The following is a 115,343-nucleotide window of genomic DNA, read 5'->3' as shown; positions in this document are numbered from 1 at the left end:
CGATTTTTACTCTAATCCTGTTTCCACAGAAACTGAGGTTAAATAAAAGCGACTAAAACTGTATTCCAGTCAAAGTAATGTAATTTTCATTATTAAAAGTAATTTAAGAGCGCTAATGATATTTGATAGGTAAATCAAAACAAGATGTAAAAATAAGAAAAGATTAATTATTTGCACTGTGTATATATTGGGTGGTGTACGTCACAAGAAACTAACACCCACAGATAAAAATGTTGAATACCATACAGATAGAGGCGGGAGTTGTTATTACCTATGGACTTGCTTGGCCTAGTGAGCGCTATTTGGATTCAGTACGGCATGAAATACTTGATTAAGTAGGTTGGCGAGCGAGTTTGATGATCACCTCGGTGTGGCTTTATGAGATCATTTTCTGGCGAGTTTGTACAAATGTATCAGCAGTACAGCCAATTCATGATGGGGGATTGAAGTTCAGTGATGTAGTAGACCTAGTGACTTTAAGTCTATCCATTTCTGGTATGTGTTCACAATTAATGCTTATTACTGCTAAGAATTGAGATTTGGCCATATTGCTAGCCCTGTTAGCTATAATCGGTCTTCCAATTTAATGGGGTTTAATAATTCCTAGCTCAGCTGCTATCAAACCAACGACTTTATCTATTCGTGGGGGTAAATTATCGAGACTGCAGTGCCATTCGTTAACTCATCTCTTTGAGCAGTAGGTTTTCACCTTTACGTTTGGGCTTTCTTCGAATCACAATCGCTAGTAGCAACCCTGCAATAAAGCTCATCCCAACCATGGTGTACATATAACGATCACTTTTACGGTAGTAGTGATCAGAAAAGGCAGTTACTTTACCGGTTTCAAAAGTGATACGCACAAAACCAATCACAGCGCTATCATGCATGATTGGCTCAACAAGCTGCTGTTTGCCAATTCGAGCGGTTTCGAGCGGTGTATCTAAACCCAGAATTTCACGCACACTTTTCCCTTTGTCACTTGAGGCCAAGCGAATGCCTTCAGCGTCATAAATAGTGGCATCAAATACGAGATTGTCTTTAGCCAGTTGGTTAGTTAACTTCAGTAGGCGCTCCTGATCTTGATTAACGATCATCTCACCTGCTGATAAAGAAGCTTGAGACACCAACACCTTTGTGAGTGTTTCCAATTGGTTCTTTTGGATTTGCTCGTTGCCTTTGGTAATTTTTACGCTGTTAACACCAATCACACCGACCATCGCAATCAAGGAGAGGATAGCGAGCGCTCTTAAAGCCATGCGAAATGAGAACAGAGAGGATTCCATACTCACCTAATCTGAGGTTAATTTTGCTATAGAGCATATTGATACTTGCGCAGCTAAATTGCAATAGGTTAACGTGTGAGGAGGTTTTTTAGGAATGATTTACATGGAAACGTTTAAGACCCTTTCTATTCAAAAACATACTTCACTGTTTAACCGAATTCCAGAGGTGCGTTTATCCAGCCAATTTGATAAAGCGAAAGCCAATTGGATTGTTTTTGCGGAGTATTTGTCTCCTCAACACTTCGAAGATATCGATTTTTTTACCGGTAAATATAATGCTGTCGTGGATGTGTGGAAAGTTGGCCGCTATGAAGTCGCTTTAATGCAAGGTGAGTTGACCCCAGAACATGAAAAGATTTTGCAAGGGATTGAGCTCGATTATGCACCGCTGAATGAATTGCCTGATTTGTCAAAACCGGGCCTTATCGTAATGGATATGGACTCCACGGCTATTCAAATTGAGTGCATTGATGAGATAGCTAAACTGGCTGGAGTAGGTGAGGAAGTGGCGGAGGTCACTGAACGAGCCATGCAGGGTGAGCTGGATTTTGAACAGAGCTTACGTCAGCGTGTCGGAGCACTCACTGGGGCTGATGAGAGTATTTTGTCTAGCGTCAGAAGCGAACTCCCTTTGATGCCAGACCTTCCTGAATTGGTACATACCTTACGTCGATTTGGCTGGAAAACAGCGATTGCTTCTGGCGGCTTTACCTATTTTTCAGATTTTCTGAAAGACACGTTGAAATTAGATCATGCTCAGTCTAACCAGCTGGAAATTATTGATGGAAAGCTGACTGGTAAGGTGCTGGGTGATGTGGTTTCAGCCCAAACCAAAGCGGATATTCTCGAAGAGTTAGCGGAACAATATGACATAGAGCTGCACAATACGATTGCTGTTGGTGATGGGGCGAATGATCTGGTGATGATGGCCGCTGCCGGTTTAGGTATCGCATTTCATGCTAAGCCAAAAGTGGAACAGCAAGCACAAACTGCAGTGCGTTATGTCGGGCTTGGAGGCGTGCTGTGTATTTTATCGGCGGCGTTGGCTAAGCAGAAAAAGATCAGTTTTAAGCCTGCTCCGTAATGCAAGTTGCGAGGGGGAGCCCTCGCTTCTGTCTGCTCAGTGTTTATTGGCTCAATTCAAGGCGAATAAGCACTTCTTCTGTAATATCCGTTATTTCACTATAGCCGACGATACCATTAATCTCTTTTTCTAAGCTTCTAGCTTGATGCATACTGATCGGCGCAAGTTCTTTGATATCTTCTTGAAGAAGGGCACTCATGGGATCAAACACCGGCGCACTACAAACTCGAAGGGCGTAGAATTCACCGATTGCTTGAGCGTTTTTAATAAAAGAAATACGCTCTTTAACTGCGCTGAATTCGCTCACCAGTTTGGATTCATACGACTGAATTCGTGTACCAAACTGTGTGATAGACAAGTATATTTCTTGGAATTGTGGCTGCGCCCCATCAATATGTCGCATCGGTTGGGCAAGCAGAGTATTAGTATGACCTTTGTAGATAGGTTCGACGGAAAAGTTTTCTTCCTGCCCTAATTTTGCCAATACCACTAACGGCGGTGAAAGTGGGTAGTTAACACCAATGACACGAGGTTTAAGATTTCTCCCTCGTTTTTCTACGAAGATAGGCGTACTCACAACTTTGTCGAGTAAGATATCATGCAATCCTTCAAGTAGCTGGTTACTTGGCAAAAGCTCTTTTTTGGCGACGAGCTTATCTTGGTTATGCTCAATCAGCCGGCCAAAAAAAGCAATGGTGCGCATTGTGTTACTGTCTTCAAGCATGACGAGCTGGAGACGTTTTCCACCCGGCGAAATACGAATAACTTTGTAAGGAACGCTGTCGAGAGGCAGCTTCTTGTCATAAAGGCTGAGTTCTTTAAAGTTAACAGAACATGTGTCCCCAGCTTTAAGTTTACTTGGAGTGGTCAAAGCCACACTGATACCGCGCTTCGAAATATCCAATGTTACGCCTGCATGCACCACATTTGTATCGCAAGTCATTTCTATTGGTGAGCGAAACTGAAAGCGAGGTTCCTTACGACGAGATTTTGCATCAAAATAAAGGCAAACCGGATTATTTTCTGGGTTACGCGCGTGGCAGAAGCGATTGAGGCTACTACTAGGGATTCTGGGTTTAGAAGTCAGTAAGTAATCCTGATGGGTGGACTGAGTGGAAAGCTCCTGAAGAATACCGCAATGAGTGAGCAAGTGAGTTTGGAAGTCCAGCTCAGTAGAATGTTTAGAAAGTTCGGTACGCTCTTCATCAGACAGTTCGAAGACATGCAAGCGAAATGCTCTCCAGCTCTCTTTTTTTGCACCGACATGCCAGAATAACTGACGCACTTCTCGTGTCGCTTCAGGCATCATCATTGAGAAGAACAAAGTCTTACCTTGATGCTCATGAGTGAAGGAGTAAAACACATTGTTACTGCCACGCATACCGGGCTTGGTTAACTGTTCAATGCGCTCTTTATTAAACAAGCTGGTTAATGTTTGTTGATTGCGCTCGTCTTGCCAGTATTGCCAAATAGGTTGATTGTTCTCTGTCATCAATGCCAGTTTGAGTTCGCTGCCACTAAAGAACACGGGTAAATTACAGGTATGCTTGAGAAACGTATGCTCATAGCCTCGAGAACGAGCACGAATGACTTTGTCTTGATTGTCATGCCGGCTGCGTTGGTTATCATTTTTTAGCTTATCTTCTATGACTTGCTCAACAACATTTGACTCATCAAGCTTCAATAATCGTAGGTACTTGACCGCATCATTTTCATATGAGTCATCAATACCGACAATCCGATAACTAATGGGGGTATCTAGCCCTTCTACTTCGCTGTCTTTTATCAATTCAACGAACCGAACAGCTATGACTTCGCCAAGTTTATAATTGAATGCAGAGGGAGCTTTAAACTTGGCTCCGGATGGAGAAATATCGACGGTTGTCGCGTGAACCAGTTGATCTCTGTTGATTTGAAACTCTATCTGTGTGGAAAGCTTGAGGCGATTTTCACGGCGTTTGAGATCATAGCCCAAGTTGATGGCTTCCACATCGTATGCCGTGCTCTTTTCAGAAAACTCGATACCTTGTGGTTTGCCTCGCTTTTGCATCACCCTAAAGTTGTTGTGAGTGTTGCATAATGCTTCCCAAACACCTTCGGTATAGCCACCAAACTTACGGGTATTTTTGTGGTAGGCATTGAAAGCGACATCATCGAGCCAATGCTTCACGCCGTCGAGCTCATATTCTCGACATTCCCCTTTTACCCGACCACGAAGGTCTACCGGTTTAGTGCAAGGGGCCATGACTCGATTAAGTTCCATCTTGACCAGAATTTTAACCGATGGGGGCTCTCCTTCAGTCATTTGCTCGAGAAGGTATTCAAAATCATCGGAATTGTAAGCAGGAATCAATCGTTCTGCTAAAGATAAAATCTCTGGCTGCTGCATATATTTTTGTTAGCTTGTCCCTTACGCTAAATATCGGCCTTGATATAAAGATCTTTAATGATATGTTACACCGAATCAAGGTTAATAGGTGACGAATGATAACGGCATTGTCACAAATACAGGTCAGAGGTGATATGGCGAAGGCAAAAAGAGCATACGTGTGTAATGACTGCGGTGCGGATTTCCCGCGTTGGCAGGGGCAGTGTAATGCTTGTGGTTCGTGGAATACGATTAGTGAAGTCCGATTGGCAGCATCGCCAGCCGCAGCACGAAATGAGCGTTTAGCAGGCTATGCTGGAAACACTGGGGAAACGCAAGTTCAAACCTTATCTGACATTGATTTGCAAGAAGTACCACGCTTTACCAGTGGCTTTAAAGAGTTTGACCGAGTGCTTGGTGGTGGCGTAGTTCCGGGGGCTGCGATTCTGATTGGTGGTAACCCTGGAGCGGGTAAATCTACGTTGCTTCTGCAGACGATGTGCTATCTCGCTTCGCAGATGCCTACATTATACGTGACGGGGGAAGAGTCGTTGCAGCAGGTTGCGATGCGAGCGTCACGATTGGGTTTACCTAAAGATAACCTCAAGATGCTTTCTGAGACTAATGTTGACCGGATCTGCCAGATTGCAGAAAAAGAGCAGCCAAAAATCATGGTTATCGACTCAATTCAGGTGATGCATGTGGCGGATGTGCAATCATCACCCGGTAGCGTGGCGCAAGTACGTGAGTCTGCAACGGCATTAACACGATATGCAAAACAGAACAATGTCTCGGTATTTATTGTTGGTCACGTAACGAAAGATGGCACCTTGGCTGGGCCGAAAGTCCTTGAGCATATTATTGACTGCTCAGTGTTACTGGACGGCGGTACCGATAACCGTTTCAGAACGATGCGCAGTCACAAAAACCGTTTTGGCGCTGTCAACGAGTTGGGGGTGTTTGCGATGACAGGGCAGGGGTTAAAAGAAGTCAGTAACCCGTCAGCGATTTTTCTCTCTCGTGGTGAGGAAGAAACGTCTGGTAGCTCAGTGATGGTGGTATGGGAAGGCACACGCCCTCTATTAGTCGAAATTCAGGCCTTGGTTGATTATTCTCAGTTGGCAAACCCAAGACGTGTTGCTGTCGGGTTGGAGCAGAACCGATTGTCGCTTTTACTGGCCGTTTTACACAAGCATGGTGGACTACAGATGGCGGATCAAGACGTCTTCGTTAATGTGGTCGGTGGCGTTAAGGTCACTGAAACCAGCGCGGATTTAGCTTTAGTGATGGCATTACTATCAAGCTTTCGTGATCGTGTTATGCCAAAAGATGTGGTTATTTTTGGTGAAGTTGGCCTAGCGGGAGAGATTCGCCCGGTACCGAGTGGACAGGAAAGACTCAATGAGGCTTTCAAGCATGGCTTTAAGAAGGCCATTGTACCTGCGGCTAATATGCCAAAAGGCGGCATTGCAGGTATGCAGATCCATGGTGTGAAGAAGTTGTCAGAGGCAATTGAGGCATTTGATGAGCTATAGATCTTAGGCTTGAGCTGTTACCGACGAAATTGAAAGCGAAGGGTTGGCATGTTATGTCAACCCTTCATCCTTTGTATCTAAAGCATGTCCAGTGCTTTCTCGACGGCGCAGATCAATTGATCTACGTCTTGTTGGGTGTTGTAAATGGCAAAAGATACTCGAACTGTGCCTTTTACGTTAAGAGCATCCATTAATGGGTGAGCACAATGGTGGCCAGCGCGAACAGCGATCCCTTGTTGGTCAAGTAATGTTGCAATATCTTGATGGTGGACACCCTCAATCACAAAAGACACTACAGATGCATTTGGTTGGTAACCAAGGACTCTGACATCTTCAAGAGCAGAAAGCCTTCGGTATGTATCTTTTACTAAATGATGAATGTGTTGCTCGACCACACTATGTGTGAAGCTTTGGTACCAGTGGATCGCGGTAGCTAATGCAAGAGCTCCGGCTACGTTAGGGGTACCCGCTTCAAATTTACCGGGTAACTGGCTGAATGTGGTGCCAGAAAACGAGACTTTCTCGACCATTTTCCCGCCACCATGCCATGGAGGCATGGCCTCCAGTAGTGGCAGTTTGCCGTACAGAGCGCCTATTCCTGCGGGTGCATAAAGCTTGTGCCCAGAAAAAACGTAAAAATCGGCGTTTAAACGTTTTACATCGACTTTTTCGTGGACGATCCCCTGAGCTCCGTCAATGACCACTTTAGCGCCAACTTTATGCGCGTGAGCAATCACATCTTCAATTGGCAGGCGGCTACCTGTTACGTTAGTCATATGAGCGAGAGCGACGAGTCTGGTTTTATTGGATAACAAGTCGAGAAAGGCGTTCATATCCCATTGGCAACCTTCAGTCATTGGAACTTTCACAACTTTTGCCCCTGTTTGCTCAGCGACAATTTGCCACGGAACAATGTTCGCGTGGTGTTCCATTTCACCAACCAGAATTTCGTCATTCGGTTTAAGTGTACTTCTTGCGTAGGTTTGAGCAATGAGGTTCAATGCTTCGGTCGCGCCACGTGTCCAGATAATTTCCTTACTAGTCGCTGCGCCGATAAAATCTGCCACGGTCTGACGAGCTGATTCAAATTGGCTGGTGGCTTGTGCTGTGAGGCTGTGACTACCACGATGGACATTGGCGTTTTGCGAACGGTAGTAGTCAGTAATAGTGCTGATAACACATTCGGGTTTCTGAGTGGTCGCGGCACTATCAAGGTAGACCAGATCTTCACCGTTAATGCTCTGTTGAAGGGCAGGGAATTGTGACCTGATAGATTGGACATCTAGCATGATTCAAGACCACCTAGTTTGTGATATTGCAATGTGGGAATGGTTACCATCGGCTCTGCAACTGTCCATGCGTGCTCTTTCCCCGATAAGTTAATGATGATTTCCATGGCAAACTCAAGGGCAGTCCCTGGGCCTTGGCTGGTCAATAAGTTGTGATTGATGTCGTAAGTGACTCGTTTAACACGCCAGTTCTTTTCATTGATATAAGATTCAAAATGAGGGTGGCAAGTCATGAGAGCATCTGAATACAGCTTGTGATGAGCGAGCACTAAAGCTGGGGCTGCACATATCGCTGCGACTAACTTGCCTTCATACATTTGCTGTCGAACAATCTCAACCAGTACGGTGCTATCACGGAAGTTTTCAGCGCCCTCGACACCGCCCGGTAAGATAACAGCATCAAACTCATCATCAGCGATATCGACAAGTTTACAATCAGCAGTGAGTGTCACCCCTCTAGAGGCTTTCATTGTGAGCTGACCTTCGAAATCTGCGCTAGCGACAGTCACGTCATACCCTGCGCGAACCATCATGTCGATAATCGTGACGGCTTCCATTTCTTCTGTGCCCGGTGCAATCGGGATCAGTACATTTTTGCTCATTAAGATTCCCAGCTTTGTTCAATATGTTTGATTTGCGTGTAGAGCGCTTGATTTTCAGGGGTTTGAATATTGTGAATTTTAGCCTGTTTCAGCAAGTAACCAGTAATAAAATCAATTTCACTTTTACGTTTATAGTAAATGTCTTGTTGCATGGAAGAAAAGTTTTCTGCTGTGGTATTGATGACTTGGTAAACCGTCGATTCTAGTATGGGTAGCTCGATGGGAATCGAGCTCGCAGACATGACTTGAAAGACTTCTTGGATGATAGCAGTGAGTTGGTTTTTATACTGCATAGCTGCCAAATCACCATTTCTGATATGTAAGGTGGCTGTTAGGGGGTTAATCGCACAGTTAATAGCCAGCTTGAGCCACAAAGCGTGTTCTATATTGTCACACCACGTGACTTCGGGAAGTGCATGCTGCATTACTTCTTGGAGAAAGTGACATTGTTTCCCTAAATGATTAATGCCGCCTATCTGAGTTATTCCTACGCCTGTGTGTATGACGCGGTGTCGGGCTGGCTTATAAGCACCGTGTGTGGTGGTAGCAAGGAGTAAAGGATTGTCAGGCAAAGTGCTGTGAAGCCATTCATCGGTCCCCATGCCATTGTGCATGAGAGCGATCATGGCTTCAGGAGCAATATGCTTTTTTAATGGCGTCAGTGCTTGTTCAACCTGCCACGCCTTTACCGTGACTAATAGTAAATCTGCCAGTTTGAGAGAATCAATATTTTGATTATCAAATCGAATTGCCGATTGTTCACCAAGTTGTAGATTCAGGTGAGATTTATTTGAAGTCGACCAAACAGCAACATGATGGCCTGAAATGGAAAGTTTAGTCGCCCACAGCGTACCAATAGCACCGGGACCAATAATAACGATATTCACACTGATTTGCCGAACCGATAATTTCCCACAAGGATAATCACCGTTTAAGCGAAAGCCAATAAAAAATGGTACCCGAAGGTACCATTTTTAAGGCAGTGAACTTCAATTAGTGGCTTAGAACTTGTAAGTCACGGCTACGTAGTGCCCAACACCTGATGATTCTGGTTTGTGACCCCAAGGTAGTGCTTCACCATCTTTAAAGCCATAAACATCTTTATATAGTTTTAGACCGTAACCTACTGCAAATCGATCTGAGTGCCAGTAGATACCATTAAACATAGCACCACCGTTAGATGCTGTAGTGTTGAATTTGTTGCCTTCGGAATCGTCCATACCAAATTGGTAATCAATGTAACCTTGGTAAGAGATAAATGAGCCATTTTCGAAGAAGTAGAAAGGCTTAAACCAGTTTGTTGATAGCTGGAAGCCGTTCCAGTCTTTATTATTGCCATCGTAAGTTCCATATAGATTTAGACCAATTTTGCCTAACCACGGAACATTTACATCAGAACCTACACCTATCTTTTGAGAGTTAACATCAGATTTTCCTCCCCACTCCATAAGAGTGGCAACGTATAGTTCTTGAACGGGACCAAAAGATAAGTCTTTACCCGTTAGTGCGTCTAAAGACATACGTGGTGCGAATTTCATGAAAATTTTCTCGCCGCCAGCTTTGTCACTACCTGGATCTGAAGCTAGGTTAAATACATCAACGTATCCGTATAGGTCGAATAGACCTGAGCGACCACCAAATTCCATTTCTAGGTAATCGTGAGAAGACTCAGCATAGCCTTTCTCATCGAACGCACCCATTAGGTTGAACTGCATCCATTTGTAGTCGTTCTTGTGGATATCGCCGTCAGAATAATCGGCAGCCATTGCCGGTGCAGACATTGCAGCTACGACACCAAGAGCTAAAAGTGATTTACGCATAGTGGGACTCTCTATGTTTATTCAATATCAAAATCTATTCATATAGCCATCGTTGCACAATCTTTGTTGTGCTTTTACTGGAGCGCATATTAACGATAAAAATCTCAATTAATAGTGATACGGAGTGTAAAAATACATAAAACTAGTGATTGAGATCTCATTAATGATTATTTTTTTAGGATGTAACGGGTGTGTAATTGTTTTGCACAAAAAGTGATATGGGTATCGTTTACGCAAGCGCTTGCGCTAATTTTAATGCCTGTCAAACAATCAACATATTTAGTGATTGATCCCTGTCTCATCTTTTTCGTAAGTACTGATAAAGTGATTAAGGATGATTAATGTTGTCAGAAATTATGCTGTTCCCTCTAGGCTCAATGCTTCTTCCTGAAGGAAAAATGAAGCTTCGTATTTTCGAACCTAGATACAAAAGATTAATCAAAGAGGCGAGTCAATCTGATGGTACCTTTGGCATTTGCTTAGTTGAACAAGATGAACTCTCGGCATCATCCCGACTCTCATCGTTTGGGTCGTTGGCGAAAATTGTTGACTTTGAACTGCTCGAAGATGGGTTATTGGGGGTAACAGTGGTTGGCCTCAGATGCTTCGAAATCAAAAGGATCAGAACCGAGTTTGATGGCTTGCGTAAAGCACGCATCGAGTGGCGTACAAGCTGGGAGTTTTCTCAACTTTCTCAACAGCACGAATATCTGAGTGAACAACTTCGTAATGTGTATGAGCAATTCCCTCAGCTCGGTGATTTGTATGACCAATGTTTCTTTGACGATGCAAGCTGGGTCAGCCAGCGCTGGCTCGAGCTCCTTCCTGTACCTCAGAAGCAATTTGACTTTCTATTACGCCAAAAAGATTGCACCAAAGCGTTAGAGTTTCTCTCCCGCTCTATTGAAAGCTAAACTTATTGAGTGATCCACCCACTTCTTTCTGACGTAAAACAGTTAAAGTGCAGATAAGGACCTGAACATGGCAGTTAAGGACACTGAATCTTTCGTTAAAAAAGACTGGCTCCTCTGTATGGAGAGAGTGAAAGAAAAAGACAAAGCCTCATATGCGTTGGTCTTCAAGCACTTTGCGCCTAGGTTAAAACAATTTACTTACAAGCACATGGGCAATGAACAAGTGGCTGTCGAACTGGTTCAGGAGACGATGACAACCGTGTGGCAGAAAAGTCATCTGTTTGATGGCTCCAAAAGCTCGTTATCAACGTGGATTTATACGATAGCGAGGAACCTTTGTTTCGATACACTGAGGAAACAACGAGGAAGAGATCTTCATATTCATTCAGAAGATATTTGGCCCAACGATTATTGCCCGCCAGACATGGTGGAACATTACACCCCAGAGCACGAGATGCTGAAAGAGCAAGTTGTGAAGTTCTTAGATATTCTTCCAGAAGCACAAAAAAAAGTCGTGCAAGCTGTGTATCTTGAAGAACTACCCCATCAGCAAGTTGCTGATATGTACAACATACCTGTCGGTACCGTCAAGTCTCGGTTAAGGCTCGCTGTAGAGAAATTACGTTATTCAATAGAGGTAGAAAGATTATGAGCTATCATCCGAATCAGCCTATGTTACAAGCTTATGTTGAAGGCAGTCTGGATGCAGTCGACGGGTTTACTGTCGCTACTCATTTGGAAAGCTGCCCCATTTGTCAGAAACAAGTCCAACAGCTAGAGAATCAACTTGGTGAAGCTTTAATGGATCTTAGCGGTTTTGACGATAACGGCTTTGATACTATGCTAAACGACATCCTAGAAAGTGACCCTGACTCAAACCTATCGAGGCCGATCAGGAAACCTTCTAGCATCGAAGTGAATGGCAAAACGTTCCAGCTACCTCTTTCTCTATCACGCTTCCGAGATAGGGTCGGGGAGTGGAAAAGCTATGGTGGCAAGGTTTTTAGTGCACCGATTGATATCGGTGACAGCGTGCGGGTCAATTTGATGTATATTGCGGAAGGCGTGAAGATACCTCAGCATACACATAAAGGTATTGAGTCTACCTTGGTTCTGCACGGCGGGTTTAGTGATGAAGATGGTCATTACGAAGCTGGAGATTATTTAGTCAAAGATGCTTCTATCAAGCACAGTCCATGTACAAAACAAGGCGAAGACTGTCTTTGTCTAACGGTGCTCACTGAGCCGATGATATTTACTCAAGGGGTCGCGCGGATATTTAATAGGTTTGGAAAGGGCTTGTATCCATAAAGGGAAGTGAAATCGTAATCAAGGCAGGCTTGGGAGCATCCAAGCCTGCTTTTTTATCTTCACTCAACACTTGGTGATTTCGACGGCTGAATATCTCTTTTTTGTGCCTTATTTAACATATCTGTGAAATAGTGGCGCAATGAATAAAGCATGATCAAGCTCGGAATTACCATCAACGCGGTCAGGATAAAGAACATCGACCAATCGTTGAGATAATCAACCAACTCTCCAGAAAATGAGGCTAATGTTGTGCGGCCGAAGTTGCCCAATGAAGCCAGTAAGGCATACTGGGTTGCCGAAAATGCCTGACCAGTTACTACGGTCAAGAATGAGACAAAAGCAACGGTGGAAAAGGCAGAAGTAAAGTTATCGACAACTAACGTTGCGAGGAATAACTGTTCACTCGGACCTACTTTGGCAATCCAAGCAAACATTAAGTTACTTGAAGCCATTGCGATTCCCCCAATCATCAGGCCACGCACAATGCCGAACTTTACGTTAACCATACTGCCAATTAAGGTGAAAAGAATGGTTAAGCCCCAACCGACAAGTTTCGAATAATGGCCAATTTGCTCATTACTGAAGCCGACCTCCTTATAAAAGGTAATTGACATGCGACCTAAGAAGGCTTCACCGATTTTAAAGAGAAAAACAAACAGCAGTAGTGTTAGCGCAACTCTAAAGCCATTGCTTCTGAAAAAGTCGAGAAATGGCTCTGCCACGGTCACGGTAAACCATGCAACGATACGATTCTTGACGACCTTGCTATGCCGTTGCTCAGCTTGAGCTTGCAGCTCATCTCGCTGGGTTTTCGGTTCACCAACGAGTAAGGTGAAAATCATGAGTAGACCGACTACGGCAGCCATTCCGTAATAGACACCATTCCAACCTATTGAATCGGCGTTGATAAACGCTAAATAACCTGGCACTGAGTAGCCAGTCCACCAACCAATAACCGACATCGCCGAGGCTTGGGGGAGTTTAGAAGATTCAGACTTAGGAAAGGTATCGATACGAAAAGCATCGATGGCAATATCCTGAGTGGCCGATGCTATAGCGATGCCTAACGCAAGCATAGAGGTCAACATCAAGTTCTGAGATGGGTCAACACCTGCGATAAATAGCGTACAGATTAGGACAAGCGACTGGCATAAGAAAATCCAACTGCGGCGCTGGCCTAGGATAGCATGCAAAATAGGCAGCTTGACTCGGTCAACAAGCGGTGCCCATAAGAAGTTAATCGCGTAGACAACAAAGACACTACCGAAATAGCCAATAGCAGCGCGAGTTAAGCCTGCGTCTTTAAGCCATCCGGACATGTTAGAGCCGATCAAAACCCATGGAAAGCCGCTAGAGCAGCCTAACATAAACACCCAGAGTAGGCGTTTGTCAAAATAACTGCGAATGGTTGCTAGCCAAGACATAGAAGAGGAACTGGCAGACATAAACCTTTCCTTGTTTGTTTTATAGTGATTGCTAAGTTATGGAAAATGAGCGGAATTGAAAAGGCTCCAACCGGATATGTTGGAGCCTTTATAGATTATGGAAGCAAGGTTACCTTGGTGACAATAATCGGCGTCGCGGGCACGTCACGGTAACGACCGACCGTTTTAGTCCGTTTTTTGGACATTTGCTTTACAACATCAAATCCTTGCGTGACTTTACCAAAAACTGCATAGCCCGGTGGGCGTTGGTCGTAATCAAGAAAGCTGTTGTCGGCATAGTTAATGAAAAACTGACGTGTGGCGGAGTTCGGGTTATTTGTCCTTGCCATAGCAACAGTCGCGGTTTCATTCTTCAAACCGTTAGAGGCTTCATTTTTTATTGGAGCGTAAGTTGATAGCTGCTTCATGTCTTTATCAAAACCGCCACCTTGCGCCATGAAACCTGGGATCACGCGGTGAAACTGAGTGCCGACATAGCTGCCATCTTTAACATATTTGAGAAAGTTCTCTACAGTGAGTGGTGCTTTCTCTTGATTCAGTTCAATGGTGAACGCGCCAAGTGTGGTTTCGAATTCAACTTTAGGGCCTGCAAAAACCAGATTACTGACTAGAGCCAGAGAGGCTATCGCAACTTTCCACATTAGAAGCGCTCCTGCATGTAGTTTTTCAGTTCTTGGTCGCTTGCGATTTCTTTGAATACTAGGTTGATGACGTCGTTAAGTACAACTTCGATTTCTTCATTAGAAGCACTCAGCGCACCAGTGCGTTTAGCTGTACCTGTGTAGGTTTTCACTAATTTGCCTTGAGGGGTTTCGGCGGTGATCTCGAGTACGACTTTACCGTCCATCTCATTTTCCATCACAGAATGTTTGACAGAAACGAGAGCTTCTTGGACTTCTACTTTTATTGAGTTTTCGCTGTTAACCGTGCTACGAAAACCTTGAGATTGGAACTGCTCCAGCAGAGCATTCTCGATCGCAATACGTACATTTTGCTTAGAGTGAATTGGTTCAATGTTTGAACGACCACTGTCAATCAGTGCCACATATTGTGCTGAACGTACGTCTTTACTTGTCAGGGTGAAACTTGCGTCTTTTACGATGTCGCTATTGCTCAAAACTGGTTGAGGCATGAAGTTAAGCTGATCTTGTTGCGGGGCGGCACACGCAGTAAGTAAGGCCATTGACGCGGCTAGAACCAATTTTCTCATTGTAATTTCCTTTAATCGTAACTCTAAACGTATTAGAGACATGATAGTGAACTATTTAGTCGCTTGTAAAATAACAAATTTCTTATTTGAAGCGACGAGTTTTACGTTCTGTTTTCCAAATAGCTTAGATAACTTCACATCGTAGCTGAGGTGGCGGTTGCCGATAACTAATAATTGCCCACCGTTGCTGAGAACATGCTTTGTGTCACAGAACATCTGCCATGCAATATGATCGGTAATCGCTTGTTGCTGATGGAAAGGAGGGTTACACACCACCAAATCTGCGCTTGCAAACGTGAAACCGTCCAGACAGTTGTTTGTTAAGCATTGAAAATTGCGCTCTTTTCCTAGGGTATTGGATAAGTTTCTTCTCGCTGATTCTGTCGCCATAAAACTCTCATCAATACAGGTTATCTGGATCTGTGGATTCAATAATCCCATTTTTAAGGACAACACACCGTTGCCACAACCGAGGTCGATGACCCTCTTATCGGATAAGTTTGTTGGGAGATGCTCAAGCATAAAGCGCGCTCCCTGATCGAGTTTTTCACCTGAGTACACATTCGGTAAGTTTTCTAACTCAAATCCATGCTGTTCGACACTCCAACAGGTTGATGGTTCGATAGGAACTGGGTGAAGGCTATTGGCTTGGGAGAAGACCAAGCGATGCTTTTTCCATGCTAACGAGGTGGTCGTGGTGCCGAGATATTTCTCAAATAACTTCAGTGTGGAAGTATGAATTTCTTTCGCTTTATTGACCGCAATGACAGGTACAGAGTTAGGGATGTATTGTCTTAATTGACTGAGTAACCAGACTAGATGGCGATTGTTTCTCGGAATTTGCATCAAAACATAGTCAACCTCCGATGGGATTAACCCCATGGTGTTTTCTAACACAATATTCGGACAATGATTGTATTGAAGGTTTTGCTGTGTTGCTTGATGCGCAATATAGGAATCGCTCATCATAGTTACTTGGTGTTGTTCGGAAAACCAGCAGCTTAGCACGCCAAAATTATCATTGATAATGAGAATGTTCTTGCCAGTACCAATGTTTAATTCTTCCATATAATTAATGAGATACTCATCGCCTGCGTCCCACGCTTGGAGGGTTTCATTGTGTCGTTTTGGGAATCGATGAAGGGTTAAAGTACGCCCATGAAGCGCAAGTTCAGTTTTCATAGTTGAAACGCATGGTCAAATTCATAGTTTAAATTGTCGCAGAAGGTGAAGGTTGTGAAAACTAAAACCTTTAGCTTTGCTATTAAGAAGACTATTATCTTTCTTTTAATACTGTTCATATTTCAATGGTGATGCGCAATGCTGCAAGAAGTGATAGAAACCAAGCTCCAAGACTACTTTGCACCCGTTCATCTTAATGTGCTGAATGAAAGCTATATGCACAACGTTCCTACGGGTTCGGAAAGCCATTTTAAAGTGGTGATTGTCAGTGATAAATTTGACGGTCAGCGTTTGATTGGCCGTCATCGCCAAGTGAATCAGGTGCTTGCTGATGAGCTGGCGAACCATATTCATGCGTTATCTATTCATACTTACACGCAAGATGAATGGAAAGAGCAAAACGAATTAGCGCCGGATAGCCCGATGTGCTTGGGGGGCTCCAAGTAATTGAAAAGAAAAGAGGTAGCATAGGCTGCCTTTTTTTATCGCCTGCAATTTAGGTGAACGTTAACAATGTAGAAACAAATACACAGCTTAATTAGTTTTAATTAGAAATGATTTGTAATGTGAATATAGAAAGGCGTTGTTGATAATGTGGTTATTGATGTTTGTGCGATGGTTCAAACTTATGACCAATACTTAGCCTTTTAAACTTAAATCCTTCGAAATATCTATCTGATTCCCTTCATTGGTCATGGCATAGACTTCTAAAAAGATGATAGACTACCGCACCTGATAAATCTCGACTAAATTTGTAGCGAGGTTTTTAATAGGATGTTGCGATTTTGGTGTTTTAAACTGCGCCAAAACCGGACACTAGTGTCGTGTCTAAAAGTTACGCAATCAAAGAATCTTTTTCCCGATAAAAGTAGTGCAAGTGCGTATGATTACAATAAAGAAGGGTTTGGACCTTCCTATCGCAGGAACTCCTACCCAGGTGATTAATGATGGTAAGACCATCAAGAAAGTCGCCTTGCTTGGCGAAGAGTACGTCGGCATGCGTCCTACTATGCATGTTCGCGTAGGCGATGAAGTAAAGAAAGCCCAAGTTCTTTTTGAAGATAAAAAGAACCCTGGTGTCAAATTTACTTCACCAGCAAGCGGTAAAGTGATCGAGGTTAACCGTGGTGCCAAACGTGTCCTTCAATCTGTTGTGATTGAAGTGTCAGGTGAGGAACAGGTAACGTTCGATAAGTTTGAAGCCAGCCAACTAGCAAGTCTTGACCGTAATGCGGTTAAAACTCAACTGGTTGACTCTGGTCTTTGGACAGCTTTACGTACTCGTCCGTTTAGCAAGGTTCCAGCAATCGAGTCTTCTACACAGGCTATTTTTGTGACTGCAATGGATACGAATCCGTTGGCAGCCCAGCCTGAGCTGATCATCAATGAGCAGCAAGACGCTTTCGTTGCCGGTTTGGATGTGCTTTCAACTCTGACTGACGGTAAAGTTTTCGTTTGTAAAGCTGGTACCAGTCTTCCTCGTTCTTCTCAGTCAAATGTTGAAGAGCATGTTTTTGATGGCCCTCACCCAGCAGGTCTTGCTGGCACCCACATGCATTTCCTATACCCAGTAAATGCAGAAAACGTGGCGTGGAGCATCAACTATCAAGACGTTATTGCGTTTGGTAAGTTGTTCCTTACAGGTGAACTTTATACTGATCGTGTTGTTTCTCTGGCGGGTCCAGTGGTGAATAACCCTCGTTTGGTTCGTACAACTCAAGGTGCAAGTCTTGATGATTTAACTGACAGCGAGCTAATGCCAGGTGAAGTTCGTGTGATTTCTGGTTCTGTCCTTACTGGGACACATGCAACTGGACCTCATGCTTACCTAGGTCGTTACCACGTACAGGTTTCTGTATTACGTGAAGGCCGTGATAAAGAGCTGTTTGGCTGGGCGATGCCTGGTAAAAACAAGTTCTCTGTTACTCGCTCATTCCTTGGTCATATCTTTAAAGGTCAGTTGTTCAACATGACAACCACCACTAACGGTAGTGATCGTTCAATGGTTCCAATCGGCAACTACGAACGTGTAATGCCTCTAGATATGGAACCTACTCTGCTACTTCGTGACCTATGTGCTGGTGATACTGATAGTGCTCAAGCTCTTGGTGCTCTAGAACTAGACGAAGAAGACGTAGCATTGTGTACCTTTGTTTGTCCTGGTAAATACGAGTACGGTGAACTACTTCGTGAGTGCCTAGATAAGATCGAGAAGGAAGGGTAATTTTCATGGCTCTTAAAAAGTTTCTTGAAGACATCGAGCATCACTTTGAGCCTGGTGGCAAACATGAGAAATGGTTTGCTTTGTATGAAGCTGTAGCAACAGTTTTCTACACTCCAGGTCTTATTACAAAGAAAAGCTCACACGTTCGTGATAGCGTTGATTTAAAACGTATCATGATCATGGTTTGGTTCGCGGTATTCCCAGCAATGTTCTGGGGTATGTACAACGCGGGTGGCCAAGCGATTGCAGCACTTAACCATATGTATGCTGGTGATCAGCTAGCAGCAATAGTGGCAGGTAACTGGCATTATTGGCTGACAGAAATGTTAGGCGGCACTATTGCCCCTGATGCAGGTGTCGGCAGCAAAATGATCTTAGGTGCGACTTACTTCCTACCTATCTACGCAACAGTGTTCATTGTTGGTGGTTTCTGGGAAGTACTGTTCTGTATGGTGCGTAAACACGAAGTTAATGAAGGTTTCTTTGTTACTTCTATCCTATTTGCACTGATTGTTCCACCAACCCTTCCTCTATGGCAAGCCGCACTAGGTATTACCTTTGGTGTTGTGGTTGCAAAAGAGATCTTCGGTGGTACAGGTCGTAACTTCCTTAACCCTGCACTGGCTGGCCGTGCTTTCCTATTCTTCGCTTACCCAGCTCAAATCTCGGGTGACGTGGTTTGGACAGCAGCTGACGGTTTCTCTGGTGCAACGGCGCTTAGCCAATGGGCACAAGGTGGTAACGGTGCACTAGTCAATACAGTGACAGGCGCTCCTATCACTTGGATGGATGCATTCATCGGTAACATCCCAGGATCAATTGGTGAAGTATCGACACTGGCTCTAATGATCGGTGCAGCGATGATCGTATATATGCGAATTGCATCGTGGCGCATCATTGCTGGTGTGATGATCGGTATGATTGCAACAGCAACGCTGTTCAACGTTATCGGTTCTGATACCAATCCAATGTTCAACATGCCATGGCATTGGCACCTAGTGTTAGGTGGTTTTGCATTCGGTATGTTCTTTATGGCGACAGACCCAGTATCTGCTTCATTTACTAATAAGGGTAAATGGTGGTACGGCGCGTTAATCGGCGTAATGTGTGTACTTATTCGTGTAGTGAACCCAGCGTACCCAGAAGGTATGATGCTGGCGATTCTATTCGCGAACCTGTTTGCACCTCTGTTCGACCACTTAGTTATCGAGAAGAACATCAAGCGGAGACAAGCACGCTATGGCAAGTAATAACGACAGCATTAAAAAGACGCTGGGTGTTGTTATCGGGTTGAGCCTTGTTTGTTCAATCATCGTATCAACAGCAGCTGTAGGTCTACGTGACAAACAAAAAGCGAACGCTGTACTAGATAAGCAAACCAAGATCGTTGAAGTTGCAGGTGTTGATGCTGCAGGTAAGAAAGTACCTGAGCTCTTTGCAGAGTACATTGAACCTCGCTTAGTCGACTTCAGCACTGGTGACTTTGTTGAAGGTGATGCAGCAACTTACGATCAGCGTAAAGCTGCGAAAGATCCAGCTGAGTCAATCAAGCTAACGGCTGAAGAAGACAAAGCAAAGATCATTCGTCGAGCTAACACAGGTGTTGTTTACCTAGTGAAAGAAGGCGATGCCGTTTCTAAGATCATCCTTCCAGTACACGGTACAGGTCTATGGTCTATGATGTACGCATTCGTTGCGGTTGAAACTGACGGCAACACAGTATCAGGTATCACTTACTACGAGCAAGGTGAAACACCTGGACTGGGTGGTGAAGTTGAGAACCCATCATGGCGTGCTCAGTGGGTCGGCAAGAAACTGTTTGACGACAACCACAAGCCAGCAATTAAGATTGTTAAAGGTGGCGCTCCAGAAGGTTCAGAGCATGGTATCGATGGCCTTTCAGGTGCAACACTAACTGGTAACGGTGTTCAAGGTACATTCGACTTCTGGTTAGGCGATATGGGCTTTGGTCCGTTCCTAGCAAAAGTTCGTGACGGAGGTCTGAACTAATGTCTAGCGCACAAAACATTAAAAAGAGCATTTTAGCGCCGGTGTTGGATAACAACCCGATTGCGCTTCAGGTTCTTGGTGTCTGTTCTGCATTGGCAGTAACAACTAAACTAGAGACAGCATTTGTTATGACGCTGGCAGTAACATTCGTTACGGCCTTGTCTAACTTCTCTGTTTCTCTAATCCGTAACCACATTCCTAACAGTGTGCGTATCATCGTTCAGATGGCGATCATCGCATCTCTAGTAATTGTGGTAGACCAAGTGCTAAAAGCATACCTATACGATATCTCTAAGCAGTTATCGGTATTCGTAGGTCTGATCATTACGAACTGTATCGTAATGGGTCGTGCTGAAGCATTCGCTATGAAATCAGCGCCTATGCCGTCTCTTATTGATGGTATTGGTAACGGTCTTGGTTACGGTTTCGTTCTTATCACTGTGGGTTTCTTCCGCGAACTGTTTGGCTCCGGCAAACTGTTTGGCCTAGAAGTTCTACCTCTAGTGAGCAATGGTGGTTGGTATCAGCCTAACGGTTTGATGCTGCTTGCCCCATCTGCATTCTTCCTAATCGGCTTCCTAATCTGGGCAATCCGTATTCTGAAACCAGAGCAAGTAGAAGCGAAGGAGTAAGGACGTCATGGAACATTACATTAGTCTATTAGTTAAATCGATTTTCATCGAAAACATGGCTCTGTCTTTCTTCTTAGGTATGTGTACATTCCTTGCGGTATCTAAGAAAGTTAAGACGTCTTTCGGCCTTGGTGTTGCTGTTGTTGTGGTACTGACTATCGCAGTACCTGTGAACAACTTGGTATACAACCTGGTTCTGAGAGAAAACGCTTTGCTTGAAGGTGTTGATCTTAGCTTCCTAAACTTCATCACCTTTATCGGTGTCATTGCGGCACTTGTACAGATCCTAGAAATGGTCCTTGACCGCTTCTTCCCTCCTCTGTACAACGCGTTAGGCATCTTCCTACCGCTGATCACAGTAAACTGTGCGATCTTCGGTGGTGTATCTTTCATGGTGCAACGTGACTACAGCTTTGCTGAATCAGTCGTTTACGGCTTTGGCTCTGGCGTGGGCTGGATGCTGGCTATCGTTGCTCTTGCAGGTATCCGTGAGAAGATGAAGTACTCAGACGTGCCTCCGGGTCTACGTGGTCTTGGTATCACGTTCATCACTGTAGGTCTTATGGCGTTGGGCTTTATGTCTTTCTCTGGTGTTCAACTGTAAGTCGGGTAAACCGCAACAATTAAGGAATAGTCAATGGACATTATTCTTGGTGTAGTGATGTTTACTCTGATCGTACTTGCGCTAGTACTAGTGATTCTTTTCGCTAAGTCTAAGCTTGTACCAACAGGTGACATTACAATTTCTGTGAACGACGACCCTAATCTGGCGATCGTTACACAACCGGGCGGTAAGCTGCTGAGTGCTCTAGCTGGTGCTGGCGTATTCGTATCTTCTGCTTGTGGTGGCGGTGGCTCATGTGGCCAGTGTCGCGTAAAAGTTAAATCAGGTGGTGGTGACATTCTACCTACCGAGCTTGACCATATTACTAAAGGTGAAGCGCGTGAAGGTGAGCGTCTAGCGTGTCAGGTTGCGATGAAAACTGACATGGACATCGAGCTTCCTGAAGAAATCTTCGGCGTTAAAAAGTGGGAATGTACGGTTATCTCTAATGATAACAAGGCAACATTCATCAAAGAACTTAAGCTGCAAATCCCAGATGGCGAATCAGTACCTTTCCGTGCTGGTGGCTACATCCAGATTGAAGCGCCAGTTCACCACGTGAAATACGCAGACTACGATATCCCTGAGGAATACCGTGAAGACTGGGACAAGTTCAACCTGTTCCGTTATGAGTCTAAGGTCAATGAAGAGACGATCCGTGCGTACTCAATGGCGAACTACCCGGAAGAAGAAGGTATTATCATGCTGAACGTCCGTATCGCTACGCCGCCGCCAAATAACCCAGACGTACCACCTGGTATTATGTCTTCGTACATTTGGTCTTTGAAAGAAGGTGATAAGTGTACGATTTCTGGTCCATTCGGTGAGTTCTTCGCGAAAGACACTGACAACGAAATGGTTTTCGTTGGTGGTGGTGCAGGTATGGCGCCGATGCGTTCTCATATCTTCGATCAGCTTAAGCGTCTGAAGTCTTCTCGTAAGATGTCTTTCTGGTACGGTGCCCGTTCTAAGCGTGAAATGTTCTATGTAGAAGATTTCGATATGCTTCAAGAAGAGAACGATAACTTCGTATGGCATTGTGCTCTATCGGATCCTATGCCAGAAGATAACTGGGATGGCTACACCGGTTTCATCCACAACGTATTGTATGAAAACTACCTGAAGGATCACGAAGCGCCTGAAGATTGTGAGTACTACATGTGTGGTCCACCGATGATGAACGCTGCTGTTATCGGCATGCTAAAAGATCTTGGTGTTGAGGATGAAAACATCCTACTCGATGACTTTGGTGGTTAACCCCCTAAGTGATTGAAATATATGGCTGGCTCGCAAGAGTCAGCCATTGTTTTTTCCTGCTAATAGTTTTTTAAATGGCCATAGTCGATGCGCTCTTAAACAGAGTCATGCGCTATTTCCGTTTCTCTTATAAGGAGTCAAACAAGTGAAAAAGTGGCTTGTTGTATTTGCTTCTCTTTTAGTGCTTGCTGGCTGTGAAAAGCCCGTTGAGCAAGTTCATCTCAGTGGTCCTACAATGGGCACGACTTACAATATTAAGTACATTTCAGAGGAAGGCGTGCCTTCACCGCAAGCACTGCAGACTGAGGTCGACCGTTTACTTGAGGAAGTGAACGAGCAAATGTCGACCTACCGGCCTGATTCTGAGTTGAGTCGTTTTAATCAAGATCGTACTTCAGAGCCATTTACAGTATCGCCTCAAACAGCCACGGTGGTGAAAGAAGCGATCCGTTTAAACGGTCTTACTTTAGGTGCGCTTGACGTCACTGTTGGTCCATTAGTCAACTTATGGGGGTTTGGCCCCGAAGCTCGTCCTGAAGTGGTACCTACTGATGAAGAGTTGGCTGCGCGTAAAGCTAATACAGGGATTCAACATTTAACGGTTGAAGGGAATACTCTCACTAAAGATATTCCTGACTTGTACGTTGACTTATCAACCATTGCTAAAGGTTGGGGGGTTGATGTCGTTGCTGACTATATTCAATCACAGGGTATTCAAAATTATATGGTTGAAGTCGGTGGTGAAATGCGACTTAAAGGGTTAAATCGAGAAGGGGTGAAATGGCGCATTGCGATAGAAAAACCTTCTGCTGATGAGCGAGCGGTGCAAGAGATTATTGAACCAGGCGATATGGCGATTGCCACGTCAGGTGATTACCGTATCTATTTTGAGCGTGATGGTGTACGTTATTCGCATATCATCAACCCTAAAACGGGCAAACCTATCCGTCATAAAGTCGTCTCTGTGACTGTACTGGACGAATCTTCGATGACTGCTGATGGTTTGGCTACAGGCTTGATGGTTCTTGGTGAAGAGCAGGGAATGAAGATAGCCAACGAGAATAATATCCCTGTATTTATGATCGTGAAAACCAAAGATGGATTTAAAGAAATGGCATCGGAAGCGTATAAGCCATTTATGAACAAATAATACCGAGTGAGCATGTCATTATGAGTACATTTCTGATTACTTTCGGCATTTTCGTTGCCGTGATCGCAGCCATGTCTGTTGGCTATATTTTCCAGAAAAAAGTGGTGAAAGGCAGTTGTGGCGGTTTAGGTGCGGTTGGAGTCGATAAGGTGTGTAACTGTCCTGAACCCTGTGATGCGCGTAAAAAACGCGAAGCTCGTGAAGCCGTGAGAGCAGAAAAGCTCGCTGCTCGTGAGGAAAAGCTGGCAGCATGGGAAAAAGACCGTATTGCCTAGAGACGCGAAGCCCGGAGTGCGCTCCGGGCTTGATCATTCTGTGGCTATGATCTGATTTCGCCCTTGTCTTTTGGCGACATACAGACAGTCATCAGCGATCTTTATTTGCTGTTCTAACGTTCCTTCTACACTGCATAGCCCGATACTGATAGTCAACGTAATGTCCTGTCCATTATGCTGAATAATGGACTGTTCAATGCTTTGGCGCATTTTTTCCAGCCGAGTTATAAACTCATCCAAAGTGGAATACGACTGAACGCAGAACTCTTCCCCACCAAATCGAACTACGACATCTTGTGGAAAATAAGCCTTTAGGGTGTGTGCAATGCTTTTCAAGGCGGCATCACCACCATCGTGACCATAGGTATCATTAACCGCTTTGAAATGGTCAATGTCAATCATGGCTATATATCTAGCACTCCCTTCAGTACAGGATTGACTAAACAAAAAGCGTCTATTCCATAGACCCGTTAAAGTATCTTGATTCGCAAGCTTATACAGCTCATCAGTCGCTTCCTTCATATCCAGCAACTGGTTTACTCGGCAGAAGAATTCTTCCTGATTAAATGGCTTATGCAAAAAATCATTAGCTCCAGCTTTAAGAAACCTTGCGGTTAAGGTTCTATCTTCACTCCCAGATAAACCGAGAATCGCCAAGCTGTTTTTGTCGTACATTTGCCTGATCTCTCGCGTCATTATGATGCCGTCTTTACTGGGCATATCATGGTCAGTAATGATGAAAGTGATATCGGGTGTTTCTGCGAGCTTATGTAGCGCTTCTGATCCATTTTGTGCTTGAGTTGTGCGTATGTATTGATGCTCAAGTAGCTGTGTTACATGTCTTCGCACGGTGAGGGAGTCGTCCACGACTAACGCATGATGATGAATGTTATTCATTAGACGATTAGCAAGTGGGAGAAGATAGGAAACCGACGCCATGCTGTCCTTTAGCAGGTAATCCATCACGCCTTTAGCGATAAAACGCTCACGAACACTCTCGTTAAAGGTGGCGGTTAATACGATAACCTTTTGCTGATTGTCTAGGACAAGATCGATTACTTCGCCATCTTGTGCGTCTGGTAAGCAGTAATCGAGTACGGCAAAATGAAAACTGCGATGTTCATCTAGTGCTTGCTGAGTCTCTGCGTAGGATTTACATCCGATGACATCACAACCTATGGCGCTCAACTGCTGGGTTAAATAGTTGCGATAAGCACGACTGTCTTCGACAACTAACACTTTATGACTCACCTGTTTCCCTTTTTATCGCAGTGTATGAATTAAGCATAACGGTATATATTGATACTTCTATTATAGAAAAGGAAAAGTGCTTCTTTCATTTTAGAGGTTGGTGATTGATCTAATAATTGTTTATACTGTTTTTATGTACAGTATTGGCATTTTTCTATGGTCGCTGAAAAAGTAAGAAAGATCATCCATGTTGATATGGACTGCTTCTATGCCGCAGTGGAAATGCGTGATAACCCTAGCTATCAAGGGCATCCTTTAGCCGTGGGGGGGCATGAGAAACAACGTGGTGTTCTGAGTACTTGCAACTATGAAGCGAGAAAGTTTGGTGTACGCAGTGCTATGCCGACAGGGCAAGCATTAAAGCTGTGCCCGCATTTATTAGTTGTTCCGGGAAGGATGCAGGTATATAAACAGGCTTCTCAGCATATCCGAGAGATTTTCTCTCGCTATACCGAGATCATTGAGCCTTTGTCTTTGGATGAGGCGTTCTTGGATGTGACGGATTCAATGCAATGCCACGGGTCGGCGACTTTGATTGCAGAAGCCATTCGCCGCGATATCTTTAATGAGCTTCAGTTGACTGCGTCAGCAGGAGTGGCTCCGGTAAAATTTCTGGCCAAGGTGGCATCGGATATGAATAAACCTAATGGTCAGTATGTCATTCCACCGGATAAAGTTCAGCAGGAAGTTGACAAACTGCCGTTGGAAAAAATTCCCGGAGTAGGGAAGGTAAGTGTCGAGAAACTCCATCAAGCGGGTTTTTATACTTGTAAAGACATTAAAAACGGTGATTATCGAGAGCTTTTATTACGTTTTGGTCGCTTAGGGGCGTCTTTGTGGAAAAAGAGCCATGGTATTGATCAACGTGAGGTGGTGGTCGAGCGAGAGCGTAAATCCGTTGGTGTCGAGCGGACTTTTAGCGAGAATATCATTACTTACGACGAGTGTTGGCAAGTGATTGAAAATAAACTGTTTCCAGAGCTGGAAACACGATTGACCAAAGCCTCACCCGAAAAGGCGATTATTAAGCAAGGGATTAAACTCAAATTTGCTGACTTTCAGCTGACCACGATTGAACATATTCATCCCGAGTTAGAGTTGAACTATTTCAAAGAGTTATTACGTGACATTCTTAAGCGCCAAAACGGTCGCGAGATTCGCTTACTGGGCTTAAACGTGATGCTTAAGCCCGAGGAACAGAGCAAACAGTTGAGTTTCTTCTGATGGTTATTTGTTATAGCTAGAGATTGCGTCCATGACCTGTTGATAAGGGTGAGAGGAAAGTTGGCCGAACCCTTCCATACTGCGAGCTTTGATTTTTGTAAACCAAGGTGTGGCGATACCACATAGAAATTTCGCTTTGAGGTTATCAGATAATGTGGACGATGATTTTTGTTGTAAAGGATTTAACCAGTTGGTGATGTCCTGACTTTTGATCTTAGGTCTAATACTGGCTGGCCATTCTTGGTGCTCTTTTCTGCATACGCTGCAATGCCCACACTTATGTGGAGCTTGATTATCAGAGAAATAACTGGCTAAAGCGTGACTTAAACAGGATTCAGATTTAAATAAACTTAACAGGTTATGGATACGCTCAACGTCACTGGTTTCTTTTGCTTTAAACAAATTGAAAAGCTGTTCACTTATTTGTTCTAACGACTGTTCGAGCGAGTTGACACGATAAACTTCCGTCATCAATTTACTTTCAAGCTCAATCCATCCGTTTTGGTGGAAATAATCCAATGCGGCGACTGCACGAGCGCGTTCTCCATTGTAGCTTTGCCATAATGCTTCAAAGTCGACTTGGCACCAAGTTCTCGCTTGAATTGAGCAGTTGAACAAAGCCTCGGTAAACTGGCGTCTCTCTCCCTCAAAACGAGCAATGATGTCTTGCTTGGCTATAAGGAATTTAAAGCGATAGTCGGCAAAATAACTGTATTGTGCAGTGATGATTTTTGCCATGTCCATATACACCAGCAAGGTTTTTAGTGGTAGTTGGCGAATGTTGCTCTCTGAAGATAAGCGAGATATCACCACTTCCCAGTTCGGTGCAGACGAAATAGCTTGTTGGATGACGTTGTGTATCTCAGTGTGTTCTGGCGTGTCACCATAGACAAAGTTTTCCAGAGTCGACACGCCATCTTCATTGGCGAGGAGAATGCACTGTGAGGATTTCCCGTCTCGTCCTGCTCGCCCGATTTCTTGTGCATAGTTCTCTATTGATTTGGGTAGATCAAAGTGAATAACGCGGCGGATATCAGATTTATCTACCCCCATTCCAAATGCAATTGTGGCGGCAATACACTCTGTGTGGCCGGACATAAAGTCTTGCTGGATACGCTCTCTGCTATTACTGTCTAGCCCTGCATGGTACGCCATAGCCTTAATACCTTTCTCAGCGAGTAGGTTAGCAATACGCTCAGCACTGTTTTGTTGAGTCACGTAGACGATGGTGGGTAAAGATTGTGCTTCGCAGAAAATGGATAGTAATGTTTGGTCTTTTTCTTCTTCACTACATGGGATAACAGAAATATCTAAGTTGGGGCGATAAAACCCTGTTACCGTAATATCCTCAGGTGCGATGTTGAATTTTTTACCCATGTCATCGAGTACAGCCTGCGTGGCTGTAGCGGTCAAAAGGAGAACTTGAGGAATAGAAAGTTCTTGTTGAAATTGAGGAAGCTTTAGGTAGTCAGGGCGAAAGTTGTGGCCCCATTCTGAGATACAGTGAGCCTCATCGACCACCATTTGTGAAATGCTTAGCTGAGACAAAAAGTGACGAAATCGTTCGTTTTTTAGTCGCTCGACTGACACCATAAGGATCTTAATCTCCCCATTTCGCACTTTTGTCATGATACTCTGCGTTTCTTCTCGGCTTTGGTTTGAGTTAAGAGACGCCGCCGAGATCCCCTTGTTATGCAAAAATTCGAGTTGATCTTTCATTAGCGCTAACAGTGGAGAAATGACCAAAGTCAGGTGAGGTAAGCACAAGGCAGACAGCTGATAGCATAATGACTTTCCTGAACCTGTTGGGAAAATAGCCGCGCAGGATCGACCACTAAGGACTTTGTCTATCACGGTATATTGCCCATCTCTGAGCTGTTCAAAACCAAATGTGGAACGTAGAGTCGAATCGATGATTTCTTGGTTGCCTGATGTCTGCATTTGCCTGTTACCAGTATGACGAGAATGTCTGACGTAGTATTCTAGAGGCATTAGACTGGAAGGAACATGATTTTAGTATGAATAAATCGGAGCTACTGCAAACCATACAGCTTGCCATGCAACAATCCCTTGAAGTTGCTCTGAGCTCAACCCAGCGAGCGATAGAGTCAGCGACCGATGAAGAAACTGTGCCCGAACATAAATACGATACGCTGGCATTGGAAGCGTCTTACCTCGCTCATGGACAGGCAATGCGTGTTCAGGAGTGTGAGCGAGAGTTGAGTGTGATGTCAGGTCTAAAGCTACCAGTACAGCCAGAACATGTCGGATTGGGGACGTTAGTTTGCCTTGTTGATCTAGATGATAACGGTCGTTGGTTCTTTGTTGTTCCATGCGCTGGGGGCTTGAAGGTAGAGCATCAACATCAGGAAGTCATGTTAGTGACTTTTGACTCTCCCCTCGGTCGAGCTCTAAAAGGAAAGTCGTTGGGCGATGATGTCGAGTATCAAGTGGGAAATACCACTTTTTGCTATGAGATAGAAACAATAATTTGACGCAACTAGGGTGAGTTTTTGTTAGGGTAACCCAGAGTCAATACGGTGAGATTAAAATGAAATACGGACTATTTACTATCTCGTTATTGGTGGCGAGTCAGGCGTATGCTGCTCAATGTAATGTCGATTTGAAGAATGATATTCGTCTTAATGACAAAACATTGGAAATCCACCAGAAAGGCGGTGATACGGCGATTGTCGATGCCGAAAACACCCTAACCATTCATGGTGAAGAGATCCCTCTTGATGCTTCTCAGCAGCAAGCTATTGCCGACTATCGCAGTAATTTGAACGATTATCTACCACGAGCAAAACAAATAGCTCAAGATGGTTTAGCGCTGGCTAATGATATTATTGATGATGTTGGTCAAAGCTTCGACGCCCCCGAGGCGTTTGATAGCGTCAAAGCTTCTATGCAGCAGTTTTACGCTGATATTGAAGCTCGTTATTACCAGAATGGTGATTTAATTTTGCCAGCAGACAGTTTTGCTTCACTGCGCGAAACTTGGACGGAAGACTTTGAAAGTGCGAAGAAGCTCTTTAATGAAGAGTTTATCACCAGTGCATTTAATGCGATGTCTGAAAAGATGCAGGTGGAAGGTGGTCTGAATCTGACAGAGATGGCAGATACTATGAGCGAGCTGAAAGAGCGCATTGCTAAGAGACTGGAGGCGCACTCAGTGGATGTAGAGAAACAGAGCCAAGAGTTTTGTGATTCGCTTGACAGCATGGCTGAGCAAGAGAAGGAATTGCATAAGAAAATTCCACAGCTAAAAGATTATCAAGTCTTTACCATCTAACCCTCAGATAAGAGAAGAGCGCCAAATGGCGCTCTTGTCGTTACTGGCTATTATTCATCTGAGTGAGCTTATCTCCAACTGGGCCTGAGAAGATGTAACCATCGTGCTCATCCCAGTTGATAGACCAAGTCATCACGCCCGCATAATTAGGATAGTTAAAGGCAGGAGTAACTGAGCCACAGCTGGTGCCTTTAGTCAGACAATCTAATGCATCAAGAATGTTTTGAGTCGGTGCTTGCCCTGAGTTCGCTGAGCTAGGACCTGATGGCAAGCCGATAGCGACTTGATCATCTCGAAGCGGCGCAAACTGAGAGCCATCGGCCAGCTCAAAGCCTTCAATCAGCATCTTAGATTGGGCAACCATCATATCGACTGAACCTTCAGCAGCACTACCTTGCGTGTAAGGGTTCGGCAGGCCACCATTGTTGTATAGCTGTACGTGGAGAAGATCTAGTGTACTGCGTGTGTCATTAATGACCGGAATGTACGCCCCCCAAATGCCACTGTAAGCCACGAATCCGCCTTGAACATAAGGGTGTTCTGGCGCCATAGTCAGGTACATATCCCCACCCATGTTTTGCTCGATTTGCAGTAGTGCTCGGCCTAAGCGTGCCTGAATTTGCGAGCCATGTACCAGATTAGATCCACTCTCTAAGTCGACATCAAGACCATCGAAACCCCATTCCTTGATGATGTCAGTCAAGCTAGAGACAAAGTTGGCTTCATCCTGATCAGTATTTAGAGTAATCGTGCCCTCAGCTCCCCCAAGAGAGAGAACGAACTTTTTACCTTTGGCTTGCAGTGCTGCCATATCTTGCTTGAATTGAGTTGGATTAAGAGCGGCACAACTGCTGTGGATATCGCCTGAATATAGGTTAAAGTGCACAGTACCATCGCTGTTACGATCATTGTCAGCGAAGGCGATATCGATCACGTCCCAAGCATCTGACATATCTGCCAAACGCATAGGGCAACCTGCACCGTTGACGAAATTATGCCAGTAACCTATCAGTTTATGTGTTTTCTCTGTTTGCTCTACGACAGTAATCGTTGCTGCGTCAGATGTGACCTCGCTATTGGCTGAGTCTGTGGCTTTGGCAGCAACGGTATAGCTACCTACCGCACCTGCGGTCCAGTTATAGCTGTATGGTGCAGTGATATCTGTACCGACAATCGATCCGTTCACTAAAAAATCGACCTGCGTCACGTTGGCAGACAGCGATGTTGCATCGGCGGCAAACTGGACCGATTTACCTAGCCCGACGGTTTGGCCCGCTGCTGGCGATGTCAATGCAACCACTAAATCTTGGTCACTGACTGTTACCGAAACCGTCGCTTCGCCCGTGTTGTTTTCATTGTCTGTCGCGACGGCTTTGAGGCTATTTAGGCCAACTTGAGTCGCTGTCCAACTCACCGTGTAAGGCGGCTGTGTCACTACACCGAGGCTGTTACTGCCTGCGAAGAATTCGACTTGGCTTACTGTCCCATCAGAATCCGAAGCGTCAGCAGTGAAACTGACGGTACTACCCGCAAGCAATATCTGATTGTCACTAGGGCTAGTGATGGTTACCGCTGGTGGTGTGGCACAAGCGCCTAAACCTGACCAAGCCTCCTCCCAATACTCACCTTGTCCAGGTTCGTAGGCCCAGGCGGAGCTTGAAGAGCACCAACCTGCAATGTCACAACGGTATTTTTGATTGTGGTTCTGTACCAACTGTCCCGCACTGTAGCTGGTGCCTGCGGTATAGGTTGGTAGCCCAGCACAGCCACCTGCTGCGCTGCTGTCGACAACCAGTGATACCTCTTGGGTTGAAGTCGTCTGGTTGTCGTTGTCTGTCGCTTTGGCCTTGAAGTTATGAGTGCCACTGACTGAGGTCCACGTGGTTTCATAAGGTGCGGAGGTGTCGCTGGCAATCAATTGTCCATCGACAAAAAACTCGACTTTATCAACACTGCCATCTGTGTCGGAGGCATTAGCACTTAATGTAAGAAGATCGCCTTCCGTCAATTGCTCGCTGCCTGAAGGGCTGGTTAAAGTGACAGAAGGAGGAATCGGTTCGCCAGCTAAGGTGACTCTGATTGAAACCTGCGTTTCTGAGCTTGCGTTTTCATTGTCGGTTGCAATGACAGAAATGGTGGTCGTTCCTACAACCGCTGTCCAATCTGTTTGATAGGGCGCTTGTGTGACCGTCGCGATGTTCTGGCCATCAACCAAGAAGGCCACTTGAGCGATGTTGCCATCGCTATCACTTGCGGAAGCCTGTATCGTGGTGACTGTGCCTTCGGGGATCTCGGCATTATTAACAGGAGAAGATATGGATACCTCTGGATCTGCGTTACCACCGCCAGTGTCACATTGCCCAAGATCTTTCCATGCTTGCCAATCACCGGAGTTGCTGACGGGGTCATTGCCCTGTGTCCAATGACTGGCTTGATAAGCATGGTTGGATGTCTGAACTAGATCTCCGGATGTGTAGACCGCAGTGCTATCCCAAACCGCCAAGCCAGCACAATCATAGGCGTGCGCTTGGTAGCTTAGCCCTAGCGCCGCGATGATGGCGCCTCTGAGCAGATTTGAACCCATTTTTCTCTCCCTCATGGATTTAGTAAACCAACTCATAACCAATAGCGAAAATGCTGAGCTTTGCTCGCTAACTTAATGATTATTTGGATTTTATTCGTCGGATATCACGGTGAAAATTGGTTGGATTCTTTCATTACATTGGTTGTTCGGCGCACTTCACGCTTCAATCTTTGCCTACTAATTGGTTAAAAATTCTTTGTATGAATTAATGTACAGCTTAATTTTCTATTTATTTGTCTTAATCTGGTTACTTAGTAACCTCATAGCTGGAGTGAATGAGAACTTTGTAATATTGTACTAGTCAACTAGTTTACAGGTGCAAGTTAAGCGGTATGGCACAAGCAGACAATTTTCAAACTCGTGAGCACTTTGGCTCTCGTTTAGGCTTTATTCTGGCGGCAGCTGGCGCTGCGGTTGGTTTAGGTAATATTTGGGGTTTCCCTACTCAAGCCGCCAGTAATGGTGGCGGGGCATTTTTGCTGGTTTATCTGGTGATGATTTTGGTGGTGGCGTTTCCAATGCTGGTGGTCGAAATGGCGATAGGTCGTCATGGTCAGGCTAACCCAGTGGATAGCATGCGCTCTCTCACCGTTAATCCTCTGGCGAAAAAGGTCGGTGGGCTTGTTGGATGGATAGGTTTAAGTGTGCCCAGCGCTGTGCTGGCGTTTTACAGTATTGTAGGTGGTTGGCTGATCTGCTTTTTGCTTGGTGCTGTGACTGATGTGATGGGCATGCAAGCTGCAAGTGCTTGGTTTAAGGGATTCAGTGTTGAGCGTAACCTGTTTGGTACAGTTGTTTTCTACGTGCTGACGATTCTCATCGTGCAGGGCGGGGTGAAACAAGGCATCGAGAAGTGGTCAACGCGCCTAATGCCTGCTTTGTTCGTTCTATTTGGCTTGTTGTTCGTCTATATCATGACTCAATCCGGTGCGATGGAAGGGCTTAAGCATTATCTTGTTCCAGATTTTGACAAGGTAATGGACCGAAAATTAATTCTTGCTGCAATGGGGCAAGGTTTCTTTTCTCTGACCATAGGTGGCTGCTCAATGCTGATCTATGGCTCATACCTCAGTAAGAAAGAGAACCTGCCTAAAATGGCAATGAATGTGACTCTGGTTGATACCGCGGTTGCTTTTATTGCTGGTTTAGTGGTTATGCCTGCGATGTTTGTGGCTATGCAAAAAGGCGTGCAGATCTACGCTGAGGATGGCTCTCTGCTCAGCTCAGATACCTTGGTTTTCACCGTATTGCCTTTGATGTTTGATAGCCTTGGTTTATTAGGCCAGCTATTTGCGATTGTGTTCTTCCTACTGCTGACGATTGCGGCACTGACTTCTTCCATCTCTATGCTGGAGTGTCCGGTCGCGCTAGTTGGTGAACGATTTAACACTAAGCGCAGTACCACAAGCTGGGCTCTAGGCGGTTTGATCGCACTGTTTAGTGTTGTGATTGTGTTTAATTTTGGTGCTTTATTTGGCTTGGTCGCGACAGTCGCGACTCAGTATTTACAACCTGCAGCAGCGTTGCTCTTCTGCTTGTTTGGTGGTTGGGTGTGGAGCCGTTACTCGAAAATCAAAGAACTCGAGCAAGGTTACCCGGAGTTTACTCAAGGATGGTTTGGAAAGCTTTGGCCTGTATACATAAAGTTTGTCTGTCCGGTATTGGTTGCCACAGTGATTTGGGCTTCATTCGGGTAACAGCCTGAACACGACACTATTTGATGTAAAAACCGCTGACCTTTTAAATGGGCAAGCGGTTTTTTGATTTATGCAGGAGAGTGGATTTGGCCTGTTGTGAGTGGCTCTAAATCCGAGTCGCTGATCTCTTCGATGAACTCTTCTACGACCTGTTCCACTTGCTGATCATCTTCGGCAAAATAAGCCAAATGAAACACGGCATCGCCTTCATTGACCAAGGGAAGTGTTTGCTGACCAATCACGATTCCCCCTTTATGGGCCTTGATTTCAATCTCACTGTGCCCTAGTGGTGCACTAATGAAGGCGAGAATTTGGCCCCTCACTACTTTTTCACCTAATGTCACAACGGTACGTAAAATGCCATCGCTTTCCGCTCTAATCCAACTGGTGGACTTGGCAATCACGGGCTCTGGCCGCTTTTTACGACTGGGCCTTAACATGCCAATGGCTTGCATCACACGTTTAACGCCAATGAATCCAGCATTAATACAAATGGGTTCAAATCGTAATGCCTCACCAGCCTCGTATGTCAACACTGGGATCCCGAGACGTTCGGCTTCACTGCGTAACGAACCATCCCGCAAAGGAGCGTCAACAATGACTGGCGTCGCAAAGGCTTGTGCAATACGCAACGTTTCTGGATTACTTAGGTCTGCCCGAATCTGAGGTAAGTTAGTACGATGAATCGCCCCCGTATGTAAATCAAGAATGTAGTCACAGCGTTTCGCGATCTGATTGAAGAAAGCGCTTGCCATTCGCGAAGCGAGTGAGCCTTTTTCACTGCCCGGAAAACAGCGGTTTAGGTCGCGTCTATCGGGTAAATAGCGTGATTTATGAATAAATCCGAACACGTTGACGATAGGTACAGCGATGACTGTACCTTTCAGTTTTTGTGCGTCAATGGTGTTGATGAGTTGCCGAACAATTTCTACGCCATTGAGCTCGTCGCCATGAATAGCCGCATTAACCATAAGAGTCGGCCCTGCGTACTTCCCGTTGATCACTTCAATTGGGATCGATAAGCGAGAATGGGTGTAGAGTTTGGCTGACTTGAGATCGAGCACTTTTCGTTGTCCCGGCAAGACTTGCTCGCCGAGAATCTCAAACACGCGGTTGTTTTTAGCCTTTGCCACGAGTTCTGGTCCTTTTAGTCGGGGCATTCTTTTCGATAAACTCGACGATCATGCCTGCAATGTCTTTACCTGTCGCAGATTCAATGCCTTCTAGCCCTGGTGACGAGTTAACCTCCATCACTAAAGGCCCGCGTTCGGATCTTAGTAGATCGACACCCGCGACATTGAGCCCCATAATTTTGGCTGCGGCAATGGCGGTACGACGCTCTTCTGGCGTAATTTTTATCAGTGATGCACTGCCACCACGGTGCAGGTTAGAACGAAACTCACCTTCTGCACCTTGACGTTTCATTGCTGCGATCACCTTGTCGCCAATGACAAAGCAGCGAATGTCTGCCCCACCAGCTTCTTTGATGTATTCCTGAACCATGATGTTGGCTTTCAAGCCCATGAAAGCTTCGACAACACTTTCAGCGGCTTTACGTGTTTCAGCCAGTACCACCCCAATGCCTTGAGTACCTTCCAGCAGTTTAATGACCACAGGAGCACCACCGACCATCTCGAGCAAGTCTTTAACATCATCGGGTTTGCTGGCAAAGCCCGTGATTGGCATACCTATCCCTTTACGTGACAACAACTGCATAGAGCGTAACTTGTCTCGTGAGCGAGTAATCGCAACAGACTCATTGACTGGATAAACACCCATCATTTCAAATTGCCGTAGTACGGCGGTGCCATAAAAGGTCACTGAAGCCCCAATACGTGGCACAATGGCATCAAATCCGGATAACTCTTCACCTTTAAAATGAATCTCAGGTTTATCGGAATTTATGTTCATATAGCAGCGTAGGGCGTCGATGACTTTGACTTGGTGCCCACGTTTCTGACACGCTTCAATCAAACGCTTAGTTGAGTACAAGTTTGCGTTGCGAGACAGAATACCGATTTTCATTGTTGGTTTTCCTCGAAAGGGACTAAAAACGATTGAACAGGGTCGACAATCAAACGATGGTGCATTGCAGTTCGACCTAACAACATGCGAAACGCCATATTTTCGCGATTGGTTAACGTCAACTCCGCTTTCCAACTTTGCTGACCGAGTCGGATTTCCGATTCAATCACATAGCGTGTTTCTTCATGACCTCCGGAATCTCGAACAGTTCGCTGGTCGATGACCTTAGCCTCGCACACTACTTCTTCAGTGGTATTACGCTGTTGTGGATGGATCCAAAACCTTACCCATAACTCTGTTCCTTTATTGAAGCTTTCAAGTTTAAAGGTATGCAGACAAGAAGTACGAGCACCGGTATCAATCTTGGCATTGATCTTCTCTATACCTAACCCAGGAAGACTTAAGGTTTCTCGCCAGCCCACTAGCTGTTTTTCGTTCATGGCATTTCATTTATATTCAGAGAGTAATTTAAGAGGCTCTGAGAACTGAGCATCTTGCGATATAACCAATAGCATGTATCGGTTACATAGGTTGAAGAGGGCAAGCTGGATTGCCTTAGGTGCTTCAACTGCGGCGACTGTATCAGCGAAGGTACGCTGGTGACTAACGAATAAAATTCACCGTAACGACAAAAATTAATTGTCGAACTAGGAAACAAAAAAGCCAGCAATGTCAGCTGGCTTTGGGGTATTTTTCGATGGGAAGAGCAGGTTAGGCTTTCTCTGGAATCGCTTCCAGTAGTGCGACCATTTGTTCCCAGAATAGTGCAACGGTATCGATTTTCACTTTCTCATCAGGCGAGTGTGGGAATTTGATCGTTGGGCCAAACGACACCATGTCCATATTCGGGTACGGCTCCTTAAACAAACCACATTCAAGGCCGGCATGGATAACCATAATGTTCGGCTTGTGGCCGTAAATGCCTTCATACATGTCACGGAAGATAGCCATGATTTCAGAGTCTGCATCTGGTTTCCAGCCTGGGTATGCGCCAGAGAAAACAATCTTAGCTCCTGCCAGCTCCGCTACGGATGTCAGCATGCTTTCAACTTGATGACGACCTGAATCAATCAGTGAACGAACTAAGCAAAGTACGTTGATCTTATCGCTCTCTGTGGTCACAACACCCACGTTCAGAGACGTTTCTACAACGCCTTCGATCTCGTCACTCATGCGGATCACGCCGTTAGGACAAGCATTCAGTGCAGCGATAAAACGTTGCTGATCAGCAATGGCCAGTACTTGCTCGCTGGTTTCGATGGCTTCGTTGAATGAAACGATGTCTGTTTCTACTTTTCCTAACTCCTGCTTCAGTAAGTCAGTGTAGAAGTTGAATAGTTCAGCAAGCTTAGCTTCATTTTCAGCAGGGATAGCGACAGTCACGAACGCTTCACGCGGAATCGCATTACGCAGGCTACCGCCACGGAATTCAATTAGGCGTAGATCCAATTCTTGTGCATGACCGGCTAGGAAGCGAGCAACGAGTTTGTTTGCGTTACCTCTGCCCGTATGGATATCACAACCTGAGTGACCACCTTTTAGGCCTTTCAAAATCAGTTGGCGAGTGACGTAACCTGCTGGGATTGCTTCACGTTTAATGTCGAACGTCATTTCTCCATCAATACCGCCCGCACAGCCCATGTAGACTTCACCTTCTTGCTCTGAGTCGGTATTGAGTAGAATTTCACCTTCAAGCCAGCCTGCTTCAAGACCAAAGGCTCCTGTCATTCCAGCTTCTTCATCAATAGTCAGAAGTACTTCAAGTGGGCCGTGTTTGATGTCTGTGGAGGCCAGTACCGCTAAGCATGATGCCATCCCCATACCGTTATCAGCGCCTAGTGTGGTGCCTTTGGCTGTAACCCATTCACCGTCTATGTATGGTTGGATAGGATCTTTAGTGAAGTCATGTTCCGTGTCTTCATTTTTTTGCGGCACCATATCAATATGAGCTTGAAGAACCACGCCTTTCTTATTTTCCATGCCAGGGGTTGCTGGCTTTTTAATGAAAACATTGCCCGTTGGGTCTCGACGCACATCGAGGCCTTGCTCCATTGCCCAATTTACAATGTACTGAGCTAATGCTTCTTCATGTTTAGAAGGGTGTGGGATAGAGCAGATCTTATCGAAAAACGGCCATAAAGGTGCAGGTGATAAGTTGCTGATTTCAGAATGGAATTCAGACACGGATGACTCCTTGATGATAATAACGCCAGATCTTATTAGGTAATGTTGCTAAATGAGTAGCACAAAAATCTGGATCTGGCCTATTGAGTAGAGGGGCACAGAATAGCACTACGTGACACAAGGTAGTAGTCAAAGCGGAAACGAAATGTTTCGTTGTCATCACATAACGTGGATTCTGTTATTTATGTTTGTGAGACTCTATTCTTATTGAGCGTAATAAAATTAAAGATATTGCTGATATTTGTGTAATTAAATTACAATATTGGCTTGATATAAGTCATTTTTTGAATTTTATGTGACTTTAATCACTTTTATTGTTGTAATTTATTTTCTTTGGGGTATATTAGTAACCAGCTTCGAAAGTGAAGAGAAAATGCTCAAAGGATGAGTCCGATTTGTCGCCTCCATGGAACCGAGAAATCAATATTTGTTATCTGTTTTAATTGATTTAGAAGGTGATAGTTATGAAAGGTTTACCAAGTGCAACATTCTGGCTAAACAGCTCTGTTTATACTGGCAATTTTGCATACCCAACAAGCTTCGGTTACTAATCGAGTTTGTGACTCTCGAACAAGTTTGTTCACCCCTATATTGGAATTTTATTACAGCGCCTAATTTGCTGAGATGATTCAACCGCCACTCAAATTGAGTGGCGTTTTTTTATCGTGAGAAAGCACATGGCCAATACTTCCATTTCCTCAACTTTTCCCGACGGGTAAAACTCATCCTTATAATTGCCTATCCAGCATCCAATTCTTAAGCCTTAGCTCTATGTAACTTTACGACATGGTAGAAAAATCACCGTTTACAATATCTGGCATTCATTCTTATTACTTATTGAACTTAAAGTATTTTTCACCGGTGTTAATAAAATTAATCCTTCTAAAGCTAAATTTTACAGATAGAAATGTTTATTAGAGCCGTAATTCTATCTGGAATTTGATATTTGGAGACTCTATAATCCCGCCAATCGATTACGCAACCGTTTACTATTACTCCTTTGGAATTCGATTATGTTCGAAAAAATATTCAAGCTCAGTGAACACGGAACGAATGTAAAAACTGAGATCATTGCAGGTATCACGACTTTTCTGACCATGGCTTACATTATTTTTGTAAACCCAGCTATCTTGGCAGATGCAGGCATGGATCGTGGTGCTGTGTTTGTTGCTACCTGTCTGGCAGCAGCTATCGGCTGTTTTATCATGGGCTTCGTGGCGAACTACCCAATTGCTCAAGCACCAGGAATGGGGCTCAACGCCTTTTTCACCTATGCTGTTGTGTTAGGTATGGGGTATACATGGCAAGTGGCTCTAGCGGCAGTATTTGTATCCGGTGTGCTATTCATTCTATTGAGTGTGTTTAAGATCCGAGAGTGGATCATAAACTCCATCCCACTTTCTTTGCGCACGGGTATTTCGGCGGGTATTGGCTTGTTCTTGGCATTTATCGCGTTAAAGAATGCAGGTATTGTGGTTGATAACCCGGCGACGCTTGTTTCTCTTGGCTCGATTACTTCATTATCTGCAGTACTAGCTTCAATTGGCTTCTTCCTGACTATTGCACTGGTTCATCGTGGCGTAAAAGGCGCGGTGATGATCGCTATTTTGGCGGTTACTGGCTTAGGTTTGGCGTTTGGTGATGTGCAATGGGGTGGCATCATGTCAACACCACCAAGCATTGCTCCGACCTTCATGCAGTTGGATTTTTCTGCAGTATTTGAGATCGGTATGATTTCAGTGGTTTTTGCTTTCCTTTTCGTCGACTTATTTGATACTGCAGGCACGCTAGTGGGTGTGTCTCAAAAAGCTGGTCTGATGGATAAAGATGGTAAAATTCCTCGTCTGAATAAAGCTCTTCTTGCTGACTCAACTGCTACTTCGGTAGGTGCTCTGTTGGGTACGTCAAACACGACTTCTTACATTGAGAGCGTATCCGGTGTTGCCGCTGGTGGTCGCACAGGTCTAACCGCTGTTGTAGTTGGTATTTTATTCCTACTTGCTCTATTCTTCTCGCCATTGGCTGGTATGATCCCTGCGTATGCGACGGCTGGTGCGCTATTTTATGTGGCTATTCTGATGTTATCTGGTTTGGTTAGCATCGATTGGCGAGACTTAACCGAAGCTGCACCAGTGGTGGTGACTTGTTTGCTGATGCCGCTGACTTTCTCTATCGCAGAAGGGATCTCGTTGGGCTTCATTGCTTACGCAGCAATTAAATTATTCAGTGGTAAAGGTCGTGATGTTTCGCTCAGCGTATGGGTTATGTCAGCAATCTTTATCTTCAAGTACATTGTTGCTTAAAAACTTCAATAAGGGCTTGTGAAATCAACCAAGCGTTGGCTCCACAGGCCCTCAACTTTTTATAATTAGGTTTATTACAATGAGTAAGAAATTCGTTATTACTTGGGATCAAATGCACGCTTATTGTCGTGAGCTAGCTGAGCAGCAAATGCCTGCTGAGCAGTGGAAAGGTATCTGGGCAGTGAGCCGTGGTGGTCTTGTTCCAGGTGCAATTCTGGCTCGTGAATTAGGTATTCGTTACGTTGATACCATTTGTATTTCTAGCTACGATCACGATCATCAGCGTGATATGAGTGTGCTAAAAGCGCCAGAAGGTGATGGTGAAGGTTACCTGATCGTAGAGGATTTAGTCGATAGTGGTGATACTGCACGCAAACTTCGTGAACTTTACCCTAAAGCAAAATTGATTGCGGTATGTGCTAAGCCATCAGGTGCTGCGCTATTGGACGATTATGTTGTGGACATTGCTCAGGAAACTTGGATTGAGCAGCCATGGGATATGTCTATTCAGTACATTGAACCTATTAACCGCAAGCAAAAGTAATCTCTGTTTGTTGAGTTTAAAAATGACCCTTATGGGTCATTTTTTGTTTATGCCTATTGATCCGCTTTACCTAGTTTACTTATGCTGGTTTTTTAATGACTTATTCGTCACTTTTTGCCAATTAATAGGTTGAACATTGATGAGTGCCTGCCTTTTGAGGCGACACGGGTATACAATATAGGAAATTATTTAAACTAGGCGTCATTATGTCTGAAGAAGTGAGCAAAAACCTGTCAGAAACACTGTTCACCAACCATAAGCAAGCGCGAGAAACGTCCTCATTAACTCAATACATGCCCAGTAGCCAAGAATTACTAGACAAGCGGCGTGAAGAAGAGGGCTTTAAGTGGTACCGAAATCTGCGTCGTATGCAGTGGGTATGGCAGGGATTAGATCCTATTGAAATCGAAGCTGTTCTGGCAAAAATCGCCTCTTCTAAACATTCAAGGACTCATGATGAGTGGCTGGATACCGTCATGGGCTATCACAGCGGTAACTGGACTTATGAGTGGACCAAGCTGGGGATGCTGCATAACAAGCGCTCTCATGAACTCAAGGGTGAAGAAGCCGCGGATGAGCTGTTCAATGCGTCCTTGTGTTTTAGTATTGCCGGTTACCCCCATTTGAAAAACGATAACTTAGCTATACAGGCTCAAGTACTGGCTAGCAATGCTTATACAGAAGCGGCAAAGAAAACAAAATATATCGTTAAGCAAATTGAAATTCCTTATCAGAACAAGCGCATTATTGCTCATCTTCATCTAACGAAAACGGATAAGCCTCAGCCTGTCGTAATCGTCAGCGCAGGGTTAGACAGCTTGCAAACTGACTTGTGGACGTTATTTCGCGATCACTTAGCCAAGAAAGACATCGCGATGTTGACTGTTGATATGCCCTCGATTGGCCATAACAGTCACTGGACGCTCACAGAAGATACTTCGTGTCTGCATCAAGCGGTACTTAATGAGCTGTTTAATATTCCATGGGTAGATCATCACAGGGTCGGTTTGATTGGTTTCCGTTTTGGTGGCAATGCCATGGTTAGACTTTCATTCATGGAACCGGATAAGTTAAAAGCTTGTGTGAGCTTGGGTGCGCCGATTCACGATGTATTAGCATCACCAAAGAAACTGAAAAAAATGCCGAAAATGTACCTCGATGTACTGGCTTCACGATTGGGCAAAAATGTTGTCGACGTCAACAGTTTGGCGGGTCAGTTGATGGCTTGGTCACTTAAGGTTCAAGGCATTTTATCTAACCGTAAAACTAAGGTCCCTATTCTGGCAATGAGTCTCGAAAACGATCCTGTTTCTCCTTACAGTGATAATCAGCTTGTTGCCTTGTTCAGCGACTATGGGAAAGCGAAGAAAATCAGTGCAAAAACAATTACACAAGGATATGAGCAATCCCTCGATTTGGCGATTAAGTGGTTGGAGGACGAGCTAATTAGATGACAAATCTAATAAATTAGGCAACACTCATATAAGGGCAATACCCAAACTATGCAGTCCTGTTTATTTGCTCGTCATAACTACAACGAATAATCACAACAGATTTTGAATATGGAGATTCATTATGTCTGAACAGCCAAAGAGTCCAACTCATTACCGTTTGTTGTCTACACTGAAGGCCATTGGCCCTTATCTGAGAGAGCCTCAATGTGAAGAAGGACGATACTTGTTCGATTGTCTTTCTGTGTGTGTGAATGACAAAAAGTCGCCGGAAGAAAGAGAGTTCTGGGGATGGTGGTTAGAACTTGAACAACAAGGGCAAACATTCGCAGCTCGCTACCGCACTGGCCTCTACGATGGAAAGGGTGATTGGGTAGACGAGAAATTGCCTAAAAAAGCCATTGAAGAAGTATTTCGTACCCAAGAAGGTTTTCACCAAAAACTGCAGGAAACTCTAAAGACTCAATTCGGTATGAATGTCGATTTGCACAAGGAATCGGTTGAATTCGTCTAATTCTTTCCTCTTTATCATTTTCTCAAATAAAAAGGCGCTTAACGGCGCCTTTTCTGCTTGTGAATTTATGTTTTGATTGTTAAAACATCATGTCTAATAGCTAATTTGTCTCAGATTCTTGCGGTTATGCAGTCTGATGAGTAATTGGTGAACTCTTTATTTTCATAGCAGAAAGACAATGAATCAAAAATGCGGACAAGCAACACAGCGTCAAACTGTGGTTGTGAAACTGGGTACCAGTGTATTAACTGGTGGCACTTTGGCATTAGACAGAGCTCATATGGTTGAGCTAGCCCGCCAGTGTGCAGAGCTGAAAAAACTGGGCCATTCTGTGGTCATGGTATCGTCTGGCGCAATTGCTGCTGGGCGTGAGCACCTAGGTTACCCCGCATTGCCCAACTCTATGGCCAATAAACAATTGCTCGCGGCTGTTGGTCAAAGCCAATTGATCCAAACTTGGGAAGCTTTGTTTGGTATTTACGGCATTAAGATTGGCCAGATGTTGTTGACGCGGGCAGATATGGAAGACCGTGAACGGTTTTTGAATGCTCGGGACACCATTAATGCCTTAGTGGATAACAATATTATCCCTATTGTTAATGAAAATGACGCAGTCGCGACCAGTGAGATCAAAGTCGGTGATAATGACAACTTATCTGCGCTGGTTGGTATCTTGTGTGGCGCTGATAAATTGCTGTTACTGACCGATCAGAAAGGACTTTTCACGGCGGATCCACGCAAGGAACCAAGTGCTGAGCTGATAAAAGAAGTGAAAACCATTGATGATACATTGCGTAAGATCGCTGGCGGGAGTGGCACGACTTTAGGTACTGGTGGTATGGCCACTAAGTTACAAGCTGCGGATATTGCCCGCAGGGCAGGCATAGAAGTCATTATTGCCGCAGGCAGCGCTCCCAATGTGGTGTTTGATTCATTGGGTGATGAGCCTCAAGGTACTCGTTTCCTGCCAATTGAAGAAGCATTGGAAAGCCGTAAGCGATGGATTTTGGCTGGACCAGCGGCATCTGGCGATATTGTAATTGATGACGGTGCGGTGAAGGCTGTGATTGATAAAGGCAGCAGTTTATTAGCGAAAGGTGTAACTCAGGTGAGTGGCACATTTGCTCGCGGTGAAGTTGTAAGAGTGACAGACCAAACAGGCAGCTTAGTTGCACGTGGAATTTCCAGTTACTCTAGCCAAGACATGGCAAAGATCATCGGTAAGCACAGTAAAGATATTTTGGGAATTTTGGGTTATGACTATGGCAGCGAAGTGCTGCATCGTGACGATATGGTTGTGATTCAGGAGTAATTGAGGGAAAAATTGTGGAACTGATTTCGATGGGGAAAGCGGCGAAAGAGGCGGCTTTTCAACTAGCGACCGCGTCAACGGCGCAAAAAAACCATGCATTGGCTATCATTGCTGATGAGCTTGAAGCCAATGCTGAGACAATTCTGGCGGCGAATGCTAAAGATATTGAATTAGGCCGCAAAGCGGGGCTGACAGAGGCATTACTCGATCGCCTTTTGCTTAACGACACTCGCTTAGCGGGGATCGCCAACGATGTACGTAACGTCATTGGACTCAATGATCCTGTCGGCAGTGAAATAGACAGCAAAGTACTTGAAAATGGTATGTCTTTATCTCGTCGCCGAGTGCCTCTCGGTGTGGTCGGGGTCATTTATGAGGCGCGTCCAAATGTGACCATTGATATTGCTGCGTTGTGTCTGAAAACGGGAAACGCAAGCATTCTTCGTGGTGGTAAAGAAACCTTCTTCTCCAATATGGAACTGGTAAAGGTGATCCAATCGGCGCTTGCCAAAGCCGAATTGCCTGCGGCGGCAGTTCAATACATTGAAAAGCCAGACCGTGAACTGGTGTCTCAATTGCTAAAGCTGGATGACTACGTTGATATGATCATTCCACGAGGCGGGGCAGGGCTACACAAAATGTGTAAGGAAAACAGCACAATCCCTGTCATTATTGGTGGTTTCGGTATTAGCCATGTGTTTGTTGATGAAAGTGCTGATTTGGAAAAATCCCTTGAAGTGATAGAAAACGCGAAAGTGCAGCGTCCTTCTGCTTGTAATGCCTTAGACACCTTGCTAGTGCACCAAAATATTGCCTCAGAGTTTTTACCTATGCTCATCGCGAAAATGCAGGATAAGGTCACTTTTGTCGCAGAGCCTAAAGCAAAAGCATTGATGCAAGAAGCAAAAGACATTCGCGACAGTGCTGAGGGGGATTTCGATACCGAGTGGTTAAGTTACACATTGGGCGTCAAAGTGGTTGAAGATGTGAAACAGGCCATTGACCACATGCGGGTTCATAACGCGAGTCACTCCGATGCAATCATGACCAATAGCTTAGAAAACTCAGAGTTATTTATCAATTCTGCTGGTTCGGCAGCGGTTTATGTTAATGCTTCTACTCGTTTTACTGATGGTGCTCAGTTCGGCTTAGGGGCGGAAGTGGCGGTATCGACTCAGAAGCTACATGCCCGTGGACCGATGGGATTAGAAGAGCTCACCAGCTATAAATGGGTAGGGAAAGCAAACTATCTACCGCGTAGTTAACAAAACTCAGTAATCTTGAAATGAAAAGGGGCGATTTCGCCCCTTTTGCTTTTCTTCGCTTAAGCAAATCCGCTAAACTAGCAGCGATATACTCAAGTGACTTCGCTACGAGCTGACAGCTTATCCTGAAAGAGATTCTCATTCTTCTTGGTATTGAATTATGTGTTTTCATCCCCTGTAGTAATAAGATGAGGTAACGAGGTTTCTTGAGTATATGATGGAGGTGATATGCATTGTCCTTTTTGCTCTGAGAATGACACTAAAGTGATCGATTCTCGTCTGGTGGCTGACGGCCATCAGGTTCGCCGTCGCAGACAGTGTCTGGCCTGTAGCGAACGCTTTACTACATTTGAAACGGCTGAGTTAGTAATGCCTCGCGTAATTAAATCAAACGGAAACCGTGAGCCCTTCAATGAAGATAAGATGGTTGGTGGTTTGCAACGCGCCTTGGAAAAACGTCCAGTGAGTGCTGATTCTGTTGAACTGGCGATTAGTATGATTAAATCTCAGTTGCGCGCTACAGGTGAGCGTGAAGTACCAAGCGAAATGATTGGTAATTTGGTCATGGACCAGCTTAAAGAGTTAGACAAAGTAGCCTATATTCGTTTTGCATCTGTTTATCGCAGTTTCGAAGACATTCGTGAATTTGGTGAAGAAATCGCCAAACTGGAAGATTAACGGTTAACTTGACCATGTCGGAATTCACTTCTCAAGATTACCAAATGATGTCGCGTGCTATTGAAATAGCCAAAGGCGGTATCTACACCACTGCACCTAATCCCAATGTTGGGTGTGTCATTACCCTTAATGGCCAGATTGTTGGTGAAGGCTTTCATTATCGGGCCGGAGAACCTCATGCTGAAGTGCATGCGCTGAGAATGGCGGGTGAACAGTCTGTTGGCGCGACAGCGTATGTCACGTTGGAGCCGTGTTCTCATTATGGGCGAACGCCTCCTTGTGCGGAAGGGTTGATTAAAGCCAAGGTGGCGAAAGTAATCTGTGCAATGGAAGACCCCAACCCTCAAGTTTCTGGACGTGGCATTAAAATGTTGCGAGAGGCGGGCATTGAGGTGCTGGTGGGGTTACTAGAAAGCGATGCGCACGCACTCAATCCTGCCTTCATTAAACGAATGCAAACTGGGATGCCATATGTGCAGTTGAAAATGGCGGCGAGCCTAGATGGTCAAACGGCACTGAGTAATGGTCAGAGCCAGTGGATCACGTCTCCACAGGCAAGACAAGACGTGCAGAACTACCGTGCTCAAGCGGGAGCCATCTTATCGACCAGCAAAACCGTCATTGAGGATAATGCGTCATTGAATGTTCGTTGGTCTGAGTTACCTGAATCTGTGCAAGTTAAGTTGCCCGAGAGTGAAGTCCGTCAACCCGTGAAAGTGATCATGGATCGTCAAAACCAACTAACTGCGGATCTTAAATTGTACTCGACTGATGGCAAAAGAATTGTTGTGTCTCAACAAGGTGACTTGGCACCTTTACTCAATGAGGCTAATCAGATCGATTTAACATCCACATTTGAAAAGTTAGCTGCTCACCACAATATTAATCATCTCTGGGTTGAAGCGGGGCCGACTTTAGCTAGCAGCCTAATCAATGAAGACTTAGTTGATGAACTTGTGCTCTACCTAGCACCTAAGATTATGGGTAGTGATGGCCGAGGTTTATTTGGTGAACTAGGGCTTGAGTCGATGGCGGAAGTCATTGATTTAGACATCCAAGATGTCAGGCAAGTCGGTGAGGATATCCGCATTGTCGCCCGCCCTAAAAAGAAAGAATCGTAATTATGTTTACAGGAATTATTGAAGCTGTTGGTACGCTGACAGCCATTACCCCTAAAGGTGAAGACATTAGTGTTACTGTTGATGTGGGTAAGCTGGATATGTCCGATGTTAAGTTGGGCGACAGTATCGCGACCAATGGTGTGTGTCTCACGGTCGTGGATTTTACCTCGACTAGCTATAGTGCAGATTTGTCGCTCGAAACGCTGAGTAAAACCGGATTTACCGATTATCAGGTCGGAGGTAAGGTCAACCTTGAGAAAGCCATGCTGCCGACCACTCGATTTGGCGGACACATCGTTTCTGGTCATGTGGATGGCGTTGGTGAGATTATTGAACGCAATCAAGTAGGTCGAGCGATTGAGTTCTGGGTCTCCATGCCTGAAGAACTGTCAAAGTATGTGGCAGAGAAAGGTTCTGTCACCGTTGATGGTATCAGTTTGACGGTGAATGATCTGCGCAAGAATGCTTTCAAACTGACTATAGTGCCGCATACGGGGGAAGAAACGACCATCGCAGATTTTCACGTTGGACGAAAAGTGAATTTGGAAGTGGACGTATTAGCTCGTTATATGGAGCGTTTACTGACCAGTCAAAAAGAGCAGCCAGAATCGCGTTTGACTATGGAGTTTCTCCAGCAAAACGGTTTTGCATAAATTAACCGACGCCCAGCCTAAAACGCTGGGCGTTGGCACAGAATAAAGTCGCCAAGAGCCCAGATAACAGGAACAGAGAAATGCCAATTAGTACGCCTCAAGAAATCATCGAAGACATCCGCTTAGGTAAAATGGTCATCCTGATGGATGATGAAGATCGTGAAAATGAAGGCGATCTGATCATGGCTGCCGAACATGTCACGCCGGAAGCGATTAACTTTATGGCGACTCATGGTCGTGGCCTGATTTGTTTGACCATGACTAAAGAGCGCTGTGAGCGACTTGGCTTACCTCCTATGGTTCAGGATAACAATGCTCAGTACACTACAAACTTCACTGTGTCTATTGAAGCGGCAGAAGGGGTTACCACGGGCATTTCTGCCGCTGATCGTGCTCGTACTGTACAAGCAGCGGTGGCCAAAGACGCTAAGGCTGCTGACTTAGTCCAGCCTGGGCATATTTTCCCGCTTGCCGCGCAGGAAGGTGGAGTGTTGACTCGCGCAGGCCATACCGAAGCGGGGTGTGATTTGGCGCGTTTAGCTGGCCTTGAACCTTCAGGCGTGATTGTTGAAATCCTCAATGATGATGGCACCATGGCTCGACGCCCAGATTTAGAAATCTTTGCTGAAAAACATGGCATTAAGTTGGGGACGATTGCTGATTTAATTGAGTACCGCAACAACACTGAAACCACCATTGAGCGTGTTGCACAGTGCAAGCTGCCAACAGAATATGGTGAATTTGAGTTGGTCACATTCCGTGACACGATTGATAATCAGATTCACTATGCCCTTTGCAAAGGAGAGGTTAACGGTCAAGTCCCATTGGTGCGAGTGCATTTGCAAGACACCTTTACGGATCTACTGCGTAGTGATCGCAATGCAGAAAGAAGCTGGACGCTGGACAAAGCCATGAAACGCATTGGTGAAGAAGGTGGTGTTCTGGTGATCCTAGGGAATGAAGAGTCTACTGAATTGCTCATTCATCGCGTAAAAATGTTTGAAGCTCAGGATAAAGGCGAAGCGCCGACTTTGGCTAAGAAGCAGGGGACATCACGACGTGTAGGCGTAGGTTCTCAGATCCTAGCTGATTTGGGTGTGCATGACATGCGCCTGCTTTCGTCAACCAATAAGAAATACCACGCACTGGGTGGTTTTGGCCTCAATGTGGTCGAATACGTTTGCGAGTAAGCAGGGCGAATATTTGTAGATAACTTCGGAAGGCAGTAGGTGACGAACCTATTGCCTTCTGTGTTTTTTAGAGCCATTCAGCTAATTGAGTAATGCTAAATTTCCATTAGATATTGCTCACAGATTTGTGCTAGAATCCGGCGATTCTCACTTGATGAACATAGTTAAAGGAAGGCTTATGAAAGTGATCGAGGGTGGCTTCCCAGCGCCAAACGCAAAAATTGCTATCGTTATTTCTCGTTTCAACAGTTTTATTAACGAAAGTCTATTGTCTGGTGCAATCGATACTTTAAAGCGTCATGGACAAATCAGCGAAGATAACATCACTGTTGTTCGTTGTCCGGGTGCGGTTGAACTTCCATTGGTCGCTCAGCGCGTAGCAAAAACAGGCAAGTTTGATGCGATTGTATCATTGGGCACTGTTATTCGTGGCGGCACACCTCATTTTGACTATGTTTGTAGTGAATGTAACAAAGGCCTTGCGCAAGTGTCTCTGGAATACAGTCTTCCAGTGGCGTTTGGTGTATTGACCGTTGATACAATTGACCAAGCTATCGAGCGCGCAGGAACCAAGGCTGGTAATAAAGGTGCAGAGGCTGCACTAAGCGCACTTGAAATGATTAACGTTTTATCAGAAATCGATTCCTAATGGGGGCCAGTGTGAAACCAGCCGCACGTCGTAATGCACGTCGATTCGCTCTACAAGCGATCTACTCATGGCAAATTACTAAAGAGAATGTTGCCACTATTGAAGAGCAGTTTTTATCTGGTGGTAAGTATGATGAAGAAGAACATCATGCGGCAGAACCAGCGCTTGTTGCACCAGATACTGACGTTGCATACTTCCGTGACCTGCTAACAGGTGTTGTGCTAAGTCACACAGAGCTAGACAGCAAGATTCGTCCTTATACGGCACGTCCAATGCAAGATTTGGATATGATGGAGCTGGCTTTGCTTCGTCTTGCAATGTATGAAATGACACGTCGTGAAGATGTGCCATACAAAGTGGTGATCAACGAAGCTATCGAGCTAGCGAAAGTGTTCGCTGCGGAAGAGAGCCACAAGTTTGTCAATGGTGTGCTGGATAAAGCCGCACCGCACGTTCGCAAAAAATAAGCCGAATTGATAGAAAAAGGTCAGCACACGCTGACCTTTTTTATGCCTAACGTTACATTGAGTACTATGTCTGGTGAATTTAATTTAATCGAAAAGTATTTTGTCGGCCGTCAGCCTTCGCGTAAAGATGTCCTATTAGCTGCTGGGGATGATTGTGCTTTAGTCAAAGTGCCGGAAGGGCTGTCCGTTGCGATCAGTACGGACACCTTAGTTTCGGGGACGCATTTTCTCGCTGATGCCAACCCGGCTTGGGTCGCGCACAAAGCACTGGCTTCCAATATTAGTGATTTAGCCGCAATGGGAGCCACACCAGCTTGGGTCTCGTTTGCATTGACGATGCCAGAAGCTGATGAAGCATGGTTAGCCCCTTTCTGTGAGGCGTTCTTTGAACTCGCAAACTATTATGGGATTCAACTGATAGGCGGTGATACGACTAAAGGGCCGTTGAGCTTAACACTGACGGTGCAAGGTTTGGTTGATCCTGATAAAGCTTTACGTCGTGATGGTGCTCAGGTCGGAGATTGGATTTACGTAACGGGAGATTTAGGGGATAGTAAAGCGGGGCTGGATGTGATTCTTGATGCGACACAGCGCACAAAGCCATTTGCGAAGGAGCTCGAGCAGCGCCATTATCTGTCTACACCTCGTGTTTTGGCTGGCCAGGCTTTGCTTAATTTAGCAAGTTCAGCAATTGATATTTCCGATGGCCTTATTTCTGATTTAAAACATATTCTCAAATGCTCTTCTGTTGGAGCAAGCCTTGACGTTGCTTTGTTACCTGTCTCTAATGAGTTGATTCAATTCTCTGGTTCATTAACCACAGCTCAACAATATGCTTTGTCTAGTGGAGAAGAGTACGAATTGTGTTTTACTGTACCAGAGCAAAACAAAGGCTCAATTGACAGTGCGCTCGCCCACTGCGGAGCTAAAATCAGCTGTATCGGTCAGATTCGTCCGGAAGGGACGTTTGATCTGCATCATCAGGGACAGGCATTAGATTGGGCCCTACAAGGCTATGACCATTTCAACCACAATAAGTAATTTCATGACAAACCCACTATCATTTATTTCTCTTAAAAACCCTTGGCATCTGCTGGCAACAGGCTTTGGCAGTGGGTTATCCCCTATAATCCCTGGTACGATGGGGACTTTGGCTGCAATTCCATTTTACTTACTTTTGGTTCAGCTTCCCTTGCCTATGTATATTGTTGCGGTAATCGCCGCTTGTTTTATAGGTATCAAGGTATGCCAAGTGACATCGGATGACATGGGGGTTCATGACCATGGGGCCATTGTGTGGGATGAGTTTGCGGGCTTTTGGATCACTATGTTGGTCGTACCGTTGTTTCAACAGTCAAGCACTGATTGGAAATGGCTATTAACAGGGTTTGTTCTGTTTCGTTGCTTCGATATGATTAAGCCATGGCCTATCAGTTGGTTGGATGCTCGAGTACATGGTGGTTTCGGCATTATGCTCGATGATATTGTGGCTGGTGTGATGGCGGGGATCGCGCTTTACTTGGTCGGTAAGTACGCCGGCTGGCTAGTTTAGGAGCTATTTCTCATCCAATCATGTTTTAACTATGAACATAAAAATTGAAAAGGGTTGGTATTTATACCAACCCTTTGAATCATTTAATCTACTTCAGCTTTTCTAGATCCGCTTCGATTTCTGTGATTTTGCTTGAGACCACTTTCTCTAAGTGGCGCAGGTCAGAAAGAATTTTCTGTTTTATATCCACTTCAGCCAGCTGCTCTGGTTTAGTCAGTTTATTCAGCTCATCAATTACCAAGGTTAGGTTACGATTGATTTCTGTCACTTCCTTGTATTTATGGCTGCCACCATCAACAAGAACGTTTTTAACCTGGCGAGGGTATTTGAACTTCACGCTCTTAGCGAACAGTTCCCCTTTCTGCTTGTGGAAATAGATCTTTAACACATCCTTGTGCGCTTCTTGGCGTAGTGAATAGCGCTCAATCTGTTTAGGATCTTGAATACCTAAACCAGTGAGGTGTGGAAACATAGGCTACCTCTTTGTGTTGATTCAAAATCACCCTGTGGACTTATGCTCAGGGTGTACAAATATTGTTAACATCAATAATGTAGCAGCCTAATCACGTTGTAGATAGCTGATTTTTAGAGCGCCTGTGCAACTTGTGGGCAAGATCGCTAAGGGGCGAGCTCTGCCACATTCGCGATTAGGCTTTCTCTCAATTGGGCTTCTTGCTCTTCAGTCAGTTTTCCGCCTTGTTCACTGGTAATAATAAATAAGTCTTCCGCTCGTTCGCCGATAGTAGTGATTTTGGCGGCGTGGAGGTGAAGGGAGAGGTCAGCAAAGGTCGCTCCTACCGTGGCGAGCAATCCGGGGGTATCTAAGGCGACAAACTCCATTAATGTGCGTTTTTTGCTTTTTGTTGGCAGAAAATCTACGCACGTTTTTACCTTAAAGTGCTGTAAGTTCCTTGGTACGCGGCGGGTTTTTATCTTGGTTGGGCGCCCGTCTTGCAGTACGTGCATTAAGTGCTTAATGACTGCTTTGTGTCGGTTCTCATCAATTACTTGTCCATGTTGGTCCAAGACCATAAAGGTGTCCAGAACATAGCCATCTTTACTGGTCATTACCTGTGCATCGTGCACATTAAAATTTCTCCTATCTAGCTCAGCGACCACGGTTGCAAACAGAGCATGTTGATCACGGCTGTAGACAAACACTTCTGTTCCCCCACGAGTGGCTTTCTTGGAAATCAGTATTAGAGGTTTGGAGTGGTCGTCATGGCGAAGTAGATGAGTACAGTGCCAAGCAATTTGCTTGTGGGTATGACGAAGGAAGTAATCCGCTTTGAAGCGTTGCCATAGCACTTCTATTTCACGTGCGTTAAAGCCTTCTTTGCGTAGCAAAGCGGAGGCCAGTTGCTGGTTATGGCGGATTCGTTCCCGAACGTCGACAGGATTCTCTAGGCCTCTGCGAAGCGCCCTTTGCGTCGAATAAAACAGCTCAGCTAAAAGCGTTCGTTTCCAACTGTTCCATAACTCTGGGTTAGTAGCGCAAATATCGGCTACTGTTAAGCAAACCAAGTACTCAAGATACTCTTCGTCACGCACCTTTTTGGCAAACTCAGTAATCACTTCTGGATCATAAATATCACGGCGCTGTGCTGTCACTGACATCAATAGGTGATGTCTCACTAGCCAAGCCACTAATTTGGCTTCTGGTTTGGACAGGCCGTGCTCGATGCAGAAATCGTACGCTTCGCTTTCGCCTATAACTGAATGGTCACCACCACGCCCTTTACCGATATCATGAAAAATGGCGGCGATGATCAGTAGTTCTTTCTTCTGAATACGTGGGTAGACTTCACAGCATATAGGGTGCTTATCGTAATTTTCCGGGTTGGCAAAAGTGTTGATGTGTTTTAGTAGCCTCACACTGTGTTCATCAACGGTGTATACATGAAACAAATCAAACTGCATTTGACCGACGATTTGGCTCCATTGCGGGAGATAAGCGGCAAGAACACCGAGTTTATGCATCAAGCTAAATGCTTTATGTAGCGCGTTTGGATGTCGACAAAGTTCAATAAAGGTTTCTCGTGCTTCTGGAATCGTATGGAGGAATTTATTGAGGCGTCGTCGTGCCGTACGCAGTTGGCGAAGAGTCGGTGGAGCGACCCCTTCGATGCTTGAATCATTGGCAATGTGCAGGAACATATCAAGAATGGTTTCTGGGCGAGCCTGAAACAACGCAGGTTTGCGGGCTTCGATCAAGTGCCCGCGACGTTGAAAGTCATCGCTGAGAATTTCGGGTTCACTTTCGATGCCATTGTTGAGAATCGCTTGATCAAATAGCTTGAGTAGCATTTTATTCAATTCTGCCACACGCCTCAGTGTGCGGTAGAACTCTTTCATCATCATTTCGACCCCGCGGTTTCCTTCGCCTTCAAAGCCAAGGCATTCCGCGACCTGAGCCTGATGAGCAAAAGTCAGCCGATTGTCATATCTTTTTAGCTGTAAATGGAGCGCAAAACGCACTCGCCATAAATAATCCTGACACTCGACGAGCTCTCGATATTCCGCATCGGTTAAAAAACCATATTTGCTCATTTCTAGCAAAGAGGTAGCACCGAAGTGGCGGCGTGCTACCCAGCTTAGTGTGTGAATATCTCTTAGCCCACCGGGTGTTGATTTGATATCCGGTTCAAGGTTATAAGTCGTGTCATGATATCGAGCATGGCGATCTCGCTGCTCCTGTACTTTGGCTTTATAGAATGTTTCGCTCGGCCAAAAGGAGTCAGAATGCATTTCCAGTTTTAGTTTTTGGAACGTCTCTTCACAGCCGCACAGCAGCCTTGCCTCCTGAAGGTTGGTCGCAACGGTGAGATCGTCTCGTCCAATGGCGGCACACTGCTCGACGGTTCGCACTGCGTGGCCGATTTCTAATTTTAAATCCCATAGTAGAGTAATGAACTCACTGACTTTACTGGCTAGAGCGTCAGACAGGGAGTGTCGAGACACAACTAAGATATCGATATCAGACAGAGGGTGAAGCTCTCCTCTTCCATAACCACCAACGGCAACCAAACTGATATTCGGTAGCTCAGAGAAACCAAAGTGTTGCCAGAGTCGATTAAGGAGTAAGTCTATATAGTCAGAGCGACCTAAGACGAGATCCGTTACTGGATGGTGATTGAGAAACTCTTGTTTCTGGTAGAAGTAAAATTGCTCAAGTTGAGACTTTAGTTCATTAATTGAAATCTGCTCATCAGCAAATGTCAAAGGAGACTGAAAGGGCATACTGCAAATCCGTGCGAAACATCCATTAGATACCAATCTAACAAAATGAGGCAGATAAAAAAATATCCCCAATGATGTGGGGATATTTTATCGAACTCAGCGGGGTAAACTTAAACGTTGTTCATCATACGTGGAATTGTGTCATCACTGCGCAGCGTCATCACTTCACAGCCATTTTTAGTCACTAAAATGGTGTGCTCGTACTGGGCTGATTTTTTACCGTCTCCAGTGTACACAGTCCAGTCATCCTCCGCATCAACCGTCACGCCAAACTTACCAGCGTTGATCATAGGTTCGATGGTGAAACACATCCCTTCTTTTAGTACGCGGCGATCGTTGTTTTTGTAATGAACTATCTGTGGCTCTTCATGGAACTCACTGCCAATACCGTGACCGCAGAAGTCTTTGACGATCGAGAACTTATTCCGTGGGTTCTTTTTGTTGTTTTCTTTAATGTATTTCTCTATCGCTGTACCGATATCACCAACCGTAGCTCCTGGCTTCACCTTACGCATACCGACATAGAGTGCTTCCTGAGTCACCATACACAAGCGCTTATCCGCTGGAGACACATCACCAACGAAGAACATTTTAGAAGTGTCGCCGTGATAACCTTGTGGGCGTACGCTGAGGTCGGCATTATCATCATTAGGTATGATTACAGTGATATCGACGTTGATGATATCGCCGTTTTTAAGGACAGCAGGTTTGGGCTGGCCATTACTGCCAATTTCATCTTGCGATGCTGGGATACCATGACACACAATATGGTTGATAGATGTGCAAATTGACTTTGGGAATCCATGATAATCAAGTGGTGCGGAATAGGCGCCTTTTTCAATCCCGTAGTCGTGACAAATTTGGTTGAGCTCATCCGTTGTAACCCCTTCTTTAATATGGGGTTCGATCATTTCAAGGATCTCTGCGGCTAACGCGCCTGCGATACGCATACGTTCGATTTCTTCAGCGGTTTTAATCTTGATTGACATCGGCTTTCTCTATTTCATTCGGTAGCACTCTTTGGTGCGAATGGGCGCATTCTATCAGGAACCACAACTAATGAGAATGATTCTTCATGAAGCTTTGTACGCATATCGGGTGGTTTAGAGTTAGTCGTCATAAGTGATAATCGTTTTTTTACTAGTCACAGAGGGTGAAAATATGGTATAAAGCGCGCCGGAAATGTGGTCAGTTCTCTTCACTTCTTTTTGAAATCGGCGAAGCTGGTCAGTTCCACATAAACTTTTATCTTTAAATCACACACATTCCGTCACATATTCCGGGGTGCTGGGCAGAAGCCTAGTCGGAGTTATGGGGGATGTGGAGGCCTAACCCCATAGAGGATTTTAAAATGGCAACTGTATCAATGCGCGATATGCTTAAAGCTGGTGTTCACTTCGGTCACCAGACTCGTTACTGGAACCCAAAAATGAAGCCATTCATCTTTGGTGCTCGTAACAAAGTTCATATCATCAACCTAGAAAAAACTGTACCAATGTTCAACGACGCTCTAGCTGAGCTAGCTAAAGTTGGCGAAAAGAAAGGTAAAGTTCTATTTGTAGGTACTAAGCGCGCTGCATCTGAAGCTGTTAAAGAAGCTGCTGTTGCAAGCAACCAGTTCTACGTTAACAACCGCTGGTTAGGCGGTATGCTAACAAACTACAAAACTGTTCGTCAGTCTATCAAGCGTCTAAAAGACCTAGAAGCACAGTCTCAAGACGGTACTTTTGACAAGCTAACTAAGAAAGAAGCTCTAATGCGTACTCGCGAAATGGAGAAGCTAGAGAAATCTCTTGGTGGTATCAAAGATATGGGCGGCCTACCAGACGCTCTATTCGTAATCGACGCTGATCACGAGCACATCGCAGTTAAAGAAGCAAACAACCTAGGTATCCCAGTTTACGCTGTAGTTGATACTAACTCTAACCCAGATGGCGTTGACTTCGTTATCCCTGGTAACGATGACGCAATCCGTGCGGTACAGCTATACCTAAACGCTGCTGCTTCTGCAGTAACTGAAGGTCGTAACAAAGATGTTGCTGCAGCTGCTGAAAAAGACGGTTTCGTAGAAGCTGAATAATAGCGGCTCCGCGTCACACTTGGTCTATGTGAAATCTAGTTGTCGCATAAACTAAGTTATAGTTATCAGCAGGGGCCGAAAATGTAGGCCCCTGTTTTTTACCAAATCCAGATTTAAACTGAGGAATAGAGAATGGCTGTTACTGCTGCTCTAGTTAAAGAACTGCGCGACCGTACTGGCGCAGGCATGATGGAATGTAAGAAAGCGCTAGTTGAAACTAACGGCGACGTTGAACTAGCAATCGAAAATATGCGTAAATCGGGTGCTGCGAAAGCTGCTAAGAAAGCAGGTAACGTTGCGGCTGAAGGTGCAATCATCATCAAAGAAGACAACGGTGTATCAGTTCTTCTTGAAGTTAACTGCCAAACTGACTTCGTTGCTAAAGATGCTAACTTCACTGCATTCGCAGAGAAAGTTGCAGCAGACGCTCTAGCATCTAAAGCTTCTATTGAAGAGCTAGTAGCTAAATTTGAAGAAGAGCGTGTTGCTCTTGTTGCTAAGATCGGCGAAAACATCAACATCCGTCGCGTTCAGTACGTTGAAGGTGCTGCAATCGCTTCTTACCGTCACGGTGAGAAAATCGGTGTAGTTGTTGCTGGTGAAGGCGACGCTGAAACTCTTAAGCACGTTGCAATGCACGTAGCGGCTTCTCGTCCAGAGTACGTAAACCCAGAAGACGTACCAGCTGACGTAGTTGAAAAAGAGAAGGCGGTTCAAGTAGAAATTGCGATGAACGAAGGCAAACCAGCTGAAATCGCAGAGAAAATGGTTGTTGGCCGCATGAAGAAATTCACAGGCGAAATCTCTCTGACTGGTCAAGCATTCGTTATGGAACCTAAGAAATCTGTAGGTGAAATCCTGAAAGAACGCGGTGCTTCAGTTGCAACATTCGTTCGTCTAGAAGTCGGTGAAGGTATCGATAAAGGCGAAGAAATGAGCTTCGCTGACGAAGTAGCAGCAGCTCAAAAAGGTTAATCCTTAGAGAAGCGCACAAAGTTTAGACCGTAGCCAAGGCTGCGGTCTTTTTACGATTGGCGTCTAAATGATTAATCGTGATGAATGGGCAAGAGAACAGCGTTTTTCACAAAAATAGATGCTTGTCCATTCATGACTGTTAATCAACAACAACTCTCTTTTGGAAGGTAAACTCCATGACTACGAACCCTAAACCAGCGTATCAACGTATTCTGTTAAAACTGAGTGGTGAAGCACTTCAAGGCGAAGAAGGTTTTGGTATTGATCCAGCGATCTTGGATCGTATGGCTCAAGAAGTAAAAGAACTGGTTGAACTAGGTGTTCAGGTAGGTGTGGTTATCGGTGGTGGTAACCTATTCCGTGGTGCAGGACTGGCTGAAGCGGGGATGAACCGTGTTGTTGGTGACCACATGGGTATGTTAGCAACAGTAATGAATGGTTTAGCGATGCGTGATGCTTTGCACCGTGCATACGTAAATGCTCGTGTTATGTCTGCAATCCCACTGAAAGGTGTGTGTGACGATTACAACTGGGCAGATGCCATCCGCGAACTGCGCCAAGGCCGTGTTGTTATCTTCTCAGCAGGTACAGGTAACCCATTCTTCACGACAGATTCAGCTGCATGTCTACGCGGAATTGAAATTGAAGCTGACGTAGTTCTAAAAGCGACAAAAGTTGATGGTGTATTTACGGCTGACCCTGTAGCCAACCCTGACGCAGAGCTGTATGATAAGCTTTCTTACGCAGAAGTTCTTGATAAAGAATTAAAAGTGATGGATTTAGCAGCATTTACACTGGCTCGTGACCACAAAATGCCTATCCGCGTATTCAATATGAACAAACCAGGTGCACTGCGTCGCGTGGTGATGGGTGAAGCAGAAGGTACTCTGATTAGCACTGCTGAATAATTCATTCAACCGCAGCGTGACTAATTCATGCTGCGGCATTGCCTTTTGAAGAATCCTGATTAGGCTTTCTTCTGAAAGAATTGCACATTTAAGGTGATATTGTGATTAACGAAATCAAACAAGACGCTCAAGAGCGCATGGAAAAAAGCGTAGAAGCGCTTAAGAATAACCTTTCTAAAGTACGCACAGGTCGTGCTCACCCGAGTTTACTGTCAGGTATTTCGGTAGAGTACTATGGTGCACCAACGCCTCTGAATCAGGTCGCAAACGTCGTCGCTGAAGATGCTCGTACTTTGGCAATCACAGTATTTGATAAAGAGCTAACGCCTAAAGTGGAAAAAGCGATCATGATGTCTGACCTAGGCTTAAACCCTATGTCTGCCGGCACTATTATTCGCGTTCCTCTACCACCGTTAACGGAAGAGCGTCGTAAAGACCTTGTTAAAATCGTTCGTGGTGAAGCTGAAGGTGGCCGTGTTGCGATTCGCAATATCCGTCGTGATGCGAATGGTGAACTTAAAGCACTACTAAAAGATAAAGAGATTTCTGAAGACGAAGATCGTAAAGGTCAGGAGGAGATTCAGAAAATCACCGACGCAGCTGTTAAGCAAGTCGATGAAGTATTAGCGGCAAAAGAAAAAGAGTTGATGGAAGTTTAATTCCATCCAGACTCTGGATACAGAGAACGCTGTGCTCGCAGCACAGCGTTTTTTTATGCTACTCTTTGTCCCCTGCTGGTAATCATAAATCCTTGTATGCAAAACTCTCAACTCTCACCAGAATCACTTCCTAAACACATTGCAATCATCATGGACGGCAACGGCCGATGGGCAAAAGCTCAGGGTAAACCGCGTGTCTTTGGTCATAAAAATGGTGTTGCTGCGGTTAGAAAAACCATTTCAACGTCTGCTAAATTGGGCATCAAGGCTGTCACTCTCTTTGCTTTTAGTAGTGAAAATTGGCGTCGACCTGAAGAGGAGGTTGGTGTTTTGATGGAGCTGTTCATTACGGTTCTATCGACAGAAGTGAAAAAGCTGCACAAAAACAATTTACGTTTACGTGTGATTGGCGACAAGAGCCGCTTTAATGAACGCCTACAGAAGAAGATAGCTCAAGCAGAAGCACTCACTGCCGGTAATAGTGGCATGGTGATCAATATTGCTGCGAACTACGGTGGCAAGTGGGACATTGTAGAGGCAACGAAAGAGATTGCCGCTAAAGTAGCCAACGGTGAGATCAGTGCAAATGAGGTGAATGAAGAGTTGGTTACTCAGCATTTAACGATGTCAGATTTGCCAGAAGTTGACTTGTTGATTAGAACCAGCGGTGAATGCCGTATTAGTAATTTTATGTTGTGGCAAATGGCTTATGCTGAAATGTACTTCACGCCAATTTACTGGCCTGAGTTCGATGAAAACAGCTTGATTGAAGCAGTGACTTGGTTTGTTAATCGAGAAAGACGATTTGGTTGCACCGGTGAACAAATCAAGGCATTGATGGAAAGCGATTAAAGGAATCAAGTTTGAAACAAAGAATTATAACCGCGCTTATCCTTGCTCCTTTAGTGATACTCGGCATTTTTGAATTATCGCTACCACTATTCATGCTCGCGATTGCTGCAGTGACTGCCATTGGTTATTGGGAATGGACTCAATTTGTCGAGCATAAAACACGTATAATGGCGTTAATTCCAAGCGTCGTAGTAAGTGTCGTCACTTTAATAGTGATTCCGTTTGATGCTCTAAGCTTAAATGCGGTAACGGAAAGCCACTTAACAGTGTTATTGATAGGCGGTTTATGGTGGGTTGCATCCAGCGGCTTAGCCATCACTTACCCCAATTCGGCCAAATTTTGGCAAAACTCGAACTTACTTCGCCATCTTTTTGGTATTTTGACACTACTACCCTTTTTTTGGAGTGTATTGCTACTGCGTGCCGAAGGCATCCACCAAGATACGTACCATGGCGCTAAGTTGGTTCTATTTGTGTGTTTTATTGTCTGGGCAGCAGACAGCGGTGCTTATTTCGCAGGAAAGAGCTTCGGCAAACGTAAAATGGCGCCTCATGTCAGCCCGAACAAGACCATTGAAGGTTTGGTTGGCGGTGTTGTGACGGCTATTATTGTTGCCTGGGCGACGGCTAACTGGTTTGAGATTGAATTTAGTAGCCCCATTGCGATGGTTATGATCACCTTAGTGACAGTGGTGATATCTGTGCTAGGTGATTTAGTGGAAAGTATGTTCAAGCGTGTTTCTGGTATTAAAGACAGCAGTAATATTATTCCAGGACACGGTGGTGTATTGGATCGCATTGACAGTTTGACCGCGGCTTTCCCGGTCTTTGCTCTTCTTTATTTTGTTTTCTAATTTTAGGCAGATTGAGATCTGCCTCCTTACTTTCACTGGTTTCTTGCTATGCGTAAGCTGACAATTTTAGGTGCAACTGGCTCTATTGGTGACAGCACTTTTAAAGTTATTGAACAGAACCCCGAACAGTTTTCGATTGTTGCGCTTGCAGCAGGGAATAATGTCGAGAAGATGCGCCAACTTTGCCAAAAGTGGCAACCTAAATACGCTGTGATGGCGAGCGATAGTGCGGCCATGAAGCTTAAAGGCCAACTGCAAGAGCTTAAACTTTCAACTGAAGTGTTAGCGGGCCAAGAAGCGATGATGCACATTTCGTCGTTTGATGAAGTCGACACGGTTATGGCCGCGATTGTCGGTGCGGCCGGGCTATTACCGACGATGGCGGCAGTGAAAGCGGGCAAACGCGTATTACTCGCTAACAAAGAAGCTTTGGTCATGTCTGGGCAGTTGTTCATCGATGCTGTAAACACTCATGGTGCTGAACTGATGCCAGTAGATAGTGAGCATAATGCGATTTTCCAGTGCCTCCCCGAGGCGATTCAAACAAATCTTAGCAGCTGTGATTTAGAAAAGCAGGGCATCCAGCATATTCTCTTGACTGGCTCTGGTGGCCCTTTTCGTTACAGTGATGTGAGTACCTTGTCATCTGTCACTCCAGAACAAGCTATCGCTCACCCTAATTGGTCAATGGGGCCAAAGATCTCCGTTGATTCTGCAACCATGATGAATAAAGGATTGGAGTATATTGAGGCGAAATGGCTGTTTAATGCCCGTCGTGAACAGCTCAAAGTGTTGATTCATCCGCAATCTGTGATTCACTCTATGGTGCAATACAAAGATGGCTCTTTATTAGCTCAGATGGGTGAACCCGATATGGCCACACCTATTGCACTCACGTTGTCTTACCCTGAAAGGGTTTTCGCGGGTGTCGCGCCTTTGGACTTCACAAAAATTGCTGAGCTGACGTTTCTTGAGCCCGACTTTAGTCGTTATCCTTGCCTTAAACTTGCGATTGATGCTTGCTATGAAGGCCAGCATGCTACAACGGCTCTCAATGCTGCAAATGAAATTGCGGTAGAAGCTTTCCTTTCACACCATCTTAAATTCACCGATATTGCAGTGGTGAATGAACGGGTAGCAAATCACGTGTGCTCTAAGAATCGCCAATCTGATTGTGATAACTTGGAAAGCATCTTAGAGCTGGATAAAATGGCGCGAGATTTGGCTATTGAAACCATTAAAGAGCGTACACTATGACTGGGATTTTGTGGAACTTCGCCTCGTTTATCATTGCATTAGGCATTTTAGTTGCCGTGCATGAATTCGGCCATTTCTGGGTTGCACGTCGCTGTGGCGTTAAAGTAGAAAAATTTTCTATTGGTTTCGGTAAGTCAATTTGGAGCAAGATTGGCAAAGACGGTACTGAGTATAGCATTTCAATTATTCCATTAGGCGGTTACGTCAAAATGCTTGATGGGCGAGTTGATGACGTGCCAGAAGGACAAAAAAAGCAGGCGTTTGATACTCAGCCTTTGTGGAAGCGAACTTCTATCGTTGCTGCTGGACCAGCCTTTAACTTTTTCTTTGCCGTGTTCGCTTACTGGTTGGTTTTCATGATTGGTGTGCCGGCAGTTAAGCCTGTGGTTGGTCAGGTTGAGCCTCATTCCATCGCTGCCGAAGCGGGTTTAGAGTCTGGCATGGAACTAAAAGCCGTCTCTGGCGTCAAAACTCCGGATTGGGAATCGGTTAACATGGGATTAATTGCTCACATCGGTGATGAGCAATTAACGATGACAGTCACGCCAGCCGATGGCATCGGGGTTGAAGAAGTGCGGACCTTTGACCTATCTACTTGGAACTTTGATCCAGAAAACGAGTCTGCTATGTCAGCACTTGGTTTTAAGCCTTTTACTCCTGAAATCTCAACCACATTAGCGACGGTTTCTGAAGGGGGAGCAGGCGAAGTGGCAGGCTTACAAGCTGGAGATAAGTTGATCGCTGCTAATGGCAAACCAATCACCAGTTGGCAGCAAGTGGTTGATCTTATCCAAGAGCATCCGAATCAAGTGGTTGACTTACAAATTGATCGAGCAGGTGTGACACAAAACCTGACCCTTATTCCTGATAGCCGTGAGCTTGCAGATAAGCGAACGATAGGATTTGCAGGAATCGCTCCTGAAGTCGCAGAATGGCCTGAAAACTATCGCTTCGAACTTCAATTTGGTGTATTTGAGTCAATCGGCAAAGCGATTGAAAAAACCGGACAAATTATTGACCTAACAATCAGCATGTTGAAAAAACTGATTGTAGGGGATGTGGGATTAAACAACTTAAGTGGGCCGATCTCGATTGCAAAAGGCGCAGGAACTACAGCGGATTACGGTTTGGTGTATTTCCTTGGTTTCCTTGCGTTGATCAGTGTTAACTTAGGTATCATAAACCTTGTGCCATTACCTATGTTGGATGGTGGACATTTATTGTTTTTTGCTATTGAGGCAGTGATCAGACGCCCTGTACCTGAACGCATTCAGGAGATGGGGTACCGCGTAGGCGGGGCAATTATTTTCTCTCTAATGGCAGTGGCGATATTTAATGATTTTGCTCGTCTGTAGCTGGGCAAAGGTTGTAGTAAGGAATAACTAAAACAAACATGGCGATGAAAAAAATTCTATTTGCCACGCTACTGGCAACAAGCGTGAGTGCAAATGGTGCCGAAAACTTTGTTGTTGAAGACATTCAAATTGATGGGCTACAGCGTGTTGCACTGGGTGCGGCATTGCTTAAAATGCCAGTACGTATCGGTGATACGGTCGATAGTCAGGATGTATCCGAAATTATTAAGGCTTTGTACGCTTCAGGTAACTTTGAAGACATCAAGGTTTTGCGTGATGGCAATCAGCTGTTGGTTCAGGTCAAAGAGCGACCAACGATTGCAAATATCTCGTTTTCTGGCAATAAGGCGATTAAAGAAGAGCAGTTGCAGCAAAACCTCGATGCGTCAGGTGTTCGAGTGGGCGAAGCTCTGGATCGCACCACGCTTTCGAATATTGAGAAAGGCCTCGAAGATTTCTATTACAGCGTTGGTAAGTACAACGCAACGGTAAAGGCGGTTGTCACTCCTCTTCCTCGTAATCGTTCAGACTTAAAGTTTGTTTTCTCTGAAGGTGTCTCGGCGAAAATTCAACAAATTAACTTTATCGGTAACGATGTGTTTACGGATGAAGAGCTACTGAGTCGCTTTAATTTGAATGTCGATGTGGCTTGGTGGAATTTCCTGTCTGATGATAAATATCAGAAACAAGTCCTTGCTGGTGATATTGAGGCCCTCAAATCCTATTATTTAGACCGTGGCTACCTTAAGTTCAAAGTTGATTCGACACAGGTTGCGATTTCTCCAGACAAGAAAGGTGTTTATATCACCTTAGCCGTTGATGAAGGCCTTCCATACACGGTTAAGGATGTAAAATTCCGCGGTGAATTGATTGGTAAAGAGGCTGAATTTGAGGCTTTAGTACCGTTTGAAAATGGCGATGTTTATAACGGTTCTCAGGTGACGAGCTTAGAAGAGAGTGTGAAACGCGTGCTTGGTGAAGCCGGTTACGCCTATCCTCAAGTTCGTACTATCCCAGAATTCGATGATGAAACTCAGCAGGTTTCTTTAGTCGTTAATGTTGAGGCTGGCCAACGTATTTACGTCCGCGATATTCGCTTTGTCGGTAACAATGCGACTAAAGATGAAGTCTTACGTCGTGAAATGCGTCAAATGGAAGGCAGTTGGCTGAACTCAAAATCGATTGAAACGGGCAAGAATCGATTAAGTCGTCTTGGTTACTTTGAAACCGTCGATGTTCAGACTGTTCGTGTTCCAGGCAGTGAAGACCAAGTTGATCTTGTATACAACGTTAAGGAAGCTAACTCAGGAAGTGTAAACTTCGGTATCGGATACGGTACTGAGTCTGGTGTGAGTTTCCAAGTTGGTTTGCAACAAGATAACTTCCTAGGCTCTGGCAACCGCGTTGGCATTAGCGCCATGATGAACGATTATCAAAAGAACGTCAGTCTGGATTATCGTGACCCATACTGGAACCTTGATGGTGTCAGCTTAGGTGGTAAGATTTTCTATAACACGTTTGAAGCTTCTGAAGCGGGGATCGTTGACTATACCAATGAAAGTTATGGCACTAGCCTGACGTGGGGTTTCCCGGTTGACGAGTTGAACAGCCTAGAGTTTGGTATTGGCTATACACACAATAAGATTGGTAATGTTCCAACTTATGATCAGGCCCAATTGTTTGCTCAGAGTATTGGCCAGCCAAATGGGGATATTATTACCAACGATTTTGATTTGAATGTTTCTTGGACACGCAATAATCTGAACCGTGGTTTCTTCCCAACGGCCGGTAACTATCAACGTGCATTTGCTAAAGCAACGATTCCAAGCTCTGATGCTCAGTACTTCAAAGTTCAGTATGACGTTCGTCAATATGTCCCCCTCACTAAAAAGCATGAGTTTACGTTATTGATGCGTGGACGTTTGGGCTACGGTAATGGCTATGGTCAAACGGATGGCAACGATAACCTATTCCCATTCTATGAAAACTACTATGCAGGGGGCTTCACCTCACTGCGTGGTTTCCGCTCTAATTCGGCGGGCCCAAAAGCGGTTTATACGAAGACTTCAGGATCTTGTGGTAACAATGGTTGTGTCGATGCAACAGATGACTCTGTTGGTGGTAATGCGGTTGCGTTAGCCAGTATGGAGCTTATCGTTCCTACGCCATTTGCCTCAGATGAAGCTCGTAGCCAGATTCGAACTAGTTTGTTTGTTGATGCTGCAAGCGTGTGGGATACCGAGTTTGTTTATCGTGAAGGGGTCAATGATCCTTATTACAATGATTACTCAGATCCAACCAACTATCGCGCGTCATACGGTGCTGCTTTGCAGTGGATGTCGCCAATGGGGCCTTTGGTCTTCTCAATAGCTAAACCAATTAAAATCTATGAAGGTGATGACGAAGAATTCTTCACTTTCACTATCGGCAGAACCTTCTAAACATATACAGAGGAATATACAGTGAACAAAATGATTAAAGCGGCTGGATTGAGCCTTGTAGTGATGTCATCTTCTTTCTTCGCGAATGCAGCAGAAGCGGCACAAAAAATTGGCTACATTAATACAGCACAAGTGTTTCAGGCGCTTCCTCAACGTGAAGTAGTACTGCAAAAAATGCAGCAAGAGTTCAAAGATAAAGCTGATGAGCTAAAATCTATCCAAGCTGAAGCGAAAACGAAAATTGAAAAGCTACAGCGTGATGGTGAACTACTTGGCCAAGATGAAGTAGAAAAACTACGTGTTGAAGTTGCTCAGCTTGATAGTAAATACAAAATCAAAGCACAGGCGCTTGAAAAGGCATCAGCTCGCCGTGAGAACGAAGAAAAACAGAAGCTATTCAAAGTGATTCAGGATGCAGTAAAGAAAGTGGCTGAAAAAGAAGGCTACGATATCGTTGTTGATATTCAAACCATGCAATATGGCAAACCTGAATATAATATTTCTGAGAAAGTAATTAACGCACTTAAGTAATTGACTATGGCAGCACTCACTTTAGCCGATTTGGCAAACATTACCGGGGGTGAACTGCATGGTGACGCACAAGCTGAGGTCACTATGGTCGCTCCGATGGATAAGGCTCAGAAAGGTCATGTCACTTTTTTGTCTAATCCTAAATACGCCAAGCACCTAGCTGATTGTATGGCTACGGTGGTAATGGTGAAAGAAGCTCAACGTGAGTTATGCTCGGGTAACGTTTTGGTTGTCGATGACCCATATGTTGCTTTTGCTAAAGTGACTCAAGCATTAGATGTTACTCCTGCACCCGCAGAGGGGATATCGCCTTCTGCAGTAATTGCTGATGATGCAGTAATTGGTGCGAATGTCTCTGTTGGTGCTAATGCTGTGATTGAAGCTGGTGTGCAGCTAGCCGATAACGTGGTGATTGGTGCCGGCTGTTTCATTGGTAAAAATGCCCAAATTGGTACCAATACTAAGCTTTGGTCAAATGTGAGTATTTATCATGAAGTTATTATTGGTTGTGATTGCTTAATTCAATCGAATACCGTGATTGGCTCTGATGGTTTTGGCTATGCCAACGAAAAAGGTGAATGGATCAAGATTCCACAACTTGGTACGGTTAGAATTGGTAATCGTGTTGAGATTGGCGCTTGTACTACGATCGATCGCGGAGCCTTGGATGATACCGTCATTGAAGATAATGTTATCATTGATAACCAAATGCAGATCGCTCACAACGTACACATCGGATATGGTTCAGCTATGGCTGGTGGTACAGTAGTTGCGGGCAGTACTAAGATTGGGAAATATTGCATTATTGGTGGAGCGACTGTCATCAATGGCCATATCGAGATTGCCGATGGTGTGACCATTACCGGAATGGGAATGGTGATGCGAAGCATTGAAGAAAAAGGCATGTATTCTTCAGGTATTCCGCTACAACCGAATAAAGAATGGCGTAAAACTGCCGCGCGTGTTCATCGAATTGATGAGATGAACAAACGCCTCAAAGCAATTGAAAAGCAGTTAGCGCAGGAAGACAACGAATAACCCAACTTTTATTAAAAAGACTCGCTATGTGCGGGTCTTTTTTTCTGACTCATTCCGTGGACTCAATAGAACAACGCCCGCGAGCGTGCTTAGCATATTGAGAGGACTTGGGTATAATGCCTGCCAGTTAATTTAGCATTCAATATAGGAATATGACTTTGACTACTGAAAACAAAACGATGAACATCACTGAAATCCAAGAGCTGTTACCGCATCGCTATCCATTTTTGTTGATTGATCGTGTGATTGATTTCCAAGAAGAAAAATACCTAACTGCGATCAAAAACGTTTCAGTGAATGAGCCTCAGTTTACAGGTCATTTCCCTCAACTTCCGGTATTCCCTGGTGTCTTGATCCTTGAAGCGATGGCACAAGCGACGGGGTTACTGGCGTTCAAATCGTTTGGTGCACCTTCTGAAAATGAACTGTATTACTTCGCGAGCGTGGATGGCGCAAAATTCCGCAAACCAGTGACACCAGGCGATCAACTCGTTATTGAAGTAGAATTCATTAAAGAGCGCCGTGGCATTGCTGCATTTAATGGTGTAGCAAAAGTAGACGGTGACGTTGTATGTTCAGCAGAACTTAAGTGTGCTCGTCGAGAGTTTTAATATGATTCATGAAACAGCTCAAGTCCATCCTTCCGCTGTCATTGAAGGTGATGTGCAAATCGCTGCCAACGTGACTGTGGGGCCGTTTACCTACATTTCTGGAAAGATTGAGATAGGTGAAGGCACAGAGGTCATGTCGCATGTGGTGATCAAAGGTCATACTACGATTGGTAAAGACAACCGTATCTTTCCTCACGCCGTAATTGGTGAAGAAAACCAAGATAAGAAATATGGCGGTGAAGACACCACTGTGGTGATAGGCGATCGCAATGTGATTCGTGAAGCGGTTCAGATCCATCGTGGTACGGTGCAAGATAAAGCCACCACTGTGATTGGCGATGATAATCTTCTGTGTGTGAATGCACACATTGCTCATGATGTGATAGTCGGCAACCATACCCATGTTGGTAACAACGCCATCTTGGGTGGTCACGTGACCGTGGAAGATCACGCGGGTGTGATGGCACTGTCTGCGATTCATCCTTTCTGTAAAGTCGGTGCTTATAGCTACATTGGTGGCTGTTCTGCGGTGGTCAAAGATGTTCCGCCTTACGTATTGGCACAAGGTAACCATGCGACACCATTTGGGTTGAATTTAGTGGGCTTGCAGCGTAATGGCTTCGAAAAAAGTGAATTGCGTGCTTTGCGTAACGCTTATAAAGAGTTTTATCGTGCGGGTAAAACTCAAGCTGAAGCGAAAGAAGTATTGTTGGAAATGGCACAGCAATGGCCCTCTATCCAGCACTTTATCGACTTTGTTGAAAGTTCAGAGCGTGGCGTTATTCGCTAAGTGTCACTGAATTCAGTTAAAAGATCGCAGCCTTTGGTTGCGGTCTTTTTGTGTTTTTGAGGTTAGGGATATGGACAATAATAAGCCACTTCGAGTCGGAATCATTGCAGGGGAGCTCTCTGGAGATACGTTAGGCGAAGGCTTTATCAAAGCCGTTAAGCAGCAATATCCTGATGCAGAGTTTGTTGGTATTGGTGGGCCTAAGATGATCGCGCAAGGTTGTGAGTCTTTGTTCGATATGGAAGAGCTGGCGGTAATGGGGCTTGTGGAAGTCTTAGGTAGACTCCCTCGCTTATTGAAAGTCAAAGCCGAGTTGGTTCGTTATTTCACCGAAAACCCACCGGATGTGTTTATCGGTATTGATGCACCAGATTTCAATTTACGACTAGAACTTGACCTTAAAAATGCAGGCATTACAACCGTGCATTATGTCAGCCCGTCAGTATGGGCTTGGCGTCAGAAACGCATTTTTAAGATTGAAGCGGCCACCAATTTGGTGTTGGCTTTTCTGCCATTTGAAAAAGCGTTTTATGATAAATACCAAGTGCCTTGTGAATTTATCGGTCACACTCTGGCTGACGCGATTCCATTAGAGTCTCCCAAAGTACCTGCGCGGGAGTTGCTTGGACTTGAACAAGATAAAAAGTGGTTGGCGGTGTTGCCGGGTAGCCGTGGTAGTGAACTGAATATGTTGGCTGAGCCTTTCATCGAAGCTTGCAAGCGGCTACATCTGAAGCACCCTGAGTTGGGTTTTGTCGTTGCTTTGGTCAATGAAAAGCGTCGAGAACAATTTGAACAAGCATGGCAAACTTTCGCTCCTGAGCTGGATTTTAGATTGGTCAATGATACCGCTCGTAACGTGATAATGGCCTCTGACGCAGTGATGCTAGCTTCAGGGACGGTTGCGCTTGAGTGTATGTTGATCAAACGCCCCATGGTGGTTGGTTACCGTGTCAATGCATTTACCGCTTTCTTAGCACGTAGAATGCTCAAAACTCAATATGTGTCGTTACCGAATATTCTTGCTGATGAGCTGTTAGTCAAAGAGCTGCTACAAGAAGAATGTACGCCGGAAAATCTAGCATCAGAAGTTGAAAAACTGCTAGGTAATCAAGGTGAGTGTATGATCGAGAAATTTACCGAGATGCATCATTGGATTCGTAAAGGTGCCGATGCGCAAGCCGCTAGCGCCGTATTGAAACTAATAGGTAAGTAGTCCTAATGACAAAAGAAAAGAAAGAGTTACCGCCATTTGAGTGCCCTCCAGGGTATCGATTCATTGCAGGTGTAGATGAAGTTGGTCGTGGGCCTCTAGTGGGAGATGTCGTGACAGCCGCGGTTATCTTGGATCCTTTGAACCCGATTGAGGGATTGAATGATTCGAAAAAGTTGACGGAAAAAAAGCGCTTAGCTCTGTTACCCGAAATCAAAGAAAAAGCACTCGCTTGGTCGGTCGGTCGTTGCTCTCCAAGTGAAATCGATCAGCTCAATATTCTACAAGCGACTATGGTCGCAATGCAGAGAGCAATTGAAGGGCTGAATGTAACGCCTGACCTCGCTCTTATCGATGGTAACCGGGTGCCTAATTTGCCTATGGACGCGATTGCGGTGGTTAAAGGGGATATGCGTGTAGCTGAAATTAGCGCCGCTTCGATCATTGCCAAGGTGGTACGCGATCAGGAAATGGAAGACCTAGACAAATTGCATCCAGAATTTGGCTTCGCTAAGCATAAAGGTTATCCGACCAAAGCGCATTTTGAAGCGATTGAGCAACATGGTGTGATTGACCAGCATCGTAAAAGCTTTAAGCCAGTGAAAACGGCATTGGGTATAGATTAGAAACCCTTAGTGTCTGGGGTATATCTAAGTTTTTATATCACGTAAAATACCCCATTATCTCTCCAATTATCCACAATTGCGGAAGCATTCATGTCAGATCCTAAATTTATTCACTTAAAAGTTCACAGTGACTTTTCCATGGTTGACGGCCTATCTAAAGTGCCTCCTTTGGTTAAGAAAGTGGCGGAAATGGGAATGCCGGCCATGGCCCTGACCGATTTCACCAACTTATGTGGGCTAGTGAAGTTTTATGGTACTGCTCATAGTTGCGGGGTAAAGCCGATTATTGGTGCTGACTTCGCAATGCAATCTGCGGAATTTGGCGATGAGCTGACCAAGCTGACTGTCTTGGCTGCTGACAATGAAGGGTATAAAAACCTGACCTTGTTGATTTCTAAAGCTTACTTACGTGGTCATGTTCAGCATCAACCTGTGATTGATAAGCAATGGCTGGCCGAGCTATCCGCAGGGTTAATTGTTTTATCTGGGGGTAAAAATGGTGAGATAGGTAAAGCACTGCTGAAAGGTAACCAGACCATGGCTCATAGCTGTGCTAAGTTCTACCAGCAGCATTTTGCTGAACGCTTTTTCCTTGAACTGACGCGAACGGGGCGCGCAGATGAAGAGACCTATCTACATTTCGCTTTAGATTTTGCAGAACAAGCGCAGCTACCTGTCGTGGCCACCAATGATGTCGTGATTCTTGATGAATCGACCTTTGATGCGCATGAAATTCGAGTGGCGATTCATGATGGTTATACATTAGAAGATCCACGTAGGCCGAAAAACTACAGTGCTCAGCAATATCTTCGCAGTGAACAAGAAATGTGTGAATTATTCGCAGACATTCCTGAAGCACTCGAGAACAGTGTTGAAATTGCTAAGCGTTGTAATGTGACCGTTCGACTCGGTGAGTATTTCTTGCCAGCGTTTCCGACAGAGGGAATGGAAGAAACTGAGTTTTTGGTCAAAAAGTCACAAGAGGGCCTTGAAGAACGTCTTGAGTTTTTATTCCCAGACCCACAAGTGAGAGCCGAACGTCGCCCTGAGTACGATGAACGCCTTAAGGTTGAGCTGGAAGTCATCAATAATATGGGGTTCCCAGGTTACTTCCTGATCGTAATGGAGTTTATTCAGTGGTCTAAAGATAATGACATCCCCGTTGGTCCGGGGCGTGGTTCGGGTGCGGGTTCATTGGTTGCCTATGCTCTTAAGATCACCGATCTTGACCCTCTAGAATATGATCTTCTTTTCGAACGTTTTCTTAACCCAGAACGTGTTTCCATGCCCGATTTCGACGTCGACTTTTGTATGGATAAACGCGATCAGGTGATCGATCACGTCGCTGAAATGTATGGGCGTGATGCCGTTTCACAGATCATTACTTTTGGTACGATGGCGGCGAAAGCGGTTATTCGTGATGTTGGCCGAGTTCTCGGCCACCCGTTTGGTTTTGTTGACCGTATTTCAAAGCTGGTTCCACCTGATCCGGGAATGACATTGGAAAAGGCGTTTAAAGCAGAGCCGGCATTGGCGGAACTTTACGAAGCTGATGAAGAAGTCAAAGAGCTTATCGATATGTGTCGTATCCTTGAAGGATGTACACGTAATGCGGGTAAGCACGCAGGTGGCGTGGTTATCTCGCCAACTACTATCACCGACTTTGCGCCGATTTATGCCGATGCGGAAGGGCACTTTCCTGTCACCCAATTTGATAAAAACGACGTTGAAACTGCTGGTTTGGTTAAGTTTGACTTTCTTGGTCTTCGCACTCTTACCATCATCGACTGGGCTCTTGGCTTGATCAACCCGCGTCTTGAGAAACAAGGCCAAGCGCCTGTTCGGATTGAATCTATTCCTCTCGATGACGCTGCATCTTTCCGCCTTTTGCAAAACTCAGAGACCACTGCGGTGTTCCAGCTGGAATCTCGTGGGATGAAGGAACTGATCAAGCGCTTACAACCAGACTGTTTTGAAGACATCATCGCACTGGTGGCATTGTTCCGACCGGGGCCACTTCAGTCGGGCATGGTTGATAACTTCATCGACCGTAAGCACGGCCGCGAGGCGATTTCTTACCCCGATGAAACTTGGCAACATGAATCCCTCAAGGATACGTTAGATCCCACCTACGGCATCATCTTGTATCAAGAACAGGTGATGCAGATTGCTCAGATCCTCGCTGGCTATACGCTAGGTGGTGCGGACATGCTGCGCCGAGCGATGGGTAAGAAAAAACCTGAAGAAATGGCTAAGCAGCGTGCTGTATTTAAAGAAGGTGCGGTGAACAACGGCGTCGATGGCGAATTGGCGATGAAAATCTTCGATTTGGTGGAGAAGTTTGCTGGTTACGGCTTTAACAAATCTCACTCAGCCGCTTACGCTTTGGTGTCATATCAAACATTATGGCTTAAGACCCATTATCCAGCGGAGTTTATGGCAGCCGTTATGACGGCTGATATGGACAACACCGAAAAAGTGGTCGGTTTGGTGGATGAATGTTTCCGCATGAAGCTGAAAGTGTTACCACCGGACATTAATGCGGGCCTTTATCGATTTAATGTCGATGAAAATGGCGCAATTGTTTACGGTATCGGGGCTATCAAAGGGGTTGGAGAAGGTCCAATTGAAGCGATTCTAGAAGCCCGTAACAAAGATGGTCACTTCAAAGACTTGTTTGATTTCTGTGCGCGAATTGATCTTAAAAAAGTCAACAAACGTGTGATCGAAAAATTGATTTACGCTGGCGCCCTTGATCGATTAGGCCCACATCGTGCAGCGATGATGGCATCTCTTGACGATGCCGTTAAAGCGGCCAGTCAATATCACCAAGCGGAGGCGTTTGGTCAAAGTGATTTGTTTGGTGTCTTGACGGAAGCGCCAGAAGAAGTTGAGCATAAATACACCAAGGTTCCGGCGTGGCCAGAAAAAGTTTGGCTGGAAGGAGAACGTGATACACTTGGCTTATATTTGACTGGACACCCAATAAATTCCTATATAAAGGAACTGGGTAAGTACACCAGTTGTCGATTAAAAGACGCGACACCGACAAGGCGCGATCAAAGTGTGACTATTGCTGGTTTGGTGATTGCTGCGCGAGTGATGACGACCAAGCGTGGAACGCGTATTGGTATCATGACACTCGACGATCGCAGCGGACGTATGGAAGTGATGTTGTTCTCTGACGCACTTGAAAGGTATGCTGAGCTGCTCGAACAAGACAAAATTTTGGTCGTTTCTGGACAGGTCAGCTTTGATGATTTCAATGGTGGTCTTAAAATGTCCGCGCGCGAGGTTATGGATCTCGGTACAGCACGTGAAAAATACGCACGTGGCTTATCAGTATCGATTGAAGAATCTCAAATCGACGAACAATTTTTTGAGCGCTTTAGTAAGATACTAGAGCCTTACAAAGCAGGAAGTGTTCCTGTCCACATATACTACCAGCGTAGTGATGCACGAGCGCGCTTAACGTTAGGTACGGAATGGCGTGTGACGCCTAGCGATGAATTAATAGACAATTTGAAACAGTTGCTTGGTAAGAGCCAAGTAGAACTCGAATTTAACTAAGTTCGGCAGTCGAATGCCGAATCACAAAGGATCTATAGATGAGCCTGAACTTTTTAGAATTTGAAAAGCCTATTGCAGAACTTGAAGCTAAGATCGAAGCACTTCGTGGCGTTTCTCGTCACGGTGGTGACTCTGGCGTTGATCTGGAGAAAGAGATCGAACAGCTAGAAAAGAAAAGCTTGGAACTGAAAAAGAAAACCTTCAGTGACTTAGGCGCATGGGAAACAGCTCAAATGGCTCGTCATCCTCTGCGTCCTTATACACTGGATTATGTAGAGCATGTTTTCACTGAGTTTGAAGAACTCGCGGGCGATCGTGCTTATGCTGATGATAAAGCGATTGTTGGGGGGATGGCTCGTCTTGATGGCCGTCCTGTGATGATCATTGGCCACCAAAAAGGCCGTGAAACCAAAGAAAAAGTAAAGCGTAATTTCGGAATGCCAAAACCTGAAGGTTACCGTAAAGCCCTACGCTTAATGGAAACGGCTGAGCGCTTCAACATGCCAATCATCACGTTTATCGATACTGCAGGTGCATACCCAGGTGTTGGCGCTGAAGAACGTGGTCAGTCGGAAGCGATTGCGAAAAACCTTAAAGTAATGGCTGGTCTAAAAGTGCCTGTTATTTGTAACGTGGTAGGCGAAGGTGGTTCTGGTGGTGCACTAGCTATTGGCGTAGGCGACTACGTGAACATGCTGCAATACTCGACTTATTCTGTTATTTCTCCGGAAGGTTGTGCTTCAATCCTTTGGCGTGATTCAGACAAAGCGCCACAAGCGGCAGAAGCAATGGGTCTGATTGCTCCGCGACTAAAAGAACTTGAGTTGATTGATGAAATCATCGAGGAACCGCTAGGTGGTGCGCACCGTGACCACATCCAAATGGCGGCGAACATGAAAGCAACGCTCATTAAGCAGTTGGATGAACTACAGCACTTTGATAATGATGCGCTACTTGAACGCCGTTATCAGCGTCTGATGAGTTACGGTTACTGCTAATTTTAGCAACCCAATAGAGAAAGGCTGAACTCAGGTTCAGCCTTTTTTATTTAGGATGATAGACTAACCTTATTCGCAGCGCTTTTCTTTGATTATGAATTTATATCAACACTTTTCTACGTTTATTGACCAATACCAGCATTCTAAAGGTAAGTTAGTGCTTGCTCTTAGTGGTGGCCTTGATTCGCGAGTCTTATTGGCACTAATGGCGAGGTATCGCCGTGAACATAATAAAACGTGTGTGGTTGTACATGTCCACCATGGTTTGAGTGTCAATGCGGATGAATGGGCGATGCGTTGTAAGCAATGGTGCTTAGAAGAAAAGATGCCTTTTTATATTGAGAAGGTAATACTGGAAAAGCAAGGGAAAAGCATAGAAGAAAGTGCGCGAGAAGCTCGATATCAGGCGTTAGGCAAGTACATAGGCCAAGGGGATATATTGCTTACGGGGCAACATCAAGATGATCAGCTTGAGACTTTTTTACTTGCTTTAAAACGTGGTAGTGGGCCGAGAGGACTTTCGGCAATGGCACAAGTGATGCCTTTTGCTGAGGGAGAACTTCTTCGTCCGCTCCTCTCTGTTCGCCGGTCCGAAATCGAGGCTTTTGCTACTGAGCATAAACTGAGTTGGGTTGAGGATGAGAGCAATCAGGATACTCGATTTGACCGCAATTTCATCCGTCATCAAGTCTCTCCAGTTATGACTGAACGATGGCCTCATTTTCCCCAATCTGTGCAACGCAGTGCTGAACTTTGCTCTGAGCAGGAGCAACTACTGGATGAATTACTTGGTGAGCGGGTTGAGTGTATTACCCATCAGGATGGGAGTTTATACATTCAAGCGTTATCTGAAATGAGCCCTCTAATGCGCAGTCGAATTGTTCGAATGTGGTTGTCTAAACATCAAGTGCGTATGCCGAGCCGAGAACAATTAAACAAAATCTGGTTAGAGGTAGCACTGTGCCGTCAAGATGCGAATCCTATTCTAGTATTGAGCGATGGCCAGATTCGTCGTTTTGAACAGAGGTTATATGTTGTGAAGCAATGGCAAGAGCTATCAGGATGGCAGCAAGGCATTTCTCTCAATACATCTGTTTCTTTGCCCGATGATCTGGGAACGCTAATCTTATGTCCTAGTACGCGTGGTAAACTTTCTCTGAGTGCACTTCAAGACGAATCGTTGCAGATCACGTTTGAACCTCAAGGTTTGAATGCTCGTCCTGTTGGGCGTAACCACAGTCGAAAGTTGAAAAAGTTGTTTCAGGAGTATGGTGTGCCTAGTTGGTTGAGGCGTCGCTTACCCATTATTATGAGTGGAGAGCGTGTCGTCGCCGTCGCAGATTTGTTTGTTGATCATCGCTTTGCAGGTCAAGATTGTGAACTTGTCTGGGACAAGTCAACACCAGTTGTGTCAAAATTGTATACATAAAAACGCACAACTAAAGTGGAATTATAAGGAAGAGCAATGAAAAAAATCGCGACTGGAATAGCCATTGGAATGAGTTTACTGGCAGGGCAAGTGATGGCGGCCGGTGATGTCGCTGCTGGACAAGCAAAAGCGGCCGTGTGCGCAGCTTGCCATGGTGCTGATGGTATTGCTGTGATCCCTGGTTACCCAAACCTGAAAGGACAAAATGAGCAGTATATCGTGTCCTCAATTAATGCGTATAAAAACAAAGAGAGAACTGGTGGACTGGCTGCAGTGATGCAAGCGCAAGCGTCCATGCTGAGCGATGCAGATATTGCTAACTTAGCCGCTTATTATGCAAGTTTGAAGTAATTGTAAATTCCAGATAAATAGCCCGAGCATCAAACGCTCGGGCTTTTTATTGCTTGTTTATCATGGGATAATAAGAAAAATTGCTGAAGTTTAAGGGATGAACATGAAAAAAATCGAAGCCATTATTAAGCCATTTAAGCTAGATGATGTACGTGAAGCGCTGGCGGAAGTAGGCATCACGGGTATGACAGTATCGGAAGTCAAAGGTTTTGGTCGTCAAAAAGGTCACACGGAGTTGTACCGTGGTGCAGAATATATGGTGGATTTCCTGCCAAAAGTGAAACTTGAGATTGTGGTGACTGATGACGTTGCCGAGCAATGTGTTGATACTATTGTTGATACGGCTCACACCGGGAAAATAGGTGATGGTAAAATCTTCATTACAGACATTGAGCGAATTGTTCGCATTCGGACTGGTGAAGAAGACGAAGACGCGATTTAATTTGTTTTATCGAAAGAGCCGTGAGGCTCTTTTTTATTTGTGGTGATGTAAATGAAAAAAAAGCTTGTATTGCTGAGCCCGCTCATTGTGTTGGCCATGGTCGTGTTTGGGTTTCAAATAGTGTTTTCCCTGCCGGATACACCTCAGCTTTCTACTATTTCTTCACAAGATAACGCTCTTTCATTGCAATGCTTTAATAGCACACATACCGATTACATTGATAAAGACCGTCAGTTAAAGGTGTTGGTGTGGAATATATACAAACAAAACCGCAGTCATTGGCGCCAAGAACTCACTCAATACACGCAAGATAAACAGTTGGTATTGCTTCAAGAAGCCAGTATGAGCCCAGAGCTCAAAGGCTGGATACAAGAGTCAGGGTGGTATGGTAATCAGGTTGATGCATTCAAAGCGTTTAAGTACAGCGCAGGGGTACTCAATCTCTCCGCTCACACGCCGCTAAAAGCATGTGCTTATACAGAGTTGGAGCCATGGCTTCGCTTACCTAAGTCGGCGATTTACGCCACCTACCCCTTGTCAAACGGACAGCTGCTCGCGGTAGTGAACATTCATGCTGTTAACTTTACCTATGGTACAAAAGAATATCAGAATCAGCTAGGAACATTGGTCACTGAGTTAACCCAGCATACTGGTCCCATTGTGATTGGCGGTGATTTTAATAGTTGGAGTGAGCAGCGCTTGAAAGTGATGAAGCAAGTGCTGGATGCTCTCGAAATGGAAGAAGCCAGCTATGAGCCAGACAATCGTACCCAATTTATGACTGGTTTACCGCTGGACCATGTTTTCTATCGAGGTTTGACGCTAATAAAAGCAGAGGCGCCGGAATCCGACGCCTCTGACCATAATCCGATTGAAGTGACATTTCAGTTAACTGATGGCGATATATAGCGCCCAAATGAAATAGTATGCTACCCAAGGCAATGCTGAAATGACAAGTGCCTGACCGCGTTCAAATTCAGTCCAAGTCCCCACCGCAGCGTAACCTAAGGCAATGTACCATGGTAGAAGTAGTGGGAAGGAGCTAGCAAACTGAGACCATTGATTGGTTAGAGGCAGTTTTAACAAACCATTGAGGCTATTTAAATCTGCGGCATAGACCATCACTTGACCGTGTTTGAGTAGCAAGCTCACATAACTTGCCAAATCACCAATAATAGCGGGAAAAACCACGACGGTACTCGCGGCAAACCAACGCCAGAATCCATGTTGGTGCTGGCTTGGTTTGGTTGCAAGATTGAACCAGAAGGCCAACATCACAATGGTCAGAGTTCGCCCTACAACGTCACTGATGATCTCACTGGCCATCAGGGTGTTGGCATCCAGTAACTCAAGTTGTTTTGGGTTTGTTTGAGCCAATTGAGCAGAGAGTCCCTGTTTTAGCCATTCGAAATCAACGATGTCGAAGTAAGCGCCCCAAAAAAGAAATGGGGTTAACATAAGAACAACGTATGTTTGCCAGCCCCAAGCGCCACGCTGATAAAGTGCAAGAAAACACGCGCTAGGTGAACGAAAGATATCCACCAGCATAATTAAAGGGTTTGAGGATGGCGTCATACACTCACCTTAGTGACATCGACATAGAGTTTGAGCTTTTGTCCCGGCTGCAGATATTTCTTTTTGCTGAGCCCGTTCCATTTCACTATATCATTGGATTTAACTTTAAATTTGTTGGCAATACCGCTGATGGTGTCACCAGACTTCACACTATAAAAAACGGTGCGGATGATCGCGCCGTCTGAGCTGTTTTTCCAAATAACCAACTTTTGCCCAACGCGTAAAGTGTCTCTTGGTCCCATACCATTCCATTTAGCGAGAGACTGATGGGAAACTTTGTTCGCGCGCGCAATACTCCACAAGCTATCCCCTGATCGCACAGTATGAGTGAGCTTGTATTGACCGCGTGATTTAGCCTGAGTTTTAGCCAGCCGGTTGGTTGCACTGAGCGTATAGGCACGTTCATCTTTCGTAGAGGTCGGGATTATCAGGTGCTGTCCAACACGGATATTGTGCCCGTTAAGGTTATTCGCTTTTTGGATGACCTTAGTGGTAGTTTTGTATCGAGTGGCAAGTACACTCAAACTGTCGCCGGATTTCACTTTATAGCGAACGACCTTCATTCCTTTACCACGGTTTTGAGCGACTTTAGTCTTAAAGGCAGCAATTTTTTCAATTGGTAGTAAGATCTGGTGCGGGCCGTCTGGTGCCGTTGCCCACTGGTTATAGGCTGGATTGAGGCTTTGCAGTTGTTTGACAGTCATGCCTGCGTAGTTTGCTGCAATGGCCAGATCAAGTTGTTCTTTGGGGTCAACCAAGTCAACAACTGGTTTGTTGGCAATTGGCGGGATATCAATGCCGTACTTGTCCTGATTCGCGATGATATCTGCCAATGCAAGTAATTTGGGCACATAACCACTGGTTTCTTTCGGCAGATCAAGAGAGAAAAAATCCGTAGGCTTGCCTAGCCTAGTATTTTTTCTGATCGCACTGGAGACTCGTCCTCCTCCACTGTTGTAAGCCGCAATGGCATGGGTCCAGTCTCCTTTGAATCGCTTATTTAGTGCCACTAGATAATCGAGCGCAGCGTCAGTCGATGCAGCGACATCGCGGCGGCCGTCATACCAGAAGTTTTGTTTAAGTCCATAGTATTTACCCGTCCCCGGAACAAATTGCCATAAACCGGCTGCACTACCATGGGAGTAGGCAAAAGCATCAAAGGAACTTTCAACGATAGGCAAAAGCGCTAACTCTAAAGGCAGATCGCGTTGCTCAATTTTTTCGGTGATGAGATAGAGGAACGGCTGGGCACGCTCAGAAACGGTTTTGAGGTGGTTGGGGTGCTTTAGATACCAAGTGCGGTAATAATCGACCATTTTGTCATCAGGGATCGGAAACTCGAGCTGCATTGCGATACGCTGCCAGACGTCTTCCTGAGACTGGGGCGTCACGATGGGCTTAGAGGGGATAGCCGATTCTGAAGGTTGAGCAGCAGGTTTGCTTGACGCTACTGCTGGTGGGGTATTGGTCTCTGTAGAGGCGGATTTATCGCTCTCTGTCTGCTGGGTAAGCTGACATCCTGTTAGTAGTAGTGCTAATACCCAGCTGTGTTTTACTCGCATTGCACAGCCCTTTTTTTATTTGGCTGCTGATAATACTTGTCTAAATATAGAGGTGACAAGTTGCAAAACGTTAAAATTCGTTCTTCCACTCACGTAATGCCGTAAAAATGGCGAGTGAGTCCGTTTGTTGGGTCCTGTTGGCCACCGAGCGTATGATGCTTTGTTGATCTGTTCTTAGGAATGGGTTGATCCATTTCTCTTTGCGAATAGTGGTGGGTAAGGTCGGTTGATTTTGCGCTCTGAGGCGGTTCACTTCATCACGGTATTGCTGAAGTAGCTCGTTATCTGGCTCAACGGCTAAAGCAAAGGCGACGTTGCTAGCGGTGTATTCATGAGCACAGTAAACCTCGGTCTCTTCGGGTAGAGCAACCAGTTTATTGAGTGAGGCATGCATTTGCTCCATGGTACCTTCGAATACCCGACCACAGCCTGCTGAGAAAAGAACATCGCCGCAGAACAGTTTTCCATCACCGACATAGCCGATGTGTCCGCGGGTATGGCCTTCTAATCCTAAAACAAAAAAGATTTCGCCAAATAGCTCAATTTGTTCACCGGCCTCGACAGCATGCGTCAAGGTTGGAACCGGTTCATTGGCTGGGCCCACTACGTCGATACCGGGAAATTGCCTGACTAACTCTGGGACACCACCGATATGATCATTATGGTGGTGAGTAATTAGGATCGCCTCTAAGCTTAACTCGTGCTGTTTAAGGTACTCAAGTACGGGAGTCGCGTCCCCAGGATCGACAACAGCACAACGCTGATCGCTATTTTGAATCAGCCAGATGTAATTATCATTAAATGCAGGTATGCTTTTGATATCTAACATAGTTGTCTCTCCGGTTACCAAGAGTGAAGCAGGTTAATTATGAAGCCAGCACGCAGTAATAAGAAGCTCGAAAAGCCTCATTCATGGTCTCAGCTTAAGAATGGCCTGTGGGTCAGTGAATCAATACAAACTCGTGTTGATGAATGGTGCCCAAAACTATTTGGCTATCATATGCTTAAGCTGGGAGGGCTGAGCTGCGAGTTAACCAGCTTTAATTGTAATATTCAACACCAAGTTAACCTTGATATCCAGAACCCTTTGCATAACGTGATTGCTGATGGCTACAACTTACCATTTCTTGAAAAAAGCTTTGACGTGATTGTGATGGCGCATCAGCTTGATTACTGCAATGACCCGCATCGAATGTTGAGAGAAGTCGATCGTGTGATGATCGATGATGGGTATTTGATCATTACTGGCTTTAATCCGATCAGCTTAACGGGCTTGTCGAGCTTGATGCCATGGCGCAAGAACAACTTGCCATGGAGTGGGCGCATGTTTACTCCAAATCGTATTCGTGACTGGCTGAGTGTTTTGAATTATCAGGTGATTGAGTGTGACAGCTATGCCCTGTTTCCAATGCAGAAATACCGCACCATGTGGACTTGGCTGGAAAACAGTTTAGGTGATTGGGCATCTCCTATGGGTAGCCTATATTTTATTGTTGCTCGCAAACGCACTTACCCACTTAAACCGATCAAGCCACATTGGAAGCTAAAACGAAAATTGACGCCGATTGGCGTCAATTACAAGGTGTCGAGCAAAGTAAAGTCGCACTAGTTAGGTTGGTAACCTGTATCTTCTTCTGTTGGGTTTTCGGCAGCGGCTCTAGCTAATTCATCACACATTTCATTTTCTCTATGCCCTGCGTGACCTTTGACCCAGCGCCAGTCAATGGTGTGGCGTGCGGTTTCGGCATCAAGCGCTTTCCATAAATCGGCGTTTTTAACCGGCTTTTTATCAGCCGTCTTCCAATCACGTTTTTTCCAATTGTGAATCCACTGTGTAATACCTTGGCGAACGTACTGGCTGTCAGTGGTGAGTATGACTTCGCACGGTTCTTTCAGTGTTTGTAGTGCGACTATGGTTGCCATCATTTCCATGCGATTGTTGGTGGTTAGGGCGTAGCCTTTAGCCAGTGTTTTTTCGACCTGCTTATAGCGTAAAACGATACCGTAACCACCTGGCCCCGGATTACCTAAACAAGAACCATCTGTGAAAATTTCCACCTGTTTCGTCATGATTTGATACTATTGGGTTAAGCATATTATTGGCATAGTCTGACACACAATTTGTTATGAATACCAGCAACAATTCTAACCACAACCGCATCGTGGTACTCGATACCGAAACCACAGGTATGAACCGTGAAGGCGGTCCTCATTATCAGGGACACCGTATTATTGAAATCGGTGCTGTTGAAATTATCAACCGTAAATTAACGGGGCGTCACTTTCATGTTTACATCAAGCCTGATCGCGAAATTCAGCCAGACGCAGTGGAAGTCCATGGTATTACTGACGAGTTTCTTGTCGATAAACCTGAATATCAGGATGTACATAGCGAGTTTCTTGAGTTTATTAAAGGTGCTGAGCTTGTTGCCCACAACGCGCCCTTCGATACTGGCTTTATGGATCATGAGTTTAGTATGTTGGACCCAAGTATTGGCAAAACGGAAGACTACTGTAAGGTCACGGATACCCTTGCCATGGCGAAGAAGATCTTCCCTGGTAAACGTAACAACCTCGATGTGTTGTGTGACCGCTATGGTATAGATAACTCTCACCGTACGCTTCATGGAGCTTTGCTCGATGCGGAGATCTTGGCTGACGTCTATCTATTGATGACAGGTGGCCAGACCTCATTACAATTTAACCCTGGCAACTCAGAGGGCAATGTGGGAGGCGAGTCAATAAAACGTGTGGCTGGTGGACGAAAATCATTAAAGGTTATCCGTGCAACAGCCGATGAATTAGAAGCACATCAAAATAGATTGGACTTAGTGGAGAAAAGCGGAAGCTGTCTCTGGCGTCAGTAGGAGAAGGAATGTTGAGGATTTGGTTTGCCCTGTTGGGCTTGTTAGTCAGTACCTTTGGTTTTGCGGAAGAATCCTCAATGTCATTACTCGACAATCGTTTTCGAGTTGATCCCACCATCAAACAAATTACCTTTGTGATCTATCGCGCTGAACGCTCAAGGCCGGTAGTATTGGTCCGCCCTGACGGAAAAAAGTACTACGCTTGGCGTAGCCCAGATAACGTTCGTTGGTACCAAGAACCAACAATGGACATCATATCGATAGATAATCCCATGCCTGGCCCTTGGCAGGCTATCGGTAAAGTGACACCCAAGAACAAGATAATCCTTATTTCTCACCTTGAACTGTCCACCGAACAGATGCCAGCGCGCTTGTTCCAGAATGAACAGATAAAGTTTACAGCAAGGCTCACCTCTGATGGCAAACCTTTGGTATTGAGAGACTTCTTAGAGCGCGTCAATTTAATGGTGACCTTCACCAAATACGTTGAAAATGAAGAGGAATTGATTAAAGAGGCAAAACCGATCCCTTACACTATCGGTGAGTTTGCCGATGATGGCCGTGGTTTAGATGAAGTGGCAGGAGACGGTGTATTTACGGTATCACTGAATATTTCCCCAGAGCCGGGTAAATACCGTGTTCGTATTACGTCGGGCAATGGGGTCTTCCTCCGTGCGCAAGAACAAGAGGTTTTGGTATACCCAATGCCTATTCAAACGACCTTTATTCAAAGTCGCGAAGAAGGGGTGGAACACAAGGTTGTTGTCTCTGGTGAGCAAGGTATGGTTGAACCGGGGAGTTTGGCGGCGCAAATAGTGCACAAATCACCAGATAATAGTGAAGTGACGGTAGCTGAAAGTGCAGCGGAAGCGTCAGAAAAAGTTGAACTAAAGATTCCATACAATGGCGAAATTGGTAACTATGCTTGGATGGGGCAAGTTTTTGCTACAGAAATGGGGTCGGGGCGCCCACTCGCTTTTCCGGTTCAAGAGCACACTTACAGTGTGTTGGAAGAAGTCGACTTTTCCGAAACTCGTCGTTTACAGGAAGAGGAACGCATGCAGCAGTTGAAATTGATGGAAGAAATGCGCTTGATCCAGATGAGAGAAGAGAAACGCATGCGCACCTACATCATCATCGGAGTGGGTAATATCGTGATGATTATTCTTGGCTTAGTTGTTTGGTTTGTGATGCGTAAGCTCAGAGCTAAGAAAGAAATGATGCCAGAGATGCAGTTAGAGATGCCCAAGAAGTAGCACATTTAGGAAACTGAAAGCACAAAAAAGGGCTGCATTGCAGCCCTTTTGCGTTGATGTAGATTAAGCCACTTCATCCATCTGAGGGGTTAGCTCTAGTGGTTTGGCAGCTAAGTCCTTTGGGTCAAAATCATCCACATTAATCACGTACAGGCGATGTTCTTCTGCATTACGCAATAATTGTGCTTCGGCTGAGTCGATAATTCCCTTTTCCAAACCGATATCCGCGATTAAATCCAAACGAAGGAATGGACGGCGTTCGTTGATGGCTTTGCACACTTTAGTGAACACAGGCTCTGCTTCAAGAATAATGTGCAGCGCTTCTTCAATCTTACCGGCAGGATTAAATTCACTAGCTTGGAAATACTGGTTACGGCCTAAACGATCTCGGGTTGCAGACGGTGTCTGTAGGATCTGAGCAACTTGGCTGTCAATTTTGTCGTTTGGCGCTTTGCGTACACGACCAAATGGTAGAATCATGACACGTAAGGCTTTACCCAACCATTTATTAGGGAAGTTCGCTAAGAACTCGTCAATCGCTTCTTCGGTCTGCTTCAAACTGTCTTGAAGTCCCCAGTGCACCAATGGAAGATCATCGGCAATACGACCATCATTCTCAAAGCGCTTCAAAGTTGCTGAGCTAAGGTAAAGTTGGCTTAAAATATCTCCTAAACGGGCTGATAAACGCTCTTTACGCTTCAATGAACCACCAAGAACAGCCATTGAAATATCTGATAAGAAAGCAATGTTTGCACTGTAGCGGTTGAGCTGCTGATAGTAGCGAGTGGTAGAGTCTTTTACTGGAGCTGAAGAGAATCGGCCGTCAGTTAGTCCAAGCCAGAAGCTGCGTACCAAGTTGCTCATGGTGAAGCTCACATGACCTGCAAGGGCTGAATCAAATTTCTCTAGGGCATCAGAAGAATCCGAGTAAGCGGCGTTCATCTCTTCTAGAACATAAGGATGGCAGCGAATAGCACCTTGACCGTAAATGATCATAGAACGAGTTAGGATGTTCGCACCCTCAACGGTTACCGCGATTGGTGCGCCTTGATAACCGCGAGCCAGGAAGTTAGAAGGCCCCAAGCAGATACCTTTACCACCGACGATATCCATTGCATCAATGATGCTTTGTTGGCCACGATGAGTACAGTGGTACTTTACGATTGCTGAGATAACCGAAGGCTTCTCACCCAAATCAATACCGGCGACAGTCAGGTTACTGGCTGCGTCCATCACGTAAGCGTTACCGCCTAGACGTGCTAATGGCTCTTCGACCCCTTCCATCTGGCCGATGGGTTGCTTGAACTGGCGACGAATACGTGCATAAGCCCCTGTGGCTAGTGCGGCAGTTTTAATGCCACCAGTAGAGTTAGAAGGCAGTGTGATACCACGCCCAACGGATAGGCATTCAACCAACATACGCCAGCCTTGACCAGCCATCTTCGGACCGCCGATGATAAAGTCGAGAGGCACAAATAGATCTTCACCACGAGTCGGACCATTCTGGAATGGTACGTTGAGTGGGAAATGACGGTTACCAATCTCAACACCTTTGAGGTGAGTTGGAATAAGAGCACAAGTAATACCTAAATCTTCTTGCTCTCCTAATAGACCTTCTGGGTCACGCAGTTTAAAAGCTAAGCCTAGTACAGTCGCCACTGGAGCCAAGGTAATATAGCGTTTGTTCCAAGTCAGGCGCATACCAAGTACGTCTTTGCCTTCCCACTTACCTTTACATACCACGCCAAAGTCAGGGATAGAACCCGCGTCAGAGCCAGCTTCTGGGCTAGTTAGAGCAAAACACGGAATTTCCTTACCTTCTGCAAGGCGCGGTAGGTAGTAGTCTTTTTGCTCAGTCGTACCATAATGCTGTAGAAGTTCACCTGGGCCCAGTGAGTTTGGGACGCCAACTGTAGAAGAAAGGACGCCAGAGACACCTGTCAACTTCTGAAGAACAAGAGACTGTGCATAGGCAGAAAACTCTAGGCCACCGTATTTTTTCTTGATGATCATGGCAAAGAATTTGTTGTCTTTGAGGTATTGCCAGACTTCTGGTGGTAGATCAGCCAGTTCATGCGTGACTTGGTAATCATTCACCATAGCGCACACTTCGTTCACAGGGCCATCTAAGAAAGCCTGTTCTTCAGCAGTTAATGTAGGTGATTGGATGTCATGCAGTTTTTTCCAGTCTGGCTTGCCTTTGAACAATTCAGCTTCCCACCATACGGTACCGGCATCGAGTGCTTCTTTTTCTGTTTGTGACATCGCAGGCAAGACTTTTTTGAACAAAGTCAGCGCCTTTTTACTGATCAAAGATTGACGTACTGAGGGAATAGCAACCACTGCTGTGGCGGCAATAAAAAGAATCCAGCTCAGTGAGCCCGCAGCACCGAAGGCAGAGAGTATGGCCAGAGTGACTGTCAACGCGGTTACCGATTTGGCTAGGGAGGTTCGATGGTAGAGACAGACCGCTAGAACCGCAGCAAATCCGAGTATAGAGAGCAAAATGTCCATAATAATGTTCCTTGTTCGGCGTTTTTGAGCATTTTTACGCCGTCATTTATAAAGAGGTCCAACCAGTTAAAGTGTAATCAAAATATTAAAGAAATGTAAAACCTAAAATTGCCCAAAAAGTGATCTGAGTAGAGTTAAAATTCTAAAAATGAAGAGGCGGACGGTTTTTGAAGAGGTCGAAACCGAATAAAGAAGCAAATGTTTGCGGGCAGCTATCGACAGTGAGAATTGTTTGAGTAAACTCTGACTATAACCATGGCGACGTTAGACGTCAGCCATTTCAAAACCAAATAATTAGAGAAAAACCTATGTACCAGGATCTGATTAAAAAAGAACTTACCGAAGCTGCCGACGTACTTAATACATTTCTAAGCGATGAAAACAACATCGCGCAAATTGAAGCGGCTGCGAAGATGCTCGCTGACTCATTTAAACAAGGCGGTAAAGTTTTGTCTTGTGGTAACGGTGGCTCTCACTGTGATGCGATGCACTTTGCTGAAGAACTCACGGGGCGTTATCGTGAGAACCGCCCAGGTTTACCTGGTATCGCTATTTCAGACCCAAGTCATCTGTCTTGTGTGAGTAATGACTTTGGCTATGAGTACGTGTTCTCTCGCTATGTTGAAGCCGTCGGGGCTAAAGGGGATGTGCTATTCGGTCTATCCACGTCAGGGAACTCAGGCAATATTCTAAAAGCGATTGAAGCGGCTCAAGCCAAAGGAATGAAAACCATTGCTTTAACAGGTAAAGATGGCGGGAAGATGGCTGGTTTAGCGGATATTGAAATTCGAGTACCTCACTTTGGCTATGCAGATCGTATCCAAGAAATCCATATTAAGATCATCCATATTGTGATTCAGTTGATCGAAAAAGAGATGGAAAAATAATTTCTGAGTGGTTTAAACAGTGCCAGTGTTTTGAACTGGTGCTGTTGTTTTAAGGGAGCTTCTTAAACCATGTGTGAATTGCTCGGAATGAGCGCTAATGTACCAACTGATATCTGTTTTAGCTTTACAGGGCTTATGCAGCGAGGGGGCAATACTGGTCCGCATCGTGATGGTTGGGGCATTACTTTTTATGAAGGTAAAGGGTTTCGTAACTTTAAAGATCCTACACCAAGTTGTGATTCTAAGATTGCTGAGCTGGTCCAAAATTATCCAATCAAAAGCTGCGCGGTAATTAGCCATATTCGTCAGGCGAATCGCGGAGCGGTGAATCTTGAAAACACACATCCGTTTACCCGAGAATTATGGGGGCGTTATTGGACCTTTGCTCACAATGGTCAGCTAACAGATTATCAAAGCTTAGTGACAGGAAGGCACCGCCCAGTTGGTCAAACCGATAGTGAGCTCTCTTTTTGTTGGCTATTAAAGCAAATGGAAGACACATTTCCTGAACCCCCACAGGACATGGTCGGTGTATTCCGCTTTGTCGCTAAGTGTTGTGATAAGTTACGCGAAAAAGGGGTGTTTAACATGTTGCTGTCTGACGGTGAGTACGTCATGACCTATTGCACTAACCATTTGTATTGGATTACGCGCCGTGCGCCGTTTGGAAAAGCAGCTTTACTTGATGAAGATGTGGAAATTAACTTCCAAGAAGAGACCACACCAAACGATATTGTTTCGGTGATTGCGACTCAGCCTCTCACTGGTAATGAAACTTGGCACCGTATGAAGCCGGGAGAGTTTGGTATTTTTCATTTAGGCGAGTTGGCGGATGGTAACGCTGCTGAGCTAGTGGATGTTCCTTTTGCACCTAAAAAGGTAGAAAGTCAGGCGCCAACCGAACCTCTAGAGTGATATTTGACTGTTTGATAGATAAAAAGGCTGATGTTTTCACATCAGCCTTTTGCTCTCTAATGAGGTGATTTAAGCGATTTGTGCTTTAATATGCTCAACGATGTCTGCCATCGCGATAGCCGTTTTCTCACCAGAACGGCGGTTCTTGTACTCGAAGTTGCCTTCTTTCATTGAACGATCACCGATCACGATAGTGTGAGGAATACCGATAAGCTCCATGTCAGAGAACATGACACCCGGGCGCTCTTTACGGTCATCGAATAGAACTTCGATGCCCATAGCGGTCAGTTCAGCATACAGCTTCTCAGCCGCTTCTTTCACTTCTTCTGACTTGTGCATGTTCATTGGCACGATAGCCACTTGGAAAGGTGCAAGTGCGTCTGGCCAGATGATGCCGTATTTATCATGGTTCTGCTCAATGGCAGAAGCAACCACACGAGAAACACCGATACCGTAACAACCCATCTCTAAGATAACGTTTTTGCCATCAGGACCAAGAACACCACAGTTCATTGCTTGCGAGTAAACATTACCCAGTTGGAAAATGTGACCGACTTCGATACCACGCTTAAGCATAAGTGTCCCCTGACCACATGGGCTTGGGTCGCCTTCAACCACATTACGCAAGTCTTCAACTTGGCCTAGCTCAACATCACGACCCCAGTTGATACCGAAGTAGTGCTTGTCATCAACGTTAGCGCCTGCGCCAAAGTCACTCATGACAGCTACAGAGCGATCAACGATGAATGGCAGTTTTAGCCCTACTGGACCTAGCGAACCTGGGCCTGCACCCACATGTGCGCGAATTTCTTCTTCTGTTGCCATCTCTAGAGGAGCTGCGACTTGAGGAAGGTTTTCCGCTTTCACTTCGTTCAGCTCGTGGTCGCCACGGATGATCAGTGCGATCAGGTCCGCTTCAACTTCATCAGACGCTTTAACGAATAGTGTTTTAACTGTTTTCTCGATTGGTAATTCGAACTGCTCAACAAGCTCAGCGATCGTTTTCGCATTTGGGGTATCTACCAGCGTCATCTCTTGAGTTGGTTGAGCGCGTTCAATAGCTGGTGCCGCAGCTTCTGCTTTTTCGATGTTTGCTGCGTAGTCAGACTCAGTTGAGAAGGCGATAAGGTCTTCGCCGCTTTCAGCTAGGACGTGGAATTCTTGAGAGCCACTGCCGCCGATCGCGCCAGAATCAGCCAATACAGGGCGGTATTCAAGGCCCATACGGTCGAAGGCTTTACAGTAAGCATCGTGCATTGCATCGTAAGACTTCTGTAGCCCCTCTTTGTCGATATCAAAGCTGTATGCATCCATCATGCAGAATTCACGTGCGCGCATTACGCCGAAACGTGGGCGTCGCTCATCACGGAATTTAGTCTGAATTTGGTACAGGTTTAGCGGTAGCTGTTTGTAAGAGCTCACTTCATTACGCACTAGGCTAGTGATCACTTCTTCAGCGGTAGGGCTGAGAACAAACGGACGAGTATGACGGTCAGTAAAGCGAAGCAGTTCAGGGCCCATCTTCTCGCTGCGGCCTGTTTCTTCCCAAAGTTCAAACGGCTGAACAACGGGCATCAAAGTTTCGACAGCACCTGCATTGTCGATTTCCTGACGAACGATGTTTTCGACTTTACGCAGTACACGTAGACCAGTAGGTAGCCAGGTGTATAAACCTGAAGCCAGCTTACGGATCATACCTGCACGTAGCATGAGCTGATGGCTCACTACTTCTGCGTCGTTTGGAGTCTCCTTCAGAGTTGAAAGAAGATAATTACTGGTACGCATTAAATTTATCCGTTTATTAAAGTTAGTGACTCAAGCCGGAATGGACATGAGTATAGAGTTTCCCAAAGGAAAAATAGTTAGCCGCTTATAATATCAGCCAATTGCCTTTGTCAAAAGTGTTCAATCGTTGTAACCGTTATTAAGTGATCACTGGCAACGAACTTAACATTCAAATCGAACAAATTTACCGCATATTCTTTGCTGTCTTGTTTGTTTTTCTTGTAAGCGGGGCGAGGATCTTGAGCCAGTACCTGCTCAATAATGGCTTTTTCATACTCAGCCTCTTTACGCTTATTAAGAAACTCTATTGCTGAAATCGAAAAGGTGACCAGTGACTTTTCCGGCTCTTGTTCTGCGTAGCTCCCTGTGGCTTCAGGAATTGAATCTGAGTAAGGGATGTAAGGTTTAATATCGACAACGGGAGTACCATCAACCAAGTCTACGTTACCAAGATCGAGATATATCTGTTCACCCTGTTTAGTCACTGCTTTGATTTCTACGGCAGACATGCCAATGCCATTGGGTCTAAAGGTCGATCGAGAAGCGAAGACGCCCACTCGTTCATTGCCACCCAATCGTGGGGGCCTTACTGTTGGTTTCCATCCGGCTGCCAAGTTTTGATCAAACAAAAATAGTAGCCAAGCGTGCGAGAATTGTTCAAGTCCTCTGACGGCTTCTGGACAGTTGGCTTCTCCGACCAATTTCACTCTGGCCCGAGCATTTGTGACTAACCTAGGCTGACGAGGGACTGCGAACTTCTCTTTATAAGGGGATTCAATGAAACCAATGGGCTCTAGGGAATACATTTGCTTTCTCTACAGATCGTAATGAAGGAAAAATATCACAAAAAGGGTAGTAAAACGTCTTGATAATAATTAACATTTATAATGTTATAACATAACAATTAAATATTGAGGTAATTATGCAACCTAATATTCACCCTGAATACAGAACCGTTGTTTTTCATGACACTAGTATCGATGAGTACTTTTTGATTGGTTCAACGCTACAAACTGAGCGCACCATCGAGTGGAAAGATGGCAAAACCTATCCCTATTTCACTATTGAGGTGTCGTCGAAATCGCATCCTTTTTATACCGGTAAACAACGAGTGATCCATCAAGAAGGTCGCGTTGCGAACTTTAAGCGTCGATTTGGGCAATTCTCAAAGGGAGATAAGTAAGTGAAAGTCGTAAAGTCTCTTAAAAGTGCCAAAAGCCGTCACCCTGATTGCCAGATTGTAAAAAGAAGAGGGCGCTTGTACGTCATATGTAAAACTAATCCCAGATTCAAAGCTGTTCAAAAATGATAGTGGTATAAAAAATGCCAATGGATTAATGTAATTTATAATTCTGATGATTGTTATATATGTGGATGAAACTGCTGGTTTTTTGTTTTTTTAGCGTTAAATATAATGATCTGGATAACACTTTATTACATTTCCGATTTCTAATTGACCTCTTTGTCGAGTAACCTGCGCGAGTTTTGTGACACCTTGTCACAGGACGCGCAGGAATAACTACAAGGAGGGAACAGATGAGTTCATCTGCTTCGATTAAACAAAACTCGCCTAAGAAGCCGATATTTACGCGCTTCTTAGATACAGTCGAATATTTGGGGAACTTGTTACCCCACCCGATCACACTTTTTGCCATCTTCTGTGTTGCGATTTTAGTCGCATCAGGTATTGCTGGTTACTTTGAAGTGGCGGTGGCAGATCCTCGTCCGGAGGGCGCACCAGGCCGTGCCGCGGATGGCATGATTCAGGTTGTTAGCTTATTAAACGCGGACGGACTGGAATTAATTGTTACCAATCTGGTTAAGAACTTTGTTGGCTTTGCTCCACTGGGTACTGTTCTCGTTGCGCTACTAGGTGTTGCGGTTGCAGAGTACTCAGGCCTACTATCAGCAGCAATGCGTGGTTTGGTGATGGGTGCTTCAAAGCGCATGGTGACTGTGACCGTTGTGTTTGCTGGTATCATTTCTAATACAGCGTCAGAGCTAGGTTATGTGGTCCTTATCCCACTGGCTGCGATGTTGTTCCACTCTTTAGGTCGTCACCCTCTTGCTGGCTTAGCGGCGGCATTTGCTGGTGTTTCGGGCGGCTATTCAGCAAACCTACTCATCGGTACCGTTGATCCTCTGCTTTCAGGTATTACTGAAACAGCAGCGCAAATGATCGACCCAACTTATACTGTGGGCCCAGAAGTAAACTGGTACTTCATGTTCGTTTCTACTTTCTTTATCGCAGGTATGGGTGCCTTCGTTACAGAGAAAATCGTTGAACCTAAACTGGGTAAGTACAACGAGGAAGAAGCGTCAGAGGACTTGTCTAACGATTCGATGGGCAAACTAACAGACGTTGAAAAGAAAGGCTTGAAGATGGCTGGCCTTGCCGTTGTAGCCGTTTCAGCTTTGCTTGCTTGGACAATTGTTCCTGCTGATGGCATCCTTCGTTCTGATGCTGGTACGGTCGCAGGTTCTCCATTCCTGAAAAGTATCGTTGCATTCATCTTTGTCTTCTTCGCTATTCCGGGCTTAGTTTACGGTAAAGTTGTTGGCACAATGAAGAACGATCGCGACGTGATCGATGCGATGTCTAAGTCAATGTCTTCAATGGGCATGTACATTGTGCTGGTATTCTTTGCCGCTCAGTTTGTGGCTTTCTTTAAGTGGACTAACTTTGGGCAAGTCTTTGCAGTTGCAGGGGCTAACTTCTTACAAGATATTGGCTTAACTGGTCCAATGTTGTTCTTTGCCTTCATTTTGATGTGTGGTTTTATCAACTTGATGATCGGTTCTGCCTCAGCACAGTGGGCCGTTACAGCGCCAATTTTCGTCCCTATGTTAATGCTTGTGGGCTACGCACCTGAGACGATTCAAGCGGCTTACCGTATCGGTGATTCAACGACTAACATCATTACCCCAATGATGAGCTACTTCGGTCTGATCCTTGCTGTAGCAACACGCTACATGAAGAACCTAGGTATCGGTACACTGATTGCGACCATGCTACCTTACTCAATCTGCTTTATTGTCGGTTGGAGTGTGCTGTTCTACCTATGGGTATTCGTATTTGGCTTGCCAGTAGGTCCTGGTGCAGCGACGTACTACACACCATAACGTATTACCGAATGACAAAACCGGAGCAAAGTGCTCCGGTTTTTTGTTTTTGGTATTGTGAGTAGAGCTGAGATTGTAAAATTCACGATATCTAGTGAGTACGGTTAAGAGATAACCAATGGAAGTGACAATTAGAGGAGTCAAAATCGAGGACACTGATGGCGTTCGTAGTGTATAAATCCAATCATTAAGCTTATTGATACTCGGTTTTCACTGGCCGAAGAGCAGGCTTTTATACGCCAGTTTCCTGAGCGAGGTGTCTTCAATGTTGCCGTATCCGAGAATCAACAGGTGCTAGGGTTTCAGAATGTAGAACCGTTTGCGTCCTATACACAGGCCTTTGGCTATGTTGGAGTTATCGGAACCTATATGGATTATGGATGAGCTGTTTCGAGGGACGAAGAATCAAGAAGAGGAAAGAAAAGGGCTGACGCAATAACGCCAGCCCTTGTTTAATTCAGCAAGTAAGTGATTACCAGCCTTTTACTACGCCACCTTTGAAGATGTCAGAGGCTGCGTTGTACACTTCTTCAGTTTGGTAAGCTTTGACGAAGTTTGTGACGTTTTCTGCTTGTGCGTTATCTTCACGCGCAACAATCAGGTTTACGTATGGAGACTCTTTGTCTTCAACAAATACACCATCTTTTTGTGGTGTCAGGTCAATTGAGCTTGCGTAAGTGGTGTTGATAATAGACAGAGCCACATCGTCAAGAGAGCGCGGAAGCTGGGCTGCATCTAGCTCAACAATGGTGATGTTTTTTGGGTTCTCTGCGATATCACGCACAGTTGCCAGTAGGCCAACGCCGTCACGTAGTTTAAGCAGGCCTTGCTGTTCAAGAAGCAGTAGAGAACGACCTAAGTTAGTTGGATCGTTTGGCACCGCGATACGTGCACCATCTTGAATTTCATCAACTGACTTCACTTGCTTAGAGTAACCCGCGATAGGGTAAACAAACGTATTACCAGCAATCGTTAGCTTGTAACCACGGTCTGTCACTTGCTGATCTAGGTATGGTTTGTGCTGGAACGCGTTGATGTCGATAGAGCCATCATCCAGAGCTGCGTTTGGCGTTACGTAATCTGTGAAAGTGACTAGCTCTACATCCAGACCATATTTTTCTTTGGCAACTTTAGCTGCGACTTCTGCTACCTGAGCTTCAGCACCTGCCATAACACCAACTTTAATTTTGCTGGTATCTGCTTGCTTTTCACCACAACCTGATAGGACAAGTGCTGATGCAGCTGCTGCGATGGTGAGTAGACCTTTTAATCCAAATTTCATGACTTTCTCCTTATTCTGACTCTGTAAATAGATTATCTGTGATCGACGCGGCGCACGATGGCATCGCCGATAGACTGAATGATTTGTACCAAAACGATAAGCATTACCACGGTTACTGCCATGATAACTACATCATAGCGATGGAAGCCGTAACGAATGGCGACATCACCTAAGCCGCCACCACCAACCGTTCCGGCCATGGCTGAATAGCTGACTAAAGTGACCAACGTGATGGTGACTGAGTTGACTATGGTTGGCATTGCTTCAGGAAGCAGAACCTTGTTGATGATTTGCATCGGAGTAGCGCCCATCGATTGAGCCGCTTCCACCAAGCCCGTTGGTACTTCCAACAAGGCACCTTCAATAAGGCGAGCAACAAACGGGATGGCGCCGATCGTCAAGGGTACGATCGCTGCTGTAGTACCAATAAAAGTGCCGACCAGAATTTTAGTGACTGGAATGATGGCAACCATTAATACTAGGAATGGCACTGAGCGGCCAACGTTGACGACAGCGCCGAGAATGCTATTAAGCTTGGTGTTCTCAAGTAGGCCACCTTTCTTCGTTGTATGAAGAATAACGCCCAGTGGAATACCAACAGCAAAGCCAACAATACCTGCCACTGCGACCATGTAGATGGTTTCCCAAGTCGCACCGATTAAAAGGTTACTGTTAAGGCTCAGCCACTCAGAAATTGTGTTAAAGGACATAACCCAGTACCTCTACTTTTACATTGTGTTCACGGAGGAATTCGATTGCCGCGTTGTCATCTTGCTCGTTACCAAATAGCTCTGCGACCATCATGCCGAATTTAACTCCACCGGCGTAATCAAGATCAGAGCTTAGAATGCTGACATCAATATTAAATTTACGCGCGATCTGACTGACGAGTGGCGCGTCTACAGTTGCACCAGTAAACTCAAGTCGAACTAATGGGTAACTGCCTTCAACGCGGGTGTCTTGCAGGCGTGCCTGATAATCATCAGGGATAGATAGATCAAGCGTAGAACGGATGAACTCATGTGCCAGTTCTGTTTTCGGGTGAGCAAAGATTTCACCTACCGTGCCTTTCTCAACCAGCTCCCCGCCACCAATAATTGCCACTTCATGACAGATACTCTTTACCACGTCCATTTCGTGGGTGATGAGCAGCATAGTGATATTCAGTTTACGGTTAATCTCTTTGAGCAGTTCGAGAATCGATTGTGTTGTCGCAGGATCCAAAGCGCTGGTTGCCTCGTCACACAGCAATACTTTTGGATCAGAAGCCAGAGCACGTGCGATAGCCACACGCTGCTTTTGACCACCACTCAGGTTAGAAGGGTAGCTTTCGTGTTTATCAGAAAGGCCTACCAGTTTGAGCAGCTCGGTGACTTTCTCATTGATTTGAGTCTTATCTTTGCCTGCGAGTTCTAGCGGTAGAGCAACATTATCGAATACAGTACGTGACGATAGCAGGTTAAAATGCTGGAAGATCATGCCGATGTTACGGCGTGTTTCACTCAGTTCAGATTTGGACTGCTTGGTAAGATCAATGCCGTCAACAATGATCGAGCCAGATGTCGGTGCTTCCAACATATTGACACATCGAATTAGCGTACTTTTCCCTGCTCCGGATGAGCCAATTACACCGAATATCGTCCCCTGAGGGATATGAAGGTTGATGTCCTTCAGTGCATGTATTTCTTTGCTTCCTTGAAGAAATACTTTGTTTACTTGATTAATTTCTATCATCGAGAAATCCGCTATCAGACTGCTTTGGGAAAAAGTAGATAATTTTGAACTACCTCTCATTTAGTAGAGGATGCTATGGTTTTGCATTAATTGTGTCAATAGATATTTTTACGGCTAGACGTCTAAACGTTCATTTCAATCAAACAGATTAGTAATTAGATAGTGATGAAAGAAATAAAGCGTGCAATAATTCCGGTAATAAATAGTAGACAGAGAAGCAAATTTTGGCGAAACCAGCAGTCTTTTTGGATCGTGATGGCGTAATCAACGTCGATCACGGCTATGTTCATGACGAGCACGACTTTGAGTTTATTGATGGCGTGTTTGAAGCGACAAAAAAGCTCCAAGAGATGGGCTATATGCTTGTATTGGTGACCAACCAGTCAGGGATTGCTCGTGGTAAATTCAGTGAAGATCGTTTCCTTTCACTAACGCAGTGGATGGATTGGAACTTTGTTGATCATGGCGTTGAATTTGATGGCTTCTACTATTGTCCACACCATGCGGAACATGGTCAGGGTAAATACAAAGAAGATTGCAATTGCCGCAAACCTAAACCTGGCATGTTCATTTCTGCTCGTGACTTTCTCAAAATCGATATGGCGAACTCTGTTATGGTAGGCGACAAGGCTGAGGATATGATGGCCGCAGAAGCCGCTGAAGTGGGTACGCGTATTTTAGTACGTACTGGCAAGCCTGTAACTGAAAAAGGTGAAGCGCTGGCAACGGCTGTGCTTGATAGTATCAAAGATGTGCCAGCCTACTTAACTAAGTAAAAAGCCGAGAAAAGAGGTCGCTTGAGGCGGCCTTTTTCTATTGGAGAGTATGGATGAAAATGAATGCCTTGTTAGCGTTTCTGGCTGGAACGACACTATTTGGTTGCAGCCATTTAGCGATTGAGCGCGAAGCAGATGACACGCATCAATTCGTGACCTACCAGTGTGAATCAAACAAGCAGTTTGAGGTCGCCTATCTGATTGAAGAGCAAGCGGCGCTTTTACGTTTGCCTAAACATGACTACCGCCTCACTCAGGTCCCATCTGGTTCTGGTGCAAAATACATCTTAGATAATGGAACAAAGCCGATTCTTAATCCGGTGACGTTACACACCAAAGGTGATGATGCGCGGTTAGAATTAGGTAGAGTCGTTTACAAAAACTGTAAAACCCAATAGCGTTAATCTTCTGTACACTCTGCTTTGTCAATTGAGCGAACCCACAGCATTATGAATAAAAAACTGACCATTCTTGATATCGCGAAACTTTCTGGTGTTGGTAAATCTACGGTTTCCCGTGTGTTAACCAATGATCCCAAAGTTAAACCGGAAACTCGTGCCAAAGTTGAGCGTGTGATTGAAGAGTCTGGCTATGTGCCTTCTAAGTCGGCGCAAGCGATGCGTGGAGGCAGTCAGAAAGTGGTTGGGGTTATCATTTCGCGTCTTGATTCACCATCGGAAAACAAAGCCGTCAGCAGCATGCTGCAAGTTCTCTACAGTAACGGCTATGACGCGGTGATCATGGAAAGCCAATTTGATCGCAAGATGACCAATGAGCATCTCGATGTCCTGCGCAGACGTAATGTTGATGGCGTGATTGTGTTTGGCTTTAGCGATTTCGATATTGAACGTCTGTCTAGTTGGCAACATCGTTCACTGGTAATTGCCATGGATACCGATGCCACCTCATCGATCAACTACGATAATACAGGCGTTATTCGTTGTGCATTGGAACACCTTCAGCGCCAATCGGTGAGTGAGATTGCTTTTATTGGTGTTGACCCTTCAGACCGAACTACTGGGCAGATTCGTCTCAATGCATACTTAGATTGGTGTTCAGAGCAGCGATTATCCCCTAACTACCAAACAGGTCACCTTCATCACGAAAGTGCTTATCAGCTGGTGGATAAAGTGTTGAATCAAACCACACAGGCGATTGTGTGCGCCAGTGATACTTTGGCACTTGGTGTAATTAAGCGTCTTCAGGAGTTGGATAGGGAAGACGTGATGGTGACTGGTGTCGGTGGGAATGAGCTGTTGTCTTTTCTATTTCCGAGAGTATTCAGTATTGACCCAGGTTATGCTCAGGCTGGAGAAAGAGCTGCCAAGCTATTGATTTCTCAGCTTAATGGAGAGTCTGAACTGGTGCACCTCACTCAGGAACCAATCCTGAGTTAAACCTTTCTTTTCTTTATGGTTTAAAATTATACTGTGATCTCATTCAATTAATGGGATTGTTCCCATTTATCTATTTCGATAGATTTGACAATATAATAAGCACAAATGGGAATGTTCCCAAATTAATTATAACTAACCTTTTGATCAGAGAGTTCTGATCTGAACGAGAAACCAATTTAGGGTGGACAAGGATATGAGTAAGATTGCGAAACACGAGGTTGAGCGTCTGATAGAACTGGTTGGCGGTCGCGATAACATCGCCAGTGTAAGCCACTGTCTGACACGTCTACGTTTTGTGTTAAATGACACCGATAAAGCCGATAGTAAAGCGCTAGAAGCTTTGCCATTAGTGAAAGGCTGTTTTACCAACGCAGGTCAGTTTCAAGTTGTTGTCGGTACTGAAGTTGATGAAGTGTATAAAGTTCTGATTGAACTGTCGGGTAAGTCTGAAGCGTCGAAAGATGAATCCAAACAGGCTGCACGTCAGAATATGAACATTTTGGAACGTGGTATCTCCCATCTTGCTGAAATCTTTGTACCACTGTTGCCAGCCATCATTACAGGTGGTTTGATCTTGGGCTTCCGCAACGTGATTGGCGACATCAAGATGTTTGATGGTCAATCATTGACGGAAATCAGCCAATTCTGGGCGACGGTTCACAGCTTCCTATGGCTAATTGGTGAAGCCATTTTCTTCTTCTTACCTGTTGGTGTGTGTTGGTCAACAGTGAAGAAACTCGGTGGTACACCGATCCTCGGCATTACGCTTGGTGTCACTTTAGTCTCTCCTCAACTGATGAATGCGTACCTGATTGGTAAGCAAGTGCCAGAAGTGTGGGACTTTGGCTTATTTGCTATCGAGAAGGTGGGCTATCAGGCCCAGGTAATTCCAGCCATGTTAGCGGGTATCGCGTTGGCGTTCATCGAAACGAACCTTAAGCGCATTGTTCCTTCTTACCTATATCTGGTTGTTGTTCCTTTCGTTTCGATCATCGTCTCTGTTGTATTGGCGCACTCTCTGATTGGCCCGTTCGGTCGCGTATTGGGTGATGGTGTGGCATTTGCCGCGAAAGCAGCAATGACGGGTGATTTCGCTGTGATTGGCTCAATGGTGTTTGGCTTCCTGTATGCACCTTTGGTGATTACCGGTATTCACCATACAACCAACGCTGTCGATCTACAGTTGATGCAAGACCTAGGTGGTACTCCAATTTGGCCTTTGATTGCACTGTCTAACATTGCTCAGGCATCAGCGGTTGTCGGTATCATCATCATCAGTAAGAAACACGGTGAACGCGACATCTCAGTACCTGCGGCTATATCTGCTTATCTAGGTGTCACCGAGCCAGCGATGTACGGCATTAACCTTAAATACAAATTCCCAATGCTGAGTGCGATGATCGGTAGTGCTATTGCAGCAGCGATCTGTGGTAGTGCCGGTGTGATGGCTAATGGTATCGGTGTGGGTGGCCTGCCGGGTATTCTGTCTATCCAACCACAATTCTGGGGCATTTACGCGATTGCAATGCTGGTGGCGATTGCACTTCCAGCAGTGTTGACCCTGTTATTCTACAAGCGTGCACAAATGAAAGGCGAGCTAGAGCCTGCAAGCGCTTAAGCGCAAACAAAAAGGAGCGATCGCAATTCGGCGATCGCTTCTGCTATTTTTTCGATTTTTTATTTTTTGGTAAGTGAGTTTAGCAATGACAACAATCACAAATGATGCGAACTGGTGGAAAACGGCTTCGATATATCAGATTTACCCGAAGAGCTTCTGTGATAGCGGTAGTAAAGGAACAGGGGATATTAAGGGCATCATTTCTAAGCTCGATTACTTAAAATTGCTCGGTATTGATGTCATTTGGCTAACACCAGTCTATCAGTCTCCGATGATCGATAATGGTTACGATATCTCAGACTACTACGCCATTAACCCTCAATTTGGCAGCATAGACGATTTCGAATGTCTGCTTGATGAAGCACACCAGCGTGGTATTCGCATCATCATGGACATTGTCGTTAACCACACTTCTACCGAGCACGCTTGGTTCCAATCTGCGCTGGGGGATAAGAGCAGCCCATATCGTGATTACTACATTTGGAAAGATCCGGTAGAAGGTGACGTTCCAAACAACTGGCAGTCCAAGTTTGGTGGCAGTGCATGGGAAATGGATGAGCAAACAGGCCAGTATTTTCTGCACCTCTTTGCCAAAGAGCAGGCGGACCTCAATTGGGAGAACCCGACAGTTCGTGAGGAAGTGAAAAAGGTCATCAGCTTCTGGGCAGAGAAAGGCGTGGATGGTTTCCGCCTTGATGTAATCAACCTGATTTCTAAGCAGCAAGACTTCCCGAATGATGATATCGGTGATGGTCGCCGCTTTTACACAGATGGCCCTCGTGTACATGAATACTTGCAGGAAATTAGCGAAGCTGTGTTCCAAAAATATGGCAGCGTTACGGTTGGCGAAATGTCGTCTACCACATTGGAACACTGCCAGCAGTATTCCTCTCTGGATAACAGAGAATTGTCGATGGTGTTTAATTTCCATCACCTCAAAGTGGATTATCCAAATGGTGAGAAGTGGACTAAAGCGCCCTTTGATTTTTTACAGCTAAAGCAAATCTTTAACCATTGGCAAACAGGATTGAACGGTAAAGGTTGGGGAGCATTGTTCTGGTGTAATCATGATCAGCCACGTGTCGTTAGCCGCTTAGGTGATGATAAAAACTATCGAGTGGAATCCGCCAAAATGTTGGGAGCCTCTGTCCATATGATGCAAGGCACACCATACATTTATCAAGGGGAAGAGATTGGGATGACCAACCCCGGCTATACCTCGATAGAGCAATACCGTGATGTGGAAAGCACCAATATGTATGACATCATGGTCAACCAGCAAGGTGTCAGCAACGAAGAGATGATCGATATTCTGGCTCAGAAATCCCGTGACAACTCACGGACGCCAATGCAATGGAATGACGAGCAGTATGCTGGCTTCTCTCAGGTAGAGCCTTGGTTGGCGGTGGCAGAAAATTATCCTCAAGTGAACGCAGCTAAAGCCGTTGATGACAGTGATTCGGTCTTTTACTTCTATCAGAAGTTAATTCAATTGCGCAAAGAGATTGAAGTGATCACGACAGGGGACTATCAAGATCTGTATCCGAATCATGAGCAGATCTTTGGCTATCAACGTAAGAGCGCCAAACAGACGCTGATTTGTCTCAACAACTATTACGGCGTGGAAGCGCAATGTACACTGCCGGACTCTTTCAAGGTGGATTGTGCTAAGTATGTATTAGGCAACTACGTTTTACCTGAAGCTGTTTCTCGAGATCAGACCCTACGTCCTTATGAGACACGCATTATTTTAATTGAAGAGTAATCACCCCCTATAGTGTTTTCTTCATTGCCTCGCTTGTGCGGGGCATTTTTTATGCGTAATTGGAAAGCAGAAACGAAAAAAGCCAGCTCAATGAGCTGGCTTTTCGCTGATATGGTGGAGGGGGACGGATTCGAACCATCGAAGGCAGTGCCAGCAGATTTACAGTCTGATCCCTTTGGCCACTCGGGAACCCCTCCAGGGTRTTTTTATCCTTAAYTGATGTTTTCCCAACACAACAATCAAGCGTTTAATATGGTGGAGGGGGACGGATTCGAACCATCGAAGGCAGTGCCAGCAGATTTACAGTCTGATCCCTTTGGCCACTCGGGAACCCCTCCAGGGCTTTTTATCCTTAACTGACGTTTTCCCAACGCATCAATCAAGCATTCAATATGGTGGAGGGGGACGGATTCGAACCATCGAAGGCAGTGCCAGCAGATTTACAGTCTGATCCCTTTGGCCACTCGGGAACCCCTCCAGGGTGTTTTTATACTTAAGAAATGATTTCCCAACCCATTACTCAAGTGCGGAGCGCATCATAGCAAACTCGCTAAACCTGTAAAGACTTTTCTTATGATTTTGAATTGAATGCTGGCTTTTTGGGCAAAGATGCCAGTAAGTAACCTAAAAGCTCAGGTAATCAAAGTCTAAACTTACAGTTTATTGCTCTCTCTTTACATTACTTGACGTTTCCCAAGTGGTTTAATGAGTACAATATGCCGAGTTTTTTGAGACAGAATTTCAATCATGAAAAATAAAATTATTCTGAGTATTTTTTCGTTGTCTATGATTGCGGCCACACCTAGTGTTCAAGCTAAAAGGCAAGGGCCACAGACAGTAACTGTGGTGACAGAGCAGGTCCAGACACATCAAGTTTCACAGTCTTTATCTTTGGTAGGCAAAATTGAAGCAGAGCAATCGGTTGTGCTCTCCTCTGAAGTGACAGGTCGAGTCGATGTCATTGCATTTAAAGCCAATCAAGAAGTAAAGAAAGGCCAGTTGCTGATTCAGCTTAATGATGACAAGGCAAAAGCCAGCGTGGCCGAAGCGAAAGCCTACCTGAGAGATGAAAAGCGCAAGCTCAAAGAATTTGAACGCTTGGTCAAGCGTAATGCGATCACTCAGACTGAAATTGATGCGCAGAAAGCCAGCGTAGAAATTGCTCAAGCACGTCTTGACGCGGCCAATGCGAATCTCAGTGATTTAAATATTACTGCGCCTTTTTCTGGTACTGTCGGCTTCGTCGATTTTAGTTTAGGTAAGTTGGTGAGTACGGGGGATGAGTTGGTTGCACTGGATGACTTATCTGTCATGCAGTTGGATTTACAAGTGCCTGAGCGTTATTTGTCTCAAATATCGAAAGGTATGAAGGTCACCGCAACGACGGCTGCATGGGATGGATGGATGTTTGAGGGGCAAGTGGTCGGTATCGACTCACGCATCAATGAAGAAACGCTCAATCTACGAGTACGAATCCATTTTGAAAACCCGGATAAAAAGTTAAAGCCAGGGATGTTAGTCGCGGCGGATATGGATTTCCCGCCAGTGGAAGCGCCGATTATTCCTGTTCAAGCACTCGAATATTCTGGTACCAAACGTTATGTCTACGTAGTTGGAGGTGACAGCAAAGCGGTTCGCACTGAGGTCTTCTTAGGTGCTCGTATCGGCAACCAAGTTGTGATTGAAAAAGGCCTGGATATCGGCCAGAAAATCGTCGTTCAAGGTATTGTGAACATGCGCGATGGTGTCGCTGTGAGTGAACTGGGTAAAGATGGCAAACCACTGAGTATTGAGCAAGAAGGTAACAGCTAATGTGGTTATCTGATGCTTCTGTAAAACGCCCCGTTGCGGCGGTCGTTCTCAGCTTACTGCTGTGTGTATTTGGTATTGTCTCTTTCAGTAAACTGGCGGTACGCGAAATGCCGGATATTGAAAGTCCGGTCGTTTCAATCAGTACCCGTTATGAAGGCGCTTCAGCGACCATTATTGAAAGCCAAATTACGTCTGCACTGGAAGACCAGCTTTCTGGTATCAGTGGTATTGATGAAATTGAATCGAAAACGCGTAATGGCAGTTCACGGATCACGATTACTTTTGAACTCGGTTATGATCTCAATACTGGCGTCAGTGACGTTCGGGATGCGGTTGCACGTGCGCAGCGTTCCTTGCCTGATGAGGCGGATGATCCGATTGTTTATAAGAACAATGGCTCCGGTGAAGCGTCTCTCTACATCAATCTGAGTTCTTCAGAAATGGATCGGACACAACTGACGGACTATGTTGATCGAGTTCTGCTCGACAGATTCAGTTTGATCTCGGGTGTAAGTTCGGTCGAAGTGTCTGGTGGCTTGTATAAAGTCATGTACGTTAAGCTGAAGCCTGCACAAATGGCGGGGCGTGGAGTCACGACATCTGACATTACTGCGGCACTCAACAGCGAAAATATTGAAAGCCCGGGCGGAGAAGTTCGTAACGATCAGATCGTGATGTCGGTTCGTACCGCTCGCAGTTATAACGTCGCCGAAGATTTCGAGTACCTTGTCGTTAAACGTGCCAGTGATAACTCGCCCATCTATCTGAAAGATGTCGCGGATGTCTACATTGGTGCGGAGAACGAAAACTCGACCTTTAAGAGTGATGGTGTCGTCAATGTCAGTATGGGGATTGTGCCTCAATCGGACGCCAACCCGCTGGAAGTAGCTGACTTAGTGCATGATGAAGTGGAAAAAATCCAACAATTCCTTCCATCGGGAACTCGTCTTGCCATCGACTATGATTCAACCGTCTTTATTGAGCGTTCGATAGCAGAAGTGTATAGCACTCTGTTTATTACTGGTGGTCTGGTCATTCTCGTGCTGTACATATTCATTGGTCAGGTACGAGCCACGCTGATCCCAGCAGCAACGGTGCCTGTTTCTTTGATTTCATCCTTCATGGCCGCTTACTACTTCGGTTTTTCCATCAACCTTATCACGTTGATGGCGCTGATATTGTCGATTGGCTTGGTAGTCGATGACGCTATCGTGGTGGTGGAGAACATTTTCCACCATATCGAACGCGGTGAAAAACCGCTGTTGGCTGCATACAAAGGGACACGCGAAGTTGGCTTTGCCGTAGTGGCGACAACTCTGGTACTGGTCATGGTTTTCCTGCCCATCTCGTTTATGGATGGCATGGTCGGCTTGTTGTTTACCGAGTTTTCGGTACTGTTGGCGATGTCGGTGATTTTCTCATCACTGATTGCACTGACTCTGACGCCAGTACTAGGCAGCCAGCTATTAAAGGCTAACGTGAAACCAAACCGCTTTAACCGTTTCATCGACCGCATGTTTGGTCGTCTGGAAATCGGTTACCGTAAAGTATTGCGTGGAGCCTTGAAATGGAAGTGGGCGGCGCCTCTGATCATCTTGACCTGTATCGGCGGAAGTTGGGGCTTGATGAAACAAGTGCCTTCTCAGCTCACACCATCTGAAGACCGCGGGGTAATCTTTGCCTTTGTTCGTGGTGCGGATGCGACTAGTTACAACCGCATGGCTGCGAACATGGATATCGTCGAAGAGCGCTTATTGCCGCTACTGGGCGAAGGCTTCCTTAAGTCCTTCAGCATTCAATCGCCAGCCTTTGGCGGTAATGCCGGTGACCAGACGGGTTTCGTGATCATGATTCTGGATGACTGGAATGATCGTGATGTAACGGCTCAACAGGCGTTAGGTGAGGTGAGAAAGGCGCTGGTGGGGATTCCAGATGTTCGTGTCTTCCCATTTATGCCAGGCTTCCGAGGTGGTTCTAGTGAACCCGTCCAGTTCGTGTTAGGAGGTTCTGATTACCCTGAGCTGAAACAGTGGGCTGAAAAGTTAGAACAGTTAGCAGAAGAGTCTCCGATCATGGAGGGGGCGGACATTAACTACTCTGAGCGAACCCCTGAGCTGGTGGTGACGGTTGACAAACAACGTGCGGCAGAGTTGGGCATCAGCGTATCAGAGATTTCTGAGACCTTAGAAATTATGCTTGGCGGTAAGAGTGAAACGACTTTTGTCGAGCGTGGTGAAGAATATGACGTTTATCTGCGCGGTGATGAGAACAGCTTCAATAACGCGACGGATCTGAGCCAGATTTATCTGCGAACCAGTTCAGGCGAATTAGTGACACTGGATGCGGTCACCAAGATTGAAGAAGTGGCTTCGTCGATTCGTTTGTCACATTACAACAAACAGAAATCGATTACCGTAACGGCTAACTTGTCTGATGGGTATACCTTAGGTCAGGCTCTGGACTTCCTAGATCAAAAAGCGGTGGACATTCTGCCGGGCGATATCTCAGTCAGCTACTCTGGTGAATCGAAAGATTATAAAGAGAACCAATCCAGTATTCTGGTGGTATTTGGCTTGGCACTGCTGGTCGCGTATCTGGTGTTGGCAGCGCAGTTTGAAAGCTTCATTAACCCACTAGTGGTGATGTTCACTGTTCCTATGGGGGTATTCGGCGGCTTCTTGGGCTTGTTCTTTATGAGTCAAGGGCTGAATATCTACAGCCAGATTGGCATGATCATGTTGATTGGTATGGTGACCAAGAACGGTATCCTGATCGTTGAGTTTGCGAACCAACTACGTGATCGCGGCTTCGAATTTGAGAAAGCGATTGTCGATGCCGCAGCACGTCGCCTGCGCCCAATCATGATGACGGCGTTCACTACGCTTGCTGGTGCAATTCCGTTGATCCTATCGACAGGAGCAGGTTATGAAAGCCGAGTGGCGGTAGGTACGGTGATCTTCTTCGGTATGGGTTTCGCAACGCTGGTGACTTTGTTTGTTATCCCTGCGATGTACCGACTGATTTCAGTAAGTACGCAGTCACCGGGTCATGTGGAAGCTGAGCTGAACAAAGAGCTAAGTCACGATGTGAAGGCCAGAACCTCACACTAATCGCAGCAACCACTAGATGAAGAAAAGCCCGCAATCGCGGGCTTTTCTTCATCTAGTGGTTCTCAACCGTAATTGACCGAATAACGGGTTGGCTTGTGGTTCATGGCTAACACAACATTGAGCAGGATAGCGCCCAAAATAGATAACCCAATGACTTCTGGAGAGACAAAGAAGAATGATGCGAACAAGATGCAACAATCGATAGCTAGTTGAGACTTGCCCACTGAAATGCCGAACTTATCCTGAATAAACAGGCAAAGTACGTTGAAACCGCCGAGACTTGAGCGATGCCGGAACAGGATAAGCATACCTAAGCCCATCAGTAATCCGCCGGCAACCGCGCAATACACAACGTTGACCGTTTCAAGGCTGACGACCAGATATAGGTGATCTGCAAACACAGAGACTAAGGCACCAGAAATAGCACTGTTAAAAGCAAATCGTGAGCCAAAACGCTTCCACGCGAGTAAATAAAAAGGACTATTGGCCAAAAAGTAAAGCGTACCGAAGGAAAGTGACACAAACTGGTTCATAAGCAACGCTAAACCTGTGGTGCCTCCGGTTAACAGATTGGCAGATTGGAGGAAGAAAACGCCCTGAGCGACCAGAAATGTTCCGGTTAAAATAGCAATCCAATCTTCTTTGCGTGAGTGTTTTTCCATCAATTTGAAACTTTTACAGTAGATAATGGCGCGCATACTATTTAAAAAATGAGGTTTTCGGTAGCTTGAGAAGTAAATTTAAGGTAAACCTATGTAATTATCGTTTTACGGGGTGTAAAGGGAAAAATTGACACTTTTCATATTTATACGATTTAGAAAGGTGACAATATGACAATCCTCGTAGAACCACATGAAGAATCTGCATGAGAAAAAGTAAAACTTTCTCTTTATGGCCAAGATCAAATTATGTAGAATGCGCGCTATTAACGTGATGCAAACGTTTGCGTGAGTAAATTTACGTAGATTAATAGGGTCATTAGTAGGTTTTTTGCAAATTTCAGTTTAAATCTGAGTCAGGAGATACAGATGCTAAAGCGTGATATGAACATCGCAGATTACGATGCGGAACTGTTCGCAGCAATCCAAGAAGAAACTCTTCGCCAGGAAGAACACATTGAACTAATCGCTTCTGAAAACTACACGAGCCCACGTGTAATGGAAGCTCAAGGTTCTCAGCTAACAAACAAATACGCTGAAGGCTACCCTGGCAAGCGTTACTATGGCGGTTGTGAATACGTTGATAAAGCGGAAGCTTTGGCAATTGATCGTGCATGTCAGCTATTCGGCTGTGAGTACGCGAACGTTCAACCTCACTCGGGCTCACAAGCAAACAGCGCTGTGTACATGGCATTGCTAAACCCAGGTGATACTGTTCTAGGTATGAGCCTAGCGCATGGTGGTCACTTGACTCATGGCTCACCAGTAAACTTCTCTGGTAAACACTACAACGTGATTCCTTACGGTATCGACGAAGCGGGTCAAATCAACTACGACGAGATGGAGCAGCTTGCTCTAGAGCACAAGCCTAAGATGATCATCGGCGGCTTCTCGGCTTACTCTCAAATCGTTGACTGGGCTCGCATGCGTGAAATTGCAGACAAAGCAGGCGCGTACCTGTTCGTAGACATGGCGCACGTTGCTGGTCTAATCGCAGCTGGCGAATACCCAACACCCGTTCCACATGCTCATGTTGTGACAACAACAACGCACAAGACACTAGCAGGCCCACGTGGTGGTCTAATCCTGTCTAATGCTGGCGAAGAGATGTACAAGAAGCTGAACTCAGCGGTATTCCCTGGTGGTCAGGGTGGTCCTCTGATGCATGTTATCGCAGGTAAAGCGGTAGCGTTCAAAGAAGCAATGGAGCCGGAATTCAAAGCGTACCAAGCGCGTGTAGTGAAGAACGCTAAAGCGATGGTTGCCCAGTTCCAAGAGCGTGGTTACAAGATCGTTTCTAACGGTACAGAGAACCACCTGTTCCTAGTTGACCTCATCGACAAAGACATCACAGGTAAAGATGCTGATGCAGCACTTGGCGCAGCAAACATCACGGTAAACAAGAACTCAGTGCCAAACGATCCACGTAGCCCGTTCGTGACTTCTGGTATCCGTGTAGGTTCTCCAGCCATCACTCGTCGTGGTTTCACTGAAGAAGATGCTAAAGAACTAGCGAACTGGATGTGTGACGTTCTTGATAACATCGGCAGCGAAGAGGTTATCCAAGCAACGAAAGCGAAAGTGCTTGAAATCTGTAAGCGCCTACCGGTTTACGCTTAATCTCACTGCGCGAATCATTGCCACTTTTAAAACCTCCCGCTGGGAGGTTTTTTTTACTTTCTGATTCTTTCCCTAAGCAAACCAACTGGATAAACCAGTTACTCCTTCACTTCCCTTATCATGCTGGTCACTCAATGAGTGATAATTAAAAACCGCAACATAATCACAATGTTTTATATCTGTGATTGATTGGTATTGAGTTTAAATCTATATACTTAGTTTTAATTGGCTATTCATAAGGAAGAGTTGAATGCGTCCAACGAAAGAAAACCTGACCGCTTTGGTCGGCAAAAATATTGAAATGGATATGCGTCTCACGTGTCAACCGGAAAACAGCGAGACTGGCTATTTGGAAAAGCAGTATGGTGTGACCTTAATTCAGCGTGATGGCAAAGTAGTTTTGACGCGAGATGATTCCTCCGTTGATGCTGGTGTTTGGGTACCATACGCTGAAACCAAAGCGGTGGTAGGGCGTTACACAGGCAGTGGCATAGGTTGGTTAGCGTCTGGGCCGTTTAGTGGTTGTGAAATGGCTGTTGGTGTAGATAAAGAGCAAAACCGAGTTTTTGCTGCACATATTGCAAAGCAAAGCGGTTCAACGGCACCAGCGGATTATCGAAAATTCCGCACCGATGCGAAAGCGAGTGAGTTTTATTGGAACCGGATTCCGATGCCTTTCGAAGATAAGTTTTCCTGTGCGTATGTTTTTGTTATCTGTTCAACAGACGGCATTATTTCGATGAACTCGTTAGAAGTCGAAGTGACCAGCATGGGGGGAAGCAATGGTAAGGTATTGTCGGTAAGAACGTTCAAATAGTGGAGCTCTTGCCGTTGAAATGAAAAAGGTTGATGAAAACAAATCATCAACCTTTTTTGATTCTAGCTTGAGCCTATTTTGAAATGCTCAGTAGCGTACCTGACTTACACTTGAATGAGTAGTACTTGCGGCTTTCGCTGAACTTGCCAAGACCTTCACCATCACAGTAATCGATGTTGATGTCACGCATAGTCTCAAGCGTTGCTTCGCTGGTTAGAGCAAACTTAGAGCCGTCAGCACATACGATACGTACGCGGCCATCGTCACTGACAGAGTAAAGTTCAACCTCTGTATTACACAGCTCAAAAGAAGCTTCGCGGAAATTGTCCTGCTGTGTGTTAGACGCACAACCTGCTGTTAGCGCGGCGAGAGCAACAGCAACAAAACCTAGTCTTTTCATAATAATTCCTTGGAGATGTACTTTTTTATGTCGTTAGAGCTAAGCCTATAGAAGAGTTGTGTCTCATTCAAGAAACGAAACAAAAAAGGGCTGACTTATTTTGCCAACCCTTACGACTAATTAAAGTGATATTTAGCTTACTTCAACACCTTGTGCTTGTAGGTCAGCATGGTATGAAGAGCGAACAAATGGGCCACATGCCGCGTGAGTGAAGCCCAGTTCCAGAGCAATTTCTTTTAGCTCATCAAATTCTGAAGGCGGCACGTAACGTTCAACGGGGAGATGGTGACGACTTGGAGCTAAGTACTGACCTAGAGTCAGCATAGTCACACCGTGCTCGCGAAGATCTTTAAGAACTTCAACGATTTCTTCTTTAGTTTCACCTAGACCCATCATCAAGCCTGATTTAGTCGGTACATCCGGATGCTGTTCTTTGAACTTCTTAAGCAGCTGTAGCGACCATTTGTAATTGGCGCCTGGACGAGCTTTGCGGTACAGACGAGGTGCCGTTTCCAAGTTATGGTTGAAGACATCTGGTGGGTTGTCTTTCATTAATTCAAGTGCGACATCCATACGGCCGCGGAAATCTGGGACTAGAGTCTCGATACGGATGTTTGGATTTTTGGCACGTATCTCACGGTTACAATCAGCGAAGTGTTTTGCTCCACCGTCACGAAGATCATCACGGTCAACTGAGGTAATAACCACATATTTCAGCTTCATATCTGAAATGGTTTGCGCCAGTTTTTTCGGTTCATCGGCTTCAGGAGCAACTGGGCGTCCATGAGCGACATCACAGAAAGGGCAGCGACGAGTACAGATAGCACCAAGAATCATAAAAGTGGCGGTACCGTGGTTGAAGCACTCTGCTAAGTTAGGGCAAGACGCTTCCTCACACACCGAGTGGAGGTTATTCTTACGCATCGCTGACTTAATATCTTGGATACGTTGGCTATCAGCAGGTAGCTTGATCTTCATCCAATCAGGCTTACGCAGGATTTCTTTTTGCTCAGTTGGCATGTTCTTAACTGGGATCAGTGCCATCTTGTCGGCGTCGCGGTATTTAACGCCTTTTTCCATTTGGATTGGTTTACTCATGCTATCTTTACTTCTCTTTGCTTCTCTTTGCTTCTCATCGCGTAGGAGAGGCTTCTGTGCTGAATTCAACTTGCTCGTAACCAAGCAAAGCTACAAGTTCATCGACTAATGTCGCTTCAACCTGGGTAAGATCATCCGGTCCACCAAGCTGGCTCATCTGAACCATCTCCATTCCGGCATAGCCACATGGATTGATACGCAAAAACGGTGATAAATCCATATTTACGTTCAATGCTAAACCATGAAATGAGCATCCTTTACGGATTCTCAGCCCCAAAGAGCAGATCTTTTTACCATCAACATAGACGCCTGGTGCATCTGGTCGTGCCGCCGACTCTATATTGTAATTTTTAAGGGTGTTGATCACCAGGTTCTCTATATGAGTTACAAGCTCTCTGACCCCGATCTTTTTACGACGTAAATTTATCAGGAAGTAAGCCACCAATTGACCGGGACCGTGATAGGTCACCTGACCACCTCTATCGCTTTGGACAACAGGGATATCACCGGTATTGATCAAATGCTCTTCTTTACCTGCTTGCCCTTGTGTAAAGACAGGGTTGTGCTCGACTAGCCATACTTCATCACAGGTTTCCTCAGTACGGTGATCTGTGAAGTCGTGCATGGCTTGCCAGATAGGTTCGTAATCTTGCCTACCCAGACGCTTCACAACAAGCTGGTTTTGCATTCCTGATCCTATAGTCAGTAAATAAAGTCTTGGGATTATAAACTGGTTCTGGTCATTGAACTATATACCAGTTACACATTTTTAACCCTTGGAAATATGCAGGATTATTATCTATATGATATTTAAAAAGAAAGCAGCTTTCGCTGCTTTCAAATTAATTTTATTTTATCAAATAAAATTATAGAACCATGCGTACAATGTCGATTTCACCCAGCTCTTTATACAGCGTTTCGACTTGTTCAATTGACGTCGCTGTAATGGTAATAGATACCGAATGGTAGTTGCCTTTGGCACTTGGTTTCACGCTAGGGCTATAGTCACCTGGAGCGTGGCGCTGGATCACTTCAAGAACCTTCTCTGGCAGTTCAGGCTTGGCGTAGCCCATTACCTTGTAGGTAAACGAACAAGGGAACTCAAGCAGGTCTTTCAGTTTTGCATCTGAGTTGATAGTCAACATTTTGAAACTCCAAGTTGAATGTCATGTAAGCAGCGCGGAATAGTACTGCCATTGAATCTAAATCTCAACATTCTCGCGATTTGAGCTAGCGAGAATAAAAAAAGCCGCGTGAAGCGGCTTTTGATGAATATGTGTTCTGGATTATAGGAAGCTCTTAATCAGCATCACAATGTAATCCCACAGACGGCTGAATAGGCTACCTTCTTCTACGTCTTCAAGAGCAAGAAGTGGGTACTCAGCAACATCTTCGCCTTCTAGTTGATAGTATAGCTTACCAACTACGTCACCTTTTTTAATGGGGGCTTCAAGTTCTTTTTCAAGCACGAAGCTTGCTTGAAGATTCTTCGCTTCTCCGCGAGGAAGGGTAACATATGTGTCTTGGTCGAGGCCTAGCGCAACAGTGTCTTTGTCACCCATCCAGATTTTTTCTTCGACGAAGGTTTCACCGGCTTTGTGTGGGGCAACGGTTTCAAAGAATCGGAAACCGTAGCTTAGCAATTTCTTACTTTCAGATTTACGTGCATTGGCGCTTTTGGTTCCCATCACGACCGCAACAAGACGCATTTTACCTTCTGTCGCAGAGCTAACTAAGCTATATCCCGCATTACTTGTATGGCCGGTTTTTATACCATCAACGTTCATGCTCTTATCCCACAGTAAGCCATTACGGTTATACTGTGTGATACCGTTGTAAGTGTATTTCTTCTCGGAGTAGATACGGTACTCATCAGGCACGTCACGGATCAAAGCTTGACCTAACAGTGCCATGTCATAAGGCGTTGAGTATAGATTCGAGTTATCTAGGCCGTGGACGTTAGCAAAGTGCGTATCTTTCATACCTAGGGTATTAGCCCAAGCATTCATCAGATCTACGAAAGCGTCTTCTGAGCCAGCAATGTGCTCAGCCATCGCTACACAGGCGTCATTACCGGACTGAACAATGATACCTCGGTTGAGCTCTTCCACTTTGACTGTGGTGCCAACCTCAATAAACATTTTGGAAGAATCAGGGAAGTTCTTTGCCCATGCATTCTTACTGATCGTCACATCATCCTGAAGTGAAATATTACCGCGTTCCAATTCTTGACCAATGACATAACTGGTCATCATTTTGGTCAGACTGGCTGGAGACAATTTGGTGTTCATCTCTTTTTCAGCCAGGATCTTACCTGAATGATAATCCATCAAAACGTAGCCTTTTGCGGCGATTTGGGGGGCATCCGGTACAACAATCGGAGCGGCAAATGAAGTG

General features: G+C 45.2%; 106 protein-coding genes and 3 tRNA genes (1 of these 109 only partly in view). 70 read left to right on the top strand and 39 right to left on the bottom strand.

What is annotated here, in order from left to right; genetic code table 11:
* Nucleotides 1-677: 677 nt before the first annotated feature.
* Nucleotides 678-1,283 (bottom strand): YtjB family periplasmic protein, encoded by a 606-nt coding sequence (locus L1D23_RS07195; RefSeq protein WP_239865072.1) that lies wholly within the window; start codon nt 1,281-1,283, stop codon nt 678-680.
* Between the two features lie 103 nt (nt 1,284-1,386).
* On the opposite strand from L1D23_RS07195, the gene serB reads away from it, so the two are divergent.
* Nucleotides 1,387-2,367: a phosphoserine phosphatase gene (gene serB, locus L1D23_RS07190; protein ID WP_239865070.1), complete on the top strand. Its 981-nt coding sequence runs from the start codon at nt 1,387-1,389 to the stop codon at nt 2,365-2,367.
* A gap of 43 nt (nt 2,368-2,410) precedes the next feature.
* Here serB and L1D23_RS07185 read toward each other — a convergent pair whose 3' ends face one another.
* Nucleotides 2,411-4,756 carry a PilZ domain-containing protein gene (locus tag L1D23_RS07185; RefSeq protein ID WP_239865068.1) on the bottom strand — a complete coding sequence of 782 codons (2,346 nt, stop codon included), beginning with the start codon at nt 4,754-4,756 and terminating at the stop codon, nt 2,411-2,413.
* A gap of 134 nt (nt 4,757-4,890) precedes the next feature.
* Between L1D23_RS07185 and radA the strand changes: the two genes are divergently transcribed.
* A complete protein-coding gene (radA, locus tag L1D23_RS07180; RefSeq protein WP_239865412.1) occupies nt 4,891-6,270 on the top strand; it encodes a DNA repair protein RadA in 1,380 nt (459 codons plus the stop codon).
* Between the two features lie 77 nt (nt 6,271-6,347).
* On the opposite strand, the gene csdA is transcribed toward radA, so the two are convergent.
* From csdA to L1D23_RS07160, 4 genes are all read right to left on the bottom strand, one after another.
* The gene (gene csdA / locus L1D23_RS07175) at nt 6,348-7,559 is read right to left on the bottom strand and encodes a cysteine desulfurase CsdA (RefSeq protein ID WP_239865066.1); all 1,212 of its coding nucleotides are present in this window, start codon (nt 7,557-7,559) and stop codon (nt 6,348-6,350) included.
* The gene (locus tag L1D23_RS07170) at nt 7,553-8,161 is read right to left on the bottom strand and encodes a DJ-1 family glyoxalase III (protein ID WP_239837673.1); all 609 of its coding nucleotides are present in this window, start codon (nt 8,159-8,161) and stop codon (nt 7,553-7,555) included. The genes csdA and L1D23_RS07170 overlap by 7 nt, the downstream gene beginning before the upstream one ends.
* Complete coding sequence (panE, locus tag L1D23_RS07165; protein WP_239865064.1) at nt 8,161-9,048, bottom strand: 2-dehydropantoate 2-reductase; 888 nt, start codon at nt 9,046-9,048, stop codon at nt 8,161-8,163. Before panE ends, L1D23_RS07170 begins: the two co-directional genes overlap by 1 nt.
* A gap of 114 nt (nt 9,049-9,162) precedes the next feature.
* Nucleotides 9,163-9,981 carry an outer membrane protein OmpK gene (locus tag L1D23_RS07160; protein WP_239865062.1) on the bottom strand — a complete coding sequence of 273 codons (819 nt, stop codon included), beginning with the start codon at nt 9,979-9,981 and terminating at the stop codon, nt 9,163-9,165.
* A gap of 344 nt (nt 9,982-10,325) precedes the next feature.
* Here L1D23_RS07160 and L1D23_RS07155 point away from each other — a divergent pair, with 344 nt between their 5' ends.
* From L1D23_RS07155 to L1D23_RS07145, 3 genes are all read left to right on the top strand, one after another.
* On the top strand, nt 10,326-10,895 hold the full coding sequence (locus tag L1D23_RS07155; RefSeq protein ID WP_239865410.1) for an LON peptidase substrate-binding domain-containing protein: 570 nt from the start codon (nt 10,326-10,328) through the stop codon (nt 10,893-10,895).
* A gap of 67 nt (nt 10,896-10,962) precedes the next feature.
* A complete protein-coding gene (locus tag L1D23_RS07150) occupies nt 10,963-11,547 on the top strand; it encodes a sigma-70 family RNA polymerase sigma factor (protein ID WP_239865060.1) in 585 nt (194 codons plus the stop codon).
* Entirely contained in the window at nt 11,544-12,206 is a 663-nt protein-coding gene (locus tag L1D23_RS07145; protein WP_239865058.1) for a ChrR family anti-sigma-E factor, read from the top strand. The genes L1D23_RS07150 and L1D23_RS07145 overlap by 4 nt, the downstream gene beginning before the upstream one ends.
* 59 nt (nt 12,207-12,265) lie before the next feature.
* Here the strand turns inward: L1D23_RS07145 and L1D23_RS07140 are convergent, their stop codons facing one another.
* The 4 genes from L1D23_RS07140 to L1D23_RS07125 all read right to left on the bottom strand — a co-directional run bounded on the left by L1D23_RS07140 (nt 12,266) and on the right by L1D23_RS07125 (nt 16,043).
* Complete coding sequence (locus L1D23_RS07140; protein ID WP_239837668.1) at nt 12,266-13,651, bottom strand: MFS transporter; 1,386 nt, start codon at nt 13,649-13,651, stop codon at nt 12,266-12,268.
* Between the two features lie 95 nt (nt 13,652-13,746).
* Entirely contained in the window at nt 13,747-14,292 is a 546-nt protein-coding gene (locus L1D23_RS07135; protein WP_239865056.1) for a peptidylprolyl isomerase, read from the bottom strand.
* A complete protein-coding gene (locus L1D23_RS07130) occupies nt 14,292-14,861 on the bottom strand; it encodes a YajG family lipoprotein (RefSeq protein ID WP_239865054.1) in 570 nt (189 codons plus the stop codon). The genes L1D23_RS07135 and L1D23_RS07130 overlap by 1 nt, the downstream gene beginning before the upstream one ends.
* Nucleotides 14,862-14,912: 51 nt before the next feature.
* Nucleotides 14,913-16,043, bottom strand: coding sequence for a methyltransferase (locus tag L1D23_RS07125; protein ID WP_239865052.1), 1,131 nt, complete (start codon nt 16,041-16,043; stop codon nt 14,913-14,915).
* 138 nt (nt 16,044-16,181) lie between these two features.
* On the opposite strand from L1D23_RS07125, the gene bolA reads away from it, so the two are divergent.
* The 9 genes from bolA (at nt 16,182) to nqrM (ending at nt 24,195) form a co-directional block, all read left to right on the top strand.
* On the top strand, nt 16,182-16,490 hold the full coding sequence (gene bolA, locus L1D23_RS07120; protein ID WP_239837664.1) for a transcriptional regulator BolA: 309 nt from the start codon (nt 16,182-16,184) through the stop codon (nt 16,488-16,490).
* Nucleotides 16,491-16,926: 436 nt separating this feature from the next.
* On the top strand, nt 16,927-18,267 hold the full coding sequence (locus tag L1D23_RS07115) for a Na(+)-translocating NADH-quinone reductase subunit A (protein ID WP_239865050.1): 1,341 nt from the start codon (nt 16,927-16,929) through the stop codon (nt 18,265-18,267).
* Between the two features lie 5 nt (nt 18,268-18,272).
* Nucleotides 18,273-19,517, top strand: coding sequence for an NADH:ubiquinone reductase (Na(+)-transporting) subunit B (locus L1D23_RS07110; protein ID WP_239865048.1), 1,245 nt, complete (start codon nt 18,273-18,275; stop codon nt 19,515-19,517).
* Nucleotides 19,507-20,277: a Na(+)-translocating NADH-quinone reductase subunit C gene (locus L1D23_RS07105; RefSeq protein ID WP_239865046.1), complete on the top strand. Its 771-nt coding sequence runs from the start codon at nt 19,507-19,509 to the stop codon at nt 20,275-20,277. Before L1D23_RS07110 ends, L1D23_RS07105 begins: the two co-directional genes overlap by 11 nt.
* On the top strand, nt 20,277-20,909 hold the full coding sequence (locus L1D23_RS07100) for an NADH:ubiquinone reductase (Na(+)-transporting) subunit D (RefSeq protein WP_239837660.1): 633 nt from the start codon (nt 20,277-20,279) through the stop codon (nt 20,907-20,909). The genes L1D23_RS07105 and L1D23_RS07100 overlap by 1 nt, the downstream gene beginning before the upstream one ends.
* Before the next feature lie 7 nt (nt 20,910-20,916).
* Nucleotides 20,917-21,513 (top strand): NADH:ubiquinone reductase (Na(+)-transporting) subunit E, encoded by a 597-nt coding sequence (nqrE, locus tag L1D23_RS07095; protein WP_239837659.1) that lies wholly within the window; start codon nt 20,917-20,919, stop codon nt 21,511-21,513.
* Between the two features lie 33 nt (nt 21,514-21,546).
* The gene (nqrF, locus tag L1D23_RS07090; RefSeq protein ID WP_239865044.1) at nt 21,547-22,770 is read left to right on the top strand and encodes an NADH:ubiquinone reductase (Na(+)-transporting) subunit F; all 1,224 of its coding nucleotides are present in this window, start codon (nt 21,547-21,549) and stop codon (nt 22,768-22,770) included.
* Nucleotides 22,771-22,915: 145 nt separating this feature from the next.
* Complete coding sequence (locus L1D23_RS07085) at nt 22,916-23,920, top strand: FAD:protein FMN transferase (protein WP_239865042.1); 1,005 nt, start codon at nt 22,916-22,918, stop codon at nt 23,918-23,920.
* Nucleotides 23,921-23,940: 20 nt separating this feature from the next.
* Nucleotides 23,941-24,195 (top strand): (Na+)-NQR maturation NqrM, encoded by a 255-nt coding sequence (nqrM, locus tag L1D23_RS07080; protein ID WP_239837656.1) that lies wholly within the window; start codon nt 23,941-23,943, stop codon nt 24,193-24,195.
* Between the two features lie 33 nt (nt 24,196-24,228).
* Here nqrM and L1D23_RS07075 read toward each other — a convergent pair whose 3' ends face one another.
* Nucleotides 24,229-25,446, bottom strand: a complete 1,218-nt coding sequence (locus L1D23_RS07075; RefSeq protein WP_239865034.1) for a diguanylate cyclase — start codon at nt 25,444-25,446, stop codon at nt 24,229-24,231.
* Nucleotides 25,447-25,602: 156 nt separating this feature from the next.
* Here L1D23_RS07075 and dinB point away from each other — a divergent pair, with 156 nt between their 5' ends.
* Nucleotides 25,603-26,670, top strand: coding sequence for a DNA polymerase IV (gene dinB, locus L1D23_RS07070; protein ID WP_239865033.1), 1,068 nt, complete (start codon nt 25,603-25,605; stop codon nt 26,668-26,670).
* 3 nt (nt 26,671-26,673) lie between these two features.
* Here the strand turns inward: dinB and L1D23_RS07065 are convergent, their stop codons facing one another.
* Nucleotides 26,674-28,611 carry a RecQ family ATP-dependent DNA helicase gene (locus L1D23_RS07065; RefSeq protein ID WP_239865031.1) on the bottom strand — a complete coding sequence of 646 codons (1,938 nt, stop codon included), beginning with the start codon at nt 28,609-28,611 and terminating at the stop codon, nt 26,674-26,676.
* A 77-nt stretch (nt 28,612-28,688) separates the two neighbouring features.
* On the opposite strand from L1D23_RS07065, the gene L1D23_RS07060 reads away from it, so the two are divergent.
* Nucleotides 28,689-29,165: a GreA/GreB family elongation factor gene (locus tag L1D23_RS07060; RefSeq protein WP_239865029.1), complete on the top strand. Its 477-nt coding sequence runs from the start codon at nt 28,689-28,691 to the stop codon at nt 29,163-29,165.
* 56 nt (nt 29,166-29,221) lie between these two features.
* Nucleotides 29,222-29,965 (top strand): YggN family protein, encoded by a 744-nt coding sequence (locus tag L1D23_RS07055; protein ID WP_239865027.1) that lies wholly within the window; start codon nt 29,222-29,224, stop codon nt 29,963-29,965.
* 40 nt (nt 29,966-30,005) lie between these two features.
* On the opposite strand, the gene L1D23_RS07050 is transcribed toward L1D23_RS07055, so the two are convergent.
* Nucleotides 30,006-32,549: an Ig-like domain-containing protein gene (locus L1D23_RS07050; RefSeq protein ID WP_239865026.1), complete on the bottom strand. Its 2,544-nt coding sequence runs from the start codon at nt 32,547-32,549 to the stop codon at nt 30,006-30,008.
* Between the two features lie 332 nt (nt 32,550-32,881).
* On the opposite strand from L1D23_RS07050, the gene L1D23_RS07045 reads away from it, so the two are divergent.
* Entirely contained in the window at nt 32,882-34,246 is a 1,365-nt protein-coding gene (locus tag L1D23_RS07045; protein WP_239865024.1) for a sodium-dependent transporter, read from the top strand.
* 68 nt (nt 34,247-34,314) lie between these two features.
* Here L1D23_RS07045 and L1D23_RS07040 read toward each other — a convergent pair whose 3' ends face one another.
* The 4 genes from L1D23_RS07040 to L1D23_RS07025 form a co-directional block, all read right to left on the bottom strand.
* Nucleotides 34,315-35,406, bottom strand: a complete 1,092-nt coding sequence (locus L1D23_RS07040; RefSeq protein WP_239865023.1) for a succinylglutamate desuccinylase/aspartoacylase family protein — start codon at nt 35,404-35,406, stop codon at nt 34,315-34,317.
* On the bottom strand, nt 35,366-36,271 hold the full coding sequence (gene rimK / locus L1D23_RS07035; RefSeq protein WP_239838425.1) for a 30S ribosomal protein S6--L-glutamate ligase: 906 nt from the start codon (nt 36,269-36,271) through the stop codon (nt 35,366-35,368). The genes L1D23_RS07040 and rimK overlap by 41 nt, the downstream gene beginning before the upstream one ends.
* The gene (locus tag L1D23_RS07030) at nt 36,268-36,711 is read right to left on the bottom strand and encodes an ATP-dependent zinc protease (RefSeq protein WP_239865022.1); all 444 of its coding nucleotides are present in this window, start codon (nt 36,709-36,711) and stop codon (nt 36,268-36,270) included. Before L1D23_RS07030 ends, rimK begins: the two co-directional genes overlap by 4 nt.
* Nucleotides 36,712-36,982: 271 nt before the next feature.
* Nucleotides 36,983-38,455, bottom strand: coding sequence for an aminoacyl-histidine dipeptidase (locus tag L1D23_RS07025; RefSeq protein ID WP_239865021.1), 1,473 nt, complete (start codon nt 38,453-38,455; stop codon nt 36,983-36,985).
* Nucleotides 38,456-39,468: 1,013 nt separating this feature from the next.
* Between L1D23_RS07025 and L1D23_RS07020 the strand changes: the two genes are divergently transcribed.
* The 14 genes from L1D23_RS07020 (at nt 39,469) to pgpA (ending at nt 52,154) form a co-directional block, all read left to right on the top strand.
* Nucleotides 39,469-40,758 (top strand): NCS2 family permease, encoded by a 1,290-nt coding sequence (locus L1D23_RS07020; protein ID WP_239865020.1) that lies wholly within the window; start codon nt 39,469-39,471, stop codon nt 40,756-40,758.
* A 79-nt stretch (nt 40,759-40,837) separates the two neighbouring features.
* A complete protein-coding gene (gene tet(34) / locus L1D23_RS07015) occupies nt 40,838-41,302 on the top strand; it encodes an oxytetracycline resistance phosphoribosyltransferase domain-containing protein Tet(34) (protein ID WP_239838421.1) in 465 nt (154 codons plus the stop codon).
* Between the two features lie 206 nt (nt 41,303-41,508).
* Nucleotides 41,509-42,756, top strand: a complete 1,248-nt coding sequence (gene frsA / locus L1D23_RS07010; RefSeq protein ID WP_239838420.1) for an esterase FrsA — start codon at nt 41,509-41,511, stop codon at nt 42,754-42,756.
* A gap of 121 nt (nt 42,757-42,877) precedes the next feature.
* Entirely contained in the window at nt 42,878-43,267 is a 390-nt protein-coding gene (gene crl, locus L1D23_RS07005) for a sigma factor-binding protein Crl (protein ID WP_239838419.1), read from the top strand.
* A 178-nt stretch (nt 43,268-43,445) separates the two neighbouring features.
* On the top strand, nt 43,446-44,579 hold the full coding sequence (proB, locus tag L1D23_RS07000) for a glutamate 5-kinase (RefSeq protein WP_239838418.1): 1,134 nt from the start codon (nt 43,446-43,448) through the stop codon (nt 44,577-44,579).
* Nucleotides 44,580-44,593: 14 nt separating this feature from the next.
* Nucleotides 44,594-45,844, top strand: a complete 1,251-nt coding sequence (locus tag L1D23_RS06995; RefSeq protein WP_239865019.1) for a glutamate-5-semialdehyde dehydrogenase — start codon at nt 44,594-44,596, stop codon at nt 45,842-45,844.
* A 228-nt stretch (nt 45,845-46,072) separates the two neighbouring features.
* Nucleotides 46,073-46,522, top strand: coding sequence for a transcriptional regulator NrdR (gene nrdR / locus L1D23_RS06990; RefSeq protein WP_239838416.1), 450 nt, complete (start codon nt 46,073-46,075; stop codon nt 46,520-46,522).
* 14 nt (nt 46,523-46,536) lie between these two features.
* Complete coding sequence (gene ribD / locus L1D23_RS06985) at nt 46,537-47,643, top strand: bifunctional diaminohydroxyphosphoribosylaminopyrimidine deaminase/5-amino-6-(5-phosphoribosylamino)uracil reductase RibD (RefSeq protein ID WP_239865018.1); 1,107 nt, start codon at nt 46,537-46,539, stop codon at nt 47,641-47,643.
* Between the two features lie 2 nt (nt 47,644-47,645).
* Complete coding sequence (locus tag L1D23_RS06980; RefSeq protein WP_239865016.1) at nt 47,646-48,296, top strand: riboflavin synthase; 651 nt, start codon at nt 47,646-47,648, stop codon at nt 48,294-48,296.
* Between the two features lie 80 nt (nt 48,297-48,376).
* A complete protein-coding gene (ribBA, locus tag L1D23_RS06975) occupies nt 48,377-49,486 on the top strand; it encodes a bifunctional 3,4-dihydroxy-2-butanone-4-phosphate synthase/GTP cyclohydrolase II (RefSeq protein ID WP_239838413.1) in 1,110 nt (369 codons plus the stop codon).
* A gap of 178 nt (nt 49,487-49,664) precedes the next feature.
* Nucleotides 49,665-50,135 carry a 6,7-dimethyl-8-ribityllumazine synthase gene (gene ribE, locus L1D23_RS06970; RefSeq protein WP_006957919.1) on the top strand — a complete coding sequence of 157 codons (471 nt, stop codon included), beginning with the start codon at nt 49,665-49,667 and terminating at the stop codon, nt 50,133-50,135.
* Complete coding sequence (gene nusB, locus L1D23_RS06965; protein ID WP_006957918.1) at nt 50,135-50,602, top strand: transcription antitermination factor NusB; 468 nt, start codon at nt 50,135-50,137, stop codon at nt 50,600-50,602. The genes ribE and nusB overlap by 1 nt, the downstream gene beginning before the upstream one ends.
* Before the next feature lie 66 nt (nt 50,603-50,668).
* Nucleotides 50,669-51,643, top strand: coding sequence for a thiamine-phosphate kinase (gene thiL / locus L1D23_RS06960; RefSeq protein ID WP_239865014.1), 975 nt, complete (start codon nt 50,669-50,671; stop codon nt 51,641-51,643).
* Nucleotides 51,644-51,647: 4 nt separating this feature from the next.
* A complete protein-coding gene (pgpA, locus tag L1D23_RS06955) occupies nt 51,648-52,154 on the top strand; it encodes a phosphatidylglycerophosphatase A (protein WP_239865012.1) in 507 nt (168 codons plus the stop codon).
* Between the two features lie 88 nt (nt 52,155-52,242).
* Here the strand turns inward: pgpA and L1D23_RS06950 are convergent, their stop codons facing one another.
* The 3 genes from L1D23_RS06950 to map form a co-directional block, all read right to left on the bottom strand.
* The gene (locus L1D23_RS06950; RefSeq protein ID WP_239865010.1) at nt 52,243-52,626 is read right to left on the bottom strand and encodes a DUF3461 family protein; all 384 of its coding nucleotides are present in this window, start codon (nt 52,624-52,626) and stop codon (nt 52,243-52,245) included.
* A gap of 146 nt (nt 52,627-52,772) precedes the next feature.
* A complete protein-coding gene (glnD, locus tag L1D23_RS06945; protein ID WP_239865008.1) occupies nt 52,773-55,394 on the bottom strand; it encodes a bifunctional uridylyltransferase/uridylyl-removing protein GlnD in 2,622 nt (873 codons plus the stop codon).
* A gap of 110 nt (nt 55,395-55,504) precedes the next feature.
* Entirely contained in the window at nt 55,505-56,383 is an 879-nt protein-coding gene (gene map, locus L1D23_RS06940) for a type I methionyl aminopeptidase (RefSeq protein ID WP_239865006.1), read from the bottom strand.
* 362 nt (nt 56,384-56,745) lie between these two features.
* On the opposite strand from map, the gene rpsB reads away from it, so the two are divergent.
* The 21 genes from rpsB (at nt 56,746) to L1D23_RS06835 (ending at nt 79,283) form a co-directional block, all read left to right on the top strand.
* Complete coding sequence (gene rpsB / locus L1D23_RS06935; protein ID WP_006957912.1) at nt 56,746-57,474, top strand: 30S ribosomal protein S2; 729 nt, start codon at nt 56,746-56,748, stop codon at nt 57,472-57,474.
* Between the two features lie 132 nt (nt 57,475-57,606).
* Nucleotides 57,607-58,449, top strand: coding sequence for a translation elongation factor Ts (gene tsf / locus L1D23_RS06930; protein ID WP_239865004.1), 843 nt, complete (start codon nt 57,607-57,609; stop codon nt 58,447-58,449).
* Nucleotides 58,450-58,625: 176 nt separating this feature from the next.
* Nucleotides 58,626-59,357: a UMP kinase gene (gene pyrH / locus L1D23_RS06925; RefSeq protein ID WP_239838406.1), complete on the top strand. Its 732-nt coding sequence runs from the start codon at nt 58,626-58,628 to the stop codon at nt 59,355-59,357.
* A 101-nt stretch (nt 59,358-59,458) separates the two neighbouring features.
* A complete protein-coding gene (gene frr, locus L1D23_RS06920; protein ID WP_239838405.1) occupies nt 59,459-60,016 on the top strand; it encodes a ribosome recycling factor in 558 nt (185 codons plus the stop codon).
* 96 nt (nt 60,017-60,112) lie between these two features.
* Nucleotides 60,113-60,868: an isoprenyl transferase gene (locus L1D23_RS06915; RefSeq protein ID WP_239838404.1), complete on the top strand. Its 756-nt coding sequence runs from the start codon at nt 60,113-60,115 to the stop codon at nt 60,866-60,868.
* 11 nt (nt 60,869-60,879) lie between these two features.
* Nucleotides 60,880-61,722, top strand: a complete 843-nt coding sequence (locus L1D23_RS06910) for a phosphatidate cytidylyltransferase (RefSeq protein WP_239865002.1) — start codon at nt 60,880-60,882, stop codon at nt 61,720-61,722.
* A gap of 48 nt (nt 61,723-61,770) precedes the next feature.
* Nucleotides 61,771-62,979, top strand: a complete 1,209-nt coding sequence (gene ispC / locus L1D23_RS06905; protein WP_239865000.1) for a 1-deoxy-D-xylulose-5-phosphate reductoisomerase — start codon at nt 61,771-61,773, stop codon at nt 62,977-62,979.
* Nucleotides 62,976-64,334 carry a sigma E protease regulator RseP gene (gene rseP / locus L1D23_RS06900; protein WP_239864998.1) on the top strand — a complete coding sequence of 453 codons (1,359 nt, stop codon included), beginning with the start codon at nt 62,976-62,978 and terminating at the stop codon, nt 64,332-64,334. The genes ispC and rseP overlap by 4 nt, the downstream gene beginning before the upstream one ends.
* A gap of 38 nt (nt 64,335-64,372) precedes the next feature.
* Nucleotides 64,373-66,775: an outer membrane protein assembly factor BamA gene (gene bamA / locus L1D23_RS06895; protein WP_239838400.1), complete on the top strand. Its 2,403-nt coding sequence runs from the start codon at nt 64,373-64,375 to the stop codon at nt 66,773-66,775.
* Nucleotides 66,776-66,805: 30 nt separating this feature from the next.
* Nucleotides 66,806-67,306, top strand: coding sequence for an OmpH family outer membrane protein (locus L1D23_RS06890; RefSeq protein WP_239838454.1), 501 nt, complete (start codon nt 66,806-66,808; stop codon nt 67,304-67,306).
* A 6-nt stretch (nt 67,307-67,312) separates the two neighbouring features.
* Nucleotides 67,313-68,344, top strand: a complete 1,032-nt coding sequence (gene lpxD, locus L1D23_RS06885) for a UDP-3-O-(3-hydroxymyristoyl)glucosamine N-acyltransferase (RefSeq protein ID WP_239864996.1) — start codon at nt 67,313-67,315, stop codon at nt 68,342-68,344.
* Nucleotides 68,345-68,502: 158 nt separating this feature from the next.
* A complete protein-coding gene (gene fabZ, locus L1D23_RS06880) occupies nt 68,503-68,955 on the top strand; it encodes a 3-hydroxyacyl-ACP dehydratase FabZ (RefSeq protein ID WP_239838398.1) in 453 nt (150 codons plus the stop codon).
* A gap of 1 nt (nt 68,956) precedes the next feature.
* Nucleotides 68,957-69,745: an acyl-ACP--UDP-N-acetylglucosamine O-acyltransferase gene (lpxA, locus tag L1D23_RS06875; protein ID WP_239864994.1), complete on the top strand. Its 789-nt coding sequence runs from the start codon at nt 68,957-68,959 to the stop codon at nt 69,743-69,745.
* 70 nt (nt 69,746-69,815) lie between these two features.
* On the top strand, nt 69,816-70,961 hold the full coding sequence (gene lpxB / locus L1D23_RS06870) for a lipid-A-disaccharide synthase (RefSeq protein WP_239864992.1): 1,146 nt from the start codon (nt 69,816-69,818) through the stop codon (nt 70,959-70,961).
* A gap of 5 nt (nt 70,962-70,966) precedes the next feature.
* The gene (gene rnhB / locus L1D23_RS06865) at nt 70,967-71,584 is read left to right on the top strand and encodes a ribonuclease HII (protein WP_239864991.1); all 618 of its coding nucleotides are present in this window, start codon (nt 70,967-70,969) and stop codon (nt 71,582-71,584) included.
* A 90-nt stretch (nt 71,585-71,674) separates the two neighbouring features.
* Nucleotides 71,675-75,154, top strand: coding sequence for a DNA polymerase III subunit alpha (gene dnaE / locus L1D23_RS06860; RefSeq protein ID WP_239864989.1), 3,480 nt, complete (start codon nt 71,675-71,677; stop codon nt 75,152-75,154).
* A 38-nt stretch (nt 75,155-75,192) separates the two neighbouring features.
* On the top strand, nt 75,193-76,152 hold the full coding sequence (accA, locus tag L1D23_RS06855; protein ID WP_239864987.1) for an acetyl-CoA carboxylase carboxyl transferase subunit alpha: 960 nt from the start codon (nt 75,193-75,195) through the stop codon (nt 76,150-76,152).
* A gap of 94 nt (nt 76,153-76,246) precedes the next feature.
* Entirely contained in the window at nt 76,247-77,581 is a 1,335-nt protein-coding gene (gene tilS / locus L1D23_RS06850) for a tRNA lysidine(34) synthetase TilS (protein WP_239864985.1), read from the top strand.
* A gap of 36 nt (nt 77,582-77,617) precedes the next feature.
* Entirely contained in the window at nt 77,618-77,932 is a 315-nt protein-coding gene (locus L1D23_RS06845; protein ID WP_239864983.1) for a cytochrome c, read from the top strand.
* 103 nt (nt 77,933-78,035) lie between these two features.
* Nucleotides 78,036-78,374, top strand: a complete 339-nt coding sequence (gene glnB / locus L1D23_RS06840; RefSeq protein ID WP_239838390.1) for a nitrogen regulatory protein P-II — start codon at nt 78,036-78,038, stop codon at nt 78,372-78,374.
* A 51-nt stretch (nt 78,375-78,425) separates the two neighbouring features.
* Entirely contained in the window at nt 78,426-79,283 is an 858-nt protein-coding gene (locus L1D23_RS06835; RefSeq protein WP_239864982.1) for an endonuclease/exonuclease/phosphatase family protein, read from the top strand.
* On the opposite strand, the gene L1D23_RS06830 is transcribed toward L1D23_RS06835, so the two are convergent.
* The 3 genes from L1D23_RS06830 to gloB all read right to left on the bottom strand — a co-directional run bounded on the left by L1D23_RS06830 (nt 79,263) and on the right by gloB (nt 82,340).
* Nucleotides 79,263-79,949, bottom strand: a complete 687-nt coding sequence (locus L1D23_RS06830) for a YIP1 family protein (RefSeq protein WP_239838388.1) — start codon at nt 79,947-79,949, stop codon at nt 79,263-79,265. The two genes, L1D23_RS06835 and L1D23_RS06830, sit on opposite strands and share 21 nt — an antisense overlap.
* Nucleotides 79,946-81,511: a LysM peptidoglycan-binding domain-containing protein gene (locus L1D23_RS06825; protein ID WP_239864981.1), complete on the bottom strand. Its 1,566-nt coding sequence runs from the start codon at nt 81,509-81,511 to the stop codon at nt 79,946-79,948. The genes L1D23_RS06830 and L1D23_RS06825 overlap by 4 nt, the downstream gene beginning before the upstream one ends.
* Before the next feature lie 70 nt (nt 81,512-81,581).
* Nucleotides 81,582-82,340 (bottom strand): hydroxyacylglutathione hydrolase, encoded by a 759-nt coding sequence (gene gloB / locus L1D23_RS06820; protein ID WP_239864980.1) that lies wholly within the window; start codon nt 82,338-82,340, stop codon nt 81,582-81,584.
* Between the two features lie 39 nt (nt 82,341-82,379).
* Here gloB and L1D23_RS06815 point away from each other — a divergent pair, with 39 nt between their 5' ends.
* A complete protein-coding gene (locus tag L1D23_RS06815; RefSeq protein ID WP_239838385.1) occupies nt 82,380-83,120 on the top strand; it encodes a methyltransferase domain-containing protein in 741 nt (246 codons plus the stop codon).
* Here L1D23_RS06815 and rnhA read toward each other — a convergent pair.
* The gene (rnhA, locus tag L1D23_RS06810) at nt 83,117-83,581 is read right to left on the bottom strand and encodes a ribonuclease HI (protein ID WP_239864979.1); all 465 of its coding nucleotides are present in this window, start codon (nt 83,579-83,581) and stop codon (nt 83,117-83,119) included. The two genes, L1D23_RS06815 and rnhA, sit on opposite strands and share 4 nt — an antisense overlap.
* Before the next feature lie 56 nt (nt 83,582-83,637).
* Between rnhA and dnaQ the strand changes: the two genes are divergently transcribed.
* A complete protein-coding gene (gene dnaQ / locus L1D23_RS06805) occupies nt 83,638-84,378 on the top strand; it encodes a DNA polymerase III subunit epsilon (protein WP_239864978.1) in 741 nt (246 codons plus the stop codon).
* Nucleotides 84,379-84,386: 8 nt separating this feature from the next.
* Nucleotides 84,387-85,634 carry a TIGR03503 family protein gene (locus tag L1D23_RS06800; protein WP_239864977.1) on the top strand — a complete coding sequence of 416 codons (1,248 nt, stop codon included), beginning with the start codon at nt 84,387-84,389 and terminating at the stop codon, nt 85,632-85,634.
* Between the two features lie 63 nt (nt 85,635-85,697).
* On the opposite strand, the gene fadE is transcribed toward L1D23_RS06800, so the two are convergent.
* Nucleotides 85,698-88,148 carry an acyl-CoA dehydrogenase FadE gene (gene fadE, locus L1D23_RS06795; protein ID WP_239864976.1) on the bottom strand — a complete coding sequence of 817 codons (2,451 nt, stop codon included), beginning with the start codon at nt 88,146-88,148 and terminating at the stop codon, nt 85,698-85,700.
* A gap of 308 nt (nt 88,149-88,456) precedes the next feature.
* Between fadE and lpcA the strand changes: the two genes are divergently transcribed.
* Both lpcA and L1D23_RS06785 read left to right on the top strand, forming a co-directional pair.
* On the top strand, nt 88,457-89,035 hold the full coding sequence (gene lpcA / locus L1D23_RS06790; protein ID WP_239838380.1) for a D-sedoheptulose 7-phosphate isomerase: 579 nt from the start codon (nt 88,457-88,459) through the stop codon (nt 89,033-89,035).
* Between the two features lie 69 nt (nt 89,036-89,104).
* Entirely contained in the window at nt 89,105-89,950 is an 846-nt protein-coding gene (locus tag L1D23_RS06785) for a class II glutamine amidotransferase (RefSeq protein ID WP_239838379.1), read from the top strand.
* A gap of 69 nt (nt 89,951-90,019) precedes the next feature.
* Here the strand turns inward: L1D23_RS06785 and L1D23_RS06780 are convergent, their stop codons facing one another.
* On the bottom strand, nt 90,020-91,735 hold the full coding sequence (locus L1D23_RS06780; protein WP_239864975.1) for a proline--tRNA ligase: 1,716 nt from the start codon (nt 91,733-91,735) through the stop codon (nt 90,020-90,022).
* 110 nt (nt 91,736-91,845) lie between these two features.
* Nucleotides 91,846-92,541, bottom strand: coding sequence for a tRNA (N6-threonylcarbamoyladenosine(37)-N6)-methyltransferase TrmO (gene tsaA, locus L1D23_RS06775; RefSeq protein ID WP_239838377.1), 696 nt, complete (start codon nt 92,539-92,541; stop codon nt 91,846-91,848).
* Nucleotides 92,542-92,657: 116 nt separating this feature from the next.
* On the opposite strand from tsaA, the gene L1D23_RS06770 reads away from it, so the two are divergent.
* From L1D23_RS06770 to L1D23_RS06760, 3 genes are all read left to right on the top strand, one after another.
* On the top strand, nt 92,658-92,918 hold the full coding sequence (locus L1D23_RS06770) for a type B 50S ribosomal protein L31 (protein WP_239864973.1): 261 nt from the start codon (nt 92,658-92,660) through the stop codon (nt 92,916-92,918).
* Nucleotides 92,919-93,044: a type B 50S ribosomal protein L36 gene (gene ykgO, locus L1D23_RS06765; RefSeq protein ID WP_005380299.1), complete on the top strand. Its 126-nt coding sequence runs from the start codon at nt 92,919-92,921 to the stop codon at nt 93,042-93,044.
* A gap of 227 nt (nt 93,045-93,271) precedes the next feature.
* Entirely contained in the window at nt 93,272-94,858 is a 1,587-nt protein-coding gene (locus L1D23_RS06760) for an AbgT family transporter (protein ID WP_239864972.1), read from the top strand.
* Nucleotides 94,859-95,330: 472 nt separating this feature from the next.
* Here L1D23_RS06760 and L1D23_RS06755 read toward each other — a convergent pair whose 3' ends face one another.
* Genes L1D23_RS06755 through metN form a run of 3 tightly spaced genes read right to left on the bottom strand, consistent with a single transcriptional unit; the run spans nt 95,331 to nt 97,874 of the window.
* Complete coding sequence (locus L1D23_RS06755; RefSeq protein WP_239864971.1) at nt 95,331-96,140, bottom strand: MetQ/NlpA family lipoprotein; 810 nt, start codon at nt 96,138-96,140, stop codon at nt 95,331-95,333.
* A gap of 32 nt (nt 96,141-96,172) precedes the next feature.
* Nucleotides 96,173-96,850, bottom strand: coding sequence for a methionine ABC transporter permease (locus L1D23_RS06750; protein WP_006957863.1), 678 nt, complete (start codon nt 96,848-96,850; stop codon nt 96,173-96,175).
* On the bottom strand, nt 96,840-97,874 hold the full coding sequence (gene metN / locus L1D23_RS06745) for a methionine ABC transporter ATP-binding protein MetN (RefSeq protein WP_239864970.1): 1,035 nt from the start codon (nt 97,872-97,874) through the stop codon (nt 96,840-96,842). Before metN ends, L1D23_RS06750 begins: the two co-directional genes overlap by 11 nt.
* Nucleotides 97,875-98,098: 224 nt before the next feature.
* Between metN and gmhB the strand changes: the two genes are divergently transcribed.
* The 5 genes from gmhB to treC all read left to right on the top strand — a co-directional run bounded on the left by gmhB (nt 98,099) and on the right by treC (nt 103,430).
* Nucleotides 98,099-98,650 (top strand): D-glycero-beta-D-manno-heptose 1,7-bisphosphate 7-phosphatase, encoded by a 552-nt coding sequence (gene gmhB, locus L1D23_RS06740; RefSeq protein ID WP_239838369.1) that lies wholly within the window; start codon nt 98,099-98,101, stop codon nt 98,648-98,650.
* A 53-nt stretch (nt 98,651-98,703) separates the two neighbouring features.
* A complete protein-coding gene (locus L1D23_RS06735; protein WP_239838368.1) occupies nt 98,704-99,048 on the top strand; it encodes an MliC family protein in 345 nt (114 codons plus the stop codon).
* A 51-nt stretch (nt 99,049-99,099) separates the two neighbouring features.
* Nucleotides 99,100-100,047 carry a trehalose operon repressor TreR gene (gene treR / locus L1D23_RS06730; protein WP_064487924.1) on the top strand — a complete coding sequence of 316 codons (948 nt, stop codon included), beginning with the start codon at nt 99,100-99,102 and terminating at the stop codon, nt 100,045-100,047.
* A gap of 193 nt (nt 100,048-100,240) precedes the next feature.
* Entirely contained in the window at nt 100,241-101,665 is a 1,425-nt protein-coding gene (gene treB / locus L1D23_RS06725) for a PTS trehalose transporter subunit IIBC (protein ID WP_239864969.1), read from the top strand.
* An 85-nt stretch (nt 101,666-101,750) separates the two neighbouring features.
* The gene (gene treC / locus L1D23_RS06720) at nt 101,751-103,430 is read left to right on the top strand and encodes an alpha,alpha-phosphotrehalase (RefSeq protein ID WP_239864968.1); all 1,680 of its coding nucleotides are present in this window, start codon (nt 101,751-101,753) and stop codon (nt 103,428-103,430) included.
* 112 nt (nt 103,431-103,542) lie between these two features.
* On the opposite strand, the gene L1D23_RS06715 is transcribed toward treC, so the two are convergent.
* The 3 genes from L1D23_RS06715 to L1D23_RS06705 all read right to left on the bottom strand — a co-directional run bounded on the left by L1D23_RS06715 (nt 103,543) and on the right by L1D23_RS06705 (nt 103,908).
* Nucleotides 103,543-103,627, bottom strand: a tRNA-Tyr gene (locus tag L1D23_RS06715).
* Nucleotides 103,628-103,683: 56 nt separating this feature from the next.
* Nucleotides 103,684-103,768, bottom strand: a tRNA-Tyr gene (locus tag L1D23_RS06710).
* 55 nt (nt 103,769-103,823) lie between these two features.
* Nucleotides 103,824-103,908 (bottom strand) — tRNA-Tyr (locus L1D23_RS06705).
* A 269-nt stretch (nt 103,909-104,177) separates the two neighbouring features.
* Between L1D23_RS06705 and L1D23_RS06700 the strand changes: the two genes are divergently transcribed.
* Complete coding sequence (locus L1D23_RS06700; RefSeq protein WP_239864966.1) at nt 104,178-105,242, top strand: efflux RND transporter periplasmic adaptor subunit; 1,065 nt, start codon at nt 104,178-104,180, stop codon at nt 105,240-105,242.
* Nucleotides 105,242-108,352: a vibriobactin export RND transporter permease subunit VexH gene (vexH, locus tag L1D23_RS06695; RefSeq protein WP_239864963.1), complete on the top strand. Its 3,111-nt coding sequence runs from the start codon at nt 105,242-105,244 to the stop codon at nt 108,350-108,352. Before L1D23_RS06700 ends, vexH begins: the two co-directional genes overlap by 1 nt.
* Before the next feature lie 62 nt (nt 108,353-108,414).
* Here the strand turns inward: vexH and L1D23_RS06690 are convergent, their stop codons facing one another.
* A complete protein-coding gene (locus L1D23_RS06690) occupies nt 108,415-109,014 on the bottom strand; it encodes a YitT family protein (RefSeq protein ID WP_239864961.1) in 600 nt (199 codons plus the stop codon).
* A 366-nt stretch (nt 109,015-109,380) separates the two neighbouring features.
* Between L1D23_RS06690 and glyA the strand changes: the two genes are divergently transcribed.
* Nucleotides 109,381-110,631, top strand: a complete 1,251-nt coding sequence (gene glyA, locus L1D23_RS06685; RefSeq protein ID WP_239838361.1) for a serine hydroxymethyltransferase — start codon at nt 109,381-109,383, stop codon at nt 110,629-110,631.
* 250 nt (nt 110,632-110,881) lie between these two features.
* A complete protein-coding gene (locus tag L1D23_RS06680) occupies nt 110,882-111,448 on the top strand; it encodes a hypothetical protein (protein ID WP_239864959.1) in 567 nt (188 codons plus the stop codon).
* Nucleotides 111,449-111,521: 73 nt separating this feature from the next.
* Here L1D23_RS06680 and L1D23_RS06675 read toward each other — a convergent pair whose 3' ends face one another.
* The 5 genes from L1D23_RS06675 to L1D23_RS06655 form a co-directional block, all read right to left on the bottom strand.
* Entirely contained in the window at nt 111,522-111,848 is a 327-nt protein-coding gene (locus L1D23_RS06675; protein WP_239838359.1) for a hypothetical protein, read from the bottom strand.
* A 132-nt stretch (nt 111,849-111,980) separates the two neighbouring features.
* On the bottom strand, nt 111,981-112,946 hold the full coding sequence (gene lipA / locus L1D23_RS06670; RefSeq protein WP_239864957.1) for a lipoyl synthase: 966 nt from the start codon (nt 112,944-112,946) through the stop codon (nt 111,981-111,983).
* Between the two features lie 34 nt (nt 112,947-112,980).
* Nucleotides 112,981-113,634, bottom strand: coding sequence for a lipoyl(octanoyl) transferase LipB (lipB, locus tag L1D23_RS06665; protein WP_239838357.1), 654 nt, complete (start codon nt 113,632-113,634; stop codon nt 112,981-112,983).
* 178 nt (nt 113,635-113,812) lie between these two features.
* Complete coding sequence (ybeD, locus tag L1D23_RS06660; RefSeq protein WP_114786547.1) at nt 113,813-114,091, bottom strand: DUF493 family protein YbeD; 279 nt, start codon at nt 114,089-114,091, stop codon at nt 113,813-113,815.
* Nucleotides 114,092-114,232: 141 nt separating this feature from the next.
* Nucleotides 114,233-115,343, bottom strand: the 3' portion of a protein-coding gene (locus L1D23_RS06655) for a serine hydrolase (protein WP_239838356.1). Its footprint extends 68 nt past the window's final position; 1,111 of the gene's 1,179 nt are visible here — the last part of the coding sequence; its start codon lies off the right edge, out of view; its stop codon occupies nt 114,233-114,235.

Source organism: Vibrio sp. Isolate24, assembly GCF_022398215.1.
Taxonomy (GTDB): domain Bacteria; phylum Pseudomonadota; class Gammaproteobacteria; order Enterobacterales; family Vibrionaceae; genus Vibrio; species Vibrio coralliilyticus_A.
Note: the sequence above shows the minus strand (reverse complement) of the source record. Positions and strands in the feature narration are given on the sequence as shown.

Coding starts and splice junctions, on each gene's coding strand:
- L1D23_RS07195 (WP_239865072.1), bottom strand. CDS start 1,283: ATGGAATCCTCTCTGTTCTCATTTCGCATGGCTTTAAGAGCGCTCGCT.
- serB (WP_239865070.1), top strand. CDS start 1,387: ATGGAAACGTTTAAGACCCTTTCTATTCAAAAACATACTTCACTGTTT.
- L1D23_RS07185 (WP_239865068.1), bottom strand. CDS start 4,756: ATGCAGCAGCCAGAGATTTTATCTTTAGCAGAACGATTGATTCCTGCT.
- radA (WP_239865412.1), top strand. CDS start 4,891: ATGGCGAAGGCAAAAAGAGCATACGTGTGTAATGACTGCGGTGCGGAT.
- csdA (WP_239865066.1), bottom strand. CDS start 7,559: ATGCTAGATGTCCAATCTATCAGGTCACAATTCCCTGCCCTTCAACAG.
- L1D23_RS07170 (WP_239837673.1), bottom strand. CDS start 8,161: ATGAGCAAAAATGTACTGATCCCGATTGCACCGGGCACAGAAGAAATG.
- L1D23_RS07160 (WP_239865062.1), bottom strand. CDS start 9,981: ATGCGTAAATCACTTTTAGCTCTTGGTGTCGTAGCTGCAATGTCTGCA.
- L1D23_RS07150 (WP_239865060.1), top strand. CDS start 10,963: ATGGCAGTTAAGGACACTGAATCTTTCGTTAAAAAAGACTGGCTCCTC.
- L1D23_RS07145 (WP_239865058.1), top strand. CDS start 11,544: ATGAGCTATCATCCGAATCAGCCTATGTTACAAGCTTATGTTGAAGGC.
- L1D23_RS07140 (WP_239837668.1), bottom strand. CDS start 13,651: ATGTCTGCCAGTTCCTCTTCTATGTCTTGGCTAGCAACCATTCGCAGT.
- L1D23_RS07135 (WP_239865056.1), bottom strand. CDS start 14,292: ATGTGGAAAGTTGCGATAGCCTCTCTGGCTCTAGTCAGTAATCTGGTT.
- L1D23_RS07130 (WP_239865054.1), bottom strand. CDS start 14,861: ATGAGAAAATTGGTTCTAGCCGCGTCAATGGCCTTACTTACTGCGTGT.
- L1D23_RS07125 (WP_239865052.1), bottom strand. CDS start 16,043: ATGAAAACTGAACTTGCGCTTCATGGGCGTACTTTAACCCTTCATCGA.
- bolA (WP_239837664.1), top strand. CDS start 16,182: ATGCTGCAAGAAGTGATAGAAACCAAGCTCCAAGACTACTTTGCACCC.
- L1D23_RS07115 (WP_239865050.1), top strand. CDS start 16,927: ATGATTACAATAAAGAAGGGTTTGGACCTTCCTATCGCAGGAACTCCT.
- L1D23_RS07110 (WP_239865048.1), top strand. CDS start 18,273: ATGGCTCTTAAAAAGTTTCTTGAAGACATCGAGCATCACTTTGAGCCT.
- L1D23_RS07105 (WP_239865046.1), top strand. CDS start 19,507: ATGGCAAGTAATAACGACAGCATTAAAAAGACGCTGGGTGTTGTTATC.
- L1D23_RS07100 (WP_239837660.1), top strand. CDS start 20,277: ATGTCTAGCGCACAAAACATTAAAAAGAGCATTTTAGCGCCGGTGTTG.
- nqrE (WP_239837659.1), top strand. CDS start 20,917: ATGGAACATTACATTAGTCTATTAGTTAAATCGATTTTCATCGAAAAC.
- nqrF (WP_239865044.1), top strand. CDS start 21,547: ATGGACATTATTCTTGGTGTAGTGATGTTTACTCTGATCGTACTTGCG.
- nqrM (WP_239837656.1), top strand. CDS start 23,941: ATGAGTACATTTCTGATTACTTTCGGCATTTTCGTTGCCGTGATCGCA.
- dinB (WP_239865033.1), top strand. CDS start 25,603: ATGGTCGCTGAAAAAGTAAGAAAGATCATCCATGTTGATATGGACTGC.
- L1D23_RS07065 (WP_239865031.1), bottom strand. CDS start 28,611: ATGCAGACATCAGGCAACCAAGAAATCATCGATTCGACTCTACGTTCC.
- L1D23_RS07060 (WP_239865029.1), top strand. CDS start 28,689: ATGAATAAATCGGAGCTACTGCAAACCATACAGCTTGCCATGCAACAA.
- L1D23_RS07055 (WP_239865027.1), top strand. CDS start 29,222: ATGAAATACGGACTATTTACTATCTCGTTATTGGTGGCGAGTCAGGCG.
- L1D23_RS07050 (WP_239865026.1), bottom strand. CDS start 32,549: ATGGGTTCAAATCTGCTCAGAGGCGCCATCATCGCGGCGCTAGGGCTA.
- L1D23_RS07045 (WP_239865024.1), top strand. CDS start 32,882: ATGGCACAAGCAGACAATTTTCAAACTCGTGAGCACTTTGGCTCTCGT.
- L1D23_RS07040 (WP_239865023.1), bottom strand. CDS start 35,406: ATGCCCCGACTAAAAGGACCAGAACTCGTGGCAAAGGCTAAAAACAAC.
- rimK (WP_239838425.1), bottom strand. CDS start 36,271: ATGAAAATCGGTATTCTGTCTCGCAACGCAAACTTGTACTCAACTAAG.
- L1D23_RS07030 (WP_239865022.1), bottom strand. CDS start 36,711: ATGAACGAAAAACAGCTAGTGGGCTGGCGAGAAACCTTAAGTCTTCCT.
- L1D23_RS07020 (WP_239865020.1), top strand. CDS start 39,469: ATGTTCGAAAAAATATTCAAGCTCAGTGAACACGGAACGAATGTAAAA.
- frsA (WP_239838420.1), top strand. CDS start 41,509: ATGTCTGAAGAAGTGAGCAAAAACCTGTCAGAAACACTGTTCACCAAC.
- crl (WP_239838419.1), top strand. CDS start 42,878: ATGTCTGAACAGCCAAAGAGTCCAACTCATTACCGTTTGTTGTCTACA.
- proB (WP_239838418.1), top strand. CDS start 43,446: ATGAATCAAAAATGCGGACAAGCAACACAGCGTCAAACTGTGGTTGTG.
- nrdR (WP_239838416.1), top strand. CDS start 46,073: ATGCATTGTCCTTTTTGCTCTGAGAATGACACTAAAGTGATCGATTCT.
- ribD (WP_239865018.1), top strand. CDS start 46,537: ATGTCGGAATTCACTTCTCAAGATTACCAAATGATGTCGCGTGCTATT.
- L1D23_RS06980 (WP_239865016.1), top strand. CDS start 47,646: ATGTTTACAGGAATTATTGAAGCTGTTGGTACGCTGACAGCCATTACC.
- ribBA (WP_239838413.1), top strand. CDS start 48,377: ATGCCAATTAGTACGCCTCAAGAAATCATCGAAGACATCCGCTTAGGT.
- ribE (WP_006957919.1), top strand. CDS start 49,665: ATGAAAGTGATCGAGGGTGGCTTCCCAGCGCCAAACGCAAAAATTGCT.
- nusB (WP_006957918.1), top strand. CDS start 50,135: ATGGGGGCCAGTGTGAAACCAGCCGCACGTCGTAATGCACGTCGATTC.
- thiL (WP_239865014.1), top strand. CDS start 50,669: ATGTCTGGTGAATTTAATTTAATCGAAAAGTATTTTGTCGGCCGTCAG.
- pgpA (WP_239865012.1), top strand. CDS start 51,648: ATGACAAACCCACTATCATTTATTTCTCTTAAAAACCCTTGGCATCTG.
- L1D23_RS06950 (WP_239865010.1), bottom strand. CDS start 52,626: ATGTTTCCACACCTCACTGGTTTAGGTATTCAAGATCCTAAACAGATT.
- glnD (WP_239865008.1), bottom strand. CDS start 55,394: ATGCCCTTTCAGTCTCCTTTGACATTTGCTGATGAGCAGATTTCAATT.
- map (WP_239865006.1), bottom strand. CDS start 56,383: ATGTCAATCAAGATTAAAACCGCTGAAGAAATCGAACGTATGCGTATC.
- rpsB (WP_006957912.1), top strand. CDS start 56,746: ATGGCAACTGTATCAATGCGCGATATGCTTAAAGCTGGTGTTCACTTC.
- tsf (WP_239865004.1), top strand. CDS start 57,607: ATGGCTGTTACTGCTGCTCTAGTTAAAGAACTGCGCGACCGTACTGGC.
- pyrH (WP_239838406.1), top strand. CDS start 58,626: ATGACTACGAACCCTAAACCAGCGTATCAACGTATTCTGTTAAAACTG.
- L1D23_RS06915 (WP_239838404.1), top strand. CDS start 60,113: ATGCAAAACTCTCAACTCTCACCAGAATCACTTCCTAAACACATTGCA.
- ispC (WP_239865000.1), top strand. CDS start 61,771: ATGCGTAAGCTGACAATTTTAGGTGCAACTGGCTCTATTGGTGACAGC.
- rseP (WP_239864998.1), top strand. CDS start 62,976: ATGACTGGGATTTTGTGGAACTTCGCCTCGTTTATCATTGCATTAGGC.
- bamA (WP_239838400.1), top strand. CDS start 64,373: ATGGCGATGAAAAAAATTCTATTTGCCACGCTACTGGCAACAAGCGTG.
- L1D23_RS06890 (WP_239838454.1), top strand. CDS start 66,806: ATGATTAAAGCGGCTGGATTGAGCCTTGTAGTGATGTCATCTTCTTTC.
- lpxD (WP_239864996.1), top strand. CDS start 67,313: ATGGCAGCACTCACTTTAGCCGATTTGGCAAACATTACCGGGGGTGAA.
- lpxA (WP_239864994.1), top strand. CDS start 68,957: ATGATTCATGAAACAGCTCAAGTCCATCCTTCCGCTGTCATTGAAGGT.
- lpxB (WP_239864992.1), top strand. CDS start 69,816: ATGGACAATAATAAGCCACTTCGAGTCGGAATCATTGCAGGGGAGCTC.
- rnhB (WP_239864991.1), top strand. CDS start 70,967: ATGACAAAAGAAAAGAAAGAGTTACCGCCATTTGAGTGCCCTCCAGGG.
- dnaE (WP_239864989.1), top strand. CDS start 71,675: ATGTCAGATCCTAAATTTATTCACTTAAAAGTTCACAGTGACTTTTCC.
- accA (WP_239864987.1), top strand. CDS start 75,193: ATGAGCCTGAACTTTTTAGAATTTGAAAAGCCTATTGCAGAACTTGAA.
- tilS (WP_239864985.1), top strand. CDS start 76,247: ATGAATTTATATCAACACTTTTCTACGTTTATTGACCAATACCAGCAT.
- L1D23_RS06845 (WP_239864983.1), top strand. CDS start 77,618: ATGAAAAAAATCGCGACTGGAATAGCCATTGGAATGAGTTTACTGGCA.
- glnB (WP_239838390.1), top strand. CDS start 78,036: ATGAAAAAAATCGAAGCCATTATTAAGCCATTTAAGCTAGATGATGTA.
- L1D23_RS06835 (WP_239864982.1), top strand. CDS start 78,426: ATGAAAAAAAAGCTTGTATTGCTGAGCCCGCTCATTGTGTTGGCCATG.
- L1D23_RS06830 (WP_239838388.1), bottom strand. CDS start 79,949: ATGACGCCATCCTCAAACCCTTTAATTATGCTGGTGGATATCTTTCGT.
- L1D23_RS06825 (WP_239864981.1), bottom strand. CDS start 81,511: ATGCGAGTAAAACACAGCTGGGTATTAGCACTACTACTAACAGGATGT.
- gloB (WP_239864980.1), bottom strand. CDS start 82,340: ATGTTAGATATCAAAAGCATACCTGCATTTAATGATAATTACATCTGG.
- L1D23_RS06815 (WP_239838385.1), top strand. CDS start 82,380: ATGAAGCCAGCACGCAGTAATAAGAAGCTCGAAAAGCCTCATTCATGG.
- rnhA (WP_239864979.1), bottom strand. CDS start 83,581: ATGACGAAACAGGTGGAAATTTTCACAGATGGTTCTTGTTTAGGTAAT.
- dnaQ (WP_239864978.1), top strand. CDS start 83,638: ATGAATACCAGCAACAATTCTAACCACAACCGCATCGTGGTACTCGAT.
- L1D23_RS06800 (WP_239864977.1), top strand. CDS start 84,387: ATGTTGAGGATTTGGTTTGCCCTGTTGGGCTTGTTAGTCAGTACCTTT.
- fadE (WP_239864976.1), bottom strand. CDS start 88,148: ATGGACATTTTGCTCTCTATACTCGGATTTGCTGCGGTTCTAGCGGTC.
- lpcA (WP_239838380.1), top strand. CDS start 88,457: ATGTACCAGGATCTGATTAAAAAAGAACTTACCGAAGCTGCCGACGTA.
- L1D23_RS06785 (WP_239838379.1), top strand. CDS start 89,105: ATGTGTGAATTGCTCGGAATGAGCGCTAATGTACCAACTGATATCTGT.
- L1D23_RS06780 (WP_239864975.1), bottom strand. CDS start 91,735: ATGCGTACCAGTAATTATCTTCTTTCAACTCTGAAGGAGACTCCAAAC.
- tsaA (WP_239838377.1), bottom strand. CDS start 92,541: ATGTATTCCCTAGAGCCCATTGGTTTCATTGAATCCCCTTATAAAGAG.
- L1D23_RS06770 (WP_239864973.1), top strand. CDS start 92,658: ATGCAACCTAATATTCACCCTGAATACAGAACCGTTGTTTTTCATGAC.
- L1D23_RS06760 (WP_239864972.1), top strand. CDS start 93,272: ATGAGTTCATCTGCTTCGATTAAACAAAACTCGCCTAAGAAGCCGATA.
- L1D23_RS06755 (WP_239864971.1), bottom strand. CDS start 96,140: ATGAAATTTGGATTAAAAGGTCTACTCACCATCGCAGCAGCTGCATCA.
- L1D23_RS06750 (WP_006957863.1), bottom strand. CDS start 96,850: ATGTCCTTTAACACAATTTCTGAGTGGCTGAGCCTTAACAGTAACCTT.
- metN (WP_239864970.1), bottom strand. CDS start 97,874: ATGATAGAAATTAATCAAGTAAACAAAGTATTTCTTCAAGGAAGCAAA.
- L1D23_RS06735 (WP_239838368.1), top strand. CDS start 98,704: ATGAAAATGAATGCCTTGTTAGCGTTTCTGGCTGGAACGACACTATTT.
- treR (WP_064487924.1), top strand. CDS start 99,100: ATGAATAAAAAACTGACCATTCTTGATATCGCGAAACTTTCTGGTGTT.
- treB (WP_239864969.1), top strand. CDS start 100,241: ATGAGTAAGATTGCGAAACACGAGGTTGAGCGTCTGATAGAACTGGTT.
- treC (WP_239864968.1), top strand. CDS start 101,751: ATGACAACAATCACAAATGATGCGAACTGGTGGAAAACGGCTTCGATA.
- L1D23_RS06700 (WP_239864966.1), top strand. CDS start 104,178: ATGAAAAATAAAATTATTCTGAGTATTTTTTCGTTGTCTATGATTGCG.
- vexH (WP_239864963.1), top strand. CDS start 105,242: ATGTGGTTATCTGATGCTTCTGTAAAACGCCCCGTTGCGGCGGTCGTT.
- L1D23_RS06690 (WP_239864961.1), bottom strand. CDS start 109,014: ATGGAAAAACACTCACGCAAAGAAGATTGGATTGCTATTTTAACCGGA.
- glyA (WP_239838361.1), top strand. CDS start 109,381: ATGCTAAAGCGTGATATGAACATCGCAGATTACGATGCGGAACTGTTC.
- L1D23_RS06680 (WP_239864959.1), top strand. CDS start 110,882: ATGCGTCCAACGAAAGAAAACCTGACCGCTTTGGTCGGCAAAAATATT.
- L1D23_RS06675 (WP_239838359.1), bottom strand. CDS start 111,848: ATGAAAAGACTAGGTTTTGTTGCTGTTGCTCTCGCCGCGCTAACAGCA.
- lipA (WP_239864957.1), bottom strand. CDS start 112,946: ATGAGTAAACCAATCCAAATGGAAAAAGGCGTTAAATACCGCGACGCC.
- lipB (WP_239838357.1), bottom strand. CDS start 113,634: ATGCAAAACCAGCTTGTTGTGAAGCGTCTGGGTAGGCAAGATTACGAA.
- ybeD (WP_114786547.1), bottom strand. CDS start 114,091: ATGTTGACTATCAACTCAGATGCAAAACTGAAAGACCTGCTTGAGTTC.